The sequence below is a fragment of the Cellulomonas sp. ES6 genome, from assembly GCF_030053835.1.
GTDB lineage: Bacteria > Actinomycetota > Actinomycetes > Actinomycetales > Cellulomonadaceae > Cellulomonas.
The window spans coordinates 1,021,078-1,136,420 of record NZ_CP125655.1 but is presented as its reverse complement, the minus strand read 5'-3'; the positions used below and the strand labels follow the sequence as shown (position 1 = coordinate 1,136,420).

Genomic DNA, 115,343 nt, shown 5'->3' with positions numbered 1-115,343 from the left:
GGGCGAGCTCATGTTCTACGGCCGCGGCGCCGGCGGTGCCCCGACGGCGAGCGCCGTGCTGGGCGACGTCGTCTCGGCGGCCCGGCACCGGGTGCACGGCGGCCGCGGCCCGGCGGAGTCCTGGTACGCGGACCTGCCGGTGCTGCCGGCGCAGTCCGCCCGCACCCGCTACCAGGTGCGGCTCGAGGTCGACGACCGCCCCGGCGTGCTGGCCCAGGTCTCCGCGGTCCTGGCGGAGCACGCGGTCTCGATCGAGGCGGTCCGGCAGTCGCCCGCGGACGCCGACGCCACGCCGGGCGTCGCCCGCCTGGTCATCACCACGCACGAGGCGCCGGAGGCCGCGCTGGCCGCGACCGTCGCCGCGATCGGCGGCCTGGACTCCGTCCGCGAGGTCGTCTCCGTCCTGCGAGTCGAGGGAGCCTGATGGCACAGCAGTGGCGCGGCGTCATCCGCGAGTACGCGGACCGCCTGCCCGCGCACGTCCAGGAGCACGTCGTCACGCTCGGCGAGGGCGGCACGCCGCTCGTCGCCGCGCCGGCGCTGTCCGCGCTCACGGGGGCGGAGGTGTTCGTCAAGGTCGAGGGCATGAACCCCACGGGCTCCTTCAAGGACCGCGGCATGACGACGGCGATCTCCGCGGCCGCCGGGCGCGGGGCGCGCGCCGTCGTGTGCGCGTCGACGGGCAACACGTCGGCGTCGGCCGCGGCGTACGCCACCGCCGCGGGCATGGTCTGCGCGGTGCTCGTGCCGGACGGCAAGATCGCGATGGGCAAGCTCAGCCAGGCCGTCGCGCACGGGGCGAAGCTGCTGCAGGTCGACGGCAACTTCGACGACTGCCTCGTCGCGGCCCGCAAGCTCGCGGAGGCGTACCCGGTCGAGCTCGTGAACTCCGTGAACCCCGACCGCATCGAGGGGCAGAAGACGGGCGCGTTCGAGATCGTCGACGCGCTCGGCGACGCGCCGGACATCCACGCGCTGCCGGTCGGGAACGCCGGCAACATCACCGCCTACTGGAAGGGCTTCCGCGAGTACGCGGGGCTCGACGCCGGCGCGGACCTGCCCGCGGTCGCCACCCACACGCCGGCGATGTGGGGCTTCCAGGCCGCCGGCGCCGCGCCGATCGTGCGCGGCTACCCGGTGACGGAGCCCGAGACGATCGCCACGGCGATCCGCATCGGCAACCCGGCCTCCTGGGTGCAGGCGGAGGCGGCGCGCGACCTGTCGGGCGGCCTCATCGAGGCGGTCACGGACGACGAGATCCTCGCCGCCCACCGCGTCCTGTCCTCCCAGGTCGGCGTGTTCGTCGAGCCGGCGTCCGCGGCCGGTGTCGCCGGCATCCTGCGCCTGGCGGGAGAGGGCCGCGTGCCGGCGGGGTCGCGCATCGTCGTGACGGTCACCGGCCACGGGTTGAAGGACCCGCAGTGGGCGCTGCGCACCGCGGACGGCGGCGAGGTCGAGACCACCCGCGTGCGACCCGACGTGGTCGAGATCGCCGCGGCGCTCGGCCTGGGCTGACGACCGTGCGACTGGGTGCGGACCGGGCGCGCGTGCGTGTGCCGGCGACGAGCGCGAACCTCGGGCCGGGGTTCGACGCGCTGGGCCTGGCGCTCGCCCTGCACGACGACGTCGAGGTGCGGGCGCTGGGCTCCGCCGAGGTGGTCGTGGACGTCGTGGGGGAGGGCGAGCAGGAGGTCCCGTCGGGCGAGGACCACCTCGTGGTGCGGGCGCTGCGTCACGCGCTCGACCACGTCGGGGCGCCGCAGACCGGCCTGCACCTGACGTGCCGCAACCGGATCCCGCACGGCCGGGGCCTCGGCTCGTCCGCCGGCGCGGTCGTCGCGGGCCTGCTCGCCGCGCGGGCCCTGGTCGCCGAGCCGGAGTCGCTCGACGACGACGTCGTCCTCGCGCTCGCGACGGAGCTCGAGGGCCACCCGGACAACGCCGCGCCCGCGCTGCTGGGCGGGGCGACCGTCGCGTGGTGCGACGACGCCGCCGCCGGGGGAGCGGTGCACGCGGCGCGGCTCCCGGTCGACCCCTCGATCGCCCCCGTGGTCGTCGTCCCCGGCACGCGCCTGGCGACCTCCCACGCCCGCGGCGTGCTGCCGGCGACGGTCCCGCACGGCGACGCGGCGTTCCAGGCCGGCCGGTCCGCGCTGCTGGTCGAGGCGCTCGGGCGCCGGCCGGACCTGCTGCTGCCCGCCACCGAGGACCGCCTGCACCAGGGCTACCGGCGCCCGGTGATGCGGGAGAGCATGGCGCTCGTCGACGCGCTGCGTGCCCGGGACGTGGCCGCCGTCGTGTCCGGCGCCGGCCCGACGGTGCTGGTGCTGGCGCGCTCCGAGGCGGGTCCCGGGACGCCGGCGGCGACCGACGCGGACGCGGCGCTGGCCGCCGTGTTCGGCGGCTCGATGGGCGGCTGGCGCATCGTGCGGCTGGCGATCGACACCGACGGTGCGACGTGGCGGAGACTGCCCTGACGGCACCTCCCCGGTGGTATGCTGGCGCCGTTCCCCGGACTTCGTCCTGATATCCGCTCAGCCTCATTCGGGTGCAGCGCCGCGCGTGCCAGCGCCCCGAAGGCACGGGTCCCATGAGATCCGAGACCGGGAACGCACCAGCCCACCGACGTCGACGCTTCCGCGCGACCGGTGAGGCCCCACCGACGCGACGGCCCCGACCCGAGGGCTGGACGCAGACCGCGCCCCGACGGAGGGTGGCGGTCCCCGACGAGGGGGAAGGGTCCTTCGTGACAGACACCATCGAGCCGGCCGTGAGCACCAGCTCCGGCGGTTCCGCCCGTGGCGGCGCGATCTCCGCGATGCGCATGCCCGAGCTCCAGGCCCTCGCCGCGCAGCTCGGCGTGACGGGCACCTCCCGGATGCGCAAGACCGACCTGGTCGACGCGATCCAGGCGAAGCGCTCCGGCGCGGGCACCGGCAAGGGCGCGGGTGCCGAGAACGGCGCCGCCGCCGAGCCGCGCGCCCGCCGTGCGGCGTCCCGGGCCGCCGGACGGCCCGCCGCGGCCGCCGACCCGGCCGGTGACGCGCCGTCCGCGAGCACGCCGGTCGCGGACGCCCCGCCGGCGCCCACCGGGCGTGCGGGCACCGCGCCCGCCGAGGCCCCGGTCGTGGACGGCGACACCCGCCGCCGCGACGGCTCCCGCCGCCCCGTGCGCGCGCAGGGCGAGCAGCGCGCCGAGGGCGAGGACGCCCCGGGGCAGCGCCCCGGCCGCGCCGTGGACGTGCTGGCGGGCCTCGAGGCCGTCGAGCGCTCGCTCGACAGCCGCCAGGGCGCCCAGCAGCACGACGTGCGCGACGACCGTGCCGTGCGCGCCGCGGACGCCGTCGGCTCCGTGACGGGCGAGCGCCGCTCGCGTCGCGCGGGCCGGGGCGCCGGCGCGCCCGCGGTCGACGTGACCCTGCCCGAGGGCCCGACCGGCGACGGCCAGCGGCAGCGCCCGCAGCAGGAGCAGCAGGGCGACCAGGACCGCGCGCGCTCCGACCGCCAGCAGGATCAGGGCGACGACGACGAGCGGGGCGGACGCCGCCGTCGCTCGCGCGACCGGTACCGCGACCGTGACCGCACCAAGCGCGGCCGCGGCCAGCGGGGCCCCGGCGACGCCGCCTACGAGGAGGTCGAGCTGAGCGAGGACGACGTCCTCGTCCCGGTCGCCGGCATCCTCGACGTGCTCGAGTCCTACGCGTTCGTGCGCACCAGCGGGTACCTGCCCGGACCGAACGACGTCTACCTTCCGCTCGGCCAGGTCCGCAAGGCGGGTCTGCGCCGCGGCGACGCGATCACCGGCGCCGTCCGCGCGCCGCGTGAGGGCGAGGCGCCGGCGCAGCAGCAGCCCGGGCGGCCGAACAAGGCGAACGCGCTCGTGCGGCTCGACACGGTCAACGGCATGGCGCCCGAGCAGGCGCGGCAGCGGCCCGAGTTCTCGAAGCTGACGCCGCTGTACCCGCAGGACCGGCTCCGCCTCGAGAACGAGTCGAACCACCTGACGCCGCGGGTCATCGACATCGTCGCCCCGATCGGCAAGGGCCAGCGCGGCCTCATCGTCGCGCCCCCGAAGGCCGGCAAGACGATCATCATGCAGCAGATCGCCAACGCGATCACCGCGAACAACCCCGAGGTCCACCTCATGGTCGTGCTCGTCGACGAGCGCCCCGAGGAGGTCACCGACATGGAGCGGACCGTGAAGGGCGAGGTCATCGCCTCGACCTTCGACCGGCCCGCCTCGGACCACACGATGGTCGCGGAGCTCGCGATCGAGCGCGCCAAGCGCCTGGTCGAGCTCGGCCAGGACGTCGTGGTGCTGCTCGACTCGCTGACCCGCCTGTCCCGCGCGTACAACCTCGCGGCCCCGGCGTCCGGGCGCATCCTGTCCGGCGGCGTCGACGCCTCGGCGCTCTACCCGCCGAAGCGGTTCTTCGGCGCCGCGCGCAACATCGAGCACGGCGGCTCGCTGACGATCCTCGCCTCGGCGCTCGTGGAGACCGGCTCCAAGATGGACGAGGTCATCTTCGAGGAGTTCAAGGGCACCGGGAACATGGAGCTCCGGCTCTCCCGGTCGCTCGCGGACAAGCGGATCTTCCCTGCGGTCGACGTCAACGCGTCGGGCACGCGCCGCGAGGAGATCCTCATCGCCCCGGACGAGCTCAAGATCATCTGGAAGCTCCGCCGCGTCATGGGCGCGCTGGACCAGCAGCAGGCCATCGAGCTGCTGCTCGGCAAGCTCCGGGAGACCCGCAGCAACGTCGAGTTCCTGCTCCAGGTCCAGAAGACGACGCCCGGGGTCGGCGCGCACGGCCACGACGAGGCCCAGACCCGCTCGATCGTCTGACGCCCGTCGCTCGACATCGCGGTAGGTGCGGGGTTCCCGACCCGGAAGCCCGCACCTACCGCGATGTGGACGACCGACGGCCCGGTCGGGTCAGGGTCGGCGGGACGCGATCGCCTGCGCGTACCAGGCCAGCGTCTGCCGGGTGATCTCCCCGGCCTCGAACCGCTGCGCCGCCGCGCGCTGCGGGCCGACGGCCGCGAGGCGAGCACCCGGGTCGTCGATCCACCGCGCGAGCGCCCGGGAGAAGGCCGCCGTGTCGCGGGGGTCCACGAGCTGCGCCTCGAGCCCGGCCATCGGCGTGCGGTAGCCCGGGTTGTCGCCGGCGAGCACGACCCCGCCCGCGTCGGCGAGCGCCTCCACCACGGAGATGCCGAAGCTCTCCCCGCCGGTCGACGGCAGCGCGACCACGTCCGCGCCGGCCAGCAGCGCGGCCTTGTCCTCCTCCGCGACGAACCCGGGGAACTCGACCCGGTCGGCGATCCCGGCTGCGGCCGCACGGGCCCGCAGGTCCTCGAGCAGCGGGCCGCGCCCGGCGAGCGTCAGCCGCCACGGCCGCACGGTCGCCGGCAGCGCCGCCATCGCCGCGAGGAGCTCGCGCGGCCCCTTGCGCTCCACGAGCCGCCCGAGGAAGACCACGTGCACGGGCGCGTCGTCCGCCCGCCCGTCGCCGCCCGCCGGAGCGGCCCCCAGCTCCACGGGCCCGCCGATCACCGGCACGTCCCGCCCGTACGCCTCGCGCACCGACTCCCGAGCCGCCTCGGACAGCGCGCTGATGGCGTCGAACCGCCGCAGCCGGCGTCGCTCGGCCAGCCCGAGCGCGCGGATGCCCCACCGGGCCACGGCGTCCTGCGGGTAGATGACGAACGAGCCGACGACGGCCGTGCGGGGCGACGCCGCCGACACCACCCGCCCGGCGAGCAGCGGGCTGTACGGCATCGTCACGTGCAGCACGTCGAAGGGCACCTCCGCCAGCAGCCGCCGGATGCGCGCCCGCGACGCCGGCAGGGGGCTGCGCAGCCGGTTGCCGTTGAACCGCACCGACACGGTGCGGCCGAGCACCTGCAGGTTCGCCAGGTCCGTGCGGTCGGTGCCGGACGTCAGGTAGTGCACCTCGTGGCCGAGGTCGGCGAACCGCCGGCCGAGCGTGAGCACGATCTGCTGGACGCCGTCCGGCTTGTCGAGGCCGTCGTCGATCACCAGGCCGATGCGCATGGCCGCCATCGTAGGGACCCCCGCGGGACCGGGAAGATTTCGTCCGGGCCCGCTGTTCTGGCAGACTGTTCCGTCGGTCTGCGGTTCACGTGCGCGGCTCGCGCGCACGACCCGGAGGCCCAACCCGAGGAGAACACCTGTGAAGACTGACATCCACCCCGAGTACGTGGTGACCCAGGTGACCTGCACCTGTGGCAACACGTTCACCACGCGCTCGACCGCGACCTCCGGCGAGATCCGCGCCGACGTCTGCAGCGCCTGCCACCCGTTCTACACGGGCAAGCAGAAGATCCTCGACACCGGTGGCCGCGTGGCCCGGTTCGAGGCGCGCTACGGCAAGCGCCCGGCCAACTAGCACCCCCGACGCCGGTGACCGGCGGTCCGTCACGGACCGCGGTCACCGGCGTCGTCGCATGTCCGGACGGTGCGCGCCCGCCGCCGTCCCGGCCGCGCCGGGCCCGTGCCCGCACCTCCCGGAGGTTCCCCGCCCATGACCGACCCGTTCGCGGCGGCGCGTCCGCTGCTCGACGAGCACGCGAGCATCGAGCAGCAGCTCGCCGACCCGGCGGTGCACGCCGACCAGGCGCTCGCCCGCCGGCTGGGGCGCCGGTACGCGGAGCTGGGCCGGGTCGCGCAGGCGCACGCCGCCTGGCGCGCGGCGGCCGAGGACCTCGCGGACGCGCGCGAGCTGGCGGAGTCGGACGACGCGTTCGCGGCGGAGCTGCCCGCGCTGGCCGCGGCGGAGGCGGAGGCCGCCGAGCGGCTGCGCCGGGTGCTGGTCCCCAGGGACCCGGACGACGCCCGCGACGCGATCCTGGAGATCAAGGCGGGCGAGGGCGGCGAGGAGTCGGCGCTGTTCGCCGGCGACCTGCTGCGGATGTACCTGCGGTACGCCGAGCGGCGCGGCTGGCGGACCGAGACGCTCGAGTCCACCGAGTCGGACCTCGGCGGCTACAAGGACGTGCAGGTCGCGATCAAGGCGCGCGGCGCCGTCACCGACCCGGCGGACGGCGTGTGGGCGAGCCTCAAGTACGAGGGCGGCGTGCACCGCGTGCAGCGGGTGCCGGTGACGGAGTCCCAGGGCCGGATCCACACGTCGGCGGCGGGCGTCCTGGTCTTCCCCGAGGTGGAGGACGAGGGCGAGGTCGAGATCGACCCGAACGACCTGCGCATCGACGTGTACCGGTCGTCCGGCCCGGGTGGCCAGTCGGTGAACACCACCGACTCGGCGGTGCGGATCACGCACGTCCCCACGGGCATCGTCGTGTCGATGCAGAACGAGAAGTCGCAGCTGCAGAACCGCGAGCAGGCGATGCGCGTGCTGCGGGCGCGGCTGCTGGCGGCCCGCCAGGAGGAGGCTGCCGCGGCGGCGAGCGCGGCCCGGCGCTCCCAGGTCCGCACGGTCGACCGCTCGGAGCGGATCCGGACGTACAACTTCCCGGAGAACCGGATCGCGGACCACCGCACCGGCTACAAGGCGTACAACCTGGACGCGGTGCTCGACGGCGACCTCGGCCCGGTCGTGCAGTCGGCCGTCGACGCCGACGAGGCCGCGCGCCTGGCCGCCGCGGGGCAGTCGTGACCGAGGCCCCGGCCCCGACGGTCCGCGCGCTCGTCGAGGGCGCGACGCGCGTGCTCGCGGACGCCGGCGTCGGGTCGCCGCGGCACGACGCGGTGGCGCTGGCGGCGTACGCCCTGGGGCTGCCGCGGCTGGACCTCGTGATGGCGCCGCCCGCGCCGGAGGGGTTCACCGAGGAGTACGCCGGGCTGGTGGACCGCCGCCGGCGCCGCGAGCCGCTGCAGCACATCGTCGGCTCGACGGTGTTCCGCTACCTGAGCCTGCGCGTGGAGCCGGGCGTGTTCGTGCCGCGGCCGGAGACCGAGACCGTCGCGCAGGTCGCGGTCGACGAGGCCGCGCGGCTCACGGCGGAGGGGCGGTCGCCGCTGGTGGTCGACCTGTGCTGCGGCGCCGGGGGCATCGCGCTGTCGGTCGACACCGAGGTGCCCGGTGCGCGGGTGGTCGCGGTCGACGCGTCGCCGGAGGCCGTGGCCCTGACGCGGCACAACCACGGCGCGTCGGGCTCCGGGACGATGCGCGTGGAGCTCGGCGACGTGCGGGACCCGGCGCTGCTCGCGGAGCTCGACGGCACCGTCGACGTCGTGGTGTCCAACCCGCCGTACATCCCGCCGGACGCCGTGCCGGTGGACCCGGAGGTCCGGGACCACGACCCCGACCTGGCGCTGTACGGCGGCGGCGCGGACGGCCTGGACGTCCCGCGTGCCGTGCTGGCGGCGGCCGCGCGGCTGCTCGTCCCCGGCGGCCTGCTCGTCATGGAGCACGCCGAGGTGCAGGACGCCGCCTCCCGGGCGGACGCCGAGGCGACCGGCGCGTTCGAGGCGGTCGCGACGCTGCCCGACCTCACCGGCCGCCCCCGGATGCTCGTCGCCCGGCGGCGCGGCCCGGCCCCGGTGCCGCGGGAGCCGGGCGAGCCGCCTCCGGGCGCCCAGGCCGGCGTGGGAGACTCGCAGCCGTGACTGCCCACGCCCTGGACGCCACCGATCCCGCCACCTGGGGGCCGGCCCTCGACGCCGCCGTCCACACGGTCGAGCGCGGCGGGCTGGTCGTGCTGCCGACGGACACCGTGTACGGGATCGGCGCGGACGCGTTCACGCCGCCGGCGGTCGCGGCCCTGCTCGCCGCGAAGGGCCGCGGCCGGCAGATGCCGCCCCCGGTGCTCATGCCCGACGCGCGGACGCTGGACGGGCTGGCGATGGGCGTCCCGCAGGCGGCCCGCGACCTCGCGGAGGCGTTCTGGCCGGGCGGGCTCACGATCATCCTGGTGGCGCAGCCGTCGCTGGCCTGGGACCTCGGTGACACGCACGGCACGGTCGCCCTGCGGGTGCCCGACCACCCCGTCGCGCTGGCCCTGCTGCGCCGCACCGGCCCGATGGCGGTGTCGAGCGCGAACCGCACCGGTCAGCCGTCGGCCCTGGAGGTCGGCGAGGCGGTCGCCCAGCTCGGCGACCGGGTGCAGACGTACCTCGACGGCGGCCGCACGCCCGGTCAGGTCGCCTCGACCATCGTCGACGCCACCGGCGACGAGCTGCGCGTCGTCCGCGAGGGCGCCCTCTCCCTCGAGCGCCTGCGCGAGGTCGCACCCGTGGTGGGTGGACCCGGCCGGTGAGGGCGTACCTCCTGCTCCTGCTCATCGCCGCGGCGGCCACGTACCTGCTGACGCCGGTGGCGCGGTGGTGCGCGCTGCGGTGGGGCGCCATCACGGCGGTGCGGACGCGGGACGTGCACTCCATCCCGACGCCGCGGCTCGGGGGGCTCGCGATGTGGGCGGGCATCCTCGTCGGCCTGGCGATGGCGAGCCGGCTGCCGTTCCTCGACGCCGTGTTCGAGAACCCCCGGCCGATCATCGGCATCGCGGCGGCGGCGACCATCGTGTGCGCGCTCGGCGTCGCGGACGACATCTGGGACCTCGACTGGATGACGAAGCTGGTCGGCCAGGTGCTGGCCGCGTTCGTCATGGCCTCGCAGGGCGTGCAGCTCTACCAGCTGCCGATCGACGGCGTGGTGCTCGGCTCGGACCGGATCTGGCTCGGCCTGACGGTGCTGACGGTCGTCGTCGCGATGAACGCCGTGAACTTCGTCGACGGCCTCGACGGGCTGGCGGCGGGCCTCATCGCGATCGGCGGCGCGGGGTTCTTCGTCTACTCCTACCAGCTCACGCGCGAGGCCAGCCCGGGCGACTACTCGAGCCTCGCGACGCTGATCGTCGCGCTGCTCGTGGGCGCCTGCGTCGGGTTCCTGCCGCACAACTTCCACCCGGCGCGCATCTTCATGGGCGACTCCGGGTCGATGCTCATCGGCCTGGTGATCGCCGCGGCCGGCATCCGGGTCACGGGGCAGATCGACCCGGCGATGACGCGGCAGTCGTTCCCCGCGTTCCTGCCGATCCTGCTGCCGCTGGCCGTCCTGCTGCTGCCGCTGCTCGACATGGGGCTGGCCGTGGTGCGGCGGGTCGGCACCGGCAAGTCGCCGTTCCACCCGGACCGCATGCACCTGCACCACCGGATGCTGGCGATCGGCCACTCGCACCGGCGCGCGGTGATCATCCTCTACGTCTGGACCGCGCTGTTCACGGGTGCCGCGGTCGCGCTGGTGTGGTTCTCGACCACCGCGGTGCTCGTCGGCCTCGCGGCGGGCGTGCTCGTCGCGCTGGCCCTCACGCTCGGACCGCTGCGGGGGCGCAGCGGTCCCGGACCGGCCGGCACCGCGGGGCCGTCCTCCGGGCCCGTGCACCCGCACCCGGGGGAGCCGGGCACGGGACCGCACGGCGGCACCGCGCCCGCGCGCCACGCCGCCGACGCCCGCCGGCACGCCTGGCACCCCGCCGCCGACCCCGGCGGCAGCCCGCCGGTGGCGCTGCACGCCTCCCTGACCGCCCTGACCGACACCGACCCGAGGACGGACCGATGACCGACCCCACGCCCGAGACGACCCCCCGGGGCGACAGCCCGGAGGTGGCGGCCGTCTTCCGCCGCGCCCTGCGCGACATGGTGGTGCTGGTCGCGGGCGTCGCCGTGCTCGGCGTCGGCGTCGGCTGGCTCGTCGCGGGGGTGCCGGGCGTGTGGGGCGCGCTCGTCGGCGCCGCCATCGCGCTGGTGTTCTCCGGCACCACGACGCTGTCCATGCTGCGGACCTCCCACACGGCGCCCGGGAAGATGATGGCCGTCATCATGGGCACCTGGCTGGGCAAGCTCGCGGTGGTCGTCGTCGTGCTCGCGGTGCTGCGCGGCATGGACTTCTACGACCGCTACGTGCTGGCCGTCGTCGTCGCCGTGGCCGTCATCGGGTCGGCCCTGCTGGACTACCGCGCGGTGCAGCGGGGCAGGGTGCCGTACGTGTCACCCTCGGGTTCTGGGCCGAAGGTCCCGAATCGGGATGAGCCGGACGGCGACAGCCCGACGATGGGCTAGGCTTCCCCCGAACCACCCACGACGGCCGGGTCCCGGCGGAGTGACCCATACCTGGGATCGACCGCCGGCGCCTTCGACCTACAGGAGACTGCTCTGTCCAGCCTTGCGACGATCCTGCCGCTCGCTGCCGAAGGCGAGTCCGGGTTCCACAAGCCGTCGATCGCCGAGTTCTTCCCGCCGGCCATCTGGTTCGAGGGCACCGTCTTCGAGATCAACCGGATCCAGCTGGTCCGCTTCGTCGCCGTCGCGGTGCTGCTGACCCTCATGGTGATCGCGGCCCGGCGGGCGCGGCTCGTCCCGCGCCGCGGCCAGAACATGGCCGAGTTCCTGCTCGACTTCGTGCGCGTCAACGTCGCCGAGGACATCATCGGCAAGGAGAAGGCCGGCAAGTACGTCGCGCTCCTGACGACGATCTTCTTCGCGATCTTCGCCTTCAACATCACCGGCGTGATCCCCGGGCTGAACATCGCCGGGACGTCCCTCATCGGCCTGCCGGTCATGCTCGCGCTCTGGGTGTACGTCATGTACCTCGGGGCGGGCGTGAAGGCCCACGGCGTCGGCGGGTTCCTCAAGAACAGCCTGTTCCCGCCGGGCGTCCCGCCGTTCCTCTACGTGCTGCTGACGCCCGTGGAGTTCCTGCAGGTGTTCGTCCTGCGGCCCCTCACGCTGGCGATCCGGCTCATGGCCAACATGGTCGCCGGTCACCTGATGCTCGTGCTGTGCTTCTCGGCCACGCAGTTCCTGCTGTTCGAGGCCAGCGGCGGCCTGAAGCCCTTCGGGGCGCTCACCCTGGCCGGCGGCTTCGCGATCACGCTGTTCGAGGTGTTCGTCGCGGCGCTGCAGGCCTACATCTTCGTCGTCCTCACGGCCGTCTACCTCAGCCAGTCGGTCGAGGACGAGCACTGACCCTGCACCACCCCGGGCGGTCACGGACCTCCCGGCACTGAACGACCGCCGGCCGACCGGTCGGCGGCCAAACGGAAGGAACGAGCAAGCGTGTCTCTTCTCGCGGACCCCAGCGTCATCCTTGCGGCCGAGAACGCCGTCTCCGGCAACATCGCGACCGTGGGCTACGGCCTCGCGGTCCTCGGCCCGGGCATCGGCCTCGGCATCCTCATCGGCAAGACGGTCGAGGGCATGGCCCGCCAGCCCGAGGTCGCCGGCCAGCTCCGGACCACGATGTTCATCGGCATCGGCTTCGTCGAGGTGCTCGGTCTCCTCGGCCTGATCACCGGCTTCCTCTTCTCGTGAGCACCGCCGCGCTCACCGCGGCGAGCGTCCTGGCCGCGGAGACCGAGGAGGTCGAGGGCTGGCGGCTGCTGGTCCCGGCCTCGTACGACCTCCTGTGGTCCTTCGTCATCCTGGTCGTCATCGCGGTCGTCTTCTACAAGCTCGTGCTGCCGAAGTTCACGGCGGTGCTCGACGAGCGCACGGAGAAGATCGAGGGCGGGCTCGCCCAGGCGGCCCACGCCCAGGAGGAGGCTGCCGCGGCGAAGGCCGAGTACGAGCAGCAGCTCCAGGAGGCCCGGACGGAGGCCGCGCGCATCCGCGAGGACGCGCGCGCCGAGGCCGGCCAGATCGTCGCCGAGGCCCGTCAGAAGGCCACGGAGGAGCAGGCCCGCATCACGGAGACGGCCCAGCGCCAGATCGAGGCGGAGCGCCAGCAGGCCGCCGTCTCGCTGCGTGCCGACGTCGGCGCGCTGGCCACCGAGCTCGCGTCGAAGATCGTCGGCGAGTCGCTCGCGGACGAGGCGCGCCGCTCGCGCGTCGTCGAGCGGTTCCTGGACGAGCTGGACGCGCAGACCACGGCCACCGCGGGTAAGGGGAGCTGATGCGAGGGACGAGCCGGGCGTCGCTGGTCGCCGCGGAGGGCCGGTTCGAGCCGGTGCTGCGTGAGGCCGGCGCCGAGGGGCGGCTGCTCGGCGAGCAGCTGTTCGCGCTGGTGGACGCGCTGGACTCGTCCGGCTCGCTGCGGCGCACCCTCACCGACCCGTCGGCCGCGGCGGACCGCAAGGCCGCCCTGGCCGCGCGGCTGCTCACCGGCGCCGACCCGCGCGTGGTCGAGGCCGCGCAGGGGCTGGTGCGGGCGCGCTGGTCCGCCGAGGAGGACCTGGCGGACGCCGTCGAGCACCTGGCCTTCGCGGCCGTGCTCGCCTCGGCGGAGGCCGACGGCACGATCGAGCAGGTCCAGGAGGAGCTGTTCCGGCTCGGCCGGGCGCTCGCCGGCCAGCGCGAGGTGCGCCGGCTCCTGTACGAGGACTCGGTGCACGCCGAGGCCCGCGGGGAGCTCGTCGACCGCCTGCTGGGCGGGCAGGGCGCTCCCGCGACGCGGGTGCTGGCCCGCCGGGCGGCCGTCGCGCCGCGCGGCCGCCGGTACGTCGCCACGCTCGGGCACCTGACCGACCTCATCGCCGAGCGGCGCCGCCGCACGGTCGCGACGGTCGTCAGCGCGGCCGAGCTGGACGGCGGCCAGCAGCGCCGGCTCGCGGAGATCCTCGGACGGGCCTACGGCCGCGAGATGCAGGTGCAGGTCCAGGTGGACCCGCACGTCCTGGGCGGCCTGCGCGTGCAGGTCGGCCCCGAGGTGATCGACGCGACCGTGCTCGCACGGCTGGCGGACGCCCGACGACGACTGGCCAGCTGACGGGCTCTGCGAGCCCGACCCGGAACCACGTGGGAGCGCACGCGGCGAGCGTGCGACACGACAGGAGAGATGCCATGAGCGAGCTGCAGATCCGGCCGGAGGACATCCGCGCCGCGCTGGACAGCTTCGTCACGACGTACGAGCCCACCGGCGCCGCGTCCGAGGAGGTCGGCCGCGTCACCCTCGCCGGCGACGGGATCGCGCAGGTCGAGGGCCTGCCCGGCGCGATGGCCAACGAGCTGCTGCGCTTCGAGGACGGCACGCTGGGCCTGGCCCTGAACCTCGACGTCCGGGAGATCGGCGTCATCGTGCTCGGTGAGTTCACCGGCATCGAGGAGGGCCAGGAGGTCCGCCGGACCGGCGAGGTGCTGTCCGTGCCCGTCGGCGACGACTACCTGGGCCGGGTCGTGGACCCGCTCGGCCAGCCGATCGACGGCCTGGGCGAGATCGCCGCGGAGGGCCGCCGCGCCCTGGAGCTGCAGGCCCCGGGCGTCATGGCCCGCAAGTCCGTGCACGAGCCGCTGCAGACCGGCATCAAGGCGATCGACTCGATGATCCCGATCGGCCGCGGGCAGCGGCAGCTCGTCATCGGCGACCGCCAGACCGGCAAGACCGCGATCGCGATCGACACGATCATCAACCAGAAGGCCAACTGGGAGTCGGGCGACCCGAACCAGCAGGTCCGCTGCATCTACGTCGCGATCGGCCAGAAGGGCTCGACGATCGCCGCGGTGCGCGGCGCGCTCGAGGAGGCCGGCGCGCTCGAGTACACGACGATCGTCGCCGCCCCCGCGTCCGACCCGGCGGGCTTCAAGTACCTGGCGCCCTACACCGGCTCGGCCATCGGCCAGCACTGGATGTACGGCGGCAAGCACGTCCTCATCGTGTTCGACGACCTGTCGAAGCAGGCCGAGGCGTACCGCGCCGTGTCCCTGCTGCTGCGCCGCCCGCCGGGCCGCGAGGCGTACCCCGGTGACGTGTTCTACCTGCACTCCCGCCTGCTGGAGCGCTGCGCGAAGCTCTCCGACGAGCTCGGCGGCGGCTCGATGACCGGTCTGCCGTTCATCGAGACCAAGGCGAACGACGTCTCGGCGTACATCCCGACGAACGTCATCTCCATCACCGACGGGCAGATCTTCCTGCAGTCGGACCTGTTCAACGCGGACCAGCGCCCCGCCGTCGACGTCGGCATCTCGGTGTCCCGCGTCGGCGGTGCCGCGCAGGTCAAGGCGATGAAGCAGGTCTCCGGCACGCTGAAGCTGGACCTGGCGCAGTTCCGGTCGCTCGAGGCGTTCGCGATGTTCGCCTCCGACCTGGACGCCGCGTCCCGCGCGCAGCTCACCCGGGGCGCACGCCTCATGGAGCTGCTCAAGCAGCCGCAGTACTCGCCGTTCCCGGTCGAGGACCAGGTGGCGTCGATCTGGGCCGGCACCAAGGGCAAGCTCGACGACGTGCCGGTGCCGGACGTGCGCCGCTTCGAGTCCGAGCTGCTCGACCACCTGCGCCGCAACACCGACGTGCTGACCTCCATCGCGGAGACCGGCAAGCTCGGTGACGACCTGGAGGAGAAGCTCGCGGCCGCGGTCGACGAGTTCCGCCACGGGTTCCTCAAGGCCGACGGCACGCCGCTCGTCGGTGCCGAGGAGCCCGAGGAGGAGACCCCGGTCGAGCAGGAGCAGATCGTCCGCCAGAAGAAGGCCTGACGCATGGCCGGCCAGCAGCGGATCTACCGGGCCCGGATCAGGTCCACGCAGTCGCTGAAGAAGATGTTCCGCGCGCAGGAGCTGATCGCGGCCTCGCGGATCGGGCGCGCCCGTGACCGCATGGCCGCGGCGTCCCCGTACGCCCGCGCCATCACGCGGGCGGTGTCGGCCGTGGCGACCCACTCCGACGTGCGGCACCCGCTGCTCGCGGAGCGGCACGACACCAACCGGGTGGCCGTGCTGCTCATCGCGTCGGACCGCGGCATGGCGGGCGCCTACTCGGCGTCCGTGATCCGCGAGACGGAGCGGCTCGTCGAGCGCCTGGAGCAGGAGGAGGGCAAGGAGGTCGCGCTGTACGTCAGCGGTCGCCGCGCCGAGTCGTACTACCGGTTCCGGCACCGCGAGCTCGCGGGCGTCTGGACCGGGCAGTCCGACGCCCCGACGTCCGACCTCGCCGAGGAGATCGCGAGCACGCTGCTCGAGGCCTTCGCCGCGGCGCCCGAGGACGGCGGCGTGGGGGAGCTGCACATCGTGTCGACGCAGTTCGTCAACATGGTGAGCCAGCGCCCCCAGGTCATCCGGATGCTCCCGCTGGAGGTCGTCGAGGGCGTCGCGCCCGCCGGCGAGCAGGGTGCGCTGCCGCTGTACGAGTTCGAGCCGGACCCCGACCAGGTGCTGGACGCGCTGCTGCCGCGGTACGTGCGCACCCGGATCTTCGCGTGCCTCCTGCAGGCCGCGGCGTCCGAGCTCGCCGCCCGGCAGCGCGCGATGCACACCGCGACGGAGAACGCCGAGGACCTCATCCGCACCTACACGCGGCTGGCGAACCAGGCCCGCCAGGCCGAGATCACCCAGGAGATCAGCGAGATCGTGTCGGGCGCCGACGCGCTCGCCTCCTGACCCCGCCCGCAGCACGAGCACGACCCGAACCAGCCCGCCGGACACCGGCGGACGACCGAAGGCAGGCAGACATGACCGCGACCACCGTCGACGCGAAGGACACCACGGCCACGCCGGGCGTGGGCCGCGTCGCCCGTGTGATCGGGCCCGTCGTGGACATCGAGTTCCCCGCGGACCAGATCCCGGACATCTACAACGCGCTGACCGTCGAGATCGACCTGTCCGGTCAGGGCGAGGGCGAGGCCAGCGGCGGCTTCACGATGACGCTCGAGGTCGCGCAGCACCTCGGCGACTCGCTCGTGCGCGCCATCGCCCTGAAGCCGACCGACGGCCTCGTCCGCGGCGCGCTGGTGACGGACACCGGCTCCCCGATCAGCGTGCCGGTCGGCGACATCACCAAGGGCCACGTGTTCAACGTGACCGGTGAGGTGCTCAACCTGACCGAGGGCGAGACGTTCGAGGTCACGGAGCGCTGGCCGATCCACCGCAAGCCCCCGGCCTTCGACCAGCTCGAGTCGAAGACGCAGATGTTCGAGACCGGCATCAAGGTCATCGACCTGCTCACCCCGTACGTGCTCGGCGGGAAGATCGGCCTGTTCGGGGGCGCCGGCGTCGGCAAGACCGTCCTCATCCAGGAGATGATCCAGCGCGTCGCGCAGGACCACGGCGGTGTGTCGGTGTTCGCCGGCGTCGGTGAGCGCACCCGCGAGGGCAACGACCTCATCGTCGAGATGGAGGAGGCGGGCGTCTTCGACAAGACCGCCCTCGTCTTCGGCCAGATGGACGAGCCGCCGGGCACGCGTCTGCGCGTCGCCCTGTCCGCCCTGACGATGGCGGAGTACTTCCGCGACGTGCAGAAGCAGGACGTGCTGCTGTTCATCGACAACATCTTCCGGTTCACGCAGGCCGGCTCCGAGGTGTCGACGCTGCTCGGCCGCATGCCGTCCGCGGTGGGCTACCAGCCGAACCTCGCCGACGAGATGGGCCTCCTGCAGGAGCGCATCACCTCGACGCGCGGCCACTCGATCACCTCGCTGCAGGCGATCTACGTGCCGGCCGACGACTACACCGACCCGGCCCCGGCCACGACGTTCGCGCACCTCGACGCGACGACGGAGCTCTCCCGCGAGATCGCGTCCCGCGGTCTGTACCCCGCGGTGGACCCGCTGGCGTCGACGTCCCGCATCCTCGACCCGCGCTACGTGGGCCAGGAGCACTACGACGTCGCGACCCGCGTGAAGTCGATCCTGCAGCGCAACAAGGAGCTCCAGGACATCATCGCGATCCTCGGTGTCGACGAGCTGTCGGAGGAGGACAAGACGGTCGTGGCGCGGGCGCGCCGCATCCAGCAGTTCCTCTCCCAGAACACCTACATGGCCGAGAAGTTCACCGGCGTCGTCGGCTCGACGGTCCCGGTGTCCGAGACGGTCGAGGCGTTCAAGAAGATCGCGGACGGCGAGTTCGACCACATCGCCGAGCAGGCCTTCTTCAACATCGGCGGCCTCGAGGATCTCGAGCGCAACTGGGCCCGCATCCAGAAGGAGTACGGCGTCTGACCCAGGCGCCCGCCGCTCCACCCCGCCCTCGTCCCCACCCCGGAGGTTCTCGTCCCATGGCCCACCTCGAGGTCGACCTCGTCGACACCGACGGCACCATCTGGTCCGGTGAGGCGCGCATCGTCAGCGCGCCCGCCTCGGACGGCGAGATCGGCATCCTGGCCGGGCACACCCCGGTCCTCTCCGTGCTCCGGCACGGGGAGGTCCGGGTGACCGAGACCGGGGGCACCGTCCACCGGTGGACGGTCGAGGGCGGCTTCCTGTCCGTGGACGCCGACCAGGTGACGGTCGTGGTCGACGCTGCCGAGGCGGTGGCCTCCGGCGCCTCCGCGCGCTGACGGGCCGGCGGTGAGCGGGACCCAGGTCGCCCTCGTCGCGCTGCTCGTCGTCCTCGCGGGGTTCGTCGTGCTGGGGCTGGGGCTGTCGCGGTGGCACTCCCTGACCCGGCGGGTCGGCTCGTTCCGCTGCTCGCTGCGGGTGCGGGGCCGCTGGACCCGCGGCATCGCGCACTACGGGGCCCGGCACCTGTACTGGTGGCGGCTGCAGTCGCTCGCGCCGCGCCCGGAGCACATCTGGCCGCGCGGCGGCATCGAGGTCGTCGAGCGCACGGCGGCGGACCCGGCGTCCCCGGGCGGGGCGTACCTCGTGCGCTGCCGCGTCGGGTCCGGACCGGGTCCGCGTCCCGAGGTGGAGCTGCTCATGACCCCCGAGGCCTACGCGGGTCTCACCTCGTGGCTCGAGGCCGCGCCGCCCGTGCCGCACCACGTCATCTGACGCACAGCACCGAAGGACGTCCCCCATGCGCCTGCTCGTCGCGCGCTGCTCGGCCCGGTACAGCGGGCGGCTGAACGCCCACCTGCCGCTGGCGACCCGGCTGGTGGTGGTCAAGGCCGACGGGTCGGTGCTGCTGCACTCCGACGGCGGCTCGTACAAGCCGCTGAACTGGATGAGCCCGCCGTGCACGCTGCGCACCGAGGACGCCGCCGGCGAGGCCGCCGAGCGCGGGGTGCGGCAGGTGTGGACCGTGCAGCACACCAAGAGCGACGACCGCCTGGTGATCGAGGTGCACGACGTGCTGCACGACTCGGAGCACGACCTGGGCGTCGACCCCGGCCTCGTGAAGGACGGCGTCGAGGCGCACCTGCAGGAGCTCATGGCCGCGCAGATCGAGGTGCTCGGCGCCGGGCACACGCTGGTGCGCCGGGAGTTCCCGACGGCGATCGGCCCGGTCGACATCCTCGCGCGGGACGCCTCGGGGTCGACGGTGGCCGTGGAGATCAAGCGCCGCGGCGACATCGACGGGGTCGAGCAGCTCACCCGCTACCTGGAGCTGCTGAACCGGGACCCGCTGCTCGCCCCGGTGCGCGGGGTGTTCGCGGCGCAGGAGATCAAGCCGCAGGCGCGCGTGCTCGCGACCGACCGCGGCATCGCCTGCCTCGTGCTCGACTACGACGCGATGCGCGGCGTCGACGACGTGGACTCCCGCCTGTTCTGAGTGCGCCATGATGGGGGTCGTGACCACCGCCGAGACCGCCCCCGCCGACGTCGTCCTGCGGGGGGAGGTCGTGACCCCCGCGGAGGTCCTCCCGGACGGCGTGGTCGTCCTGTCGGGCGGCTCGATCGCCTGGGTGGGGCCGGCCGCGCAGCTCCCGGGCACGTGGGCGGACGAGCTGCCGCCGGTGCCGGCTCCGGGGACGACCCTGCTGCCCGGGCTGGTCGACGTGCACGACCACGGCGGCGGCGGGTCCAGCTTCCCGGACGCGACGACGCGCGAGGAGGCCCTGGTCGCGGCGCGCGAGCACCTGCGCCACGGCACGACGAGCCTGGTCGCGTCGCTCGTGACCGCGCCCCGTGACGTGCTGCTGGCGCGCGCGGCGCTGCTGGCCGACCTGGTGGAGTCCGGGGACCTGGTGGGCATCCACGCCGAGGGGCCGTTCCTGTCGGCCGCGCGCTGCGGCGCCCAGAACCCGCAGGACATGCTCGCGGGTGACCCCGCCCTGGTGACGGACCTCGCGGCGGCGGCCCGGGGCCACCTCGTGACGATGACCGTCGCGCCCGAGGTGCCGGGTGTCGCGGACGGCCACGGGCGCGGCGGCGACGGGGAGCCGGCCGACGACGTGCTCGCGGCGCTGGTGCGTGCGGGTGCGGTGCCGTCGGTCGGGCACACGGACGCGTCCGCCGAGCAGGTGGACGCCGCCGTCGCCCGCGCGCGGGCTCTGCTCGGGGGCGGCCGCCGGTCCGCGGCCGCCGGCGGGGGAGCGGGCGCGGGACGGTCGGCCCGTCCGACGGCGACGCACCTGTTCAACGGCATGCGCCCCCTGCACCACCGCGACCCCGGCCCGGTCGCGGCGTGCCTGGCGGCGGCGGCACGGGGCGAGCTCGTCGTCGAGCTCGTCGCCGACGGCACCCACCTCGCCGACGGCACGGTGCGGGCGGTGTTCGACCTCGTCGGGCCCGGCTCGATCGCGCTGGTGACCGACGCGATGGCGGCGGCCGGCATGGCGGACGGCGACTACCAGCTCGGGCCGATGGCGGTGCGCGTGGGCGAGGGCGTGGCGCGGCTGCGCGACGAGGACGGCACGGCCGGCGCCATCGCCGGCGGCACCGCGCACCTGCTGGACGTCGTGCGCAGCGTCGTGTCCGCGGGCGTCGGCCTCGTCGCCGCCGTGCGGTCGGCGTCCGCGACGCCCGCCGAGGTGCTGGGGCGGCCGGACCTCGGCGCGCTGGCCGTCGGCCGGCGCGGCGACGTCGTCGTGACGGACGGCGACCTCGCGTGCGTGGCGGTCTACCGCGGCGGGGCGCTCGTCGAGGTGTGACCCGGCAGCGGTACGGTGCGACCGTGCCGCCCGTGCCCCCTGCCCGCCGGTTCCGCCCCGCCGGCCCCGCGGCCCGCGCCCGCTACGCGAAGCGCCGGCAGCGCCGGCTCTCCCGCGTGGAGAACGACCTCACGGCCGCGCAGTGGGCGGCCCTGCTCGCGGCGTGGGACGGGTGCGCGTACTGCCGCGCGCCGGGTCCGGGGCTCCAGCGGGACTGCGTGATGCCGGTCGCGCGCGGCGGCCGGTACACGGTCGAGAACGTGGTCCCGGCCTGCGCCTCCTGCAACGCGAGCAAGCACGACGACGAGGTCACCGGGTGGCTGCGGCGCAAGAAGCTGGACGAGCAGGCGTTCCTGCTCCGGCACGCGCTGGTGCTGCGGTCGCTGCGCGCGGCGACGGCCGATGCGGCGGCTGCGGACGAGCCGGGAGCAGCGGGGGAAGACGGGTCCGTGGCCGGCGGGAGCGCCGTCGCCGGCTAGTGCGGTGGCGCCGTCGCGCGCTACGGCGTCTCGGCTCGGCCCCCGCTCGGCGGTGGCGGTGTGCCGTGCTCGTGCGAGCGGCGAGGTGGCCGCGTCAGACGGCCGCGACGCTGCCGTGGTCCGTGTACGCGGGGGCGACGAGCCGGGTCTCGGCCAGGTCCTCGCCGGCGAGGCGGGCCATCGCCATCTCGACCGCGAGCCGGCCGATGCGGTTCCCGGGCACCTCGATGATCGAGACGGGGACGGGCAGGGCGGCGGCGACGTCGGCGGGGCTGACGGCGACGACGGACAGGTCCTCCGGGATCCGCAGCCCCCGGTCGGCGGCGCGCGCCAGCACGCCCCCGAGCGCCGCCTCGTTGTGGACGACCAGCCCGGTCGTGCCGGGGTGCTCGTCGAGCACGCGGTCGAGGGCCTGCGCGCCGCCGGTGAAGGTCGGCTCGGCGGGCACGACCGCGACGTCGGCGCCGCTGGTGGCGGCCTGCTCGAGCACGCCGTGGCGCATGCGGACCGCGTAGTTCGCACGGTGGTCGAGGCGGTCCTGCGACGCGGCGACGAGAGCCAGCCGACGGTGCCCGTGCCGGGCGAGCTCCCGCACCGCGAGCCGGCCGGCCCCGGCGAAGTCGAGGTCCACGCAGCTCAGGCCCGTGGTGTCGTCGGGCACACCGATGAGGATGCTCGGCAGCGTGAGCGACCGCAGCGCCGGCAGGCGGGCGTCGTCCGCCTCGATGTCCATGACGATGAGCGCGTCGGCGGTCGAGCTCGCGGCGATGCGGGTCATGCCCTGCGGGTCGTCCTGCGTGAGCACCAGCACGTCGTGGTCGTGCTCACGGGCGGTCGTGACGACGCCGCCGACGAACTGCATGATGATCTGCACGTTGATGCCGGGCCGGAACGGGACCATCAGCGCGAGGACGTTGCTGCGGCTGGAGGCCAGGGCGCGCGCGCCGGCGTGGGGGCGGTAGCCGAGGTCGGAGATCGCCTGCTGCACCCGCTCGCGCGTGGGGGCGGAGATGGTGCGCTTGCCGCTCAGCACGTAGCTGACGGTCGAGACCGAGACCCCCGCCGCCCGGGCCACGTCCCCGATGGTCGCCATGCAGCACAGGGTAGTGGTGTGCCGGTGCGGGGCGTGCCGACCGGCCCTCCGGGGTGCGGCCGGCGCGTGCTCGAGGTGGTCGAACACGCAGGTCAGAAGACGTCCTCCATTGGGTGAAGCGCTTCGACTGTCGGGGCTCGCCGAGGGGCGACCGAGGTCCGATCTGCCCGTCCACCCTGGGCGTACAGCCGCATGAACACCGCCGCCACGACATCGAATCGCTTCGACCCGTTCCGTGACCATTTCGATATCTCCACCCCTGGACGCCGCCGCCCCCGGCTGCCTAGAGTGACGACCGCGCGAAGCGCTTCGACTCTCATCGACGAGAGTCACCGCTCGAGGAGGAGGGGAGACCGGTGGTCGTGACGATGCAGGACGTCGCACGCCGGGCCGGCGTCGCCCTGTCGACCGTCTCCGCGACGCTCACCTCCGCACGGCCGGTCTCCGCGGCCACCCGGGCGCGGGTGCAGGCGGCGATGGACGAGCTCGGCTACCGCCCGAACGCCCTCGCCCGCGGCCTCGCGTCGCGCCACAGCCGCGTGCTCGCCCTCACGTACCCCGTCGGGGCCTCCGGCCTGAGCAGGACGTCCGCCGAGTTCGTGCTCGGCGCCGCGGCCGGCGCCCAGGAGCGCGGGTACCAGCTCGTGCTCTGGCCGTTCGCGGTGGACGACGGGGCCGGCGTGCTGGAGGTCGCGCGGCAGGGCCTGGCCGAGGGCGTGCTCGTCATGGAGGTGCACCTGGAGGACGCCCGGGTGCGCGGACTGCGCGCCGCCGGCGTGCCGACGGCGCTCATCGGGCGGACGGCCGGCGACACCGACCTGCCGTCCGTCGACGTGGACTTCGAGGCCACCCTGCACGACGCGGTGGAGCACCTCGCCGCGCTCGGCCACCGCCGCATCGCGTTCGTCAACCACGCGGCGCACCGGGTGGCGGAGGGGCACGGGCCGACCGTGCGCGCCGCGGCCGCCTACGAGCGCGCGATGCGGCTGCGCGGGCTGACGTCCCGGCAGGTGCACGCCGACGAGTCCGTGACGGGCGGGCGGGTCGCCGTCCGGCTCCTGCTGGCCGACGCCGAGGCGCCCACCGCCGTCGTCACCATGAACGAGGACGCCACCTTCGGCGTCGTCGCCGAGCTCGGCGCGCGCGGCGCCGCGGTCCCGGACGACGTGTCCGTGCTCGCGGTCGTGTCGTCGCCCGCCGTGACGGGCCAGTCGGTCCCGCCGCTGACGACGCTGCACGCGCCGGGTGCCGAGCTCGGTCGCGCCGGCGTGGACGTGCTGCTCGCGCTGCTCGGCGTCGGCACGCCCCCGCCCCCGGCGGTGCTGGCCTGCCGGCTCGTGGACTGCGGCAGCACCGGCCCCGCGCCCACGGGGACGCCGGCCGGCCCGGCCGGCGTCGTCGCCCCGGCGGTCGCGGCCGCCGCCCCCTAGACCCACCCGAACGGGCCGGCGACCGCCGCGCCCGGACAGCACGGAGCAGGAACTCGACGAGGAGGACGTGTGATGGCAGTGCAGCGGAAGACGGTCGTGGCGGGTGCCCTGGCGCTCGCCCTGCCGCTCGCCCTGGCGGCGTGCGGCGGTGACAGCAGCGGCGGGGGCGGCGGTTCCGACGCCGACACCCTCACCATCTGGCACTACGAGAACGACGACTCGGCCATGGGCCAGGCGTGGAACAAGGCCATCGAGATCTTCGAGGACGAGCACCCCGACGTCACGGTGAACGTCGAGAACCAGACGTTCGAGCAGATCCAGAAGAACGCCAAGATCTTCCTGACCGGCGACGACGTGCCGGACGTCATGGAGTACAACAAGGGCAACGCCACGGCCGGGCAGCTCGCGTCGCAGGGCCTCATCACGCCGCTGACGGAGGAGGCCGAGTCGCGCGGCTGGGACTCGACGCTCCCGGCGTCCATCCAGACCACGGCGCGCTACGACGAGCAGGGCCTCATGGGCTCCGGCGACTGGTACGGGGTGCCGAACTACGGCGAGTTCGTCGGCGTGTACTTCAACCAGGACATGCTCGACGAGTACGGCATCGCCGTGCCGACCACGTTCGACGAGTTCGAGGCCGCGCTCGCGACGTTCCAGGAGAACGGCGTCACCCCGCTCGCCGAGGCCGGCGCGGAGTACCCGATGGGCCAGCTCTGGTACGAGCTCGTGCTGCACTACGCGGACCGCGAGCTGGTCGACGACTACCAGCTGTTCTCGGCCGACGTGGACTTCCACGGCGACGCCTTCACGCAGGCGACCGAGAAGCTCGACGAGTGGATCAAGGCCGGCTACGTCGCCGCGGACTCCGCCGCGCTGACCGCGGAGGACATGGGCGTGTCGTTCATCAACGGCACGTACCCGTTCATGGTCTCGGGCTCCTGGTGGTTCGGGCGCCTGACCGAGGAGATCCCGTTCACCTGGGGCCAGACGCTGTTCCCGGAGAACACGATGCACCCGGGCTCCTCGGGCAACCTCTGGGTCGTCCCGGAGAACGCGGTCGCGAAGGACCTGGCGTACGACTTCATCGACATCACCCTGCGCCCCGAGGTGCAGGAGGTGCTCGGCCAGGCCGGCGGCCTGCCGGTCGCCGGTGACTCGTCCGCGATCACCGACCCGAAGACGAAGGAGCTCACGGAGAACTTCGAGGCGATCCTCGACGACGACGGCCTGGCCTACTACCCCGACTGGCCGGTGCCGGGCTTCTACGACGTGCTGGTCTCGGAGTTCCAGTCGCTGATCAACCAGTCGAAGACCCCGTCCGAGGTGCTCGACGGCCTGTCCTCGGCGTACGAGTCGGGCAAGACGGACCTCCTCGAGGGCTGACCCCGACCGCCCGGCCGGCGCCCCGCGTCCCCCTGCGGGGCGCCGGCCGGGACCCTCCCGCCGCCTTCACCGAGGAGCCGCTGTGACCACCGTCGACCGACCGCGGGTTCGCAACCGCCGCTCGCGCGACTGGCTCGGGTACCTCCCGTACCTCGTGCCCGGCCTCGTCGCGTTCACCGTCGTCATCCTCATCCCGTTCGGGATGAACATCTACTACAGCCTGCACAAGTGGAAGGGCGGCAACGCCCCGCTGCGCTGGTACGGGCTCGGCAACTACACCGACCTGCTGGCCGACGAGCAGTTCTGGACGTCGTTCCGCAACTCCGTCGCGATGATCGTCGCGATGGTGCTGGTGCCGACCGTGATCGGCCTGCTGCTCGCCACCACGCTGTTCGACGTGCTCGGCAAGCGGTTCGGGCCGCGCGTCGCCTCGGTGCTGCGCGCCTCGTACTACCTGCCGCAGATCCTCCCCGTCGCGGTCGCAGGCGTGCTGTGGAACTGGATCCTCAACTCCCAGACGGGCGCCCTCAACGTGCTGCTGCGGGAGGTCGGCGTGACGGACCCGCCGAACTGGCTGGGCTCGACGTCGACCGCGCTGCCGACCGTGATGCTCGTGCTGATCTGGATCCAGATCGGGTACCCGGTGGTCATCTTCATGTCCGCGCTGCAGCGGGTCGACCCGGAGCTGTACGAGGCCGCCGAGCTGGACGGCGCGGGCTGGTGGCACCGGTTCCGCGCCATCACGATCCCGCAGATCAAGCCCGAGACGTTCGTCATCACGCTGACCTGCACGGTGGCCGCGCTCAAGGTCTTCGGGCCCATCTACGTGCTCACCCGCGGCGGCCCCGAGTCGTCGACGCTCGTGCCGAGCTACTACTCGTACCTGAACTTCTTCGACAAGTCGAAGGTCGGCTACGGCGCCGCGATCGCCAACGTCCTGACGGTCCTCATCATCGTGGTGGCCGTCGTGATCATGGTGCTGCAGTCCCGCAGCGCCCGCCGTGAGGAGGAGGGTCGCTGATGGCCGCCCCGATCGAGACGCTGCCGACGCCCGTCGCCGCCGGCCGGCCGCCGCGCCCGCCGCGCGCCCGGGCCACGGACACCGACCGCCGGCACCGCCGCGGCACCGCCCGCTGGTTCGTGCTCGCCGCCGCGGTCCTGGTGGCGGTGCTCATGCTCGTGCCGTTCGTCATCATGGTGCTCAACGCGTTCAAGGCGCCGGCGGACTACTCGCAGAACGGCCCGCTGTCGTGGCCGGCGGAGTTCTACACCGAGGGTCTGCGGAGCTTCTGGACCCGCGTGAACTTCCCGGAGAAGCTGGTCAACTCGGTGTGGATCTCCGGCACCGTGGCCGTGTTCGGCGTGACGCTGTCGCTGCTGTCGGCGTACGCCCTCGGCGTCGGGCGGGTCAAGGGCCGGATGTGGGTCGTCACGCTGTTCCTGCTGGCGAACATGCTCCCGCAGGAGGTGCTCGTCTACCCGCTGTTCCAGATGGCGCAGGAGGTGGGCCTGTCCAACAACCAGTGGTCGGTCATCATCATCTTCACCGTCATCCAGGCGGCCTTCGGCACGTACCTGCTGTCGTCGGTGCTCGGCACGTTCCCGCGGGCCCTGCTCGAGGCGGCTTCGCTGGACGGTGCGGGCCGGTGGCGCACGCTGTGGGGCGTGGTGTTCCCGGTGGTGCGGCCCACGCTGAGCGTCCTGCTCATCTTCTTCTTCATCTGGACGTGGAACGAGTTCTTCATCCCGCTGGTCATGCTCACGACCAACGCCACCCAGACGATCCCCGTCGCGCTCGCCTCCCTGCAGGGCGACCGCATGATGGACGCGCCCACCACGAACGCGGGCGCGCTCGTCTCGATGGTCCCCGCGATCATCTTCTTCCTGATCTTCCAGCGGACCCTCACCCGCGGCATCACCGCGGGCGCGGTCAAGTAAGGGCAGCGCATCCATGAAGTTCACCGACGGCTACTGGCAGAACCTGCCCGGGGTCGACATCCTGCGTCCGCGAGCGGTCGACGAGGTCGTGGTCGGCGAGCGGGGTCTGACCGCGTACGCCGGCGTGCGCCGGCTGGAGACCCGCGGCGACTCGCTCAACCACCCGCTCGTCACGATCACGCTCGACTCGCCCGCCGAGGGGGTGCTGGGGGTGACGATCGAGCACCACCAGGGCGGGGTGGAGCGCGGCCCGGCGTTCGCGGTCGCGGACGCCCGCCCGGACGTCGTCGTCACCGGACCCACCGCGGACGACCCGCGCGCCGCCCTCACCACCGGCAACCTCACGGCCCGCGTCGCGACGACGGGGGAGTGGGCGCTCGACGTCGAGGTGGACGGGCGCGTCGTCACGGGGGCGACCTCCCGCGGCGTCGGGATCGTCACGGACGCCGACGGCCGGCAGTTCGTGCGCGAGCAGCTCGCCCTCGGGGTCCGCGACCACGTCTACGGCCTGGGGGAGCGGTTCACCGCGTTCGTGAAGAACGGGCAGGCGGTCGACGTCTGGAACGCCGACGGCGGGACGTCGTCCGAGCAGGCGTACAAGAACGTGCCGTTCTACCTGACCGACGCCGGGTACGGCGTGTTCGTGGACCACCCGGGCCACGTCTCGTTCGAGGTCGGGTCCGAGGTCGTCTCGCGCACGCAGTTCAGCGTCGAGGGGCAGCGGATGCGCTACTACGTCATCGCCGGGCCCGACCCGAAGGACGTGCTGCGCCGGTACACCGCCCTGACCGGACGGCCCGCGCGGGTCCCGGACTGGTCGTACGGCCTGTGGCTCTCGACGTCGTTCACCACCGACTACGACGAGCAGACGGTGACGTCGTTCGTCGACGGCATGGCCGAGCGCGGGCTGCCGCTGTCGGTGTTCCACTTCGACTGCTTCTGGATGCGCCGGTTCCACTGGAGCGACTTCGTGTGGGACCCGGCGACGTTCCCGGACCCCGAGGGGATGCTGGCGCGGCTGCACGAGCGGGGCCTGCGGGTGTGCGTGTGGATCAACCCGTACATCGCGCAGCGGTCGCACCTGTTCGCCGAGGGTCGCGAGCGCGGGTACCTCGTGACCCGCGCGGACGGCTCGGTGTGGCAGTGGGACCTGTGGCAGGCCGGCATGGCGCTCGTGGACTTCACGAACCCGGACGCCGTCGCCTGGTACCAGGGCGAGCTCCGGGCGCTGCTCGACATGGGCGTCGACTGCTTCAAGACCGACTTCGGCGAGCGGATCCCCACGGACGTCGTCTGGCACGACGGCTCGGACCCGGAGCGGATGCACAACTACTACACGCACCTGTACAACAAGGCGGTCTTCGACCTGCTGACCGAGGTGCGCGGCGAGGGCGAGGCGGTGCTGTTCGCCCGCTCGGCGACGGCGGGCGGCCAGCAGTTCCCCGTGCACTGGGGCGGCGACTGCGAGTCGACGTTCGTCTCGATGGCCGAGTCGCTGCGGGGCGGGCTGTCGCTCGCGTCGTCGGGCTTCGGGTTCTGGTCGCACGACATCGGCGGGTTCGAGGGGACGCCGGACGCCGCGGTGTTCAAGCGCTGGCTGGCGTTCGGGATGCTCTCCTCGCACTCGCGGCTGCACGGGTCCGGGTCGTACCGGGTGCCGTGGGCGTTCGACGAGGAGTCCGTCAAGGTCACCCAGCGGTTCACGGAGCTCAAGCTCTCGCTGATGCCGTACCTGTCGGCGGTCGGCCGCGAGGCGCACACCGACGGGCTGCCCGCGATGCGCCCGATGGTGCTGGAGTTCCCGGACGACCCGGGTGCGGCGACCGTCGACACCCAGTACCTGCTGGGGTCGTCGGTGCTCGTCGCGCCGGTGTTCTCGGCGGAGGGCGACGTGGACGTGTACGTGCCGGAGGGGGAGTGGACCTCGCTGCTCGACGGGTCGCGGGTCCGCGGCCCGCGCTGGCACCGCCAGCGCCACGGGTTCGACTCCCTGCCGGTGCTGGTCCGGCCGGGCACGGTGCTGCCGGTCGGCGCCCGCACGGACCGGCCCGACTACGACCACGCCGAGGGCGTCACCCTGCGGCTGTTCGGGCTGGCCGACGGGCACGAGTCGGTCACGCGGGTGGCGCGCCCGTCGGGCCGGGAGGCGGTGTTCCGGGTGACCCGCTCGGGCGACCGCGTCCGTGCGGAGGCCACCGGCGACGTGCCCGGTGCGTGGGCCGTGGCCCACGGGCTGGGTGCGCCGGTCGCGGCCTCCGGCGCCGTGCTGGAGGTCCCCGCGACCTGACCGACGCCCCGCCGTCCGGCGGCGGGGCGTGGCCGGCTCGCCGCGCCCCGCCACCGGGAGCACCCGGACGGCGTCGACCCACCCGTCCCGCGGCAGGAGTCGCGGGAGCGCTCCCACACCGTGTATCGTATCGATTCGACAGGGTTGTCCCCGGACGGCCCGCCACCCGACCCCCGAGGACAGCCATGCCGACCACCCGTCCGTCCGGACGACAGTTCCCCGCCGACTTCCTGTGGGGCTCCGCCACCGCCTCGTACCAGATCGAGGGCGCCGCCACCGAGGGCGGGCGCGGCCCGTCCATCTGGGACACGTTCTCCGCGCGCCCCGGCGCCGTGCTGAACGGCGACACCGGCGACGTCGCCGCCGACCACTACCACCGGGTGCCCGAGGACGTCGCGCTCATGCAGCAGCTCGGCCTCCAGGCGTACCGCCTGTCCATCGCCTGGCCGCGCGTCCAGCCGGACGGCTCCGGCGCGTGGAACGACGAGGGCATCGCGTTCTACGTCGACCTGGTGGACCGTCTCGTCGAGGCCGGGATCGCCCCCGTCGTGACCCTGTACCACTGGGACCTGCCGCAGGCCCTCGAGGACGCCGGCGGCTGGGGCAACCGCGACACCGCCTACCGGTTCGCCGAGTACGCCCGGAAGATGGCCGAGGTGCTCGGCGACAAGGTCACGGTCTGGACGACGCTCAACGAGCCGTGGTGCTCGTCCTACCTCGGCTACGCCTCCGGCGTCCACGCCCCGGGCCGCACCGAGCCGGCCACCGCGCTCGCCGCGGTGCACCACCTCAACCTCGCGCACGGCCTCGCCGCGCGCGCCGTGCGGGACGTGCTCGGCGACGCCGCGCAGATCTCCATCACCCTGAACCTCCACGTGACCCGCGCGGCCTCCGACGCCCCCGAGGACGTCGCCGCCAAGCGCCAGGTCGACCTGGTGGCCAACGAGGTGTTCCTGCAGCCGCTGCTCGAGGGCCGCTACCCGCAGGAGGTCCTGCCCCAGACCGCGCACCTCACCGACTGGTCGTTCGTGCAGGACGGCGACCTGGAGCTGATCCGCGTGCCCATCGACCTGCTGGGCGTCAACTACTACTCCACCGGCAAGGTGCAGCGCCTCCAGGGCGAGCCGGTCGTCGGCGACGGCACCCCCGGTCCCGACGGCCACAAGTCCTCGGTCGTCAGCCCGTGGGTCGGCTGCGACGACGTCGAGTGGCTGCCGCTGCCCGGCCCGCACACGGCCATGGGCTGGAACATCGAGCCCGAGGGCCTCACCGAGCTGCTGCTCGACCTGCACCGCCGCTACCCGGGCCTGCCCATGGCGGTCACCGAGAACGGCGCCGCGTTCTACGACGAGGTGTCCGCCGACGGCCGGGTGCACGACCTGCCGCGCGTCGAGTACCTGCACGACCACATCGACGCCGTGGGCGCCGCGATGGACGCCGGCGCCGACGTGCGCGGGTACTTCGTCTGGTCGCTGATGGACAACTTCGAGTGGGCGTACGGCTACGACCGCCGCTTCGGCATCATCCGCGTCGACTACCCGACGGGCGAGCGCACCCTGAAGGACTCCGCGCTCTGGTACCGCGACCTCGTCGCGACCCGGACGATCGCGCCGGCGGAGACGGCCGCCACCCTGTCCTGACCCACGCCGCCGCGCCGGGGGCGGTCACCGCGAGGTCGGTGGCCGCCCCCGGGCGCGTCCGGGATCATGGGGGCGTGCCCTCGACCCGTCGCTCCGGCAAGCGCCCGTACACCGCCGAGCACGTCCCGCTCGACCTCGAGCGCGTGCGCGGCGGGCGCACGTCCGAGGAGGGCCCCGACGGCACCTGGACGGTGCAGCGCGTCGCCGGGTCCGAGCGCACGTACCGCTGCCCGGGCTGCGACCAGGAGATCGCGCCCGGCACGCCGCACGTCGTCGCCTGGGCCGCCGACGGGATGTTCGGGCCGGACGCCGCGCTCGCCGACCGGCGGCACTGGCACGCGGCGTGCTGGTCGGCGCGGGGACGCCGCAGGCCCACCCGGCGCTGACGGCCGGACCGCACGCCCCCGGACTACGCTCGACGGCGATGACCACCGACGCCGCCTCCACCGCCATCCGCTCGCTGACCGTCCTGCCCGCGCACCGCGAGGACGTCGAGCTGCACACCGCCGACGGCCTCACGCTCGTCGGCGAGCTCGCCCTCCCCGTCCACCCCGACGGGACCCCCAGGACGCCCGCCGCGACGCTGGTCACCCTGCACCCGCTGCCGACCCACGGCGGCTACATGGACTCGCACGTGCTGCGCAAGGCCGCCTGGCGCCTGCCGGCCCTCGCGGACATCGCGGTGCTGCGGTTCAACACCCGCGGCACGTCCAGCCCCCGTGGCACCTCGCAGGGGTCGTTCGACGAGGGCCGGTCGGAGAAGCTCGACGTGCACGCCGCCATCGAGCTCGCCGAGTTCCGCGACCTGCCGCACCCCTGGCTCGTCGGGTGGTCCTTCGGCACGGAGCTCGCGCTCATGCACGGCCTCGACCCGGCGGTCGAGGGCGCCGTGCTGCTGTCCCCGCCGCTGCACCGCGCCACCGACGCGGACCTCGACGCCTGGGACGCCGACGGGAAGCCGCTCGTCGTCCTGGTGCCCGAGCACGACGACTACCTGCGCCCCGCCGAGGCCCGCGAGCGGTTCGCGCGCGTGCACCAGGCCGAGGTCATCGGCGTCGACGGCGCGAAGCACCTGTGGGTGGGGGAGGCGTACGTCCGCCGCGTGCTCGACGAGGTCGTCCGGCACGTCCGGCCCGGCTTCCCCGTGCCCCTGCCGACCACGTGGGACGGCCCGAGCGAGCAGGCCGCCACCGGCGCCCCCGAGGAGGACGCATGACGCACACCCCGCGCGCGACCGCCGTCGTCCACGCGCTGCGACCCGGGACCGGCCTGCCGCTGGTCCTGCTGCACGCCTTCCCGCTCGACCACCGGATGTGGGAGGACGCCGCCGCGCTGCTGCCCGGCGCCCCGCACGGTGCCGCCGCGCAGCCCGTGCTCGCGCTCGACCTGCCGGGCCTCGGCGCCGCGCAGGGCGTGCCGCTGCCCGACCCGTCGCTCGACGCGTCCGCCGACGCCGTCGCCGCGGCGCTCGCCCGGGCCGGTCACGACCGCGCCGTGGTCGCCGGCCTGTCCATGGGTGGCTACGTCGCCCTGGCGGTCCTCGAGCGGCACCCCGGCCTGGTCGCCGGGCTCGGGCTGCTCGACACCAAGGCCGGCGCCGACACCGAGGAGGCCCGCGCCAACCGGCTGCGCATCGCCGACGCCGTCGAGTCCGCGGGGACGGTCGACGAGGTGCTCCCCATGGCCGACGCGCTGCTCGGGCGGGCCGCCCGGGACCGCGGGACGGCGGACCGGGTGCGCGCGTGGATCGGGGCCCAGCCTCCGGCCGGTGTCGCGTGGTCCCAGCGGGCGATGGCGGCCCGCCCCGACCGGACGGCGCTGCTCGAGGAGTTCACGGGGCCGGCCCTCGTGCTGGTCGGCGAGGAGGACCAGCCGACGCCCGTGGCCGAGGCGCGCCGGACCGCGGGGCTCCTCGGCGTCGAGCCCGTCGTCGTCCCGGGAGCCGGGCACCTCACGGCGGTCGAGACCCCCGGCGCGGTCGCGGCCGCCCTCGCGGAGCTCCTCGCACGGGCGGCCGCCGGGCGCTGAGGCCGCGGCGGGCGCGCCGGTGCCCGGCCGGCGCGCGACCGTGCCGGCGTCGGTGGGGTCAGGCGGGTCCGGGGGCGTCACCCAGGGCGCGGGCGAGCGCGACGGGCAGGTCCAGCGACTCGCCGTCCTTGCCGCCCGCACCGAGCACCAGCGGCGGGTCCTGCGGCTCGGGCTGCACCCCGCGCAGCCTCGCGCCGATCGACGGCGGCACGGTCAGCACGTAGAACCCGCCGTCCGTCCCCACGGCGACCGTGCGGTCACGGCGCAGGTACCACCCGCGCAGGGGCGTCCGGAAGCGCCCGCGTCCGCCGTACCCCTGCGCCTGGAGCGGCTCGGGCGCGACGCCGCGTGCCGTCGCCTCCGCGACGAAGGCGGCGATGAGCTCGCGTGCGCGCGCGGACTCGGCCTGCCGTCGTGCCCGCAGCGCCGCCTCGTGGGCGTCAGCGGCCTCGCGCCGCCGGGACCGCCAGTCCGACCCGGCGTCGGCGGCCGGCTCGGGCTCCGGGGCGTCGGGGGGAGGGGTGGCGGTCACCGGTCGGCGGGGGCCGGCTCGCCGGCGGCGGCGTCCTCGCCCGACGGGGTGTCCTCGTCCGACGGGGTGTCGTCGCCCGACGGGGTGTCCTCGCCGGAGCCCGCGTCCGCAGCGGAGGCGCCCCCGTCCGCGGCTCCGTCCTCGGCGGCGTCACCGGCCGGTGCGCCGTCCGAGGTCCCGCCGTCGGTGCCGTCGGCGTCCGTGCCGCTGGTCGCGCCCTCGGTCGTCCCGGACGTCGCGCCCTCCTCGGCCTCGGACGCCGCGTCCCCCGCCGAGGTCGAGGTGCCCGGCCGGTCGGGGGTCGCGGTGCCGTCGGCGCCGTCGGCGCTGCTCGCCCCGCGGGCGTCGTCCGCCGCCTCCGGCCCCGTGGTGGCGGCCGGCTCGTCGGCGTCCGCCGCCGCAGGGGCCGGGGCCGCCGCGGCCGCGGAGACCGGCGCCGGCCGGCCCTTCGCCCCGCGGGCCGGGCGCGCGGCGGGACGGACGGCCGCCTGCTTGGCCGCGAACTGCGCCTGCGCGGCGTCCGCCCGCTCGAGCGTCTGCCGGTTCGGCACCGGGTCGTGGCCGAGGAGGTTGCGCAGCTCGTCGAGGTACGTGGTGATCGACTCGCGCTGCCGGTTGAGGTCCTCGACCTGGCGCTGCGCGGTCGTGCGCTCGCGCTCCGCCTCGGACATCGCCTCGGACAGGGTCTTCTCGGCGTGCTCGCGGGCCTCGGCCACCACGCGGTCGGCGTTCTGCCGGGCGTTCGACAGCAGCTCCTTGGCGTGCTCCTGCGAGTCGACCCGGATCTTCTCGGCCTGCTCCAGGGCCTTCGCGACGCGCTGCTCGGCGTCCGCGGCGTGCGCCTCGGCGTCGGCGACGAGCTTCTCCGTCTCGGCGCGGGCGGTCGCGTGCCGCTCGGCGTCGGCGCGCTCGGCCGCCTCGCGCTGGGCGGCGATCGACAGCTCCGCGTCGGCGAGCGCCTGCCGGGCCTGCGCCAGCATCGCGTCCGCCTCGGTCCGCGCCCGGCCCCGGAGCTCCTCCGCGGCGCGCGACGCCTCGGTCGTCCGCCGCTCGACGTCGAGCCGCGTCGCCTCCTGGAGCTCGGCGACCTCGCGCTCGGTGCGCTCGCGCAGCTCCGTGGTCTCGCGCTCGGTGCGCTCCCGCAGCTCGGACGTCTCCCGCTCGGCGAGGGCGCGGAGCGTGGCGACCTCGTGCTCGGTGCGCTCGCGCAGCTCGGTCGTCTCCCGCTCCGCGGTCGCGCGGAGCTCGGTGGCGTACTGCTCGGCCTCCGCGCGCTGGACGGCGAGCGCCTGCTCCGACTCCTGCCGGGCCGCGGCGACCTCGTCGGCCACGGCCGCCCGGAGCTCGCCGGTCTCCCGGTCGGCGGTCGCGCGCACGAAGCCGGCGTACTGCTCCGCCTCGGTCCGCAGCGCGGCCGTCTCGACGGCGACCCGCTGCTGCAGCTCGGCGGCGGCGCGCTCGGCGGCCGACCGCACCGCGTCGGCGTGCGACTGCGCCTCGGCGCGCAGGGAGGTGACCTCCTCGCCCACCGCCTGCCGTGCCTCCGCGATCTCGGTGGCGGCGAGGGACCGCTGCATCGCCGACCAGCGCTCCGCCTCGGTCCGCAGCTCGGCGAGCTCGGCGGTGACGCGCTGGCGCAGCGCGGTCGTCTCGGCGTCGGCGCGCTGGCGCAGGTCCTGGTCGTACCGCTCGGCCTCGGCCCGCATCGCGGAGGTCTCGGCCTCGGTCGTCGACCGCAGCGCCTCGGCCGCCTGCTCGGTGCTGATGCGCAGCTCGGTCGTCTCGCGCTCGACCGTCGCCCGCAGGGTGCCGAGCTCGCGCTCGAGCGTCGCCCGGCGCTCGCTCTCCTCGGTCTGGATCGCCGTCTGGATGCGCGCCGCCTCGCGCTCGGCCGAGCCGACCAGCTCCTCCGCGCGGCGCTGCGCGCCGGTCAGCACGCTCTCCGCCTCGGTGTGCGCGGTCGAACGCTCCTCCGTCGCCTCCCGGCGGGCGGTCGCGAGCATCTCGGCGACCTCGTTCTCCGCGCGGGCGCGCAGCTGCCCGGCGGCGAGGCGGGCGCGCGCGAGGGCGTCCGACGCCTGCGCGTTCGCCTGCTGCACCACGTCCGACGACTGCTCCTCCGCCGAGCGCAGCAGCATCTCGATGCGGGACCCGAGCCCGGAGTAGGTGGGCCGCTCGGCCTCCCGGAGCTGGCGGTGCGCCTCGGACAGCTCCCCGGAGATCTGCAGCACACGCTCGTCGAGCGAGGCGACCTGGTTCCGGGCGTCGGACAGCGCGCGCTCGAGCTCGGCCATGCGGTCGTCGACGGGTCCGCGGTCGTAGCCACGGAAGTTGACCACCGGGAAGGGCGTACGGTCGTCTGCCACGAAGTTCCTCCTGCAGGAGCGCGCGAGCGCTTGTGGGGACCGCCTCCGGGCGGGAGGCTCGGGACATCCGTCTGACCCCGGTCCGTCGGTCAGCGTATCCGGGCGCACCCACCCCGCGGCACCCGTCCCCGGGGCCGGGTCCGTGGCCGGTGCGCCCCGCCTCGTCCCGCCGGCGTGCCCGGTCACCGAGGTCCCCGGCCTATCCTGGGCCGTCACGTTCGAGAGGAAGACGCGTGCTCCAGCGACTGATCGCCGCCGTGCTCGCCGTGCTCGGGGTCGCCGCCGTCGCGCTCGGCGTCGCGTCGGCCACGGCCTGGCGGGCCGACGACCCCCTGGTCGCCACCGCGGCGCCCGGCGGGACGACCCGGGCCCTGGTGACCGACCCCGGCGTGCTCGAGCTCGCCGGCGACCCGGTGACGGTCACCGTGCGGGCAGAGGGCTCGCCCGTGGTCCTGGCGGTGGGCCGGGACACCGACGTCGACGGCTGGCTGGGCGACGACCCGTACGTCCGGGTGACCGGGCTGTCCGACTGGCACACCCTGGCGACGACCAGCGTCGAGGCGCCGGCCCCGGAGCCGAGCGGGACGGCCACCGCCGACGCGCGGGCCGCGGCCGCGAGCCCCAGCCCGTCCGCCACGGGTGACGCCGACGAGGTCGCACCGGCCGCCGACCCGACCGGGTCCGACATGTGGCTCGTCGAGGTGTCCGGTGACGGTTCCGCGACCCTCGAGTGGCCCGCCCGCGACGGCCGGTGGTCCCTCCTGGCGGTGAGCCTCGGCGACACGGCCCCCGTGCTGGACCTCGCCTGGCCGCAGACCGTGACGACGCCGTGGCTGTGGCCCGGCGTGGCGCTGGGCGTGCTGCTGCTGGCGGTCGCCGCGGTCCTGCTCGTCCGGATCCTGCGGGCGCGCGGCCAGGGCCCGGAGGCCGGCTGGCACGCCGTCGCGACCGGCCAGATCGCCGTCGTCGCCGCACCCGGCACCCCGGCGGGCGGCACCACGGTCGCCGGCGCCCCCGCAGCGGACGCGGGCACCGCACCGGTCACCGGAGCCGTCCCGCTCGGTGTCATCAGCGCGACCGGCGCACCGCTGACGCGCCGGCAGATCCGTGAGGCCGAGGCCGCCGCGGCAGCCGCGGCCGCCGCCGCCCGCCGCCGGGGCCGGCGCGGCGCCACCGGCGCCATCCCCGTCGTCACCGGGGCGCTGCCCGCGGTGACGGGGGCGACCCCTGCCGCGGGCGATCGCCCGGGCGCCGGGGACGCCGGCACCGGTCCGGCCGCGACGCCTCCCGGACCCGGTGCGTCCGGCCCCGGTTCGTCCGGGCCGGTCTCGTCCGGGCCCGGGGCGACGGGCGACGGCGCCGGGGGACCGGTGCCCGCCGCCGGACGAGCCGGCGCGACGTCCGGCCCGGCCCCTGCTGCCACACCGCCTGCCGGCTCCCCGGAGCGCCCCGCGGCGCCCGCACCCGCGCCGTCCGCAACCGCTGCGACCGCGCCCGCCGGCACACCGACGTCCGACGCGGGTCCCGGGTCCGTGCCCACAGGGGCCCCCGGTCCGCGCGGCCCGGGCGCGGGTGCGCCCGGCAGCCGTCCGGCGGCGTCCGCTCCCGCGGCGTCTCCCGCCCAGCCGTCGGCCTTCCGTCCGGCCGCGTCTCCCGCCCGTCCGGCGGCGCCCGCTCCCGCGGCGCCTCCCGCCCAGCCGTCGGCCCCCGCTCCCGCCCCCCGGACCCCGACGGGTCCGGAAGCCGGTCCGGACACCGCACCCCCGCCCGGAGCCGCCCCGGCCGGCGAGGAGCAGCGCGCCCCCGGCCGCGAGCGTCGCGGCCTGGGCTCCCGGCTGCCGTGGCGCCGCTCCCGCACCGACTCGTCGTCGGCGGACACCGCCGCGGCGGACGTCGCCGGGACCGGGACGACCCCGTCGTGGTCCCCGCTCGAGGAGCCGTCCACCGGGGCGGCGGGCACGGCCCCGCGGGGCACGCCCGTCGGAGCCGCCACGCCGGTGCCGCCGCCGGACGAGGCGGCGTCCCCCGCGCAGCGCGCCGACGCGTGGCGCCGCATGTGGGGGTTCCCGTCGGAGGGCGACGCCCCCGTGGAGGACCGCACCGCCGACCGCGACGACGACCAGCCGACCGAGGAGGGACGATGACCGCACGCACCACGGGACGCGGCCCGACCGCCCCCCGGGGCCTGCGCGCCCGCCCGCGCCGCCGTCCGGTCGCCGCAGCGCTCGCGGTCGCGGCCGCCCTGGGCCTCGGCGCCTGCGCCGCCCCGCTGCCCGAGCCGGCCCCGGACGCCGTCCCGGCCGTGCCGCCGCCTGTCCTCACCGTCGCGCAGTCCGACGACGTGCTGTCCGCCGTCGGCACCGTGCTTGCCGCGGGGGACGAGGCCCTCGACCCCTCGGGGCTCAAGGCACGCCTCTCGGGCCCGGCGCTCGCGATCCGCACCTCGGAGTACGCGCGGGCCGCGGCCACGAACGGGGAGCGCCCCCCGGTGACCATCCCGTTGACCGCGCAGACGACGATCGTCCCGGACACCGCCGCCTGGCCGCGCACGCAGATGGTGGTCACCGAGCAGCCCGACGACCTCCAGGCGCCGCTGCTGCTCGTCCTCGAGCAGAGGAGCCCGCGCGAGCCCTACCGGCTGTGGGGCTGGGCCCGCCTCGGCCCGTCCGTGCAGATGCCGGCGACCGCGGAGCCGGAGATCGGCAGCGAGCCGGTCGCCCCGGACGACGACTCGCTGCTGCTGACGCCGACCGAGGCCGTCGCGCAGTACGCGGACGTCCTGACGAACGGCGACGCCTCGGAGCACGCCGGGACGTTCCCGGAGGACTTCTTCCGGTCGGCGCTGACGGCGGCGCGCGACCAGACGGCGTCCAGCCTCCAGGAGGTCGCGACGGTGGCGGAGACCGTCGCGCCGGTCGACGGCGAGGTGACCGCGCTGCGGACGGCCGACGGGGGTGCGATCGTCGTCGGGGAGCTGAGCACCGTCACCACGATCACCCTGAGCCAGGGGAGCATCACGCTGAGCGACCCGTTCGACGTGGCCCTGGCCGGGCGCGACAGCGTGTCCAGCAACCTCGTCCGCACCTGGACCGACGTCGTCGCCCTGTACGTGCCGCCCTCGGGCGGGGACGAGCAGGTCCAGGTGCTGGCGGCAGAGCACGCCCGGACGGCCGTCACCGGCGAGTGACGTCCGCCCTCGACATCGTGAGCACACGCGAGAGCAGGAGCACAGCAGCATGAGCCAGAACCCGGCCCACCAGCCGCGCCTCGACGTGCGGGGCGCGGTCGACCTGTCCGGTCTCGGCCGTCCCGCGACCCCGGCTCCCGGTACGCCCGGCGGGCTGCCGGCACCGGGGCCGTACGTGACGGACGTGGACACGGAGGGCTTCCCGGCCCTGGTGCAGTCCTCCACGCAGCACCCAGTGGTGGTGCTGCTGTGGGCCTCGTGGAGCGAGGCGAGCATCAACCTGGCGCGCGATCTCGGCACGCTGGCGGACGAGTACGCGGGCCGGCTGCTGCTGGCCCGGATCGACTCGGAGGCGAACCCCCAGGTGGCGGCGGCCTTCCAGGCGCAGTCCGTGCCCTCGGTGGTGGCGGTCCTCGCGGGACAGCCGCTGCCGCTGTTCCAGGGCGTGCCGCAGCTCGACCAGGTCCGCGGGGTCCTGGACCAGGTGCTCGAGGCGGCCGCGGCGAACGGCGTGACCGGGACGGTCGCGCCGCAGGGGGACGTGCCCGAGGCGACCGACGAGCCGGAGGAGCCGCCGCTGCCGCCGCTGCACCAGGCCGCGTACGACGCCATCGAGCGCGACGACCTGCCTGCCGCCGCCGCTGCCTACGAGCAGGCGCTGCGGGAGAACCCCCGGGACGAGATGGCGCGCGCGGGCCTCGCACAGGTCGGGCTGCTCTCCCGGACCCGGGACGTCGACCTGGCCGCGGTGCGCTCGGCGGCGGCCGACGCGCCCGGCGACGTGGACGCGCAGCTCGCCGTGGCCGACGTCGACGTGCTCGGGGGTCAGGTCGAGGACGCGTTCGCGCGCCTGGTGGACACGGTGCGCGCGACGTCGGGCCCCGAGCGGGAGCGCGTCCGCGCGCGGCTGGTCGAGCTCTTCGAGGTCGTCGGGAGCGAGGACCCGCGGGTGGCCGCCGCGCGGCGCGCACTCGCGAGCGCCCTGTACTGACGGCCGCCGGCGCCACCGGCGCCACAGCTCGCGGCCGTGCGGCACGGCGCCCCGCGACCCGTGGACGACGGGCCGCGGGCCGCCGTCGGGGCTGGTCAGCGGCGAGATCCGCATGATCATCGGGGTGACCCGGGTCACGCCCGGCCGAGTTGACGCCCTGCGGCGTGACTGCGTAATGTTCTACGACGTCGCCCGGCAGGGAGGAACGGACACCGAGGATCAACCCGGTGGCTGGTCCCCCGGGTGGCCACCCCCTTGGTTCGGACTCGACGGGACACATGTGCCCGGCAGTCGTCGCGCCGAGGATCGATCCACGAGGTCGGGCGGGTCCGAACGGACTTGACCGGCGGGAACGGATCGGATAAGTTTGAACGGTTGCCTCCGGCCAGGAGCCCGCAAGGGTGAGTGGGGGATGCGCGTCTGTTCTTTGAGAACTCAACAGTGTGCCTAGTAGTTGATGCCAAGATGGTTCATCGCTCGGGTTGGTCGCCTCGTTCGGGGTGGTTGGTTCGTGTGGTGGGTCTTGGTTTCACTGGGGAGCCGTGTCCGACCCCGTCGGAGCGGTTCCCGGTAAGCCGAATTGATAGGTCCTCGCTCGCCAGCGGGTGGGGGTCGTTTCGTGTGTCGGTGGACTGCTGCTTTCGGGTGGTGGTTGCCAATGAGACATTTACGGAGAGTTTGATTCTGGCTCAGGACGAACGCTGGCGGCGTGCTTAACACATGCAAGTCGAACGGTGAACCCCAGCTTGCTGGGGGGATCAGTGGCGAACGGGTGAGTAACACGTGAGTAACCTGCCCCTGACTCTGGGATAAGCCTTGGAAACGAGGTCTAATACCGGATACGTGCCGCTCGGGCATCCGATGCGGTTGGAAAGATTTATCGGTCAGGGATGGACTCGCGGCCTATCAGCTTGTTGGTGGGGTAACGGCCCACCAAGGCGACGACGGGTAGCCGGCCTGAGAGGGCGACCGGCCACACTGGGACTGAGACACGGCCCAGACTCCTACGGGAGGCAGCAGTGGGGAATATTGCACAATGGGCGCAAGCCTGATGCAGCGACGCCGCGTGAGGGATGAAGGCCTTCGGGTTGTAAACCTCTTTCAGCAGGGAAGAAGCGCAAGTGACGGTACCTGCAGAAGAAGCGCCGGCTAACTACGTGCCAGCAGCCGCGGTAATACGTAGGGCGCAAGCGTTGTCCGGAATTATTGGGCGTAAAGAGCTCGTAGGCGGTTTGTCGCGTCTGCTGTGAAAACTCGAGGCTCAACCTCGGGCTTGCAGTGGGTACGGGCAGACTAGAGTGCGGTAGGGGAGACTGGAATTCCTGGTGTAGCGGTGGAATGCGCAGATATCAGGAGGAACACCGATGGCGAAGGCAGGTCTCTGGGCCGCAACTGACGCTGAGGAGCGAAAGCATGGGGAGCGAACAGGATTAGATACCCTGGTAGTCCATGCCGTAAACGTTGGGCACTAGGTGTGGGGCTCATTCCACGAGTTCCGTGCCGCAGCAAACGCATTAAGTGCCCCGCCTGGGGAGTACGGCCGCAAGGCTAAAACTCAAAGAAATTGACGGGGGCCCGCACAAGCGGCGGAGCATGCGGATTAATTCGATGCAACGCGAAGAACCTTACCAAGGCTTGACATACACCGGAAACTTCCAGAGATGGTTGCCCCGCAAGGTCGGTGTACAGGTGGTGCATGGTTGTCGTCAGCTCGTGTCGTGAGATGTTGGGTTAAGTCCCGCAACGAGCGCAACCCTCGTCCTATGTTGCCAGCACGTGATGGTGGGGACTCATAGGAGACTGCCGGGGTCAACTCGGAGGAAGGTGGGGATGACGTCAAATCATCATGCCCCTTATGTCTTGGGCTTCACGCATGCTACAATGGCCGGTACAAAGGGCTGCGATACCGCGAGGTGGAGCGAATCCCAAAAAGCCGGTCTCAGTTCGGATTGGGGTCTGCAACTCGACCCCATGAAGTCGGAGTCGCTAGTAATCGCAGATCAGCAACGCTGCGGTGAATACGTTCCCGGGCCTTGTACACACCGCCCGTCAAGTCACGAAAGTCGGTAACACCCGAAGCCGGTGGCCCAACTCGCAAGAGGGGGAGCCGTCGAAGGTGGGACTGGCGATTGGGACTAAGTCGTAACAAGGTAGCCGTACCGGAAGGTGCGGCTGGATCACCTCCTTTCTAAGGAGCATCTGACACGCCCTGCTTCGGTGGGGTCGTGCAGAGGCCATGCCCCGGCCGTACGCGTCGGGGGTGGTGCTCACGGGTGGAACATCAACTACGGCGGCCCGCTCGGGCCGGCATCGCGTCAGTACTCCTTCGGGATGGAACGCGCACCGCCGGGTCGGGTTGGTCGCCTGGGCACGCTGTTGGGTCCTGAGGGAACAGCCCGCGAGGGAGGTTGCTTCGTGACGGGCCCGGTCGGTCGGTCGAACCGCCAGCTGCTTCGTGCAGCGGGTAGGCGCCGGACGTAAGACCGGGGATCGTTCGTTGTTTGAGAACTGCACAGTGGACGCGAGCATCTTTAAAGTATGTCTTTGTGGTCAAGTTTTTAAGGGCACAGGGTGGATGCCTTGGCACTAGGAGCCGAAGAAGGACGTGGTAGCCTGCGATAAGCCTCGGGGAGTTGGCAAACGAACCGTGATCCGAGGATGTCCGAATGGGGAAACCCCGCACGAGTCATGTCGTGTGACCCGCACCTGAATATATAGGGTGTGTGGAGGGAACGCCGGGAAGTGAAACATCTCAGTACCGGCAGGAAGAGATATTCCGTGAGTAGTGGCGAGCGAAAGCGGATCAGGCCAAACCGTATGCGTGTCAAGCCGGCAGGCGTTGCGTGTACGGGGTTGTGGGACCTTTCAGTTGATTCTGCCGAGTCAGCAGGGAGTCAGAAAGCTTCGTGATAGTCGAAGGGCATTGAATGGCCCGGCACAGAGGGTGGTACCCCCGTAGACGAAATCATGTGGCCTCCCGAAGGGGATCCCAAGTAGCACGGGGCCCGAGAAATCCCGTGTGAATCTGGCAAGACCACTTGCTAAGCCTAAATACTACCTAGTGACCGATAGCGGACAAGTACCGTGAGGGAAAGGTGAAAAGTACCCCGGGAGGGGAGTGAAATAGTACCTGAAACCGTGTGCCTACAATCCGTCGGAGCCTCCCTAGCAGGGGTGACGGCGTGCCTTTTGAAGAATGAGCCTGCGAGTTAGTGGTACGTGGCGAGGTTAACCCGTGTGGGGAAGCCGTAGCGAAAGCGAGTCCGAACAGGGCGTGATAGTCGCGTGCTCTAGACCCGAAGCGAAGTGATCTAGCCATGGGCAGGTTGAAGCGCGGGTAAGACCGCGTGGAGGACCGAACCCACCTGGGTTGAAAACCGGGGGGATGACCTGTGGTTAGGGGTGAAAGGCCAATCAAACTTCGTGATAGCTGGTTCTCCCCGAAATGCATTTAGGTGCAGCCTCGCGTGTTTCTTGCCGGAGGTAGAGCTACTGGATAGCCGATGGGCCCTACCAGGTTACTGACGTTAGCCAAACTCCGAATGCCGGTAAGTGAGAGCGCGGGAGTGAGACTGCGGGGGATAAGCTCCGTAGTCGAGAGGGAAACAGCCCAGACCACCAGCTAAGGCCCCTAAGCGTATGCTAAGTGGGAAAGGATGTGGAGTTGCACAGACAACCAGGAGGTTGGCTTAGAAGCAGCCACCCTTGAAAGAGTGCGTAATAGCTCACTGGTCAAGTGATTCCGCGCCGACAATGTAGCGGGGCTCAAGTATACCGCCGAAGCTGTGGCATTCACACATTGCGCTAGGCCTTCGTGGTCCAGGCGTGTGGATGGGTAGGGGAGCGTCGTGTGGCGGGTGAAGCTGCGGGGTGACCCAGTGGTGGACGCTACACGAGTGAGAATGCAGGCATGAGTAGCGAATGACGGGTGAGAAACCCGTCCGCCGAATGACCAAGGGTTCCAGGGCCAGGCTAATCCGCCCTGGGTAAGTCGGGACCTAAGGCGAGGCCGACAGGCGTAGTCGATGGACAACGGGTTGATATTCCCGTACCGGCGAAGAACCGCCCATACCGAGCCCGGTGATGCTAAACGCCCGAGCCCGCACACCGCACCCTTCGGGGTGCATCGTGCGGGGGAGCGCGTGACCCGATCCGGTAGTAGGTAAGCGTATTAACAGGAGTGACGCAGGAAGGTAGCCCAGCGTGGCGATGGTAGTCCACGTCCAAGGCCGTAGGGCGAGTGGTAGGCAAATCCGCCACTCACATAGCCTGAGAACCGATGGTGACAGCGTATGCTGGATGATTGGGTGATCCTATGCTGCCGAGAAAAGCTTCGACGCGAGGTTCTAGCCGCCCGTACCCTAAACCGACTCAGGTGGTCAGGTAGAGAATACCAAGGCGATCGAGAGAATCGTGGTTAAGGAACTCGGCAAAATGCCCCCGTAACTTCGGGAGAAGGGGGGCCTGAAGCGTGTACCGGCTTGCCCGGGAAGCGTGGAGGGCCGCAGAGACCAGGGAGAAGCGACTGTTTACTAAAAACACAGGTCCGTGCGAAGTCGCAAGACGATGTATACGGACTGACGCCTGCCCGGTGCTGGAAGGTTAAGAGGACGGGTCAGCCGCAAGGCGAAGCTCAGAATTTAAGCCCCAGTAAACGGCGGTGGTAACTATAACCATCCTAAGGTAGCGAAATTCCTTGTCGGGTAAGTTCCGACCTGCACGAATGGCGTAACGACTTCTCCGCTGTCTCAACCGCGAACTCGGCGAAATTGCACTACGAGTAAAGATGCTCGTTACGCGCAGCAGGACGGAAAGACCCCGGGACCTTTACTATAGCTTGGTATTGGTGTTCGGTGCGGCTTGTGTAGGATAGGTGGGAGACTGTGAAGCCGGCACGCCAGTGTCGGTGGAGTCAACGTTGAAATACCACTCTGGTCGCTCTGGATATCTAACCTCGGTCCGTGATCCGGATCAGGGACAGTGCCTGGTGGGTAGTTTAACTGGGGCGGTTGCCTCCTAAAATGTAACGGAGGCGCTCAAAGGTTCCCTCAGCCTGGTTGGCAATCAGGTGGCGAGTGCAAGTGCACAAGGGAGCTTGACTGTGAGACTGACAGGTCGAGCAGGGACGAAAGTCGGAACTAGTGATCCGGCGGTGGCTTGTGGAAGCGCCGTCGCTCAACGGATAAAAGGTACCCCGGGGATAACAGGCTGATCTTGCCCAAGAGTCCATATCGACGGCATGGTTTGGCACCTCGATGTCGGCTCGTCGCATCCTGGGGCTGGAGTAGGTCCCAAGGGTTGGGCTGTTCGCCCATTAAAGCGGTACGCGAGCTGGGTTTAGAACGTCGTGAGACAGTTCGGTCCCTATCCGCTGCGCGCGCAGGAAACTTGAGAAGGGCTGTCCCTAGTACGAGAGGACCGGGACGGACGAACCTCTGGTGTGCCAGTTGTTCCGCCAGGAGCACGGCTGGTTGGCTACGTTCGGAAGGGATAACCGCTGAAAGCATCTAAGCGGGAAGCCTGCTTCAAGATGAGGTTTCCACGGGTCTTCGGACCTGAGAGGCTCCCGGCTAGACCACCGGGTAGATAGGCCGGATGTGGAAGAGGGGACGCAAGACCCTCGCAGCTGACCGGTACTAATAAGCCGACAACTTCACCACTCATACTTGTGCTACGCGTCCACTGTGCGGTTCCCGAACCACGAACACGCACCCACCCGGTTCTTGCCGGTGGGGTGTCCTGTGTTGACAGTTCGACAGAGTTACGGCGGTCATAGCGAAGGGGAAACGCCCGGTCCCATTCCGAACCCGGAAGCTAAGCCCTTCAGCGCCGATGGTACTGCACTCGCCAGGGTGTGGGAGAGTAGGACGCCGCCGGACATCATTCAGAAGAAGCCACCCCATCGCTGGGGTGGCTTCTTCTGTTTCCCCACCCGACATGAACGCCCGCGTGAGGCGACGCGAGCGCACGCGCACCCGCGCGCAATCGTGGGACCGCGCGCAAGCGTGGGACCGCGCGTTCCTGATCCGCGCACGCACCGCACCGCGAGAGCCCGCAGCCGGTCCGTCACACGCAGGACCGCTGTCGCTCTCAGGTCCGCTCGCGCCGGCATGTCCGATTGAGTGCCGAGGGTCCCTTGGGCGTGCGCAGGTCTGCGCCGTCGCCCATCGGCTCGTCCTGGGCGCTCAAGTCCGTCTGGGCCTGGCAGGTCCGGTAGTGGGCACTGTGGTCCGCTCGAGCCAGCAGCTCCGCACTCCCGCGTCGCAAGTCCGGCGCGCCGGGCGGATCGCTCGCGGTCCTCGCACGTACCGCATCGACATCGCAGTTGTCGTGGGGTTCACGACTCGCAACCCCGCATCTACAGCAACCTCGACGGGCGGCCCCGGCTCGCGAGCGCGGGGTCCTGCGGTGGACGCTGGCCGGGCCTGTTGCCGGCAGGGTCGCACTGATTGCAGGCAGGGGGATACGGGCGTGGGCGTGGTCGCGCGAGCTGATTCCGCTGCGTCCTACGGAGTGCTTGTCGCGGCTCGGGCCCGCGTGGGGTCGGTCAGCCGGCCCAGGGGCGCCGGCGGTTCAGGCGGGGACGAGGTAGAGCACCCCGAGCGGCGGGACCCGCAGGGTCGCCGAGAACGCCCGCCCGTGGTGCGGCTCCGGACGCGCCTGCACCTGCCCGAGGTTGCCCACCCCGGAGCCGCCGTACTCCTCGGCGTCGGTGTTGATGGCCTCGACCCACGTGCCGCCCTGGGGCAGCGCGAGGCGGTAGTCCTCGTGCGGGACGCCGGCGAAGTTCACGACGACGGCGACGACGCCGCCGCGGTCGTCGCGGCGCAGGTAGGCCAGCACGTTGCGGTCCGCGTCGTTGGCGTCGATCCACTCGAACCCCTGCGGGGAGTGGTCGAGCGCCCACATCGCCGGGTGGGACCGGTAGAACGCGTTGAGGTCCCGCACGCACGCCTGGACGCCGCGGTGCGGGGCGTGGTCGAGCAGGTACCAGTCGAGCGAGCGCGACTCGGCCCACTCGGTCCCCTGCGCGAACTCGGTTCCCATGAACACGAGCTGCTTGCCGGGGTGGGACCACTGGTAGCCCAGGAGGGCGCGGACGCCGGCGCGCTGCTGCCAGTCGTCACCGGGCATCTTGCGCATGACGGAGCCCTTGCCGTGCACCACCTCGTCGTGGCTGATCGGCAGGACGAACTGCTCGGAGAACGCGTACACGAGCGAGAACGTCGCCTCGTGGTGGTGGTAGCGACGGTTGATCGGCAGCTCGGCGAGGTAGCGGAGCGTGTCGTTCATCCAGCCCATGTTCCACTTCAGGCCGAACCCGAGCCCACCGCCGGACGTGGGCGTGGTGACGCCGGGCCACGCGGTGGACTCCTCGGCGATCATGACGACCCCGGGGGTGCGGCGGTAGGCGGTGGCGTTGGCCTCCTGGAGGAACGCGATGGCCTCGAGGTTCTCGCGGCCGCCGTGCACGTTCGGGCGCCACTGGCCGGGCTCGCGGGAGTAGTCGAGGTAGAGCATGGAGGCGACGGCGTCGACCCGCAGGCCGTCGACGTGGAACTCCTCGAGCCAGTACGTGGCGTTGGCGACGAGGAAGTTGCGGACCTCGTTGCGTCCGAAGTCGAAGACGTAGGTGCCCCAGTCGGGCTGCTCGCCGCGCATCGGGTCGGGGTGCTCGTACAGGGGTGTGCCGTCGAAGCGCGCGAGCGCCCACTCGTCCTTGGGGAAGTGGGCGGGCACCCAGTCGAGGATGACGCCGACGCCGGCGCGGTGCAGCGTGTCGACGAGGTACCGGAAGTCGTCGGGGTGGCCGAAGCGGGAGGTGGGGGCGTAGTAGGAGGACACCTGGTAGCCCCAGGAGCCTCCGAACGGGTGTTCGGACACCGGGAGGAACTCGACGTGGGTGAAGCCGAGCTCCAGCACGTACTCGGTGAGCTGGGCGGCGAGGTCGCGGTACGACAGGCCCTGCCGCCACGAGCCCAGGTGCACCTCGTAGATGCTCATGGGCCCGTTGTGCGGGTCGCGGGAGCCCCGGGCGCCCAGCCAGTCCTCGTCGCGCCAGGCGAACGCCGACTCGACGACGACGGAGGCGGTCGCGGGCGGGACCTCCGTGCCCTTGGCGAGCGGGTCGGCCTTCTGCCGCCAGCCGCCGTCGGCGCCGAGGATCTCGAACTTGTAGCGCGCGCCCGCTCCGACGCCCGGCACGAAGATCTCCCACACGCCGGACTCACCGAGCGAGCGCATCGCGTGCGTGGCGCCCTGCCAGTGGTTGAAGTCGCCGATGACGCGGACGGCGCGCGCGTTCGGCGCCCAGACGGCGAAGGCGGTGCCCTCCACGTCGCCCAGCGCGCCGGGGTAGCGGTGCACGTTCGCGCCGAGGACGGTCCACAGCTGCTCGTGCCGGCCCTCGCGGATGAGGTGGCGGTCGAGCTCCTGGACGGTCGGCAGGTAGCGGTACGGGTCGTCGACGCGCGTGGTGCGGTCGCCGTAGGTCACGTCGACGCGGTAGTCGACGACGTCGGACTCCGGCAGCACCGCCACCCAGATGCCGTCCTGCTCGTGCTCGGCGGGCGTGCTGCCCGTCGCGGTGACGACGACGACGGCGTCGGCGAGCGGGCGCAGCGTCCGCACCACCAGGCCGCTCGGCGTGAGGTGCGCGCCGAGCACGGCGTGCGGGTCGTGGTGGGTCCCGGAGGCCACGGCGTGCAGCGTGCCGGGGTCGACGGTGACGGGCGACGTGTCAGCAGCCGGACGTTCCATGTGCCTACCCAACCACCCCCGGGGCGTTCCCGCAGGGAGACCTCCTGCCCGCGGGGACGCGCCGTCGTCAGCCGATGAGCCGCTCGACGGCGTGCAGCGGGATCGGCAGCCAGTCGGGGCGGTTCCGGGCCTCGTACACGGCCTCGTAGAGCGCCTTGTCGAGCTCCAGGACGCGCAGCAGGTGCGCGCGTGTGCCCGGGTCGAGGTCCTGCGTCTGGCTCGAGTAGCCCGCGAGGAACGCGGTGCGCGCGACCTCCGTCCACGCCTGCGGCCCGCCCCCGACGGCGGCGGCGTAGTCGAACGACCGGAGCATGCCGGCGGCGTCCCGCAGCGCCAGGTCGGGGCGGGTGCGCTGGGCGACGGGGGCGAGCGGTTCGCCCTCGAAGTCGAGCACGTACCAGGTGCCGTCGCCCCGCAGCACCTGCCCAAGGTGCAGGTCGCCGTGGACGCGCTGCCGCGGCGGCACCTCGGCCAGCAGCCGGGTGCGCCCGGCGAGCGCCTCGACCTGCGTCTCGAACGCGTCCAGCTGCGGCACGACGCCGCGCGCCCAGCCGTAGCGCTCGACGAGGGCGTCCGCGACGGCGGCCCCGGCCGTGGCGGCAGCACCGGCCGTGGCGGCGTCGACGTCCGGGGCCGGGGCGGGCAGCGCCCGGGCGAGCGCACGGTGCATCTGGCCGACCACCACGCCGAGCTCCTCGGCGAGCGGGCCGAACGACTCGCCGCGCCGCGCCATCGCGCACGCGAGCTCGAAGCCGTCCGTCGCGCCGGGCACGAACGCGCTGAGCACCCCCAGGTGCCCGTGCGCCGTGCGGTCGCCGTCCTGCCACTCGGCGCCCATCCAGGCGAGGGGGCGGGGCACGTGCGGCCAGCCCGAGGCCGCGAGGGCGCGCGGCACGTCGACGTCCGGGTTGTCGCCGTCGGACAGCCCGCGGAACACCTTGAGCATGGCGGTGGTGCCGCCCGGACCGGCGCCGGGCAGGATCACCGAGGTGTTGGACTGCTCGCCGGAGATGACGCGCGGCACCCCGAGTGCCGCCGCCGGCACCGCGTCGACGTCCGCCGGCCGGTCGGCCGCGGCGAGCCAGGCGCGCTCGAACTCGGGCAGCCCCGCGGCGTCGAGCACGGCCGTGCCGTCCGGCAGGTGCCCCACCACGGCGGGGTCGTCCCCGCGGCCGTCCGGGCGCCCGGGGCCGTCGCCGGCCGCCGTGCCGGGCCGCAGCACCACCGGCACCTGCAGCACCGCGCCCGAGCCGCCGCCCTCGGCGCGCAGCAGCAGCAGCCGCACCTCGACGCTCCCGGCGGCGTCCTCGGGGTCGCGCAGACTCAGCCCGCCGACCGCCGACACCCGCGCGTCCGCCCCCTTCACGGGGAACCAGCGCCGCCCCGGCAGCCAGGGCGCGAGCAGCGCGGCCAGCGCGTCGTCGCGGGGTTCGTGGGTCACCCGTCGGTCGGTCACTGCTCCGTCACCGCCAGCCAGTAGAAGTCGCGGGACCCGAGCGTGAAGGTCGTGGTCCCGTCGGCGCCGACGCCGGGGAACGAGGCGCCCCCGAAGACGTCGCGCAGCCCCGCGCCGGCGAGCGACGCGGGCAGGTGCAGGGTCGTGGCCCGGGCGGTCGCGGCGAGGTTCGCCACGACCAGCAGGGTCTCGGTCGGTGTGCGGCGCAGGAACGCCAGGACGGCGTCGTTGTCGCCGCCCACCACCTCGAACGTCCCGAGGCCCAGGGCGGGGTGCTGCCGGCGGACGGCCAGCATGCCCCGGACCCAGTGCAGCAGCGACGTCGTCTGCGCGAGCTGCGCCTCGACGTTGACGTTGTTGTAGTGGTGGACGAGCGACTGGATGACCGGCAGGTACAGCTTGCCGGGGTCGGCCGTCGAGAAGCCGGAGTTGCGGTCGGGCGTCCACTGCATCGGCGTGCGCACGGCGTCGCGGTCGGGCAGCCAGATGTTGTCGCCCATGCCGATCTCGTCGCCGTAGTAGAGGCACGGGCTGCCCGGCAGGGACAGCAGCAGGGCGTGCGCGAGCTCGATCTCCTTGCGGGAGTCGTCGAGCAGCGGCGCCAGGCGGCGGCGGATGCCGATGTTGGCGCGCATCCGGGAGTCCGGGGCGTACCAGCCGTACATGGACGCGCGCTCCTCGGTGGAGACCATCTCGAGCGTGAGCTCGTCGTGGTTGCGCAGGAACGTGCTCCACTGGCCGGCGCCGGGGATCGGCGGGGTGTCGGCCAGGATGTCGACGACGGGCGTCGCCCGCTGGTCCCGCATCGAGTAGAAGATCCGGGGCATCACCGGGAAGTGGAAGCACATGTGGCACTCCGGCTCCTCCTCGGTGCCGAAGTAGTGCACGACGTCCTCGGGCCACTGGTTGGCCTCGGCGAGCATGATCCGGCCGGGGAACTCGCGGTCGATCATCGCGCGCAGGTCCCGCAGGAACCGGTGCGTCTCGGGCAGGTTCTCGCAGTTCGTGCCGTCCCGCTCGTACAGGTACGGGACCGCGTCGAGCCGGAACCCGTCCACGCCGAGCCGCAGCCAGAACCGCGCGACGTCGTGCATGGCCTCGACCACGCGCGGGTTGTCGAAGTTCAGGTCGGGCTGGTGGCTGAAGAACCGGTGCCAGAAGTACTGCCGCCGCACGGGGTCGAACGTCCAGTTGGACGTCTCGGTGTCGACGAAGATGATCCGCGCGTCCTGGTACCGGGTGGGGTCGTCGGACCAGACGTAGAAGTCGCCGTAGGGCCCGTCCGGGTCGGAGCGCGAGGCCTGGAACCACGGGTGCTGGTCGGACGAGTGGTTCATGACGAGGTCGACGATCACCCGCATCCCGCGCTCGTGCGCCGCCGCGACCAGGTCCGTGAAGTCCTCGATCGAGCCGTACTGCGGGGCGACCGCGGTGTAGTCGGACACGTCGTAGCCGCCGTCGCGCAGCGGTGACGGGTAGAACGGCGGCAGCCACAGGCAGTCGACGCCGAGCCACTGCAGGTAGTCGAGCCGCTGGATGAGCCCGCGCAGGTCCCCGCTGCCCGTGCCGTCGGAGTCGGAGAACGACCGGATCATGACCTCGTAGAACACCGCGGTGCGGTACCACTCGGGGTCGGGTCGCAGGCCGCCGCCCTCCGTGGGCGGCACGGCGGGCTGACGGCGCGGGGGCAGCGCGGTCGCGGCGATCTGCCCGGTGGGCGGCGCGTGGCCGGCGGTCGGCCCGGGCGTCGCGGACCCGGTGGCGGCGACCGCCGTGGGGACGGCCCCGGTCGGCCCGGCCGGGGTCACACCCGCTCCACCCGGACGACGTGCGCCACGCGGCTGTACGGGTCGAGCCGGACCCACGGGTGGGCGTCCCAGGCGTAGACCTCCTGGGACAGCAGGTCGTGGGCGACGAAGCGCGCGTCCGGCTCGAGGCCGAGCGCGGCCAGGTCGAGGTCCACCACGCCGTCGTGCGCGGAGCGCGGGTCGAGGTTCACGACGACCAGGACGGTGTCGGCCGCCCCCGTCGGCGACAGCTCCGCCGGCAGGTGCCGCGAGAACGCGACGAGCGCCGGGTCCGACGTCGGGTGCACCGTGAGGTTGCGCAGCTGCAGCAGCGCGGGGTGCGCGCGGCGGATCGCGTTGAGGGACCGCAGCAGGCGCGCGATGCCGAGCGGCTCGGCCGCGGCCCAGTCACGGGGCTTGAACTCGTACTTCTCGTTGTCGATCTGCTCATCGACGCCCGGCCGCGGCACGTCCTCGACCAGCTCGTAGCCGGAGTAGATGCCCCAGGTGGGGGAGCCGAGCGCCGCGAGGACCGCCCGCACGGCGAACCCGGCCGCGCCGCCCGTCTGCATGTACGGCGTGAGGATGTCGTGCGTGGTGGGCCAGAACGACGGCCGCATCCACGATCCCTGCTCGCCGGAGACCTCCGCGAGGTACTCGGCGACCTCCTCCTTGGTGTTCCGCCAGGTGAAGTACGTGTACGACTGGTGGAACCCGACGCGCGCGAGGTTGAGCATCATCGCCGGCCGCGTGAACGCCTCCGACAGGAACACGACCTCCGGGTGCGACGCGCGCACGTCCGCGAGGATCCGCTGCCAGAACGACAGCGGCTTGGTGTGCGGGTTGTCCACGCGGAACGCCGTCACCCCGTGGTCGATCCAGACCTGCAGCACCCGGCGGATCTCGGCGTAGATGCCCTCCGGGTCGTTGTCGAAGTTCAGGGGGTAGATGTCCTGGTACTTCTTGGGCGGGTTCTCGGCGTACGCGATGGTCCCGTCGATGCGCGTGGTGAACCACTCGGGGTGCTCGGCGACCCACGGGTGGTCGGGGGAGCACTGCAGCGCGAGGTCGAGCGCGACCTCCAGCCCCAGCTCCCGGGCGCGGGCGACGAAGGCGTCGAAGTCGTCGAACGTGCCGAGCGAGGGGTCGATCGCGTCGTGCCCGCCGTCCGGGGAGCCGATCGCGTACGGCGAGCCCGGGTCGCCCGGGCGCGCGTCGAGGGTGTTGTTGCGGCCCTTGCGGTGCGTCGTGCCGATCGGGTGGATCGGCGTCAGGTAGACGACGTCGAAGCCCAGGTCGGCGATGCGCGGCAGGTCCTCCGCGGCGGTGCGCAGCGTCCCCGTGCTCCACGTCCCGGTCGCCTCGTCGTACGTCGCGCCGATCGAGCGGGGGAAGATCTCGTACCACGCGCCGGCCAGCGCCAGGGGGCGGTCGACGACGAGCGGGTAGGTCGGGGACGGGCTCACGAGCTCGCGCAGCGGGTGGGCGGCGAGCGCGGACCGGACCTCCTGCGCGGTCCCCGCGGCGAGCCGGGCCGCCGCGGGCCGGGTCTCGTCGCGCAGCGCGGTCACGGCGTCCCGCAGCAGCGCCACGTCGTCCGTGGGGAGCGCGGCGCCCGCGTCGTCGGACGCCCGGGACGCCGCGCGCTCCAGCAGCCGCGCGCCCTCCTCGAGCACCAGCTCGACGTCCACGCCGGCGCCGACCTTCAGCGGCGCGTCGTGCAGCCACGTGCCGTACGGGTCCGACCAGCCCTCGACCCGGAAGCCCCAGGCGCCCGGCTCGTCGGGCACGAGGCGGGCCTCGTAGCGGTCCAGGCCCGGGGCGATGTCGACCATCGTCGCCCGCGCGCGGTCCCGGCCGTCGGGCCCGACCAGCACGGCGGTGGCCGCGCACGCGTCGTGGCCCTCGCGGAACACCGTGGCCCGGACGGGGACGGCCTCGCCGACGACGGCCTTCGCCGGCCAGCGCCCGGCCTCCGCGACGGGGGACACGTCGACGACGGGGATCCGCCCCACCGGCGCGTGCACCGGGTCGGCCGTCGTGACCGGGGCGGCCGGCGCGGCGGGCGCCGCCGCGGTGGTGGCGGTCGCCGGGGCGGCGTGCACCGCGGTCCCGGGCTGCTCGGCGGGCACCAGCTCGGCCTGGGCGGGGGTCTGGCGCGCGCGGGCGCGGCGCGGCGCGGGCCGGCGCGGCGGGGGAGTCGACGTCACGGTTCCGAACCTATCCACTGGGGTGGCCGCCCGGCATCCGGACGGCCCGACGTGCCGCCATCCGCACCTGGTGGGACCGAGGTGCTGTTCCGACGGCCCCGCCCCTGCGTACGCTCGTGCACCGTGAGAGCCATCCGCCGATTCACCGTCCGCACGTCGCTGCCTGCCGAGCTCGCCGACCTGGACGAGCTCGCCCACAACCTGCGCTGGTCCTGGCACGCGCCGACCCGCGACCTGTTCGCCCGCATCGACCCGGCGCTCTGGGACGAGGTGCACGGGGACCCCGTGGCCCTGCTCGGCGCGCTGCGTCCCGAGCGGCTCGCGGAGCTCGCCGCGGACCCGGACGTGGTGGCGGCCGTCCGCGCCGCCACGGCGGACCTGCACGAGTACCTCGAGGCGCCGCGCTGGTACCAGCGCCGCCAGGCCTCCGACCCCTCGCTGCCCGCGGCCATCGCCTACTTCTCGCCGGAGTTCGGCATCACCGCGGTGCTGCCGCAGTACTCGGGCGGTCTCGGCATCCTCGCCGGGGACCACCTGAAGAGCGCGTCCGACCTGGGCGTGCCGATCGTCGGGGTGGGCCTGCTGTACGGCGCGGGCTACTTCAAGCAGGCGCTGACGCGCGACGGCTGGCAGGTCGAGACCTACCCGCTGCTCGACCCGGACGGCATGCCGCTGACCCTGGTGCGCGAGCACGACGGCACGCCCGCCGTCGTCACCATCCCGCTGCCGGGCGGCCGGACGCTGCACGCGCACGTCTGGACGGCGACCGTCGGCCGGGTGCCGCTGCTGCTGCTCGACTCCGACGTGCCCGAGAACGACGAGGCCGCGCGCAAGGTCACCGACCGGCTGTACGGCGGGGGCGGCGAGCACCGGCTGCAGCAGGAGCTGCTGCTCGGCGTCGGCGGCGTGCGCGCGCTGCGGCTGTGGTCCCGGCTGACCGGCGCGCCGGAGCCGGAGGTCTACCACACCAACGAGGGGCACGCCGGGTTCCTCGGGGTCGAGCGGATCCGGGAGCTCGTCGGCGGCGCTGGCCTGGGCTTCGACGAGGCGCTGGAGGCCGTGCGGGCCGCCACCGTGTTCACCACGCACACCCCCGTGCCCGCCGGGATCGACCGGTTCCAGGCGTCCCTCGTGGAGCAGTACTTCGGCGGGGCGAACGAGGCGCCGGGCGTCCCGGTGGAGCGGGTGCTGGCGCTGGGCGCCGAGGACTACCCCGGCGGCGACCCGCTCATGTTCAACATGGCCGTGATGGGCCTGCGCCTCGGCGGGCGCGCCAACGGCGTCTCGCTGCTGCACGGCGAGGTCTCCCGCGGCATGTTCAACGGCCTGTGGCCGGGCTTCGACGACGTGGAGGTGCCGATCACCTCCGTGACCAACGGCGTCCACGCGCCGACCTGGGTGGACCGCCGGCTGTCCGACCTCGCGGCCGAGAGGCTCACCGGCGACGAGATCGCGTCGGGCACCGGGTGGCTCACCGACGCGATCGGCGACGCCGAGCTGTGGGAGCTGCGGCGCACGCTGCGGGCCTCGCTGGTCGCGGACGCCCGGCGCCGGGTGCGCGGGTCGTGGGCCCGGCGCGGCGCGTCCCCGGCCGAGCTGGGCTGGGTCGACGACGTGCTGTCGCCCGACGTGCTGACCATCGGGTTCGCGCGGCGCGTGCCGACGTACAAGCGCCTCACGCTCATGCTGCGCGACCCCGAGCGGCTGCGCGCCCTGCTCACGCACCCGGAGCGCCCGGTGCAGCTCGTCATCGCCGGCAAGTCGCACCCCGCCGACGACCAGGGCAAGCGCCTCATCCAGCAGCTCGTCCGGTTCGCCGACGAGGCCGGCGTCCGCCACCGCATCGTGTTCCTGCCGAACTACGACATCGCGATGGCGCAGACGCTGTACCCGGGCTGCGACGTGTGGCTGAACAACCCGCTGCGCCCGCTCGAGGCGTGCGGCACCTCCGGAATGAAGGCGGCGCTCAACGGCGGCCTCAACCTGTCCATCCTCGACGGGTGGTGGGACGAGTGGTACGACGGCGAGAACGGCTGGGCGATCCCGACGGCCGACGGCGTCGAGGACCCGGACCGCCGCGACGACCTCGAGGCCGCCGCCCTGTACGAGCTCATCGAGCACCAGGTGGCGCCGCGGTTCTACGACCGGGACGAGCGGGGGCTGCCGCTGCGCTGGCTGGAGATGGTCCGGCACACGCTCGCCACGCTCGGCCCGAAGGTCCAGGCGACGCGCATGGTGGCGGACTACGTCGAGCGCCTCTACGCCCCGGCGACGGTGGCCGGGCGCGAGCTCGCCGGCGACGCCGCGTTCACGGGGGCCCGCGAGCTGGCCGCCTGGAAGGGCCGCGTGCGGGCCGGCTGGCAGCACGTCCGCGTCGACCACGTCGAGTCCGGCGGCGTCGGCGAGGTGCCGCAGGTCGGCGACGCCCTGCACGTCAAGGCGTACGTGTCGCTCGGCGACCTCGCGCCCGAGGACGTCGAGGTGCAGGTCGTGCACGGCAAGGTCACGGAGTCGGACGAGCTGCACGGCTTCACGGTCGACCCGCTCGCGCTCGCGGAGAGGTACGAGGGCGGGCGGTACGCGTTCGCGGGCGACGTGCTGCTCGACGCGTCCGGACCGTTCGGGTACAGCGTGCGCGTCGTCCCGCGGCACCCGGGCCTCGCGTCCGTCGCCGAGGTCGGCCTGGTCGCGAACGCCGGCTGACGCGACCGGCCCGCACCGCCGAGGAGCCCCCGCCCGCAGGACCGGGCGGGGGCTCTTCGGGCGTCAGGCCACGTAGACCCGCAGGCTGAGCGGCTCGACGACCACCCGCGTCCCCGACTCGCGGTGCAGGACGCCGTCGACCGCGGCGGTCCGGACCTCGTCGGGGTGCTCCCAGGTCGAGTCCCAGGCGAGCTCCCACAGCGTGGGCCGGTCGTCGGCGAGCACCACGTCGACCGGGTCGAGCGAGCCGTTCACCACCACGAGCACGGTGTCGCCCTCCGCCGCCCGCAGCATCTGCAGCGTGCGCAGGTCGCCGTCGTGCCACCGCTCGTGGGTGAACGCCACCCCGCCCGGGTCGAACCACGTGAGGTCCGGGCGGGCGCCCGAGGGTGCCCGCCCGGTGAAGAACCGGGTGCTGCGCAGAGCCGGGTGCGCGTGCCGCAGCGCCGTCAGGTGACGCGCGGTCGCCAGGAGGTCGCGTCGCCAGGGGGCGAGGTCCCAGGACACCCAGGACAGGTCCGAGTCCTGGCAGTACGCGTTGTTGTTGCCGCGCTGCGTCCGGCCCATCTCGTCGCCCGCGGTGATCATCGGCGTCCCCGCGGCGAGCAGCAGCGTCGCCAGCAGGTTGCGCAGCGAGCGCCGGCGCAGCGGCACGATGTCGGAGGCCACGGAGTCGGGGCCGACGCGGCCCTCGACCCCGTGGTTCCACGACCGGTTGTCGTCCGAGCCGTCGCGGTTCTGCTCGCCGTTCGCCTCGTTGTGCTTGTGCTCGTAGGCGACGAGGTCGGCGAGCGTGAAGCCGTCGTGGGCGGTCACGTAGTTGACCGACGCCTGCGGCCCGCGCACCAGCGGCGGGTCGGTGTGGCCGAACAGGTCGACGGAGCCCGCGAGCCGCGTGGCGAGGTCCCGCACCCGGTGCTCCGGCAGGCCGTGCGCGGCGCGCGCCGGGTCCGCGAGCCAGAACGAGCGCACGGAGTTGCGGAACTTGTCGTTCCACTCGGCGAACGGCGGCGGGAACTGCCCGGTGCGCCAGCCGCCGGGGCCGACGTCCCAGGGCTCGGCGACGAGCTTGAGGCCGTGCAGCGCCGGGTCGGTGGCGGCCGCCACGAGGAACGGGTGGTCCGGGTCGAAGCCGCCGTGCCCGCGACCGAGCGTGACCGCCAGGTCGAACCGGAAGCCGTCGACCCCGACCTCCTGCGCCCAGTACCGCAGCGAGTCCAGCGTCAGCCGGATCACCTCGGGGCGGCGGAAGTCGAGCGTGTTGCCGGTGCCCGTCACGTCCGCCAGGGCCGCCGGCCGGCCGCCGTCGTGCAGGTAGTAGACCGCGGAGTCCAGGCCGCGCAGCGACAGGTGCTGGCCGGTGAGCCCGCCCTCGCAGGTGTGGTTGTACACGACGTCGAGCAGCACCTCGATGCCCGCCTCGTGCAGGGCGTGCACGGCGCCGCGCAGCTCGTCGAGCACCGCGGCGGGACCCGCCGCCCGCGCCGCGGCGGTGGCGTACGGGGCGTGCGGGGCGAAGAAGCCCAGCGTGCTGTAGCCCCAGTAGTTCGTCAGCCCCTTGTCGACCAGGTGCGGCTCGGAGGAGGACGCGTGCACGGGCAGCAGCTCCAGCGCCGTGACGCCGAGCGCCCGCAGGTGCCCCACGACCGCCGGGTGCCCGAGCGCGGCGTACGTGCCGCGCAGGTGCGGCGGCAGGTCCGGGTGCCGCAGCGTCAGCCCGCGCACGTGCGCCTCGTAGACCACGGTGTCCGCCCACGGCGTGTACGGGCGGTTGGCCGCCGGGTCGACGGCGTCGCCGGCCCCGCGGTGGCCGGGCCGGCGGTCCAGCACGACGCCGTGCGGGACGTGGGCGACGGAGTCGCGGGGGTCGGCGGGGCCGTACGGGTCGCCGCGCAGGGCGTCGTCGACCTCGTGGCCGTACGTGGCCGGGCCGTGGTCGACCTCCCCGGCCAGCCCGGTGGCGTACGGGTCCACCAGCAGCTTCGCGGGGTTGTACCGGAGCCCCGCCTCCGGGTCCCACGGACCGTGCGCGCGCAGGCCGTAGCGCTGCCCGGGACGCAGGCCGGGCACCCGGGCGGAGAAGACGCCGAGGTCCGGGCCCGTCAGGGGGACGCGCCGCTCCGCCCAGCCCGACGGCGACGACGGGTCGGGGTCGAGGAGGCAGAGCTCCACCGCCTCGGCGTGGGGTGCGAGCACCGCCACGTCGGCGCCGTCGTCCGTGACGTGCACGCCGAGACGCGGCGGCGGGCCGGCTGTCGGGCGGTCGGGGGAGTGCACCACGTCCCCATTGTGGCGCGCCCGGGCCGCGGACCTGCGCAGCCGCCGGGTGAGGTGGCCGCGCGGGCGCCGTCGCCGCGGGCCGTGCCCCGGCGCCGCCGCCCGCGCCGGGCGGGTAACGTTCCGGAGGTGAGAATCGTGGTGTGCGTCAAGCACGTGCCCGACATCCAGTCCGAGCGAGCCCTCGGCCCCGACGGCCGGCTCGTGCGCGACGGCGGTGACGGCACGCTGAACGAGCTGGACGAGAACGCGGTCGAGGCCGCCGTCGTCCTGGCGGAGCAGGCGCGCGACGCCGGCGGGGACGCCGAGGTCGTCGTCGTGACCGCCGGCCCGGACGACGCCGAGGACGCCGTGCGACGCGGCCTCCAGCTCGGGGCGGACGCCGCGGTGCACGTCCTGGACGACGCGGTCGCCGGGTCGGACGCGATCGGCACCGCGACCGTGCTGGCCGCGGCCGTCCGCCACCTCGGGGAGGCCGACCTGGTCGTCACCGGCATGGCGGGCCTCGACGGTCTCACCTCGCTGCTGCCGGCCGCGCTGGCGGACCTGCTGGACCTCCCGCAGCTCACGCTCGCGTCGTCGGTGGCGCTCGCGGACGGCACCGTCACGGTGCGCCGGGACCTGGACCACGCCACGGAGGTGCTCGAGGCGCCCCTGCCGGCGCTGGTGTCGGTCACCGACCGGGCGAACGAGCCCCGCTACCCGAACTTCCAGGCGATCATGGCCGCCCGCAAGAAGCCGGTGACGGTGCTGACCCTCGCCGACCTGGGGGTCGACCCCGCGACGGTCGGGTCCGCCGGCGCCCGCACGGAGGTCGTCGAGGCCGCGCCCCGGCCGCCCCGCACGGACCGCGTCCTGGTGACGGACGACGGCGAGGCCGGCCGGCACCTGGCCGCCTGGCTGCTGGAGCGCGACCTGGTCCGCACGACGCCCGCGACGGGGGAGGTCCTCTGATGGCCACGGTGCTGGTGCTGCTCGACCACGCGGACACGGGCGCGCTGCGGGGCAGCGTGCTGGAGCTCGCGACGGCGGCGCGGGAGCTCGCCGGCCCGGGCGGGGCCGTGCACGGCGTGTGGGTCGGGGACGAGCCGCTCGACCCCGCCCTGCCGGTGCTCGGCCGGCACGGGGTGTCGGTGGTGCACGCCGTCACCACGGGCGACGCCGACCCGCTGCTCACGCCTGTGCTCGCCGAGGCCGTCGCGGACGTCGTCCGAGCGGCCGGCGCGACGGTGCTGCTCGCGCTCTCGACGTTCGAGAACAAGGAGGCCGCCGCCCGCGTCGCCCTCGCGACCGGAGCGGGCGTCGTGACGGACGCCGCGGCGGTCGAGCGGGACGCCGCCGGTCGCGTCGTCGCGGCGAAGACCGTGCTGGCCGGGACGTGGACGACGCGCTGCGCCGTGCTCACCGAGGTGGCCGTCGTGCTGCTCAAGGCCGGCGCGGTCGTCTCCTCGCACGTCGAGGACGAGGCGCCGCTCGCGCCCGAGGTCCGCCCCCGCAGCGTGGCGGTGACCGACCGCGCCACCCGCGTGCGCGTCGTCGAGCGCACCGCGCAGGCACCCTCCGACCGCCCCGACCTGTCGTCCGCGGACGTCGTCGTCGTGGGCGGGCGGGGGACGGGTGGGGACTTCGGTCCGCTGGAGGCGCTGGCGGATGAGGTCGGCGCGGCGGTCGGCGCCACGCGCGTCGCCACGGACGAGGGCTGGATCGGGCACGAGGCGCAGATCGGGCAGACCGGCGTCACGGTCTCCCCGCGGCTGTACCTCGGCTTCGGGGTGTCCGGAGCCGTCCACCACCGCGGCGGCATGCAGGCGTCCGGCACGGTCGTGGCCGTCAACGAGGACCCGGAGGCGCCGATCTTCGAGATCGCCGACTACGGCGTCGTCGGGGACCTGTTCCAGGTGGTGCCGCAGCTCACCGAGGAGCTGCGCCGGCTCCGCCGGGGCTGAGGTCGGGGCCTACGCCAGCGCGCGCAGCCACTCCACGGCCGCGCGGGCCTGGGCGCCCTGGAACCGCCGCAGGTTGGGGATGCCGACCGGGGCCGGCTGGAGCGCGGAGTGCGCGAAGTAGCCGGACAGCCCGGCGACCACGGCGCGCAGCCGCTCCGGGTCGACCCCGGTCGCCACGGGGCGCGACCAGAAGATCTCCTGGGGCGACCCGCCGCCCTGCATCGCGACGCTCGGGAGCATGAACGCCAGGTCCAGCCACGGTGCCCCCGTGCCGGCGTGCGGCCAGTCGATGAGCGAGACCCGTCCGCCGTCGTGGTCGTGGTCGACCAGGACGTTGTCCGCGCGCAGGTCGCCGTGCACCAGGGCGCTCCCGGCGCACGCCGCCAGGGCGTCCCGCTCCCACGCGACGAGCAGGTCCAGGTGCCCGAGCAGCCACGGCCCCGCCTCGCCCGCCGTCGCGACGAGCCGGTCCAGCTCGTCCGCCGGGCGCTCGGCGATCCGCTCCCAGCCTGTGAAGTCGCCCGCGAGCATCTCGGCGGTCGGGCGCAGCTCGTGACCCGGCAGCGGCTCGCACTCCGCCAGCGTGTCGAGCGCCCGCAGCACGACCTCGAGCTCGTCGGACCGCCACGGCAGCAGCGGCGGCCGCCCCGGCGCGACCTCGAAGCCCAGCAGCACCCACTCGCCGTCGTCGCCGGACCACAGCAGCCGGGGCGCGGGGACGTGCGGCGGCAGCGCGGCGGCGGCCCGCACCTCCGCCCGCGCCAGCTCCGGCGACTCGGGGTTCTGCTCGGGCGAGACCGCCTTGACGAACACCCCCCGGCCGTCGGCCAGCTCCAGCACCGCGGCGAACCCCGGGCTGAAGCCGGTGGTCGCACTGGTCTCGGCGGTGACCTGGGCGCCGGCGAGCTCCTGGATGCGGCTGCGGACCCCCCGGGGGAGGTCGCGCCAGTCCAGGCGCTGGCCGCTGAAGGCCAGTGGAGGCGTCGTCGCGTCGTGACTCACGCGCACATCCTGCCAAAGGGGTTCGTAGACTCGTGCGGGTGAGCGCGTATCTGGACCACGCGGCCACGACGCCCGTGCTCCCGGAGGCGGCCGCCGTCCTGGTCGAGCACCTGTCCCGCACCGGCAACCCGTCGTCGCTGCACGCCGCCGGGCGGGCGGCGCGCCGCGTCGTCGAGGAGTCCCGCGAGCGCCTCGCCGCGGCCCTGGGGGCCCGGCCGAGCGAGGTGCTGCTGACAGGTGGCGGCACCGAGGCGGACAACCTCGCCGTCAAGGGGGTGTTCTGGGCGCGCACCGCGCAGGACCCCGCGCGGCGTCGGGTGCTGGTGTCGGCCGTGGAGCACCACGCGGTGCTCGACCCCGCGTTCTGGCTCGCCGAGCACGCGGGTGCGGAGATCGTGCTGCTGCCCGTGGACGACGAGGGACGCGTGCGGCTCGACGTGCTGCGCGACGATCTCGCCGAGCACGGCGACGCGACCGCGCTGGTCTCGGTGATGTGGGCGAACAACGAGGTCGGGACGCTGCAGCCGCTCGCCGACGTGGTCGCGCTGGCGCACGCCCACGGCGTGCCGGTGCACGCGGACGCCGTGCAGGCCGTCGGCCAGGTGCCGGTGGACTTCGCGGCGTCGGGCCTCGACGCCCTGACCGTCTCGGGTCACAAGGTCGGCGGCCCGGTGGGCGTCGGCGCCCTGCTCGCCCGCCGGGAGCTGGGTCTCGTGCCGGTGCTGCACGGCGGCGGGCAGGAGCGCGGCGTGCGGTCCGGGTCGCTCGACGTCCCCGCCATCGCCGCGTTCGCGGTCGCGGTGGAGCGCGCGGTGGCCGCGCGGCCGGAGACGGCCGCGCGTCTCGGAGCGCTGCGCGACGCGCTCGTCGCCGGTGTGCGCGAGGCCGTGCCCGGCGCGGTGCTGCGCGGTCCGGCCGACGCCGCCGGACGGCTGCCCGCGAACGCGCACTTCACCTTCCCCGGCTGCGAGGGCGACTCGCTGCTCTACCTGCTCGACAGCGCGGGCGTCGAGTGCTCCACCGGCTCGGCGTGCCAGGCCGGCGTGCCGCAGCCGAGCCACGTCCTGCTCGCGATGGGCCTGGAGGAGGGCGACGCCCGCGGGGCCCTGCGGTTCAGCCTCGGGTGGCCGTCGACCCGCGCCGACGTGGACGCGCTGCTCGCGGCGCTGCCGGGCGCGGTCGAGCGGGCGCAGGCCGCGGGCCTGGCGGGCCGGCCGCGGGCGGGGGTCGCCTGATGCGGGTGCTCGCCGCGCTCTCCGGCGGGGTGGACTCGGCCGTGGCCGCGGCGCGCGCGGTCGACGCCGGCCACGAGGTCGTCGGCGTCCACATGGCGCTCTCCCGTGACCGCGCGCAGCTGCGCAGCGGATCGCGCGGCTGCTGCTCGATCGAGGACGCGGGCGACGCCCGGCGCGCCGCCGACGTCCTGGGCATCCCGTACTACGTGTGGGACCTGTCCGAGCGGTTCGAGGACACGGTCGTGGCGGACTTCCTCGCCGAGTACGAGGCCGGGCGGACGCCGAACCCGTGCGTGCGGTGCAACGAGCACATCAAGTTCGACGCGCTGCTCGACAAGGCGCTCGCGCTCGGCTTCGACGCGGTCTGCACCGGCCACTACGCCCGGGCGGAGCGTGACGGGGACGGCACGCCGGTGCTGCGGCGCGCGGCCGACCGGGCGAAGGACCAGTCGTACGTGCTGGCCGTCATGGGGCCGCAGCGCCTGTCCCGCGCGCTGTTCCCGCTCGGGGACGCGCCGTCGAAGGACGCGGTGCGCGCCGAGGCGGCCGCGCGCGGCCTGGGCGTGTCGGCCAAGCCCGACTCCTACGACATCTGCTTCGTCGCGGACGGCGACACCCAGGGGTTCCTGCGGTCCCGGCTCGGGTCGCGCCCGGGGGAGGTCGTCGACGTGGACGGTGCCGTGCTCGGGCAGCACGACGGGGCGTACGGGTACACGGTCGGCCAGCGCAAGGGACTGCGGCTCGGGCGGCCCGCCCCCGACGGCCGGCCGCGGTACGTCCTGGCGATCGAGCCGGTGAGCAACCGCGTGGTCGTCGGCGGGGCCGAGGACCTGTCCGTCGCCGCGCTCGACGCGGTCGACGCGGTCTGGTTCGGCGACGCCCCCGCGGCGTGGACGGCGTGCACGCTGCAGGTCCGCGCGCACGGCGAGGGTGTGCCCGCGCGGGTGCGGGCGGTGGACGGGGGCGCGCAGGTGCAGGTCGAGGGGACGCTGCGCGGTGTCGCGCCCGGGCAGTCCGCGGTGCTCTACGGCGGCGCGGACGGCGACCGGGTGCTCGGGCAGGCGACCGTCGACCGGGCGCACCGCGCGGTCCCGGCACGCGCGGTCCCGGCCTGGGGGCGCGCGTGACGGCGGTCAGCAGCACGGGTGCGTGGCCCGGGACCGACCCCCTCGAGGCGCAGCAGACCGTCCTCGGCGACCTCGCGGACCTGCCGGACGGCGTCACGGGCCTGCCGTGGACCGTGCGGCTCGGCGAGCGGGGGCCCTACGGGACCGCGGCCGCGCAGGCGCTCGGGCTGCTGGTCGACCTGCCCGCCGACCTCGGGCCGCACGGCTGGCGGCTCGCCGACCGTCCCGGGGCCGACGCGACCCGGCTCGCCGCCGCCCGCCGTGAGGACCTCGACGCGCTCGCGGTCGCCGCCCACGGCTGGTCCGGCTCGCTGGTCGTCCCCGTGTGCGGACCGCTCACGCTGGCGGCCTCCGTCTACCTCGCGCGCGGCGACCGGGCGGTCGGCGACCACGGCGCCCTCGAGGAGATCGCCGAGTCGCTCGCCGCCGGCACGGCGGAGCACCTCGCGGCGGTGGTGCGGGCCGTCCCCGGCGCGCGACCCACGGTGCTGCTGCACGAGCCGCTGCTCGCCCCCGTGGTCGCCGGGGTCCTGCCGTCGTTCTCCGGGTACTCCCGGCTGCGTGCGGTGCCCGCGCCGGTGGTCTCCGAGCGGCTGTCCCGCGTCGTGGGGGTCCTGCGCGCGGCCGGCGCCGACCGCGTCGTCGTGCACGTCGGCCCCGGCGCGGCGGTGCTCGGGGCGGCGCGCGGCGCGGGGGCGGACGGCCTGGGGATCGAGACGACCGCCCTCGACGACCGGTCGTGGGAGGCCGTCGCCGAGCACGTCGAGGCCGGCGTGTCCCTGTGGGCGGGCGTCCCGCAGCCCGCGACGTCGCAGTGCGCCGGGCCCGACGTGCAGGGCGTCGCGGACGCGGTGCTGCACGGCTGGCAGCGGGTCGGGCTCGACCGCGCCGGGCTGCGCGACGTCGTGCTGCTCGCCCCCGCCGGGCCGGCCGTGCCGGGCCGCGAGGCCGTCGTCCACCCCGCGGCCGCGCGGGCGACGCTCGCCGCCGTGGCGCGGGCCGCCGCCGTCGTCGCCGAGCGGGCCGAGTCGTGAGGCGCCGCACGAGCACGGCGAGGGCCGCGCTCCTCGCAGGCGGGGCGGCGCTGGCGGTCGTCGGCCTCGTCGTGCTGCTGGTGCAGGGGATCGCGCTCGTCACCGGGACGCTGCGGACGGGGCTCGCGGACGAGGGGTCGTGCGTCGCCGCGGCCACCGCCGGCGAGGACGGCGCCGAGATCACCACGTCGCTGCTGCCGCCGCGCTCCGCGTGCACCTGGACCGTCGGCGGGCGCCAGCAGGAGGCCGTGCTGGCGGAGGGCTCGGCCCCCGCGGTGACCGCGGCGGTCGTGGCGACGGCGGTGGGGGTGACGCTGGTGCTCGGGACCGCCGGCGTGGCGCTGGCACGCCGGCGGCGGGGCGTGCCGCCCGCCTGACGGGCGAGGTGCGTGCCGCCCGCCTGCCCGGCGAGGTGCGTGCCGCCCGCCTGACCGGCGAGGTGCGTGCCGCCCGCCTGACCGGCGGCCGTGCGTGCCCTCCCGTCGGAGGCTCCGCACGTGGATCGGTGGTGCCCGCGTGCCGTCGAGGTGGTCTGCGGAGCCCTCCGTCCCCTCGTAGGAGCCTCCGACGGGAGCGGCGTGGGGGTGCGCGGGGATCAGGGTGGGCGGGATCGTGCGGGCGCTACGCATCGGTGTGTGGACGGGCGGCGGGTGCCCCGGGAGCGTCGGTCGGGTGGAAGGCGAGCTGCAGCGCGTGGTCGGACGCAACGTCCGCAGGATCCGGTCCCAGCGGGGCGTGAGCCAGGAGGCGCTCGCCGTCGAGCTGGACGTGCACCGCACGTACATGGGCGCCGTCGAGCGGGGCGAGCGCAACCTCACGCTCCGCACGGTCGAGCGGCTCGCCGCCGGGCTCGGTGTCGTGCCGTCCGAGCTGCTCCGCGACCCGGCTCCTCGCTGACCCCGGGGCGGTTCGCCGGACCGGCGCCGCCCTCGGGCCCGGTCCTGCACCGGGCCCGGGCCGGCCGACACCGGTCTCTCGCCGGCTGCCACTGCCCCCGTGCCCGGCCTCGCATCGGCCGCTACCGCCGCCCGCGCCCCCGTCCTCCCACGGACTGTGCGTCCCGGCGGTCCAGGGTGGTGCCGCCCGACCTCCCGTGTGCTACTCATGAGTCTGTAGACGCAGAAGTAGCGAGACCCGGACCGTGGTCGGGTGGAAGGCGAGCTGCAGCGTGTCGTGGGTGAGCAGGTCCGTCGCGTGCGGGCGGAGCGTGGTCTGAGCCAGGAGGCGCTCGCCGACGCGCTCGGCGTGCACCGCACGTACCTGGGCGCGGTCGAGCGCGGCGAGCGCAACCTCACCCTGCGGACCGTCGAGCGGCTCGCGGACCGGCTCGCCGTGGACGTGCGCGACCTGCTGGACCCCGCCGGGCGGTGATCCGGACGTCCCCTGTGGACGACCGGCCTCCCGTGTCAGTACCCCCGCCCATGGTGGACACCACCCGCGGGGGAGCAGTCCCGGACCCCTCGCGACACGAGCGGAGGAGGAGCCGTGGGAACGACGCAGGACAGGCCCGGCAGGACGGTGGCGGGCGGCTGCCCGCCGTGGTGCGTGGTGCTGCACGAGGACGACGACGAGGGCGCGACGCGCCGGCACGCGAGCGCCTCGCTGTCCGTGCCGGTGCGCGAGCTGCGGGCCGGAGGTGACGAGTCCCCGCCGCTGTTCGGCGAGCTCGACCCGGACGACGGGCACGGGGAGCGCACCGCGACGACGGACCTGGCGGTGTGCCTCCACCGGCGTGACGGGGCGCCCACGACGTGGCTCTACGCGGGCGACGGGACGGACCAGGTCCTCGAGCTGACGGTCGAGTCCTGGCACCGGCTGGTGCCGGCGCTGGACCGGCTGCTCGACCTCGCGAGGGCCTGATGCCCGCCCGCGTGCGTGTCGGCACCGGGAGGCATGATGTGCCCGTGGACGCGACACGAGCCGAGACGACGACGCCCGACGACACCGGCCTGGACGAGCCGGCGGCCCGCCGCCTCTGGTCCGAGCTGGCCGACCGGGTCCGCGACCTGCAGTTCGCCTACTACGTGCGCGACGAGCCCCTGGCCAGCGACGCGGAGTACGACGCGACCCTGCGGCGCCTCGAGGCGCTCGAGGACGCCTACCAGGGGCTCGGGCTGCGCACGCCGGACTCCCCGACGCAGCGCGTCGGGGGCACCTTCTCGACGGACTTCCGGGCGGTCGACCACGTCGAGCGGATGCTGTCGCTCGACAACGCGTTCTCTGCGGAGGACGTCGCGGCGTGGGCCGAGCGCGTGCACCGCGACCTCGAGATCCCGGCGGACGCGGGGCTGCAGTACCTGACGGAGCTCAAGATCGACGGCCTCGCGATCGCGCTGCTCTACGAGCGGGCCGGCGACGGCCCGGCCCGGCTCGTGCGGGCGGCGACGCGCGGCGACGGGCGCACCGGTGAGGACGTCACGCTCAACGTCCGCACCATCGCCGCGATCCCGGAGACCCTCGCGGGCGACCCCGCCACGCACCCCGAGCAGATCGAGGTGCGCGGCGAGGTGTTCCTGCCCGTCGAGGCGTTCGAGCGGCTGAATGCGGCGCAGGTCGCGGCCGGCCGCTCCCCGTTCGCGAACCCCCGCAACGCCGCCGCGGGGTCGTTGCGCCAGAAGGACCCCCGGGTGACGGCGTCCCGGCCGCTGCAGGTGTACGCGCACGGCATCGGCGCCCTGCGGTGGGGGACGGGCAGGGGTGCGGGCCTCGAGCGGCAGTCGCAGGTGTACGACCTGCTGGCGGGGTGGGGCGTCCCGGTGTCGCCGCACAGCCGGGTGGTCGCGGGCCTGGCCGGCGTGCAGGAGATGATCGACCACTACGGCGAGCACCGGCACGAGGTCGAGCACGAGATCGACGGCATCGTCATCAAGGTCGACGAGCTCGCGCTCCAGCGCCGGCTGGGCGCGACCAGCCGTGCCCCGCGCTGGGCGATCGCCTACAAGTACCCGCCGGAGGAGGTCAACACCCGCCTGCTCGCGATCGAGGTGAACGTCGGCCGCACCGGCCGCGTCACGCCCTACGCGGTGATGGAGCCGGTCCGCGTGTCCGGCTCGACGGTCGCGATGGCGACGCTTCACAACAAGGACGTCGTCGCCGCGAAGGGCGTCCGGCCCGGGGACGTGGTCGTGCTGCGCAAGGCCGGCGACGTCATCCCCGAGATCGTCGGGCCGGTGACCGCGCTCGCGGACGACGGGTACCCGCGGACCGACTGGACGATGCCGACGCGGTGCCCCGAGTGCGGCTCCCTCCTGCGTCCGATGCGGGAGGGGGACGTCGACCTGCGCTGCCCGAACGCCCGCACCTGCCCGGCGCAGGTACGCGGCCGCGTCGAGCACATCGGCTCGCGCGGCGCCCTCGACATCGAGGCGCTCGGCGAGGTCACCGCGGCCGCCCTCACGCAGCCCGAGGTCCCCTCGCCGCCGCCGGTCGTGAACGAGGCGGACCTCTTCGACCTCGTGGCCTGGTCCGCCGACGCCACGGAGGCCGAGCGCGAACGGGTGCGCGAGCGCAGCTTCGCCCTGTTGAAGCAGGTCGAGGTGGTCGTGCGCGACCCCGACTCCGGCGAGCCGCGGGTCGACGACGACGGCGTCGTGCGTCGACGCACCCCGTTCCGGCGCCGGGTGACGCACAGCGCGCGGGCCCGGCGCGAGGCCGAGGCGCGCGGGGAGGTGCTGCCGGAGCACGAGGACGTGCCGTCCGAGCAGGCCAAGAAGCTCCTGGACGAGCTGGACGCCGCCAAGACCAAGCCGTTCTGGCGCGTGCTCGTCGGGCTGAGCATCCGCAACGTCGGTCCGACGGCTGCGCGCGCGATCGCGCAGCGGTTCGGGTCGATGGCCGCGCTCGAGGAGGCGCTCGCCGACGCCGAGCAGGCGCGCGAGACGCTGTCGGCGGTCGAGGGCGTCGGCCCGACCATCGCGGACTCGATCGTCGACTGGTTCGCCGAGGACTGGCACGCCGAGATCGTGCGGCGGTGGCGGGCGGCCGGTGTCGTCATGGCCGACGAGGCGGACGCGTCGGTCCCGCGCACCCTCGAGGGGCTCACGGTCGTCGTCACGGGCAGCCTCGAGGGGTTCAGCCGGGACCAGGCGAAGGAGGCCGTGCTCAGCCGCGGCGGCAAGGCGTCGGGCAGCGTCTCCAAGAAGACGGACTTCGTCGTCGTGGGGGACAACGCGGGGTCGAAGGAGGCGAAGGCGCGCGAGCTCGGTCTGCGCATCCTCGACGAGGCCGGTTTCGTCACGCTGCTGGCCGAGGGACCCGCGGGCCTGCCGGGCGCCGACGACGCCGACGGCTCTGGCGGCGCCGACGCGCCCCCGGGAGCGGAACCCCCGGGGACCCCGGCGGACGCGTCGGACGACGCGTGACCGGCGGGGTGCGGGTGCGCGTCGCCCGCCCGGAGGACCTGGACCAGGCCGGCGCCCTGACCGCGGAGGCGTACCACGCCGACGGCCTGCTCGACGACGACGGCGGCTACGGGACGGAGCTGCGTGACGCCGGCCGGCGCGCGCGGGAGGCGGTCCTGCTGGTCGCGACCGTCCCGGGTGCGGGCGGCGCCCAGGACGTCGTGGTCGGGACGGTCACGCTCGCGCCCGCCGGGACCTCGTACGCGGAGGTCGCCGAGCCGGGCGAGCTGGAGCTGCGGATGCTCGCGGTCGCGCCGGAGGCCAGGCGCCGGGGCGTGGCTGAGCGGCTCACGACCGCCGCGCTGCGGGAGGCGGTCGCCCGGCAGGCCCGGGGCGTCGTGCTCTCGACGCTCGAGCCGATGGTCACGGCGCGACGGCTGTACGAACGGCTCGGCTTCGTGGCCGCCCCCGCGCGCGACTGGGGCCACGAGGGAGTCGCCCTGCACGTCCTGACGTGGACACCGCCCGCCGCGCCGGGGGTGATGGTGGAGTCCGCGACGTGGGTGCCGGCGACCGTGGAGACCGTCGAGGGCTGGCGGCTCGGGTTCTCCGGCGGCTTCACGCGGCGCGCCAACAGCGTTCTGCCGCTGGGCCGGCCGGCGGACCTCGGCGCCACGCTCGACGCGGTGGAGGCCCGCTACGACGCGGTCGGCCTGCCGACGGTCGTGCGCGTCTGCGCGGCGGCGCCCGCGGGCCTGGAGGAGATGCTGGGTTCGCGCGGCTACGCGCCGGTCGTCGCCACGGACGTGCTGGTGCGCGACGTCGAGCCCCCGCCCCCGGTGCCGCCCCACCCGGGTGTGCGGGTGGTGGTCTCCGAGCACGTCGACGGCCCGTGGCTGGACGGCTGGCTCGGGGTGAAGGCGGGTGGCGCGACCGCCGATGCGACCACCGCCCGGCAGGTGCTGGCCGCGACGCCGGCGCGCTACCTCGCGGCGGTGGGGGAGGACCGCAGGACGCTGGGGGTGCTGCGGGCGGCGTTCGCCGAGGACTGGGTGGGCCTGTCCTGCCTGGTGGTGGCGCCGGAGGCGAGACGTCGGGGCATCGGGCGGCTGCTCACCCGGGCGGCACTGGCCGCGGCGGCCGGCGCGGGAGCCCGGCGGGCGTTCCTGCAGGTGGAGGTGAGCAACGCCGGAGCGGCGGACCTCTACGCCGCCGAGGGGTTCCGACCCGCCGAGCGGTACGCCTACTGGCAGCGCTGACGCGCGGCGGGACGTGGGCGCGGGGCGGCGTGGGCGCGGGGCGGCTCCGGCCGGACGCCGGGCGGCCCTCGCGGCGCCGGACCATACTGGACCGGTGATCTCGATCGAGCGGGCGGAGCTGCTGCAGGCGGCGGGGCTGCGCTGGACGCCCCGCTCGGGCGACCGGTTCGCGCTGCGCCAGCCGGCGCTCGCGGGCGAGGTCTTCACCATCAGCGAGATGACCATCGAGCCGCACGCGTACCCCACGGGCACCGTCCTCGGCTTCAACGGCACGACCGAGTGGGCGCTGGACTCCGTGACCCAGGACGACGCCCTGTGGCTGCCCCGGGAGGACCAGCTCCGCGAGCTGCTGGGCGGGACGTTCCGCAGCCTGGCGCGTGCCCTCGACGGCTCCTACCTCGTGGTCGCCGAGCTCCCCGGGCAGCCGGAGCGGTCGTTCGCCGCGGCGGACGCGGCCGACGCCTACGCCGACGCCGTGCTGGCCCTGGTCTCGGCGGCGCGCGTCTGAGACCCGCGCCCGCCGCCCGGCCGCACCGGACCTGTGGACGACGCCGGCCGGTGGCCGTTCCGCGACTAGACTCGCGGCCATGTCCTCCCTCTCTCGTGACGAGGTCGCGCGCGTCGCGGGCCTGGCGCGGATCGACCTGACCCCCGAGGAGCTCGACCGCCTCGCGGGCGAGCTCGACGTGATCGTCGAGTCGGTCGCCCGGGTCAGCGAGGTCGCCACGCCCGACGTGCCGGCCACCAGCCACCCGCTGCCGATGACCAACGTGTTCCGCCCCGACGTGCCCGTGCAGCCGCTGACGCAGGAGCAGGCCCTGTCGGGGGCGCCCGCGTCGGAGGACGGCAAGTTCCTCGTCCCGCAGATCCTCGGGGAGGAGTGAGATGACCGACCTGACCCGTCTCTCCGCCGCGGAGATCGCCGACCGGCTCGCTGCGCGCGAGGTCACCAGCGTCGAGGTCACGCAGGCGCACCTGGACCGGATCGCCGCCGTCGATCCCGCCGTGCACGCGTTCCTGCACGTCTCGGCCGAGGAGGCGCTGGCCACGGCCGCCGACGTCGACGCGCGCCGCGCCGCGGGCGAGGACCTGCACCCGCTCGCGGGCGTGCCGATCGCCGTCAAGGACGTCGTCGTCACGCAGGGCCTGCCGACCACCGCCGGCTCGAAGATCCTCGAGGGCTGGGTGCCGCCGTACGACGCGACCCTGGTCGAGCGGATCAAGGCCGCCGGCCTGCCGATCCTCGGCAAGACCAACATGGACGAGTTCGCCATGGGGTCGTCGACCGAGCACTCGGCCTACGGCAACACGCACAACCCCTGGGACCTGGAGCGCATCCCCGGCGGCTCCGGCGGCGGGTCCGCCGCGGCGGTCGCGGCCTACGAGGCCCCGCTGGCCATCGGCACCGACACCGGCGGCTCGATCCGCCAGCCGGGCGCCGTCACCGGCACCGTCGGCGTGAAGCCGACGTACGGCTCGGTCTCCCGCTATGGCCTCATCGCGCTGGCCTCGTCCCTGGACCAGGCCGGCCCGGTCACGCGCACCGTGCTCGACTCGGCCCTGCTGCACGAGCTGATCGGCGGCCACGACCCGCGCGACTCGACGTCCATCCCGGAGCCGCTGCCCGGCCTGGTCGCCGCGGCCCGTGAGGGCGCCTCCGGTGACCTCACCGGCGTGCGCGTCGGCGTGATCCGCGAGCTGCAGGGCGAGGGCTACCAGCCCGGCGTGCTCGCGCGGTTCGAGGAGTCCCTGGAGCTGCTCCGCGGCGCGGGCGCCGAGATCGTCGAGGTCTCCTGCCCGCACTTCGAGTACGCCCTCGGCGCCTACTACCTGATCCTGCCGTCCGAGGCGTCCAGCAACCTGGCCAAGTTCGACGGCATGCGGTTCGGCCTGCGGGTCGAGCCGTCGGAGGGCCCCGTGACCGCCGAGCGCGTCATGGCCGCGACCCGCGGCGCGGGCTTCGGCGACGAGGTCAAGCGCCGCATCATCCTCGGCACCTACGCGCTGTCGGCGGGCTACTACGACGCCTACTACGGCTCGGCGCAGAAGGTCCGCACGCTCATCCAGCGCGACTTCGCCGCCGCGTTCGAGCAGGCCGACGTGCTGGTCTCCCCGACGGCGCCCACCACGGCGTTCAAGCTCGGCGAGAAGCTCGACGACCCGCTGGCGATGTACCTCAATGACGTGGCCACCATCCCGGCGAACCTCGCCGGTGTGCCGGGCATGTCGCTGCCGAACGGCCTGTCGGACGACGGCCTGCCCGTCGGCTTCCAGGTGCTGGCCCCGGCCAAGGCCGACGACCGGCTGTACCGCGTGGGCGCCGCGCTCGAGGCGCTGCTGGAGAAGAGCTGGGGCGGCCCGCTGCTCGCCGAGGCTCCTGAGCTGGAGGTGGGCGAGTGAGCACCCGGACCGTCGACCTGGTCGACTACGACGAGGCAGTGTCCCGGTTCGACCCGGTGATCGGCATCGAGGTGCACGTCGAGCTCGGCACCGCCACCAAGATGTTCGACGGCGCCCCGCAGACGTTCGGCGCGGAGCCCAACACCGCCGTCACGCCGGTGTCCCTCGGCCTGCCCGGGGCGCTGCCGGCCGTCAACGGCACCGCGGTGGAGTACGCCATCCGCATCGGCCTGGCGCTGAACTGCGAGATCGCGGAGTCGTGCCGGTTCGCGCGGAAGAACTACTTCTACCCGGACGTCCCCAAGAACTTCCAGACCTCGCAGTACGACGAGCCGATCGCCCACGACGGGTACCTCGACGTCGAGCTGGAGGACGGCACCGTGTTCCGCGTGGAGATCGAGCGCGCGCACATGGAGGAGGACGCGGGCAAGAACACCCACGTCGGCGGGTCCACGGGCCGGATCCACGGTGCGGAGTACTCGCTCGTCGACTACAACCGCGCGGGCATCCCGCTCGTGGAGATCGTCACCCGGCCGATCACCGGCGCGGGCGAGCGCGCTCCGGAGGTGGCCCGGGCGTACGTCCAGACGCTCCGCGACATCTTCCGCGCCCTCGAGGTGTCGGAGGCCCGCATGGAGCGCGGCAACGTGCGGGCGGACGTCAACGTGTCGCTGCGCCCGACGCCGACCTCGCCGCTGGGCACCCGCACCGAGACCAAGAACGTCAACTCGTTCCGGTCCGTCGAGCGCGCCGTCCGGTACGAGATCAGCCGGCAGGCCGCGATCCTCGACGCCGCGGGGACGGTCACGCAGGAGACCCGGCACTGGCACGAGGACACCGGCGTCACGACGGCGGGCCGCGTGAAGTCGGACGCCGAGGACTACCGGTACTTCCCGGAGCCCGATCTGGTGCCCGTCGCCCCGTCCCGCGCGTGGGTCGAGGAGATCCGCGCCGCGCTGCCCGAGCTCCCCGCCGCGCGGCGTCGCCGGCTGCAGGGCGAGTGGGGCTACGCCGACGCCGAGATGCGTGACGTGGTCAACGCCGGGGCCGTCGAGCTGATCGAGGCGACCGTGGCCGCGGGAGCGAGCCCCGCGGCGGCCCGCAAGTGGTGGATGGGCGAGCTCGCGCGCACCGCCAAGACCCAGGACGTCGAGCTCGGCGAGCTCCCGATCACCCCGACGCAGATCGGCCAGCTCCAGCAGCTCGTCGACGCGGGTCGGATCAACGACAAGCTCGCGCGGCAGGTGCTCGAGGGCGTGCTCGCGGGGGAGGGCGACCCGGAGGCGGTCGTCGTCGCGCGCGGGCTCGAGGTCGTGTCGGACGACGGACCCCTGCTCGAGGCGATCGACGCCGCGCTCGCGGCCCAGCCCGACATCGCCGAGAAGATCCGCTCCGGGAACCTCGGACCGGTCGGCGCGATCATCGGGTCGGTCATGAAGGCCACCCGCGGTCAGGCCGACGCCGGGCGCGTGCGCGAGCTCGTGCTCGAGCGGGTCGCCCAGGGCTGACCTCAGCGCGGCGGCGGCGCCCCCCGGGTGCGCCGCCGCCGGGCGGGGCCTGAGCCCGAGCGGTCCGAACGCGTGCCGGAACCGAGCCCGAGCGGTCCGAACGCGTGCCGGGCCCGAGCCCGCGCGGTCCGAACGCGCGGCGAGCGCGAGCCCCGGCGGCCCGAACGCGTGCGGGCCCACGCTCTGCGCGCGCCCGAAACATGCCCGTGACCGTGCCTGCCTAGGCTCGGGCGCGACGACAGGAGGCCTGATGGACAAGCCGACGCTCGAGGGCGAGATGATCCGCCTGCGGCCGATCCGCGCAGAGGACGCGCCGGCGATGTGGGACATGGTCAGCGACCCGGAGGGGATGCGGACCACGGGGACGACGACCGTCTTCACGCGCGAGCAGGTCGAGCGCTGGTGCGCGACCGTCGCCGGCCAGCCGGGCCGGATCGACCTGGCCATCACGGCGAACGGGTCCGACGAGTACCTCGGCGAGATCGTCCTCAACGAGATCGACGAGGTGGTCGGCTCGGCCAACCTGCGACTCGTCATGCGGCCGGCGTACCGGGGGCGGGGCTACGGCACGGAGGCGATCGAGCTGGTGCTCGGGCTGGCGTTCGACGGCATCGGGCTGCACCGCGTCGGCCTGGACGTGCTGAGCATCAACGCCCGCGCGTTCTCGCTGTACGAGAACATCGGGTTCCGCGTCGAGGGGCGGCTGCGTGACGCCTACCGCGACGGGGACGGCTGGTGCGACGCGATCATGATGGCGATGCTCGAGGACGAGTACCGCGCGCTGCGCACCGCCTGACACCCGCCCGCCGGAGGACGCATGCCGCCGTCCCCGCCGCCCGGGACAGCACGAGGCGCCGGCCCCCCGGAGGGAGGGGACCGGCGCCTCGAGTCGGTGCGGCTCAGACGAGCCAGCGGTTCTTCTGCACCAGCGGCAGGCTCTTCCACCAGCGGCCGAGGCCCCAGGTGTCGCCGCCCGCGGCGAACGCCACGAGGATCAGGGCCAGCGCGTAGACGATGTGGTAGTCGACCAGCGGGTTGGTCGAGCCCGACTGCAGCGGCCACTCGGCGGCCCACATCATCAGCATGATGGCGGTGCCGGCGACGGCGGCCACGCGGGTGCCGATGCCGAGCATCACGGCCGCGCCGACGCCGAGCATGCCGAGCATGAACAGCACGTCGGTGACCGGGCTGGCGATGCCCTGGAAGAAGCCCTGGAACGGGCCGATGACAGCGGGGCTGTTGAGGAAGCCCTGGCTGGGCGCGCCGCCGTTGACCCAGGCGTTCTCGGAGGGGGTCGAGTAGCCCAGGCCGAAGGTCTTGTCGAGGAAGGCCCAGAGGAAGATGAAGCCGGTCGCCAGGCGCAGGGCCGCGAGCGTCCGGCGCGCGCCGACCGACGTGACGACGTCGTCGTGCGTGCGGGTCTCGGCGGTGCCGCTGGTCCGGGTGGGGGTGATCGTGGCCATCGTCTGCTCACGTCCGTTCAGGTAGGTCGTCGTCCTTGTGATGACATTCCCAATCTCCACCCGCGTGGGGCCCGACGCCTTGGCCGAAAGTCCCAGGTCCCCGCCCAGGGCGGTCGGGATGGCCCGAAATGGGCCCTTCGTGAGGGTGGACCGGGACCTTGGGCCCATCGTGAGGCGAGTGGGCGTCGGCCGTGGCCGCAGCGACCGGTGCCCGGACGCGACGAGACCGGGACCTAGGTCCCAGGGCGACGCGCCGAGGCGCCCGCCCCGCAGCAGCGGGACGAGCGCCTCGGGTCGGTGCGGCGACGGGGTCGGCGGTTCCGGCGCCCGCCCGCCGTGGATCAGCGCAGCCAGCGCTGCGCGCGGACCACCGGCAGCTCGCGCCACCAGCGCCCCAGGCCCCACGTGTCGCCGGCCAGGCAGGTCGCCAGCACGACGAGGGTCAGCGCGTAGATGATGTGGTAGTCGACCAGCGGGTTGGTGGAGCCCTCGACGAGCGGCCACTCGGCCATCCACATCATCACCATGATGATCGAGCCGGACCACGCGGCGACGCGCAGCCCGATGCCGAGCATCACCGCGGCGCCGACGCCGAGCATGCCGAGCATGAACAGCACGTCCGTCAGCGGGCTGGCGATGCCCTGGAAGAAGCCCTGGAACGGTCCGACGACGGCGGGGCTGGTGAGGAAGCCCTGACTCGGCGTCCCGCCGTTGACCCAGGCCCGCTCGGACGGCGTGGCGTAGCCGAGCCCGAACGTCTTGTCGAGGAACGCCCACAGGAAGATGAAGCCGGTGGCGAGGCGGGTCAGGGCCAGCACGCGGCGCGCGCCGAGGGCGGTGACCACCTCCTCCTGGGCCGGCAGGGCGGTGGTGGTGGTGGAGCTGCTGCGAGGTGTCACGGTCGCGGTCATGAGAGCCTCCGGTCGGGTTCACGTCTTTGTGACGACGTTCCCAATCTGGCGCCGGCCGTCCGGGGCGCGCACGGGTCGAAGGTCCCGGGCCCTCCGGGGACGGCCCGCGCGACCGGTTCCGGGGGGCCGGCGAGGCTCCTCGACGGGACCGAGGTCCCGGTCAGGGAGGCTCAGCGCGTCGTCCCGCGCAGCCCGTCGACCGGTGCTCCGCGAGTCGCCCGGTGCGGCCCGTCGACCCGTTCGGCCCGTCGCCCGGCTCGACGCGTCGCCCGGCTCGGCGCACCGGCCGGCTCAGCGCATCGACTGGTACGCGCCGAGGCTGACATCACGCTCCTGCGCGTGGTCGACGACGCGCTCCGGGTAGCCGGGGGCTGCGGAGCGCGGCAGCTTCCAGGGCTCGTGCACCGCGCGCCCCGGGACGTCGCGCAGCTCGGGCACCCAGCGGCGCACGTAGCGACCGTCGGGGTCGAACCTCGTGCCCTGCGTGACGGGGTTGAAGATCCGGAAGTACGGTGCCGCGTCACGTCCGGTCCCCGCGACCCACTGCCAGTTGAGCTGGTTCTGCGGCACGTCGCCGTCCACCAGCCAGGCCATGAAGTGGTCCGCGCCGCGCTGCCACCGCACGTGCAGGTCCTTGACCAGGAACGACGCGACGACCATCCGCACGCGGTTGTGCATCCAGCCCTCGTGGCGGAGCTGCCGCATCCCGGCGTCGACGAAGGGGTAGCCGGTGCGTCCTGCGGCCCACGCGTCGAACGCCTCCTGCTCGCGGGTGCCCGTCGCCCACGCGTCCTCGGGCAGGACGGGCGTCAGCGACTCCCGCGCGGCCCGCGGGTGGTGCAGCAGCACGTCGGCGTGGAACTCGCGCCAGGCGATCTGGCTGCGGAACGTCTCGGCGCCGTCTCCGCGCCGGCGTGCCAGGTCGGCCAGGACGGTGCGCGGGTGGATCTCGCCCCACTTGAGCGGGACCGACAGGCGCGACGTGCTGTCGAGGTCCGGCCGGTCGCGCTCGTCGGCGTAGCGCGCGACCCCGCCGTCCAGCACCTCGGCCCAGCGCTCGAGCGCGGCGATCTCGCCGGCGTGGGGCAGTTCCAGGCCGTCCGGCACCGGGGCGTCGGGGACGGCCTCGCCCCGCCCGGCGTCCGCGAACGCCACCCGGCGGGCTGTCGCCGCCGCGTCCGGGGCCGGGGAGTGCCAGCCGTGCTCGCGCCACGCCCGACGGAACGGGGTGAACACCTGGTACGGGTCGCCCGCGGCGTTGCGGACCCGCCCGGGCGTGACGGCGTAGCTCGATCCCGTCCGGACCAGGGGGACGCCGTCGTCGGCGAGCAGGCGCTCGAGCGCGTCGTCGCGGCGCCGCCCGTACGGCTCGACGGAGGCCGCGACGTGGACCCCGGAGGCCCCCACCTCGCGGGCCACGCCCGGCACGACGTCGCGGGGGTCGCCGTGCCGCACGAGGAGCCGCCCGCCGGTCTGCTCGTCGAGCGCCGCGAGGCTCCGGGCCAGGTACGCGCGGCGCGGAGCCCCCGCGGCCGCCCAGAGGCGCGGGTCCAGCACGTACAGCGCCACGACGTCGCCCTCGTCGGCCGCCGCGTGCAGCGCCGGGTTGTCGCCGAGGCGCAGGTCGCGACGGAACCAGTGGATGGCGGTCATCGGCCGACCGTAGCCACACCGACCGGAGCCCGCGAGCCTGGCGGACGTCCCGCCCGGCGCGTGCCGCGCGGGGCGGAGCGGGCAGGGCGGGGGAGCCGGCGGCACGGGCGGCCCGGCCGCACGTCCCCGGGCAGACGTCGAGGCACCACCGGCCCGGGCGATGAGCCGATGGTGCCTCGACTGGGGGTACCTGGGACGGGTCGTCGTCACCAGGTGACCAGGCTGGACCGCGGGCTGGTGGCCCGGTGGCCGCCCCGGGGGAGAGACGGCCGGTGGTCCGACACCGAGTTCAGGGTCCCGCGCGCGCCGACCGCGCGGATGGGCCGATGGTCCCGATCTCGCGGCGCCCGCGGGTGCTTCCCCCCGGCGGGTCAGCCCCCGGCGACGGCGTCGGCGTGCGCGTCGACGGCCGCCCGCAGGTACGCGGCGAGCCCCGGCGCGACGGCGTCGTACGTCGCCCGGAACCGCGGGTCGTCCGTGTACGTCGCGGCCAGCCCCCGGTAGGCCTCCGGCGTGGGGGTCCAGAACAGCGACACCCACGCGTGGTGGCGGGCGACGAGGTCGCGGACGGCGGGGTCGCCCGCGGGCGTGCCGGCGCGCAGGGCGTCGGCGAGCGCCTCGCTGAGCGCACGGCCCTCGGCCTGGTGGGCGGTCCGCTCCTCGTCGGACATCGACTCCCAGGCCCGGTTGCTGCGGTCCACGGCGGCGTCCCCCCAGCGCTCGCGCGCCTCCGGCTCGTAACGGCGGTGGTCGAAGCCCTCGTACAGGTGCTCGACGGACATGACGGTGCCCCCTTCCAGGGACTCGACGGTGGAGGCGACGGTGCGGGCGAGCCGGTCGAACCGGTCCCGCTCGGCCAGCAGCCAGGTGTGGTGCTCGCGGAGCCGTGCGGCCTGCGCGGCGGGGTCGTCCCGTGCGTCGAGGACCCGGGCGATGCCCGCGAGACCGACGCCGAGCTCCCGCAGCACCAGCACCTGCTGCAGCCGCAGCAGCTCGGGCCGCCCGTACACGCGCTGGCCACCCGGCGCGGTGCCGACGGGACGGACCAGGCCGATCGCGTCGTAGTGGCGCAGGGTGCGCGACGTGACGCCCGACAGGCGCACGAGCTCCGCCGTGGTCCACCGCTCGGTGCCCGGGCCGGTGCTCGTCATGGTCGCTCCTCCGCCTCCGACGGCGGGAGGTCCGCCGTCGTCGACCGACCGTAGGCGTTGACGTCGCGTCAACTGCAAGCCCGGGCCGTCGGGGATGTCGGACCCCGGTGGCAGGCTCGGCGCATGGAGACCTCCTCGCCCGGCTCCGCGCAGCCGACAGGCCCGTCCGCGGGTGCCGCCCGCCCCGTCGTCGGCCCCGCCGCGGCCACGGCCCGCGTCGACGCCCGCCACTGGCGGGTGCTGCTGCTGTGGCTGCAGGCCGCGTTCCGCACCGGCGACCTCGCCACCGGTGCGGCGCTCGTCGCGCGGGTCGCCGCGGAGGCGGAGCGGCTGGGTGCGCGGCCGGACGTCACCCTGCGCCCCGACCAGGTCCACGTGCGCACGACCACCTGGTCGGCCCACGGGCTCACCGAGACCGACCTTGCGCTCGCGGATGCCGTGTCCCGCGCGGCGGACGAGCTGGGCGTCGCGGGGGACCCCGGGCTCCTCACGTCGCAGGAGGTGGCGGTCGACGCGCTGGACATCCCGGCGGTCGCGCCGTTCTGGCGAGCGGTGCTCGGCTACGGCACCGAGCCGGGCACGGACCCCGACGACCACGTGCTCGCCGACCCCGCCGGTCTCGGCCCGGGCTACTGGTTCCAGCAGATGGACGCCCCGCGCCCCCAGCGCAACCGCATCCACGTGGACGTGACCGTCCCGCACGACCAGGCCGAGGCCCGCGTGGCCGCCGCGCTCGCGGCCGGGGGCAGGCTGGTGTCGGACAGCCGCGCACCCGCGTTCTGGGTGCTCGCCGACCCGGAGGGGAACGAGGCGTGCGTCTGCACGTGGCAGGAGCGCGGGCTGGGCTGAACGCCGCCCGGGCGCGGTGACCGTCCAGCAGCTGGTCGATCACAGGGCGGACGTGCCGCACGCTCCCGGCCAGCACGGACGTACCGTGTCCGGGCGTCACCGCGGCGGCGACGCCCTGCACGTCCGAAGGAGCTGTCCCGTGAGCCGTCCCCTGCGCTCCCGTACCTCGACCCACGGCCGCAACATGGCCGGCGCCCGCGCGCTGTGGCGGGCCACCGGCATGGGCTCGGAGGACTTCGGCAAGCCGATCATCGCCATCGCGAACTCGTACACGCAGTTCGTCCCCGGCCACGTGCACCTCAAGGACATGGGCGACCTCGTCGCCTCGGCGATCCAGGAGGCCGGCGGCGTCGCGAAGGAGTTCAACACCATCGCGGTCGACGACGGCATCGCGATGGGCCACGCCGGGATGCTCTACTCGCTGCCCAGCCGCGACCTCATCGCCGACTCGGTCGAGTACATGGTGCAGGCGCACTGCGCGGACGCCCTGGTGTGCATCTCGAACTGCGACAAGATCACCCCCGGCATGCTGAACGCCGCGCTGCGGCTCAACATCCCGGTGATCTTCGTGTCCGGCGGCCCGATGGAGGCCGGCAAGGCGGTCGTCGCGGACGGCGTCGCGAAGACCCACCTCAACCTCATCAACGCGATCAACTACTCCGCGGACGACGCCGTCTCCGACCAGGCGCTGGCCACGGTCGAGGAGAACGCCTGCCCGACGTGCGGCTCCTGCTCCGGCATGTTCACGGCGAACTCGATGAACTGCCTGACCGAGGCGCTGGGCCTGTCCCTGCCGGGCAACGGCTCCACGCTGGCGACGCACAGCGCCCGCCGCGAGCTGTTCCTCGAGGCCGGCCGGACGATCGTGGACCTGGCGCGCCGCTACTACGAGGACGAGGACGACACGGCGGCGCCGCGCGGCATCGCGACCCGGGCGGCGTTCAGCAACGCCATGACCCTGGACGTCGCCATGGGCGGCTCCACCAACACGGTGCTGCACATCCTGGCGGCGGCGCAGGAGGCGGGCGTCGACTTCACGCTCGCCGACATCGACGCGCTGAGCCGCCGCGTGCCCTGCCTGTCGAAGGTCGCCCCGAACCACCCCGACTTCCACATGGAGGACGTGCACCGCGCCGGCGGCATCCCCGCGCTGCTGGGCGAGCTCGACCGGGCGGGCCTGCTCGACCACGACGTCACGAGCGTGCACACCCCCACGCTGCGGGAGTGGCTGGACGACTGGGACATCCGCGGCGGGAAGGCCACCGAGCGCGCCGAGGCGCTGTTCCACGCGGCGCCGGGCGGCGTGCGCACCACGCAGGCGTTCTCGACCTCGAACGTCTGGGAGTCCCTCGACACGGACGCCGAGAACGGCTGCATCCGGGACGTCGCGCACGCCTACACGGTCGAGGGCGGCCTGGCGGTGCTGCGCGGCAACCTCGCCGAGGACGGCGCGATCATCAAGACGGCCGGCATCGACCCGGACGTCTTCCACTTCGTCGGGCGGGCGCTGGTCTGCGAGTCGCAGGACGAGGCGGTCGACAAGATCCTGCGCAAGGAGGTCGAGCCGGGCCACGTCGTCGTCGTGCGCTACGAGGGCCCCGCCGGCGGCCCGGGCATGCAGGAGATGCTCTACCCGACGTCCTTCATCAAGGGCCGCGGTCTCGGCAAGGTCTGCGCGCTCATCACCGACGGCCGGTTCTCCGGCGGGTCGAGCGGCATCTCGGTCGGCCACGTCAGCCCGGAGGCCGCGGCCGGCGGGACGATCGGGCTGATCGAGGACGGCGACGAGATCGAGATCGACGTCGAGACCCGGCTGATCCGCGTCAACGTCCCCGACGACGTGCTCGCGGAGCGCCGCGCCAAGATGGAGGCGCGCGAGAACCCGTGGCAGCCGGTGGCCCGCGACCGGTACGTGTCCCCGGCGCTGCAGGCGTACGCGGCGATGGCGACGAGCGCGGACCGCGGTGCCGTCCGCGACGTGAGCCGCATCCGCCGCGGCTGAACCCCCGGCCGGACCGGGCGCCACGACGCCCGGTCCGGCCGCCCGCCACGCGCGCCACGCCCGACCTGTCCGGGGCGCGCCGCGCCGCCCGCGCCTACAGTCGGCTCATGACGACCACGGGCGGGACCACCCCGGACATCGACATCAAGCCGCGCTCCCGGCAGGTGACCGACGGCATCGAGGCCACGGCGTCGCGCGGCATGCTCCGCGCCGTCGGCATGGGCGACGACGACTGGGTCAAGCCGCAGATCGGCGTCGCGAGCTCCTGGAACGAGATCACCCCCTGCAACCTGTCGCTCCAGCGGCTCGCGCAGGCGGTGAAGAACGGCGTGCACGCCGGCGGCGGCTACCCGCTGGAGTTCGGCACCATCTCGGTGTCGGACGGCATCTCCATGGGCCACGAGGGCATGCACTTCTCGCTGGTGAGCCGCGACATCATCGCGGACAGCGTCGAGACCGTGATGCAGGCCGAGCGCCTGGACGGCTCCGTGCTGCTGGCGGGCTGCGACAAGTCGCTGCCCGGCATGCTGATGGCGGCCGCGCGGCTCGACCTGGCGAGCGTGTTCGTGTACGCCGGGTCGATCATGCCCGGCTGGGTGAAGCTCGAGGACGGCACCGAGAAGGACGTCACGCTGATCGACGCGTTCGAGGCGGTCGGCGCGTGCGCCCGCGGCCTCATGTCGCAGGGTGACCTCGACCGGATCGAGCGCGCGATCTGCCCGGGCGAGGGCGCCTGCGGCGGCATGTACACCGCGAACACGATGGCGTCGGTCGCCGAGGCGATGGGCATGTCGCTGCCCGGCTCCGCGGCCCCGCCGAGCGCCGACCGCCGCCGGGACAACGTCGCGCTGCGGTCCGGCGAGGCCGTGGTCGAGCTGCTCCGCAAGGGCATCACCGCCCGGCAGATCATGACCAAGGAGGCGTTCGAGAACGCGATCGCGGTGGTCATGGCGTTCGGTGGCTCCACCAACGCGGTGCTGCACCTGCTGGCGATCGCGCACGAGGCCGAGGTCGAGCTGACGCTGGACGACTTCAAGCGGGTCGCCGCGCGGGTGCCGCACCTGGGCGACCTGAAGCCGTTCGGCCGGTACGTCATGGCGGACGTCGACCGGATCGGCGGCGTGCCCGTCGTCATGAAGGCCCTGCTCGACGCGGGCCTGATCCACGGCGACTGCCTCACGGTCACCGGCAGGACCGTCGCGGAGAACCTCGCCGACGTCGCCCCGCCGGACCCGGACGGCAAGATCCTGCGTGCGCTCGACAACCCGATCCACCACACCGGCGGCATCACGATCCTCGACGGGTCGCTGGCCCCCGAGGGCGCCGTCGTGAAGTCCGCCGGGTTCGACACCGACGTCTTCGAGGGCACCGCCCGGGTGTTCGAGCGGGAGCGCGCCGCGCTCGACGCCCTGGAGGACGGCACCATCCAGGCCGGCGACGTGGTGGTCATCCGGTACGAGGGCCCGAAGGGCGGCCCGGGCATGCGCGAGATGCTGGCGATCACGGGGGCCATCAAGGGCGCCGGCCTGGGCAAGGACGTGCTGCTGCTGACCGACGGCCGGTTCTCCGGCGGCACGACGGGTCTGTGCGTCGGCCACGTCGCGCCCGAGGCGGTCGACGCCGGTCCGATCGCGTTCGTCCGCGACGGCGACCGGATCCGGCTGGACGTCGCGAACGCCACGCTCGACCTGCTGGTGCCGGAGGAGGAGCTCGCCGCCCGCCGGGTCGGCTGGGCGCCGCTGCCGCCCCGCTACACCCGCGGCGTGCTGGCGAAGTACGCCAAGCTCGTCCAGTCCGCGTCGACGGGGGCCGTGCTGATCTGACGCGGGCGACCCCGTCCCGGGGCCCGCGCGCCGTCGGCCCGCGCGCCGTCAGCCGCCGGTGAGCACCTGCGCGCCGAGGTACTTCTGCGACATGGAGATCTTCGTGGCGAGCGTCCGCCAGGAGCCGTCGATCACGGCGGCGCCCGAGGTGAGCCCGTTCGCCTCCGTCCCGGTGAACCACGGGCCGCCGCTGTCCCCGGGCAGCGCGGTGTCGGTCTGCGTGGCGAACAGCCCGCAGTACAGGAGGCCGAGCGGCTGGTAGCAGACGTTCGTCAGGTACACGGTGTCGCAGGTGTAGCCGGACGTCATGCCCCACTTGCACACGCTCTGACCGACCACCGGGTCGCTCGCGCCCGTGGCCACGCGGAAGTCGGAGAGGGCGGTCGCGCGGAACTGCGCGGTGGGCCGGGCGGTCCCGATCAGGCGGTGGAGCTGCAGGTCGATGGCGTTGCCCGCGGGCGTGGTGCGCGCGACGCCCGCGAACTGCAGGAGGCTCGCGGTGGAGCCGAAGTGCAGCTTGTTCGCGCAGTGCCGGGCGGTGATGAGGCCCCGCTCGGCCCCGCGCCGGACGGTGAAGCCCGCGGTGCACTCGGGCCGGTGGTCGGAGGCGAGGCGCAGCACGGCGCCGCCGAAGATGTCCCGGGCGAGGGTGTCGGAGTCGGCGGCGGGGTCGAACTGCACCTCGACGGGGACGGGGAGGACGCCACCCGCCGCCTCGTCCGCCACCGCGTCGGCCGCGACCGCCTCGAGCCCCGCGGTCAGCGAGGGGTCCTCCGTGCGGCCGTCGCCGTACTGCACGGTGACGCCCTCGCCGCCGGGCTCGGCGAACGCGACGACGGCCGCGTCGGGCTGCGCGGCGGTCACCGCCTGCAGGGCGGTCGCCGTGACGTCCTCCAGCTCGGCCTGCGTCGCCGGTGCGCCCCACCGCACCTCGACGGTCAGGGGCAGCCCGGCGACCTGCTCCAGCACGTCGGGGGAGGGCTGGTCGGTGAACAGGATCCACGCGTCGGCCTGCGCCGTCGGCTCGAGCGCGGCCCCCGCGTACACGTCGGCGTGCTCCGCGGCGAGGGACGCCACGAGCTCCGCGAACCGTCCCTGGGCGCGCAGCGCGGCGACCTGCTGCTCCGTCGCCCCGGCACCCCCGCCGGCGAGGTAGGCGGACAGGTCCTGCTCCTCGGCCGCCGTGAGGGTCGCCGTGCCGCGCCCGTGCACCACGGTGGACGCCGGGTCGCCGGTCGGGCGGACCTCGTGCGGTGCTGTCGCGGACGCGGGGCCGGCGAGCCCCGCCCCGAGCACCGCCAGCACCGTCGCCGCGGTGACCGCGGCCCTCGCTCGACGCACGTCGACCCCCTCGCTCGTCCTGTCCCTCCCGACCCTAGAGCGTGCCGCTGCGCGGCGTCCGCCGGTTCGGCCACGCGACGGCCGGTGCCGCCGCTAGGGTCGGCCGCGGGCACCGGCCACGCGGCGTCCGCGGCACCGACGGAGGACGATGACCGACCTGGCCCCGCCCGGCACGACCGCGGTCAGCACCCGCGGCCTGCGCAAGACGTACCGTCACCGCGGCCGCCGGGTCGTCGCCGTCGGCGGCCTGGACCTCGACGTGCCGCTCGGCGGCGTGCACGGGTTCCTCGGCCCGAACGGCGCCGGCAAGACCACGACCATCCGGATGCTGCTCGGCCTGGTGCGCCCCGACGCGGGCAGCGTGCACGTGCTGGACCGGCCCGTCCCGGCGGCGCTGCCCGACGTCGTCCGGCGCGTGGGCGCCATCGTGGAGTCGCCGCGGTTCTTCCCGGCGTTCTCGGGTCGCCGCAACCTGGAGCTGCTCGCCGCGGCGATCGGCACCCCGCCGGCGCGGGTCGACCGGGTGCTCGCGGACGTGGGGCTGGCCGACCGCGCCGGCAGCCCGTTCCGCACCTACTCCCTGGGTATGAAGCAGCGCCTCGCGATCGCGGCGACGCTGCTGAAGGACCCGGAGCTGGTGATCTTCGACGAGCCGACCAACGGGCTGGACCCGGCGGGCATCCGGGAGGTGCGCCAGACGATGCGCTCGCTCGCGGATGCCGGCCGCACCGTGCTGGTGTCGAGCCACATCCTGGCCGAGGTGCAGCAGGTGGCGGACACCGTCTCGATCGTCACGCAGGGCCGGCTGGTCGCGAGCGGGCGGGTCGAGGACCTGGTCGCCGGTGCCGGCACGCAGGAGGCGCGGGTCGGTGTGGAGGAGCCGGAGCGGGCGGCCGCGGTGCTGTCCGCCCGGGGCTGGTCGGTGCGTCCGGACGGCGCCGGCGCGCTCGTCGTGGGCGGCGCCGCACCGGCCGAGATCACGCGGGCGCTCGCCGAGCAGGGGCTGTTCCTGCACGAGCTCGTCCCGGCGCGGGCCGACCTCGAGCAGGTGTTCCTCGCCCTGACGGGCACGGCCGCCGCGCCGGGAGCCCCCGGGCAGGGCGCCGGCCCCGCGCCGTACCAGGGCCGACCGGCCCCGCACGGACGGCGGGCCCGCTCGTGACCGGGCTCGTGCGCGTCGAGGCGCGGCGGTTCCGGTACCGCGCGGCGATCCGCTGGCTCGCGGTGCTGTCCGTGGTGGCGGCGCTCGCGGTCGTCGCGGGCGTGCTCGTCTCGGTCCGGCCGCCGTCGGCGGAGGCGGTGGCGAGCGCCGAGCAGCAGCTCGCCCTCGCGCAGGAGGACTGGGAGGCCCACGGCGAGCAGTACCTCGAGGACTGCCGCAGCGGCGAGGAGCAGGAGCGCGCCACGAACCCGGACGTCGACTGGGGGTGCGACAGCCTGGAGCCGCGGCTCGAGCAGTACCTGCCGGGGCAGCCGACCTTCGCGGACGGCGCCCGCGGCTGGCTCACGGGGGCCTCGGTGCTCGTGCTCCTGCTCGCCTTCGCCTCGGGCGTGACGTTCGTGACCGCGGAGATCGCGGCCGGCTCGCTGGGCACCTGGTTGACGTTCGTGCCGCAGCGCGGCCGCGTCTACGCGAGCAAGGTGGTCGTCGCGGCCGTGGGCGCGCTCGTGCCGGCCGCGGCGGCGCTCGCGGTCACCGTGGCCGGGTCGTGGGCGGCCGCGGCGCTGTACGACACGCTCGGCGGCACGACGGCCGAGGTGTGGCGCGCGCTCGGCGACCAGGCGGCGCGGACGCTCGCGGCGGCGGCGGTGCTCGGCGCGGTCGGTGCCGCGCTCGGCTTCCTCGTGCGCAGCGCGGCCGGCGCCCTCGGGGTGGGCATCGGCTGGCTGCTGCTCGTCGACAGCGTGCTGGCCGGCATCGTCCCGGCGCTCACCCCGTGGACGCTGCGCGCCTCCCTCCAGGCGTGGCTGGCCGGAGGCACGTCGTACTGGGTCGAGGAGCCGTGCCCGCCGCTCGACGGCGCCCCGCAGGCGGGGTCGTGCACCGTCGAGCGGACGCTCTCGATGCTGCACGGCGGGGTGCTGCTCGCCGTCGTGGCCGCGGCGCTGGTCGCGCTCGGGGCGGTGGTGCTGCGCAGGCGCGACGTCGACTGACCTCGGCGCCCGCCCGCGTGAGAGGGTCGCGGCATGGCTTTCACCGTCGAGGACGCGCCGTGGTGGACCCGCGCCACCGTGTACCAGGTCTACCCGCGCTCGTTCCAGGACTCCGACGGCGACGGCGTCGGCGACCTCCGCGGCATCGCGTCGCGGCTGGACCACCTGGAGGCGCTGGGCGTCGACGTCGTGTGGCTGTCGCCGATCTACCGCTCGCCGCAGGACGACAACGGGTACGACATCAGCGACTACCAGGACGTCGACCCGGTGTTCGGCACGCTGGCGGACCTGGACGAGCTGATCGCGGCGATGCACGCCCGCGGGATGAGGCTCGTCATGGACCTGGTCGTGAACCACACGTCGGACGAGCACCCGTGGTTCGTCGAGAGCCGGTCGTCCGTCGACTCGCCGAAGCGCGACTGGTACTGGTGGCGCCCGCCCCGCGAGGGCATGGCGCCGGGGCAGCCGGGCGCGGAGCCGACCAACTGGCACTCGTTCTTCTCCGGCTCCACGTGGGAGCTCGACGAGGTGTCGGGCGAGTACTACCTGCACCTGTTCAGCCGCAAGCAGCCCGACCTCAACTGGGAGAACCCGGAGGTCCGGCAGGCCGTGTACGCCATGATGCGGTGGTGGCTGGACCGGGGGGTCGACGGCTTCCGCATGGACGTCATCAACCTCATCTCCAAGGACACCTCGCTGCCCGACGGCCCCGTCGTGGCGGGCGTGTGGGGCGACGGCAGCGCGCACTACACCGACGGCCCGCGGGTGCACGAGTTCCTGCAGGAGATGCACCGCGAGGTGTTCGACGGCCGGGAAGGCGCCCTGCTCACCGTGGGCGAGACGCCCGGCGTCACGCTGGAGGAGGCGCTGCGGTACACCGACCCGGCGCGGCGCGAGGTCGACATGGTGTTCCAGTTCGAGCACGTCGGCCTGGACCACGGACCGGGCGGCAAGTTCGACCCGCGGCCGCTGCGGCTGACCGACCTCAAGGCGACGTTCGGGCGCTGGCAGGCCGGGCTCGCGGACGCCGGCTGGAACAGCCTGTACTGGGACAACCACGACCAGCCGCGCGTCGTGTCGCGGTTCGGGGACGACGGCCGGTACCGGCGGGAGTCCGCGAAGGCGCTCGCGACCCTGCTGCACCTGCACCGCGGGACGCCGTACGTCTACCAGGGCGAGGAGCTCGGGATGACGAACGCGCACTTCACGCGGTTCGACCAGTACCGGGACATCGAGTCGCTGAACCACGTCGCGCAGTCCCGGGCGCTGGGCACCGCCACCGACGAGCAGCTCCTCGCGGGGCTGGCCGCGATGAGCCGGGACAACGCGCGCACGCCCGTGCAGTGGGACGCCTCGCCGCAGGCCGGGTTCACGACCGGCACGCCCTGGCTGGCCGTGAACCCCAACCACGTCGAGGTGAACGCCGCCGCCGAGCACGCCGACCCCGCGTCGGTGCTGCACCACTACCGGCGCCTGATCGCGCTGCGGCACAGCGACCCCGTGGTCGCGCTCGGGGACTTCACGATGCTGCTGCCGCAGGACGAGCAGGTCTACGCGTTCACCCGGACCCTGGCGGGCGACGCGCTGCTGGTGGTCGTCAACGTCTCGGGCCGGGACGCGTCCGTGGACCTCGGCGACGACTGGCCGGCCGCGCCGGACGGCACCTGGGGCGAGCTGGTGCTCGGCACCCACGACGAGCCGGGGGAGCCGACGGTGCTGCGCCCGTGGGAGGCGCGGGTGGTGCGGCGGCGGTGAGTCAGCTCACCGACCGCTGGACGTCCACGACGATCCGCAGCGGGTCGTCGAGCAGGGAGACCTCGTACGGCGCCGCCGGGTCGGTCAGCCCGAGGAACACCTGCGCCTGGCCCTCGAACATGCCGGTGAACTCGGCCCCGGTCACCACGGTGCCGCCCGGGGCGCGGCTGCCGGGCGCGAGCTGGGTGGCGCCCGTCTCGTGCGGGTAGCCGAGGCCGGTGACGGTGAGCGCGAGCACGCCGTCACCGGTGAGGTCGACCACCTCGCCGGTCGGGTCGGTCACGGCCTCGTGCTGCCGCTCGACGTGCCATCCCGGGGTGCCGGTGCCCGTGAGGTCCACGACGACCCGGTCGAAGCCGGGGTGGGTGCCGGACCGCAGCCCGGTGACCGTGAGCTGCGCGTCGTCGGAGGGCTCGGCGTCGGTGCCGCTGTCCCCGGCGGGGGTCCGGGTGGCGGTGCCGGAGGGCGCGGGCGCGGGGCGGTCCGTCCCGGGGGAGGGCGTGGCGGCGGGCGCGCTCGCCGACGGCGGGGCGGACGCGTCGTCCGGTCCCGCGTCGGGCGCGGCGCTCCGGCCGCACGCGGCCAGCAGCAGCGCCGCCGGGACGAGGACGGCGAGCAGAGGACCTCGGGCGACCGTCATCATCGCCTCAGGCTAGGACGACGTCGGTCGTCCGCGCGCGCGGGGGCCGGTGCCCGGCGCGACCGCCCATCAGGTGGACTCGTGCACCACGATGTGAGACGGCGCGACCGTGGCGTGACAGCCCGTCGGCGACAGGCGTAGGGTCACGGACATGCGGACGAACCTCCTCGTAGTACTTCCCGGGCGCGCCGGCTGAGGCCACGCACGGAAGGCCTCGTCAGCGCGCGCACCCCTCGACCCGCCCCACCCAGGGGCTCGAGGGGTTTTTTCGTGCCGACGGACGCCACCGGCGGCACCACCCGCACCACCCGCACCACGCTCCACCAGCACCGACGCCAGGAGACACCGATGGTCCAGGGCCCCCACCCGGCACCTCCCCGCAGGCCGGCCCCGTCCGCACCCGCGGCCGCCGCCCCCGAGCCGCGCGACGGCGCGCGGCTCGCCGAGCCCACCGCGATCCGGCCGCGTCCCGTCGTCACCGAGCAGGTGACCGGCGCGAAGTCGATCGTCCGCTCGCTCGAGGAGGCCGGCGCCGAGGTCGTCTTCGGCATCCCCGGCGGCGCGATCCTGCCGACCTACGACCCGCTCATGGACTCCACCCGCCTGCGGCACATCCTCGTGCGGCACGAGCAGGGCGGCGGCCACGCGGCCGCCGGGTACGCCCACGCCACCGGCAGGGTCGGCGTCTGCATGGCGACCTCCGGGCCGGGCGCGACGAACCTCGTCACGCCGATCGCCGACGCGAACATGGACTCCATCCCCATGGTGGCCATCACCGGCCAGGTCGGCGCCTCGCTGATCGGCACGGACGCGTTCCAGGAGGCCGACATCGTCGGCATCACGCTGCCGATCACGAAGCACAACTACCTCGTGACCGACCCCGCCGACATCCCGCGCACCATCGCCGAGGCGTTCCACATCGCCTCGACCGGCCGCCCGGGACCGGTGCTGGTCGACATCGCCAAGTCGGCCATGCAGACGGACACCACGTTCAGCTGGCCGCAGCAGATGGACCTGCCGGGCTACCACCCGGTGACCAAGCCGCACGGCAAGCAGATCCGCGAGGCCGCCCGCCTGCTGGCCACCGCCCGCCGCCCGGTGCTCATGGTCGGCGGCGGCGTCATCCGCTCCGGCGCCTCCGCGGAGCTGCGGCGCCTGGTCGACGCGTCCGGTGCCGCCGTCGTGACGACCCTCATGGCCCGCGGCGCCCTGCCCGACACCCACCCGCAGCACCTCGGGATGCCCGGCATGCACGGCACGGTCGCCGCCGTCGCGGCGCTGCAGAAGGCCGACCTCGTCGTGGCGCTCGGCGCGCGGTTCGACGACCGCGTCACCGGCAAGCTCTCGTCGTTCGCGCCGTCCGCGACCATCGTGCACGCCGACATCGACCCCGCGGAGATCGGCAAGAACCGCGCGGCGGACGTGCCGATCGTCGGCGACCTGCGGGAGGTCATCACCGACCTGCTGCCGGAGCTCGCCAAGGAGCAGGCGCACCACGGCAAGCCGGACCTCGAGGCGTGGTGGCGGCAGATCGACGCCTGGCGCGAGACGTTCCCGCTCGGCTACGACGAGCCGAGCGACGGCCACCTCGCCCCGCAGCACGTCATCTCCCGCATCGGGGAGATCTCCGGCCCGGAGTCGATCTTCGTGGCCGGCGTCGGGCAGCACCAGATGTGGGCCGCGCAGTTCATCAAGTACCAGCGGCCCAACTCGTGGCTGAACTCCGGCGGGCTCGGGACCATGGGCTTCTCGGTGCCCGCGGCCATGGGGGCGAAGGTCGGCGACCCGGACCGCACGGTCTGGGCCATCGACGGCGACGGCTGCTTCCAGATGACCAACCAGGAGCTCGCCACCTGCACGATCAACGACATCCCGATCAAGGTGGCGGTGATCAACAACTCCTCGCTCGGCATGGTCCGGCAGTGGCAGACGCTGTTCTACGAGTCGCGCTACTCCAACACCGACCTGCACACCGGGCACGGCACGGTGCGCGTCCCCGACTTCGTGAAGCTCGCCGACGCGTACGGCGCCGTCGGGCTCCGGTGCGAGAGCGCCGCGGACGTGGACGCCACGATCCAGCGGGCCATGGAGATCGACGACCGGCCCGTCGTCGTGGACTTCACCGTGTCGCGCGACTCGATGGTGTGGCCGATGGTCGCCGCCGGCGTGAGCAACGACGACATCCAGTACGCCCGGGGCATCAGCCCGGCGTGGGACCGCGAAGACTGACCCGGGAGCGAGCAGATCATGAGCCGTCACACCCTCTCCGTCCTCGTGGAGAACAAGCCCGGTGTGCTGACCCGCGTCGCGGGCCTGTTCGCCCGGCGCTCGTTCAACATCCACTCCCTCGCCGTGGGCCCGACCGAGCACGAGGAGATCTCGCGCATCACGGTCGTGGTCGACGTCGACGAGCTGCCGCTGGAGCAGGTCACCAAGCAGCTGAACAAGCTCATCAACGTCATCAAGATCGTCGAGCTCGAGGACGCCGCCTCCGTGCAGCGCGAGCTGCTGCTGGTGAAGGTGCGCGCCGAGGGCGCCACCCGCACGCAGGTGCTCGAGGTCGTCGACCTGTTCCGCGCCCACGTGGTGGACGTCGTGCCCGACACCGTCACCATCGAGGCCACCGGCTCGCCGGCGAAGCTCACGGCGCTGCTCGCGGCGCTCGAGCCGTTCGGCGTCCGCGAGATCGTCCAGTCCGGCACCGTGGCCATCGGCCGCGGGCCGCGTTCCATCACCGACCGCGCGCTCGAGCGCGTGAGCCGGTCCGCCTGACCACCCGACCCGCACCGTCCCACACACAAGGAGATCCATCGTGGCTGAGCTGTTCTACGACGACGACGCCGACCTGTCGGTCATCCAGAGCAAGAAGGTCGCCGTCATCGGCTACGGCAGCCAGGGGCACGCGCACGCGCTGAACCTGCGCGACTCGGGCGTCGACGTCACCGTCGGCCTGCGCGAGGGCTCGTCGTCCCGCGCGAAGGCCGAGAACGAGGGCCTCGCGGTCGCCGGGGTCGCCGAGGCCGTGCAGGGCGCGGACGTCGTCGTGATCCTCGCGCCGGACCAGGTGCAGCGGCACATCTACCGCGACGAGATCGCCCCGAACCTCAAGGACGGCGCGGCCCTGGTCTTCGGCCACGGCTTCAACATCCGGTTCGGCTACATCAAGCCCGAGGCCGGGCACGACATCGTCATGGTCGCCCCGAAGGGCCCCGGCCACCTCGTGCGCCGCGAGTACGTCGACGGCCGTGGCGTGCCGGTGATCGTCGCCGTCGAGCAGGACGCGTCCGGCTCGGCCTGGGACCTCGCGCTGTCCTACGCCAAGGGCATCGGCGGCCTGCGCGCGGCCGGCATCAAGACCACGTTCACCGAGGAGACCGAGACCGACCTGTTCGGCGAGCAGGCCGTCCTCTGCGGCGGCGTGTCGCAGCTGATCCAGTACGGGTTCGAGACGCTCACCGAGGCCGGCTACCAGCCCGAGGTCGCGTACTTCGAGGTGCTGCACGAGCTCAAGCTGATCGTCGACCTCATCTTCGAGGGCGGTATCACCAAGCAGCGCTGGTCGGTCTCCGACACGGCCGAGTACGGCGACTACGTCTCCGGCCCCCGGGTCATCACGCCCGACGTGAAGGAGAACATGAAGGCCGTCCTCGCGGACATCCAGAACGGCGCGTTCGCGGAGCGGTTCATCGCCGACCAGGACGCCGGCGCCCCGGAGTTCCAGGCGCTGCGCGCGAAGGGCCAGAACCACCCGATCGAGCCCGTCGGCCGCGAGCTGCGCAAGCTGTTCGCGTGGGTGAAGCCGTCGGACACCGACTACGTGGAGGGCTCGGCCGCGCGCTGACCGGAGGTGGGGGTGAGGCACGAGCACCCGCCGCAGGGCAGGGTGCGGCCGAGCCCGACCGAAGGTGCAGTGGGCTCGGCCGCGCGCTGACCGGAGGTGGGGGTGAGGGGTCCCCGGGATTCGTCCCGGGGACCCCGCTCCGTCCGTCCGCGGGGGAGGATGGCGGGATGGGTGCGACGAGCGAGGGGCCGGCGGACGGCGTGGACGTGGGCGCGGAGATCCTCACGTTCTGGGAGATCGCGCGGGTGCGGGCCGGGGTGGTGCGGCTGGTGTCGGTGACCGGGCCGGACGTGCACGGCACCCTCGTGCCGCCGACGTGGTCCGCCGGGGAGGACCCGGAGGAGGCGGACCGGTTCCTCGCCCGGGTGCTCGACGGCACGGCGACGACGTCCTCGACCGCGCTGGCGGACCTCGAGGACGCGGACCAGCCGCTGCCGGTGCGGGGCGACCTCGCGATCGTGCTCGACGGAGCGGGCCACCCGGGGGCGCTGATCCGGACGACCGAGGTGCGGACCGTGCGGTCCGGGGAGCCGGGGGCGGGCGGCGACGCGGGCGCTCCGGTGGTGGTGGAGCGGTTCGAGCTGCTCTACCCGCGGTCGTCCGACCGCTGAGACAGTCGTCCCGACGGGTGGGACGCACGGCTAGGGTGGGAGACATGGCGCAGCAGATCAACCTGGCGGTCGTCGCGGGTGACGGCATCGGGACCGAGGTCGTGGAGCAGGGGCTGCTCGCGCTGGAGGCGGCGCTGTCCGGCACCGGCACCACGGTCGCCACGACGGACTTCGACCTGGGCGCGCGCCGCTGGCACGCCACGGGGGAGACCCTCACCGACGACGACCTCGCCGCGATCCGCACGCATGACGCGATCCTGCTCGGCGCCATCGGCGACCCGAGCGTGCCGTCCGGCGTGCTGGAGCGCGGGCTGCTGCTCAAGCTGCGCTTCGCGCTCGACCACTACGTCAACCTGCGGCCCGCCAAGCTGTACCCGGGCGTCGCGTCGCCGCTGGCCGCGCCCGGCGACGTCGACTTCGTGGTCGTCCGCGAGGGCACCGAGGGCCCGTACGTCGGCAACGGCGGCGCGATCCGCGTGGGGACGCCGCACGAGATCGCCAACGAGGTCAGCGTCAACACCGCGTTCGGCGTCGAGCGCGTGGTCCGCGACGCGTTCGCCCGGGCCGCCGCGCGCCCGCGCAAGAAGCTCACGCTCGTGCACAAGCACAACGTCCTCGTGCACGCCGGCCACCTGTGGCGGCGCACCGTCGAGGCCGTGAACGCCGAGTTCCCCGACGTGACGGTCGACTACCTCCACGTCGACGCGGCGACGATCTTCCTCGTCACCGACCCGGCCCGGTTCGACGTCATCGTCACCGACAACCTGTTCGGCGACATCCTCACCGACCTCGCCGGCGCCATCGTCGGCGGCATCGGGCTGGCCGCGTCCGCGAACATCAACCCGGACCGCACCGCGCCGAGCATGTTCGAGCCCGTGCACGGCTCCGCCCCGGACATCGCCGGGCAGGGCAAGGCCGACCCCACCGCGACCGTGCTGTCCGTCGCGCTGCTGCTCGACCACCTCGGCGAGCACGACGCCGCCGCGCGCGTCGAGGCCGCGGTCGCCGCCGACGTGGCGGAGCGGGGGACGCGAGTACGGTCGACGGCCGAGGTGGGCAAGGACCTCGCCGCGCGCATCGCCGGCTGAGCGCCCCACCCGCGCGGACCCGTCCGCGCCTGTCCACCCCGGCCGTCGCCCAGGTACCGTCGTCCCGACTCCTGGTTGAAAGGCCGCCACCGATGAGCATCTCCGACACCGACCTCGCGTTCGAGGTCCGCCCCACCGACACCCCCACCCCCCAGGCCGAGCGGGAGTCGCTGCTCGCCACGCCGAAGTTCGGCACCGTCTTCACCGACCACATGGCCCGCGCCTCCTGGACGCAGGGCCTCGGCTGGCACGACCGCCGGGTCGAGAAGTACGGCCCGCTGCAGCTCGACCCCGCGACCGCGGTGCTGCACTACGCCCAGGAGATCTTCGAGGGGCTCAAGGCGTACCGGCACGACGACGGCTCGGTCTGGACGTTCCGGCCCACCGCGAACGCCGAGCGCCTGCAGCGGTCCGCGCGCCGCCTGGCCCTGCCCGAGCTCCCGACCGAGGACTTCCTCGCGTCGATCACCGCGCTCGTGCGCACCGACCTCGACTGGGTGCCGTCGGGCGAGGAGACCAGCCTGTACCTGCGGCCGTTCATGTACGCGTCGGAGGCGTTCCTGGGCGTGCGGCCGTCGCTGCAGGCGGAGTACCTGGTCATCGCCTCGCCGGTCGGCTCGTACTTCGCCGGCGGCGTGAAGCCGGTGTCCATCTGGGTGTCCCAGGACTACGCCCGCGCGGGCGCCGGCGGCACGGGGGCGGCCAAGTGCGGCGGCAACTACGCCGCGAGCCTGCTGCCGCAGCAGGAGGCGTACGCCCGCGGCTGCGAGCAGGTGTGCTTCCTCGACGCCGCCACAGGGACCCTCCTGGAGGAGCTCGGCGGCATGAACGTGTTCGTCGTCGGCGCCGACGGCTCGGTGTCGACCCCGCGGCTGTCCGGGTCGATCCTCGAGGGCGTCACCCGGTCGTCGATCCTCACGCTGCTGACCGAGCAGGGCCGGGAGATCCGGGAGCGCGACATCCCGCTGACGGAGCTGCTCGCGGGGCTGCGCGACGGGTCGGTCGCCGAGGTGTTCGCCTGCGGCACGGCCGCCGTCGTGACGCCGATCGGGCGGCTCGCGGGCGGGGACTTCGACGTCACGGTCGGCGACGGCACCGCCGGCGCGGTGACCACCGGCATCCGCGCGGCCCTGACGGACATCCAGTACGGCCGCGCCGCGGACCCGCACGGCTGGATGCACCGCCTGGCCTGACGCGGTGCGGCCGACCCGGAGCGCGTCCACGTGGCCGAGGTCGTCAGTCCGGGCCGAGGTCGTCATGCCGACGTGACGACCTCGGCCCGACGTGACGACCTCGCCGGAGCGCCGAGAGCTGGCAGGTGGGGCGAGGTGCGCGGGCGTCCCGGGGGGTGGACGGGGCTGACGGCGCGCGTGACGTGTGCCACGATGGCGCACATGACCGTTCGTCACCCGATCGTCATCGCCTAGCGCGTCCGCCCACCCCCGCGGACGCGCCGACCTCCCGAACCCGGGGGGTCTTTTTGTTGCCGCACGCCCACACGCTCACCCGGCTCGCACCGTCCTCCTCGCCGAGAGAAGCCCGACCGTGACCTCTGCACCCCGCGACGACGCCCCCGCCTCGCTGCCGCGCACCGGCGCCGCCCACCCCGTGGCGGACGGCCCGGGCGCGTTCGACGTCTACGACACCACCCTGCGCGACGGCGCCCAGCAGGAGGGCATGAACCTCTCCGTCGCCGACAAGCTGGCGATCGCCCCGCTGCTGGACGAGCTGGGCGTCGGCTACATCGAGGGCGGCTGGCCGGGCGCGATCCCGAAGGACACGGAGTTCTTCGCCCGCGCGGCCAAGGAGCTGGACCTGCGGCACGCCGTCCTGGCGGCGTTCGGCGCGACCCGCAAGCCCGGCGTGCGGGCCTGGGACGACCCGCAGCTGCGGGCGCTGCTCGACTCGGAGGCGCCGGTCGTGACGCTGGTCGCGAAGAGCGACTCCCGGCACGTGGAGCGGGCGCTGCGCACCACGGTCGCGGAGAACCTGGCGATGGTCGCGGACTCCGTCCGGCTGCTCGTCGGGGAGGGCCGCCGGGTGGTCGTCGACGCGGAGCACTTCTTCGACGGGTTCCGGCACGACCCCGCAGCGGCCCGCGACGTCGTGCTCGCGGCGGCCGAGGCCGGCGCGGAGACCGTCGTGCTGTGCGACACCAACGGCGGCATGCTCCCCACCCACGTCGCCGACGTGATCCGCGACCTGCGGGCCGCGCTCGGCACGGCGGACCCGCTGGTGCGCCTCGGCGTCCACGCGCACAACGACTCCGGCTGCGCGGTGGCGAACACCCTCGCGGCCGTCGAGGCGGGCGCGGTGCACGTGCAGGGCACCGTGAACGGCTACGGGGAGCGCACGGGCAACGCCGAGCTGCTGTCGGTCGTCGCGAACCTGGAGCTCAAGACCGGCCGCAGCGTGCTCGCCCCGCCGCCGGACGGCTCCGGCGGGCTGGCGGAGATGTCGCGCATCGCCCACCAGATCAGCGAGATCACCAACATCGCGCCGTTCGCGCGCCAGCCCTACGTCGGGGTCAGCGCCTTCGCGCACAAGGCGGGTCTGCACGCCTCGGCGATCCGCGTCGACCCGGACCTGTACCAGCACATCGACCCGCAGGCCGTCGGGAACGACATGCGGATGCTCGTCTCGGAGATGGCGGGGCGCGCGTCGGTCGAGCTCAAGGGCCGGGAGCTCGGGTTCGACCTGGCCGGGCAGGACGAGGTGCTGACGCGGGTCACCCAGCGCGTCAAGGACGCCGAGGCGCAGGGCTACACGTACGACGCGGCGGACGCGTCGTTCGAGCTGCTGCTCGCCGAGGAGGTCGAGGGCGGGCGCCCCGCGTACTTCCGGGTCGAGTCCTGGCGCACGATCGTCGAGCGGGCGGGGTCCCGCGGCACCCCGGCGACGGCCGAGGCGACCGTGAAGCTGCACGCCGGGGGTGAGCGCATCGTCGCCACCGGCGAGGGCAACGGCCCGGTCAACGCCCTGGACCACGCCCTGCGCCTGGCGCTCCAGCGGGTGTACCCGGAGCTGGCGGAGTTCGAGCTCATCGACTTCAAGGTGCGCATCCTCGACGCGATGCACGGCACCGACGCGGTGACCCGGGTGCTCATCGAGACCACGGACGGGCAGACCGCGTGGAGCACCGTGGGGGTGGGGCCGAACCTCATCGAGGCGTCGTGGGAGGCGCTGACGGACTCGGCGATCTGGGGCCTGCGGAACCGGGGCGTCGCGCCGCGCTGACACGGGGCTCCGGCATGCTGGGGCCGTGAGGGTCGTCGTCGCGGTGGACGCGTTCAAGGGGTGCCTCTCGAGCGCGCGCGCCGGGGAGGCAGCCGCAGCGGGCGTGCGCGCCGCGGACCCCGGAGGGTCGGTGCGCGTCGTGCCGGTCGCGGACGGGGGCGAGGGGACCGTCGACGCCCTGCTCGCCGCCCGGCCGGGGCGCCGGGTGGTCGCGCCGGTCGTCGACGCGGTCGGCCGGCCGGTGGACGCGGCGTACGCGGTGCTGGACGGGGACGACGCGGGGCCGGCGGGCGGGCCCGGGGGCGACGAGCGCGCGGGCGGCCCCGGTCGCGCCGCCGGCCGGACCGCCGTCGGCCCGACCGCCGCCGACCGGACCGCCGCCGGCCCGACCGCCGTCGTCGAGGCCGCCTCCTGCATCGGGCTCGGCCAGGTCGACGTCGGCCCCGACCCGCCCCCGCGGGCCGGCTCCGCGGGGCTCGGCCTCCTGCTCCGGCACGCGGTCGACGGGGGCGCGCGCCGGGTGGTCGTCGCGCTCGGCGGCACGGCGTGCACGGACGGCGGGCTGGGGCTGCTGCTGGCGCTGGGCGGCGCGGCCCGCTCCCGGGACGGGGCGCCGCTCGGTGGCCCCGGCACCAACCCGCTGTGGGACTTCGGGTCGCTCGACGCCCTGCCGGACCTCGGTGCGGTCGACCTCGTCGTGCTCACCGACGTCGACAGCCCGCTGCACGGGCCCGCGGGCGCGGCGCACGTGTTCGGCCCGCAGAAGGGTGCGACGCCCGCGCAGGTCGCCCACCTGGACGACCGGCTCGTCGCGTGGGGCGCGGCGCTGGCGGCCCGCGGGCGCGCGGTCGCGGACGTCCCCGGGGCGGGTGCCGCCGGGGGGCTCGGCGCGGCGCTGCTCGCCCTCGGCGCGCACCGGGAGGCGGGGTTCGCGCACGTGGCCCGCGCCGCACGGCTGGAGGAGGCGCTCGCGGGCGCCGACCTGGTGCTGACGGGCGAGGGACGGTTCGACGCGCAGACGGCCCGCGGCAAGACCCCGGCCGGCGTGGCGGCGCTCGGGCGCGCCGCGGGGGCCGTGGTGGTGGCGCTCGCGGGCGCGGTGGACGTGCGCGGGGACGCCGCGGCGGGGCCGTTCGACGCGGTGCTCCCCGTGCACCCGCGGCCGCTCCCGGCGGCGGAGGCGCTCGACCCGGAGACCACCGCCGCGCACCTCACCGCGACGGCCGCGCAGGTGACGCGGCTGGTCGCCGCGGCCCGCCGCCGTCCGACCGGAAATCGCCGTGCGCCCGCGCCCGGGCGCCCCGTACCGTCACCCGCATGGGAACGCTGAGCAGCGCGGCCGCCGCGGCCGTCGCACGCCCCCGGACCGCCTGAGCGCGGCCGGCCGTCCGACCGGTCGTCGCCTCCGGATGCCCCCGAGCACCCGGAGCCGGGCCGAGAACCCTCCCGCCCCTCCGGGTGCTCCGTCCTGCCTGCGACTGGAGCACCTCCCGTGCGACACCCCCACGGCGGCCGGCACGAGCTCGGCCAGAACTTCCTGCACCACCGCCCCACCGTCGACGCCGTCGTGCGGCTGGTCGGCGCCACCGACGGGCCGGTCCTCGAGATCGGCGCCGGCGACGGCGCGCTGACCCGGCCGCTCGCCGCTCTCGGCCGCGACGTCCTCGCCGTCGAGCTCGACCCGCACCGCGCCGACCGGCTGCGCGCCCGGGTGCCCGGCGCGACCGTGCTGTGCGCCGACGCGCTGCGCGTCCCGCTGGACCGGCCGGTGGTGGTCGGCAACATCCCGTTCCACCTGACGACGCCGCTGCTGCGCCGCCTGCTGCACCACGGCCGGTGGCGGCACGCCGTGCTGCTCACCCAGTGGGAGGTGGCCCGCAAGCGCGCGGGCGTCGGGGGGCGCACCCTGCTCACCGCCCAGACCGACCCGTGGTTCGAGGTCGCGCTGCGCGGCCGGGTGCCCGCGGACGCGTTCCGGCCCCGGCCGTCGGTCGACGGCGGTCTGCTCACGGTCGACCGGCGCGACCGCCCGCTGGTCGACCCGGGCGAGCGGGACGGCTACCAGCGGTTCGTCGGCGCCGTGTTCACCGGGGCGGGGCGCGGCCTGGACCAGGTGCTCGCGGGGGCGGCGCGGGTCCCGGCCCCGGCCGCCCGGCGCGCGCTGTCGGACGCGGGCGTGCCGGCGCGGGCGCTGCCGCGCGACCTGCGGCCCGAGCAGTGGGCGGCGCTGTGGCGGGCGCTGCGCTCTCCGGCCGGGGCACCACGTCGAGGTCCCCGGCGACCACGCCGGTCCGGGGCCTAGGATCGGGACCGTGCGTGGCGAGTACAAGGTCCCCGGCGGCAAGCTCGTGGCAGCGGACGTGGAGGTGGCAGGCGGGTCGCTCACCGAGGTGAGCGTCAGCGGCGACTTCTTCCTCGAGCCCGACGCCGCCCTGGCGGTCATCGACGAGTCCCTGCGGGGGCGCCCTGCGGACGCGCGGGTGGCCGACCTGACGGCGGCGATCGAGGAGGGGCTGCGCCGCGCCGAGTCCGACGGCCGCTTCGACGCGCCCGTGCACATGGTCGGCTTCACGCCCGAGGCCGTGGCGATCGCCGTGCGGCGCGCGCTGGGCCACGCGACGTCCTGGCAGGACCACACCTTCGAGCTCATCCACCCCGGCCCGCTGCCGCCCGCCGTGCTGGGCGCGCTCGACCAGGTGCTGACCGAGGAGCTCGCCGCGGGCCGGCGCGGCCCGACGCTGCGGTTCTGGGAGTGGGACGAGCGGGCCGTGTTCATCGGCTCGTTCCAGTCGCTGCGCAACGAGGTCGACCCCGAGGGCGCCGCGAAGCACGACGTGACCGTGGTCCGGCGGATCTCCGGCGGCGGCGCCATGTTCATGGAGGCCGGCAACTGCATCACGTTCTCGCTCGTGGTGCCGGCGTCGCTGGTCGACGGCCTGTCGTTCGAGCAGTCGTACCGGTTCCTCGACGACTGGGTGATCGGCGCGCTGGCCGACGTGGGCGTCACCGCGACGTTCTCCGGGCTGAACGACATCGCCTCGCCGGCCGGGAAGATCGCCGGGTCCGCGCAGAAGCGCCTGGCCGGCGGGGCGGTCCTGCACCACATGACGATGGCCTACGACATCGACGCGGACAAGATGCTCGAGGTGCTGCGCATCGGCCGGGAGAAGCTGTCGGACAAGGGCACGACCAGCGCGAACAAGCGTGTGGACCCGGTGCGGTCCCAGACCGGCCTGCCGCGCGAGCAGGTCATCGACGCGTTCGTCGCGCACTTCCGGTCGCGGTACCGGACGGTCGACGGCGCCCTGCGGCCGGAGGAGCTGGAGCGGGCGCAGCAGCTCGTCGAGGAGAAGTTCGGCAACCCGGAGTGGACGGCGCGCGTGCCGTGAGCCGGGCTCGAGCGGCCGGGCGTGCCGCAGGACCAGGGTCGGATCGGGGAGGTCCCCGATGCGGCGGACGGGTCCCGTCCGCGAGGCTGGTGCCGTGAAGCTCCTGCTCAACCTCATCTGGCTCGTATTCGGCGGGCTGTGGCTCGCGCTCGGCTACGTCGTCGCCGGGATCATCTGCTGCGTGCTGGTCGTGACCATCCCGTTCGGCATCGCGTCGTTCCGCATGGCGTCGTACGCGCTGTGGCCGTTCGGCCGGACGATCGTGGACCGGCCCACCGCCGGCGCGATGTCGACGATCGGCAACGTCGTCTGGATCCTCGTGGCCGGCTGGTGGCTGGTGCTCGGGCACCTGACGACGGCGCTCGCGCAGGCGGTCACGATCATCGGGATCCCGCTGGCGATCGCGAACCTCAAGATGATCCCGGTCTCGCTCGTGCCGCTCGGCAAGCAGATCGTGCCGACGGACCGCTCGCTGGCGGCGTACGGGCGCTGAGCCCCGCGCGACCGCGCCCGCGTCAGCCCGCCGCGTGCCGCAGGACCACGACGAGGGCGCCCACGCCCAGTAGGGCCGCGGCCAGCGCGGTGGCGCCGAGCGCCCCGCCGCCCGGCGTGCGCGCGCCGGCGGGCACCGGCGCGCCCGGCCCCCGGTCGGGGTGTGTGTCGTCGACGACCGCCGACCAGAGCACGGCGCGGCGCAGCCCGGTCCGGTCGAGGGCGAGCGCGCCGAGCAGGCCGAGCGCGGCCAGCACCCAGACGGACGCGCCGAACCACGGCTCGAGCACACGGCTCGCGACCAGGGAGCCCACCGCGACGGACAGCGAGGTGCGGCGCCACGCGAGCGCCGTCCGCTCCGGCTGCGCCCCGGGGGCGGCGTCGCGCGGCCCGCTCGCGGTGCTCACCGCAGCAGCAGCCCGACGAGCACGAGCACGCCGGCCAGCGCGACGCCCGCGGCGAGCGGCCCGCTGAACGCCGGCGCCGGCAGCGGCTGCCGCTCGCGCAGCGCCCGTTCGGTGCGTGCCCAGCCGGCCCACGCCTGAGCCGGCGCCGCGATCCCGAGCAGGATCAGCAGCACGGCGGCCGCGAGGCGCAGGTGCGGCTCCACGGGCAGGTCCAGCGCCTCGAGGGCGACGCCGCCCGCCAGCAGCGCGAGCGCCGTGCGGACCCAGGCCAGGAACGTCCGCTCGTTGGCGAGCGAGAACCGGCCGTCGGGCTCGGTGCCGCGGGTGTACACGCGCCGGGGGAACCGGCGGCCGGTGGGCGCGGTCACGCCGCGGGGACCGTTCCCGGGACGCCGACGGGGGCGGGCCGTGCGCCGAACACCGCCGTCCCGACGCGCACGATGGTGGCCCCCTCGGCCACGGCGGCCTCCAGGTCCCGGCTCATGCCCATCGACAGCTCGACGGCGTCACCGGTGCCCGCCTCGCCGCTGCCGGCGACCTCGTCCCGCAGGTCGCGCAGCGCGGCGTACCCGGCGCGGACGGCCCGCTGGTCGGAGGTGTTCGCGCCCACCGTCATGAACCCGCGCAGCCGCAGCCGGTCGTGCCCCGCGACGGCGCGGACCACGTCGAGCGCGTCCTGCGGGGCGGCGCCGTGCTTGGTCGGCTCGCCGGAGACGTTGACCTGCACCAGCACGTCGAGCGTCCGGTCGTCGTCGGCGCACCGGCGCGCGAGCCGGTCGGCCAGCGCGGGGGAGTCGACGCTCTGCACGCAGGTCGCCCAGCGCAGGGCGGCGTTCACCTTGTTGGACTGCAGCGGCCCGATGAGGTGCAGCTCGGGTGCGAGGTCGGCGAGCTCCGGCCCCTTGGCGACGAGCTCCTGCACCCGGTTCTCGCCGAGCAGCACCCGGCGGGCGGCACCGGCCGTGGTGGCCGCGCCGGCGAGGTCGGCGAGCACGGCCGCGCGCACCGTCGCGGCGTCTTGGGTCTTGGTGGCCAGCAGCAGCCGGACGGCGCCGGCCGGGCGGCCCGCGGCGGACTCGGCGGCTGCGATCCGGGAGCGGACACGGGCCAGCCGCTCCGCGAGCTCGGTCGCGCCGGTCGTCATGTGCCCGACCCTATGCGCTCGCGCGCGCCGCCTCAGCCGCGCGCGATGTCCGCGACCGTGGCGGAGGTCAGCCGGATCAGGTCGTCCGGGGCCAGCTCGACGTCGAGCCCCCGGCGCCCGCCCGACACGAACACGGTGTCGAACAGCTGCACCGTCTCGTCCACGACCGTCGGGTGCGCCGACTTCTGGCCGAGCGGGGAGATGCCGCCGACCACGTACCCGGTCGCACGCTCCGCAGCGGCGGGGTCCGCCATCACGGCTTTCTTGCCACCGACGGCGTGCGCGAGCGCCTTGAGGTCGAGCTTGCCGGCGACGGGCACGACGGCCACGGTCAGTGTCCCGTCGACCGAGGCCATGAGGGTCTTGTAGACCTGCTCCGGGTCGATGCCCAGCACCTCGGCGGCCTCGAGCCCGTAGCCGACGGTGCTGCGCGGGTCGTGCTCGTAGGCGTGCGCGGTGTGCGGGACCCCGGCGGCCGCCAGCGCGACCAGCGCGGGCGTCCCGGACGGCGGCTGCTTGCGGCTCACGGGGCCAGCCTAGGGCGCGCGACCCTGCCGCCGCGGTGCTGCTACGGTGCGGAGCAGCACGGGAGTCCGGTGAGCCGGGCTGAGAGGGAGTACTCGAACTCCGACCGTTGAACCTGATCTGGGTCATGCCAGCGCAGGGAGCGACATCGCAGGATGCCGGGCACCCGTCCGCCGTCCTCCCGTGCTGATCCGACCAGCACAGGAGGACGCATGATCCCGGCACCGTCGTCGACACCCACCCGGCCCGCGGAGGCCGCCGACCTGGTCGCCGACCCGCTCCGGTTCGGGGTGGGTGCCCGCGTCACCGTCGCCGTGATGTCCGACCGGTACGCCGACACGATCCTCGGGGTGCTCGGCTCGGTGGCGACGGACGGCCTGCTCGTCGAGACGGGCGACGTCAGCACCTACGTCGGTGGCGACGAGGCGGACCTGCTCCGGTACCTCACGGACCTCGTGGACGCGGTGGCCGCCACCGGCGAGCACGCCGCCGTCACGCTGCACCTGTCGCGCGGCTGCCCGGGCGAGGTGCGCTGCGCCCTGCCGGGCGGAGCGGGCCCGCGGGCCGTCGCGCTGCCACCGGGCCGGCGCACCGGCCGACCCGGCGTGGCGGAGTGGGCGCTCTACCCCCTGGCCGACGACGTCCGCGCCGGGGTCGTGCCCGACCACATGCGGGACATCGAGGCGGCGATCGACCTGGCCCGGGCGAGCGGCACCTTCCGGGGGTCCGCGCACTTCGTCACGCGGCTCGAGGGCGACGTCGGCGCGCTCGTCGAGACGGTGGTCGGCGCGTGGGCGCGCGTGGGGTGCGGCGTGCAGCACGTGACGAGCCACGTCACGTTCTCGCTCAACAGCCCGACCCGGACCCGTGGCTGACGGCGCCCCGCGCGGGCGGCGCCGCGAGCCGCTCGCGCTGAAGGACATCGTGCTGATGGTCGTGCTCGGGGTGGTGTTCGGGTTCCTGTACTGGGCGCTCGTCCAGGCGTGGAACGGCCTCGCGGTGCTCATGGGGCCCGCGGGCGACCTCGCGCAGCACGTGCTGCTGGGCGGGTGGCTGCTGGTGGCGCCGGTCGCCCTCGCGATCATCCGGCGACCCGGCGTGGGGATCCTCGCCGAGGTGATCGCCTCCGTGGTGGAGGTGGTGTTCCTCGGGTCGCCGGTCGGGCCGCTGCTGGTCGTCGCCGCGCTGCTGCAGGGCCTGGGCAGCGAGATCCCGTTCGCGCTCGGCCGGTACCGCCGGTTCGGCTGGGGCCGGTTCGCCGCCTCCGGGCTGCTCGGCGCCACGCTGGTGTTCGCCTGGTCGGCGTTCCGGTTCGGCTGGTACGGGCAGGACGTGCTGGTGCTGCGGCTCGTGCTCCAGGCCGTGTCCGGCGTCGTGCTGGGCGGCCTGCTGGCCAAGGTCGTCGTCGACGCGCTGCACCGCACCGGGGTGCTCGACGGCTTCGCGATCGGGCGCGCCGCGGCCGCCGGCCGCCCGGTGCTCGAGCGCCGTGCGGGCTGAGGAGGACGTGGAGACGCCGGCGACGCCCGCGCCCGCGCCCGTGCTCGAGGTGGCCGGGCTCGAGGCCGTGCTGGACGGCGGCGCCGGGATCGGCCCGGTCGACCTGCGGCTCGCGCCGGGGGAGCAGGTGCTCGTGCTCGGGCCGTCGGGTGCGGGCAAGTCGACGCTGCTGCGCTGCCTGCACGGCGCGGTGCCGCACGCCGTGCCCGCGCGCGTCGAGGGGCGGGTCGTCGTCGCCGGCCGCGCGGTCGCGGAGCACGGCGTCGCGGCGCTCGCGGACGTGGTCGGCGTGCTCGCGCAGGACCCCGAGACGGGTGTCTGCCTGGCGGACGTCGCGGACGAGGTCGCGTTCCCGCTGGAGAACCTCGGGACGTCCCCGGCCGCGATCGGGCCCGCGGTCGAGGCGGCGCTCGGTGCGGCCGGCGCCGGTCACCTGGCGGGGCGGCGCACGGACGCCCTGTCGGGCGGCGAGCTCCAGCGGGTGGCCCTGGCGGCCACGGTGGTCGCCGGACCTCGGCTGCTGCTGCTCGACGAGCCCACGTCGATGCTGGACGCGGACGGCGTGGCGGCGGTGCGGGACGCGCTCGCCGCCGCGCGGGGTGCGACCGGGGCGGCGAGCGTGCTGGTGGAGCACCGGCTCGACGCGCTCGCGGGCGACGCGGGGGTCGCCGGGCTGCCCGGCCGGTGGGTGGTGCTGTCGGCCGACGGGCGGGTGACGCACGACGGCCCCGCGGCCCGTGTGGCGCAGGAGGCGGGCCCGGAGCTGCTGGCCCGCGGGTGCTGGCTCCCGGAGGACGTCGAGATCGCGGCGACCCTCGGCGGCGCGGTGGGCGGGCCCGGTCAGCGCGAGCGGGTGCTGGTCCTGGCGGCCGCGGCACCGGGGGCGCCGGCGGGAGCGCCCGCGCCGCGCGGGGAGGTGCTGCTCGCCGCGCGCGGCCTGGCGGTCGGACGCGGCGGCCCGGCGCGCCGTCGCGACCGTCGCAGCCGGCCCGGGCGCCGCGGCCCCGCGCCCGAGCCGGTGCTCCGTGAGGTGGACCTCGAGCTGCGCGCCGGCGAGGTGGTGGCGCTCGTCGGGGCGAACGGCGCCGGGAAGTCGACGCTGCTCGCGTGCCTCGCCGGTCTGCTGCCGCCCCTGGCGGGCGTCGTCGGCGGGTCGCGCGCGGGGCTGGTGCCCCAGAACCCCGAGCACCAGCTCGCGGGGCGCACCGTGCGGGAGGAGGTCGCGGTCGGGCTGCCACCGGGACCGGCGACGGACGCGCGGGTGGCGGCGGCGCTCGCGCGGTTCGGTCTCACCGGGCTCGGGGACCGGGACCCGCACCGGCTGTCCGGCGGCGAGCAGCGCCGGCTGAGCCTGGCCGCGATGCTCGTGCACGACCGTGCGGTCCTGCTGGCCGACGAGCCGACGTTCGGGCTCGACCGGCACGGGTCGGCGGCGGTGCTGGGGGCGCTGACCGACGAGGCCCGGGCGGGGCGCGCCGTCCTGCTCACCTGCCACGACCTGCGCGCGGTCGCGTCGGTCGCCGACCGGGTGCTCGTGCTGGCCGAGGGCCGGCTGGTCGCGGACCTCGACCCGCTCGGGCTGCTGCGGGACCCGCGGCTGCTCGCGGCCGCGCGGCTGCGTCCGTCGCGGCTGCTGCGCTGGCTCGCCGAGGCGGCCGACGACGCGGGCCGGCTGCGGGACGCGCTCGCGGCGCTGGACGCCCGCGGGACGACCGCCGCCGGTACGGGGAGCGCAGCGGCGGCCGGGCCCCCGGCGTGCGACCGGGCGGGGGTGCCGGCCCTGTGAGCCCGCTGGAGTCGCGCAACCCCACGGTCAAGCTGCTGCTGGTCGTCGCGGTGTCGGTGGTGACCCTCGCCGTGCTGGACCCCGTCACCCTCGCGGTGCTGTACCTGCTCGGCCTCGCGGGCGCGCGCTGGGGCGCCCGGGTCGCGCCGGGCCGGCTGCTGCTCGCGCAGGTGCCGTTCTGGACGTTCGGCGTCGGCGTGCTGCTGGTGAACGCGCTGAGCCGGCCGGGCGAGGTCCTGGTCACGGGCGGACCGTTCCGGGTGACGCACGAGGGCCTCATGGTCGGCGCCGCGCTCGCGCTCCGCGGGTGCGTGATCGGCGTCGCCACCGTCGCCTTCCTCGCCAGCACCCCGCCCCGGGACCTGATGGTCAGCCTGGTGCGGCACGCCCGCCTGAGCCCGCGGTACGTGTACGCGCTGCTCGCGGGCCACCGGATGCTCGCCGGCCTGCCGCGGCAGTGGGCGACGATCCGGGCGGCGCAGCTCGTCCGCGCCCCGCTCGGCCGGCGCGGGCGGCCGCGGGAGGGGTGGCGCGGGCTCGGGCGCTCGGCGTTCGCGCTGCTGGTCGCGTCGATCCGGGCGTCGGAGCGGGTCGCGCTGGCGCTGGAGTCCCGGGGGCTGTCGGCCGGCCCGCGGACGGTGTGGCGCCCGGTGCCGCTCGGCGCGGGCGACGCCGCGCTCGCGGGCGGGGTGCTCGGGGTCGTCGCGCTGGTGGTCGCCGCGGGGGCCGGCCTCGCGTGAGGCCGGGGCGGCCTCCGGCGCCGAGGGGGACCGGGGCGTCAGACCGCCAGGCCCACCAGCGACCCGATGCCGTACGTGACCAGCATCGCGAGCGAGCCGCCCACGACGTTGCGCAGCACGGCACGGCCGGTCGGCGCGCCGCCGAGGCGGGCGCTGACGGACCCCGTCACGACGAGCGCGAGGGCGACGGCGACGAAGGTCGCGACGATGCGGCCGCCGCCCCATGGGGCGAGGACGACGAGCAGCGGGACGATGCCGCCGGCGAGGAACGCGAGGAAGGAGGCGACCGCCGCGTGCCAGGGGTTCGTGAGCTCGGCCTCGGCGCCCAGCAGGCCGTGGGACCGCAGCACCTTCTCGGCGTCGCGCTGGCTGCTGACCGACACGTACTCGCCGGCGGCCATCGACAGGGCCCCGGCGGCGAGGGCCGCGACGCCGGCGATGGCGAGCGCGCTCACCTCGGTGGCGGCGCCCGCGACGCCCACGACGGTCGCAGCGACGGAGACGACGCCGTCGTTCGCGCCGAGCACGCCGGCGCGCAGCCAGTTGAGCCGGCTCGCGGTCGGCAGCTCCGAGACGGTGGCCGCGGGGACGACCGGGGCCGGGTCGTCGGCGGCAGGGGTGTCACCGGCGACCCGGCGCTGGGGAGCGGCCGCCGGGGTGCGGTCGCGGTCCAGGAGGTGGCTCGACAGGGTCGTCATGGCACCCACGCTAGGCCGGTTCTGACACCGTGTCATCACAGGAAAGGCTGCCCTGACCTGCGCAAACGCAGGATAGGCTTCCCTGATCTGGAACGGGTCCAGGTGTCGTCGCAGGTCAGCGGGACGTCAGAGCGGGCCGACGTCCAGCACCCGCAGGACGACCTCGCCGGCGGCGTCGGAGGCCGGCAGGTCGACCAGGGCGTCGATGCGCCAGTCGTGGTCGCCGGCGGGGTCGTCGAGGAGCTGCCGGACGAACCACAGGTCCCCGCGGGCTCCCGCCTCGCCGTGCGCGGACGGCCGCTCGTCCACCTGGAACAGCGCCGGCCCGCGCGCCGCCGGCCCGGTGAGGATCTCGTCGTGGTCGTCGTAGAACGGGTCGAGCGCGTCGCGCCAGCGGTCCGCCGTCCACGGCCGGTCCTCGGCGTCCTGGTCGCCCAGGGCACCCAGCGCCGGGTACGCCTCCCGCGCCGCGAGGTCGACGCGCCGGAACAGCGCACCACGCACGAGCGCCCGGAACACCCGGCGGTTCGTCGTGACCGGCGGGGGAGCGTCGTCCTCCGGCCGGGACCCGGCGACGGTGGCGTCGTCCAGGTCCTCCGGGTGCGCGAGGCGCTCCCACTCGTCCAGGAGGCTCGAGTCCGTGCGGCGCACCAGGTCGCCCAGCCACTCGATGATCTCGTGCAGCTCCTCGGTCCGGGCGTCCTCCGGCACGGTCTGCCGCAGCGCCCGGAACGCGTCGGCGAGGTACCGCAGCAGCACGCCCTCGGTGCGGTCGAGCTGGTACAGCGACACGTACTCCGCGAACGTCGCGGCGCGCTCGTGCATGTCGCGCACGACGGACTTCGGCGAGAGCTCGTGGTCGGCGACCCAGGGGTTGGTCTGCTTGAAGATCTGGAACGTCCCGACCAGCAGCTCCGCCAGGGGCCGCGGGTAGGTCACGTCCTCGAGCAGCGCCATCCGCTCCTCGTACTCGATGCCGTCGGCCTTCATCGCCGCGACGGCCTCGCCGCGGGCGCGGTTCTCCTGCGCCGCGAGCACCTGGCGCGGGTCGTCCAGCGTCGCCTCGATGACCGACACCACGTCGTGCGCGTAGCCCGGGTCCTCGCGGTCGAGCAGGTCGAGCGCGGCGTAGGCGAACGGGGACAGCGGCTGGTTGAGCGCGAACGTCGGGGGCACGTCGAGGGTGAGCCGCACGGTCCGGCGCAGCCGCTCCGGGCCGGGCCCGGGCTCGACGACGCGCTCGATCACGCCGGCCGTGCGCAGGGACCGGTAGATCGCCACCGCCTGCCGCACCAGCCGGCCGCGCGAGGCCTCCGGCTCGTGGTTGTCGAGCAGCAGGTGCCGCATCGTCTCGACCGGGTCGCCCGTCGGCCGCGCCAGCACGTTGAGCACCATGGCGTGGGTGACGGTGAACGACGACGTCAGGGGCTCGGGCTCGGCGTCGCGCAGCCGCTCGAACGTCTTGTCCGTCCAGTTCACCATCCCGGGCGGGGCCTGCTTGCGGACGATCTTCTTGAGCTTCTTCGGGTCGTCGCCCGCCTTGGCCAGGGCCCGGCGGTTCTCGATGACGTGCTCCGGCGCGAGCACGAGCACCTCGCCGGTGGTGTCGAAGCCCGCGCGGCCCGCGCGCCCGGCGATCTGGTGGAACTCGCGGGCCGACAGGTGGCGCATGCGGGTGCCGTCGTACTTCACGAGCGACGTCAGCAGCACGGTGCGGATCGGGACGTTGATGCCGACACCCAGGGTGTCGGTGCCGCAGACCACGCGGAGCAGGCCCTTCTGCGTCAGCCGCTCCACCACCCGGCGGTACTTGGGCAGCATCCCGGCGTGGTGCACCCCGACGCCGTGGCGCAGCAGCCGGGACAGCGTCCTGCCGAACCCCGGGCCGAACCGGAAGTCGCCCAGCTCGTCGGCGATCCGGTCGCGCTGCTCGCGGCTGGCGAGCGTCATGGACAGCAGCGCCTGCGCGCGCTCGACGGCCTCCTTCTGCGTGAAGTGCACGACGTACACCGGCGACCGGCCGGTCTGCACCAGCATCTCCAGCAGCTCGTGCAGCGGCTCGACCTCGTACGAGAACGACAGCGGCACGGGCCGCACCGCGTCGTCCACCACGGCGACGGGCACGCCCGTGCGGCGCTCCAGGTCCTCCCGGAAGAACGTGACGTCGCCCAGGGTCGCGGACATCAGCAGGAACTGCGCCCGCGGCAGCTCCAGCAGCGGCACCTGCCACGCCCAGCCGCGCTGCGGGTCGGCGTAGAAGTGGAACTCGTCCATGACGACCTGGCCGATCTCCGCGTCCGGCCCCTGGCGCAGCGCGAGGTTCGCGAGGATCTCGGCCGTGCAGCAGATGATCGGGGCGTCGGGGTTCACCGCGGAGTCGCCGGTCATCATGCCGACGTTCGCCGACCCGAACGCCTCGACCAGCGCGAAGAACTTCTCGCTCACGAGCGCCTTCAGGGGCGCGGTGTAGTACGTCCGGCGGCCCTGGGCGAGCGCGACGAAGTGCGCCGCCGTCGCCACCAGGGACTTCCCGGACCCCGTGGGTGTCGACAGGATGACGTGCGAGCCGGTCACCAGCTCCAGCAGCGCCTCGTCCTGGTGCGGGTAGAGCGCCAGCCCCTGGTCCTCCGCCCAGCCGGTGAAGGCCGCGTAGAGGGCGTCGGGGTCGCGGGGATCGTCGGGGACCCGGTCGGCGAGGGTCGATCGGGAGGCAGCCACCCGGCGATCCTTTCACGGCGGGGTGCGCCCTACAGTGGGCGACCATGAGCGCCGCCGAACCCGCCCCGCCCGCCGTCGAGATGTGGACGGACGGCGCCTGCAAGGGCAACCCCGGCGTCGGCGGCTGGGGTGCCCTGCTGCGGTCCGGCGGGCACGAGCGCGAGCTGTTCGGCGGCGAGGCCGTCACCACCAACAACCGCATGGAGCTCACGGCCGTCATCGAGGGGCTGAAGGCGCTGAACCAGCCGTGCCGGGTCGACCTGCACGTCGACTCGCAGTACGTGATGCAGGGCGTGACGAAGTGGATCGCGGGCTGGAAGCGCAACGGCTGGCGGACCGCCGACAAGAAGCCGGTGAAGAACCAGGACCTGTGGCAGGCGCTCGACGAGCAGGTCGCGCGGCACGCGATCTCCTGGCACTGGGTGAAGGGCCACGCGGGCGACCCGGGCAACGAGCGCGCGGACGAGCTCGCGAACCGGGGCGTCGACCAGGTCCGCGCGGGCTGACGCGGCCGGGACGGATGGTCCAGACCAGTTACGCTGCACCCGTGCCCAGTGCCGGGCACGGACACGTCACCCCGGAGGTCGCCCCCATGGAACGTCCCGTCGTCGTCGCCATCGCCGAGGGCCTGCACGCCCGCCCCGCCGCCCTGTTCGTCGCGGAGGCCGGCAAGCAGCCCGTCCCGGTCACCGTCCGCAAGGGCGACGCCGCCCCGGTGCAGGCCGCGAGCATCCTCGGGATCATGACCCTGGGTGCCGCCGCGGGCGACACCGTGGTGCTGGCCACCGAGACCGACGGCCCCGAGGCCGAGGCCGCGCTCGACGCCCTGGAGGCGTTCCTGCTGCAGACCGAGATCGCCTGACCCGGCCGCACCGACCGGTCCGACACCGCTCGGTCCGCGGCACGACGCAGGGCCCCGACCGCGTGGTCGGGGCCCTGCGTCGTGCCGGGGGCGGCCGGTGCCGGGTGGGACGCGCCGCCGGCGTGGTCCGCACCACGCCGGCGCCGCGTCGGGGAGTCGCCCCCTGCCGGCCGGGCGGGCGGGCGTCAGGCGGTGCCCCCGTCGCTGCGGCGACCCGGGTCGACGGCCGTCGGCGGTGCGGTGGCGGTGGCCGTGCCGGCGGGCACCGTCTCCGCCCGGTCCGCCGCGACGTCGCCGGCGCCCTCGGCCACCGGGTCGTCCTCGCGGCCGGGGGTCTTGAAGTTGAACCGCGTGATCATGAACCGGAACAGGAAGTAGTAGATGACCGCGTAGACGAGGCCGATCACGATGATCAGCAGCGGCTGCTCGGCGATCCGGAAGTTCAGCAGGTAGTCGATGGCGCCCGCCGAGAACCCGAACCCGCTGCGGATGTCGAGCGCGTTCACCAGCGCCAGCGAGGTGCCGGTCAGCACCGCGTGGATCGCGTACAGCGGGTAGGCCACGTACACGAACGCGAACTCGAGGGGCTCGGTGACGCCGGTGACGAAGGCGACCAGCGCGGCGGAGCCCATGATGCCGGCGATGACCTTGCGGTTCTTCGGCTTCGCGGTGTGCACGATCGCCAGCGCGGCGGCGGGCAGGGCGAACATCATGATCGGGAAGAACCCGGTCATGAACGTCCCGGCGGTCGGGTCGCCGTGCAGGAACCGGGCGATGTCGCCGTGCCACACGTCGCCGGACGCGTCGGTGTAGTCGCCGAACTGGAACCACGGCAGCGAGTTGAGCAGGTGGTGCAGGCCGAACGGCAGCAGCAGGCGGTTGAGGGTGCCGAACACGAACCCGCCGACGACGGTCGACCCGGTGACCCAGTCGCCGACCGCGGTGAACCCGGCGTCGAAGGCGGGGTAGATGAGGGCCGCGACGACGGCGATGAGCACGGCCGCACCGGCGGTCACGATCGGCACGAAGCGCCGGCCGCCGAAGAACGCCAGGTACGGCGGCAGCTTGATCCGGTAGTACTTCTGGTAGAGCAGCGCGGCCGTGAGGCCGATGACGATGCCACCGAGCACGCCGTAGTTGATGAGCTCCTGGGTGGCGCCCTCCTCCGGCTCGCCGAGGATGTACGGGGACAGCGCGTCGGTCACGCCCTTGAACACCAGGTACCCGACGAGCGCCGCCAGGCCGGTCGAGCCGTCCGACTTGCGGGCGTAGCCCACCGCGACGCCGAGCGCGAACAGGATCGGCAGGTTGCCGATGAGCGCGTTGCCGGCGGCGGCGAGCACGTCGGCGACCGGCAGCAGCCAGTCCGCGTTCGCGCCCAGGCCGTCGGCGCCGAGCATGTCGGGCTGCCCCAGCCGCAGCAGCAGCGCGGCGGCGGGGAGCGAGGCGATCGGGAGCATCAGCGACCGGCCGACGCGCTGCAGCTGCGCGAGGCCGGGGAT

Annotated in this window: 96 protein-coding genes, 3 rRNA genes, 1 pseudogene and 1 riboswitch (2 of these 101 only partly in view); of the genes and pseudogenes, 77 read left to right on the top strand and 23 right to left on the bottom strand. The window is 74.5% G+C overall.

The features are described from left to right. The 4 genes from P9841_RS05360 to rho all read left to right on the top strand — a co-directional run. On the top strand, positions 1-424 hold the 3' portion of the coding sequence (locus P9841_RS05360) for a homoserine dehydrogenase (protein WP_283321026.1). The gene continues 932 nt to the left of window position 1, outside the view; the window shows 424 of its 1,356 coding nt (coding positions 933-1,356); the start codon falls outside the window, past its left edge; the stop codon is at positions 422-424. Continuing rightward, positions 424-1,515: a threonine synthase gene (gene thrC, locus P9841_RS05355; RefSeq protein ID WP_283321025.1), complete on the top strand. Its 1,092-nt coding sequence runs from the start codon at positions 424-426 to the stop codon at positions 1,513-1,515. The genes P9841_RS05360 and thrC overlap by 1 nt, the downstream gene beginning before the upstream one ends. 5 nt (positions 1,516-1,520) lie before the next feature. Then, positions 1,521-2,477, top strand: coding sequence for a homoserine kinase (gene thrB / locus P9841_RS05350; protein ID WP_283321024.1), 957 nt, complete (start codon positions 1,521-1,523; stop codon positions 2,475-2,477). Between the two features lie 341 nt (positions 2,478-2,818). Then, a complete protein-coding gene (gene rho / locus P9841_RS05345; protein WP_502848855.1) occupies positions 2,819-4,846 on the top strand; it encodes a transcription termination factor Rho in 2,028 nt (675 codons plus the stop codon). Between the two features lie 90 nt (positions 4,847-4,936). On the opposite strand, the gene P9841_RS05340 is transcribed toward rho, so the two are convergent. Continuing rightward, the gene (locus P9841_RS05340; RefSeq protein ID WP_283321022.1) at positions 4,937-6,058 is read right to left on the bottom strand and encodes a glycosyltransferase family 4 protein; all 1,122 of its coding nucleotides are present in this window, start codon (positions 6,056-6,058) and stop codon (positions 4,937-4,939) included. A 139-nt stretch (positions 6,059-6,197) separates the two neighbouring features. Between P9841_RS05340 and rpmE the strand changes: the two genes are divergently transcribed. The 18 genes from rpmE to P9841_RS05250 all read left to right on the top strand — a co-directional run bounded on the left by rpmE (position 6,198) and on the right by P9841_RS05250 (position 21,142). After that, on the top strand, positions 6,198-6,413 hold the full coding sequence (gene rpmE / locus P9841_RS05335; RefSeq protein WP_222171692.1) for a 50S ribosomal protein L31: 216 nt from the start codon (positions 6,198-6,200) through the stop codon (positions 6,411-6,413). Between the two features lie 135 nt (positions 6,414-6,548). Next, entirely contained in the window at positions 6,549-7,640 is a 1,092-nt protein-coding gene (gene prfA / locus P9841_RS05330) for a peptide chain release factor 1 (protein ID WP_283321021.1), read from the top strand. After that, on the top strand, positions 7,637-8,593 hold the full coding sequence (gene prmC / locus P9841_RS05325) for a peptide chain release factor N(5)-glutamine methyltransferase (RefSeq protein ID WP_283321020.1): 957 nt from the start codon (positions 7,637-7,639) through the stop codon (positions 8,591-8,593). Before prfA ends, prmC begins: the two co-directional genes overlap by 4 nt. Next, a complete protein-coding gene (locus P9841_RS05320) occupies positions 8,590-9,243 on the top strand; it encodes an L-threonylcarbamoyladenylate synthase (RefSeq protein WP_283321019.1) in 654 nt (217 codons plus the stop codon). Before prmC ends, P9841_RS05320 begins: the two co-directional genes overlap by 4 nt. Next, a complete protein-coding gene (locus P9841_RS05315; RefSeq protein WP_343302015.1) occupies positions 9,240-10,544 on the top strand; it encodes an MraY family glycosyltransferase in 1,305 nt (434 codons plus the stop codon). Before P9841_RS05320 ends, P9841_RS05315 begins: the two co-directional genes overlap by 4 nt. Continuing rightward, the gene (locus P9841_RS05310) at positions 10,541-11,044 is read left to right on the top strand and encodes a Cg1360 family ATP-synthase-associated protein (protein WP_283321018.1); all 504 of its coding nucleotides are present in this window, start codon (positions 10,541-10,543) and stop codon (positions 11,042-11,044) included. Before P9841_RS05315 ends, P9841_RS05310 begins: the two co-directional genes overlap by 4 nt. Before the next feature lie 51 nt (positions 11,045-11,095). Continuing rightward, entirely contained in the window at positions 11,096-11,950 is an 855-nt protein-coding gene (gene atpB, locus P9841_RS05305; protein ID WP_349306953.1) for a F0F1 ATP synthase subunit A, read from the top strand. A 90-nt stretch (positions 11,951-12,040) separates the two neighbouring features. Next, the gene (gene atpE / locus P9841_RS05300; RefSeq protein ID WP_283321017.1) at positions 12,041-12,295 is read left to right on the top strand and encodes an ATP synthase F0 subunit C; all 255 of its coding nucleotides are present in this window, start codon (positions 12,041-12,043) and stop codon (positions 12,293-12,295) included. After that, positions 12,292-12,876, top strand: a complete 585-nt coding sequence (locus P9841_RS05295; protein ID WP_283321016.1) for a F0F1 ATP synthase subunit B — start codon at positions 12,292-12,294, stop codon at positions 12,874-12,876. Before atpE ends, P9841_RS05295 begins: the two co-directional genes overlap by 4 nt. Next, the gene (locus P9841_RS05290; protein ID WP_283321015.1) at positions 12,876-13,688 is read left to right on the top strand and encodes a F0F1 ATP synthase subunit delta; all 813 of its coding nucleotides are present in this window, start codon (positions 12,876-12,878) and stop codon (positions 13,686-13,688) included. The genes P9841_RS05295 and P9841_RS05290 overlap by 1 nt, the downstream gene beginning before the upstream one ends. A gap of 74 nt (positions 13,689-13,762) precedes the next feature. After that, complete coding sequence (atpA, locus tag P9841_RS05285) at positions 13,763-15,391, top strand: F0F1 ATP synthase subunit alpha (RefSeq protein ID WP_283321014.1); 1,629 nt, start codon at positions 13,763-13,765, stop codon at positions 15,389-15,391. A gap of 3 nt (positions 15,392-15,394) precedes the next feature. Then, on the top strand, positions 15,395-16,291 hold the full coding sequence (locus tag P9841_RS05280) for a F0F1 ATP synthase subunit gamma (RefSeq protein WP_222171701.1): 897 nt from the start codon (positions 15,395-15,397) through the stop codon (positions 16,289-16,291). 71 nt (positions 16,292-16,362) lie between these two features. Continuing rightward, the gene (atpD, locus tag P9841_RS05275; RefSeq protein WP_283321013.1) at positions 16,363-17,847 is read left to right on the top strand and encodes a F0F1 ATP synthase subunit beta; all 1,485 of its coding nucleotides are present in this window, start codon (positions 16,363-16,365) and stop codon (positions 17,845-17,847) included. Between the two features lie 56 nt (positions 17,848-17,903). Further along, entirely contained in the window at positions 17,904-18,185 is a 282-nt protein-coding gene (locus P9841_RS05270; protein WP_283321012.1) for a F0F1 ATP synthase subunit epsilon, read from the top strand. A 10-nt stretch (positions 18,186-18,195) separates the two neighbouring features. After that, the gene (locus P9841_RS05265; RefSeq protein ID WP_283321011.1) at positions 18,196-18,621 is read left to right on the top strand and encodes a DUF2550 domain-containing protein; all 426 of its coding nucleotides are present in this window, start codon (positions 18,196-18,198) and stop codon (positions 18,619-18,621) included. A 25-nt stretch (positions 18,622-18,646) separates the two neighbouring features. Continuing rightward, on the top strand, positions 18,647-19,342 hold the full coding sequence (gene nucS / locus P9841_RS05260; RefSeq protein ID WP_222171705.1) for an endonuclease NucS: 696 nt from the start codon (positions 18,647-18,649) through the stop codon (positions 19,340-19,342). A gap of 10 nt (positions 19,343-19,352) precedes the next feature. Continuing rightward, entirely contained in the window at positions 19,353-20,663 is a 1,311-nt protein-coding gene (locus P9841_RS05255) for an N-acetylglucosamine-6-phosphate deacetylase (RefSeq protein WP_283321863.1), read from the top strand. Between the two features lie 23 nt (positions 20,664-20,686). Next, positions 20,687-21,142 carry an HNH endonuclease gene (locus P9841_RS05250; RefSeq protein WP_349306927.1) on the top strand — a complete coding sequence of 152 codons (456 nt, stop codon included), beginning with the start codon at positions 20,687-20,689 and terminating at the stop codon, positions 21,140-21,142. A gap of 94 nt (positions 21,143-21,236) precedes the next feature. Here P9841_RS05250 and P9841_RS05245 read toward each other — a convergent pair whose 3' ends face one another. Beyond that, complete coding sequence (locus P9841_RS05245; protein ID WP_222171708.1) at positions 21,237-22,235, bottom strand: LacI family DNA-binding transcriptional regulator; 999 nt, start codon at positions 22,233-22,235, stop codon at positions 21,237-21,239. Positions 22,236-22,603: 368 nt separating this feature from the next. On the opposite strand from P9841_RS05245, the gene P9841_RS05240 reads away from it, so the two are divergent. The 9 genes from P9841_RS05240 to P9841_RS05200 all read left to right on the top strand — a co-directional run bounded on the left by P9841_RS05240 (position 22,604) and on the right by P9841_RS05200 (position 32,941). After that, positions 22,604-23,665 (top strand): LacI family DNA-binding transcriptional regulator, encoded by a 1,062-nt coding sequence (locus P9841_RS05240; RefSeq protein ID WP_283321861.1) that lies wholly within the window; start codon positions 22,604-22,606, stop codon positions 23,663-23,665. A 72-nt stretch (positions 23,666-23,737) separates the two neighbouring features. After that, positions 23,738-25,048, top strand: coding sequence for an ABC transporter substrate-binding protein (locus tag P9841_RS05235; protein ID WP_283321010.1), 1,311 nt, complete (start codon positions 23,738-23,740; stop codon positions 25,046-25,048). An 82-nt stretch (positions 25,049-25,130) separates the two neighbouring features. Continuing rightward, complete coding sequence (locus tag P9841_RS05230; RefSeq protein ID WP_283321009.1) at positions 25,131-26,069, top strand: carbohydrate ABC transporter permease; 939 nt, start codon at positions 25,131-25,133, stop codon at positions 26,067-26,069. Continuing rightward, the gene (locus P9841_RS05225; protein WP_283321008.1) at positions 26,069-26,986 is read left to right on the top strand and encodes a carbohydrate ABC transporter permease; all 918 of its coding nucleotides are present in this window, start codon (positions 26,069-26,071) and stop codon (positions 26,984-26,986) included. Before P9841_RS05230 ends, P9841_RS05225 begins: the two co-directional genes overlap by 1 nt. Positions 26,987-26,999: 13 nt before the next feature. Further along, on the top strand, positions 27,000-29,273 hold the full coding sequence (gene yicI, locus P9841_RS05220; RefSeq protein ID WP_283321007.1) for an alpha-xylosidase: 2,274 nt from the start codon (positions 27,000-27,002) through the stop codon (positions 29,271-29,273). A gap of 185 nt (positions 29,274-29,458) precedes the next feature. Beyond that, positions 29,459-30,913 carry a GH1 family beta-glucosidase gene (locus tag P9841_RS05215; RefSeq protein ID WP_283321006.1) on the top strand — a complete coding sequence of 485 codons (1,455 nt, stop codon included), beginning with the start codon at positions 29,459-29,461 and terminating at the stop codon, positions 30,911-30,913. 74 nt (positions 30,914-30,987) lie between these two features. Continuing rightward, positions 30,988-31,299, top strand: coding sequence for an Rv1322 family protein (locus tag P9841_RS05210; RefSeq protein WP_283321005.1), 312 nt, complete (start codon positions 30,988-30,990; stop codon positions 31,297-31,299). A gap of 38 nt (positions 31,300-31,337) precedes the next feature. After that, positions 31,338-32,129, top strand: coding sequence for an alpha/beta hydrolase (locus P9841_RS05205; RefSeq protein WP_283321004.1), 792 nt, complete (start codon positions 31,338-31,340; stop codon positions 32,127-32,129). Further along, on the top strand, positions 32,126-32,941 hold the full coding sequence (locus tag P9841_RS05200; protein ID WP_283321003.1) for an alpha/beta fold hydrolase: 816 nt from the start codon (positions 32,126-32,128) through the stop codon (positions 32,939-32,941). Before P9841_RS05205 ends, P9841_RS05200 begins: the two co-directional genes overlap by 4 nt. Before the next feature lie 58 nt (positions 32,942-32,999). Here P9841_RS05200 and P9841_RS05195 read toward each other — a convergent pair whose 3' ends face one another. Together P9841_RS05195 and P9841_RS05190 are read right to left on the bottom strand one after the other, a co-directional pair. Continuing rightward, positions 33,000-33,473 carry a hypothetical protein gene (locus P9841_RS05195; protein ID WP_283321002.1) on the bottom strand — a complete coding sequence of 158 codons (474 nt, stop codon included), beginning with the start codon at positions 33,471-33,473 and terminating at the stop codon, positions 33,000-33,002. Continuing rightward, a complete protein-coding gene (locus tag P9841_RS05190; protein WP_283321001.1) occupies positions 33,470-35,839 on the bottom strand; it encodes a hypothetical protein in 2,370 nt (789 codons plus the stop codon). Before P9841_RS05190 ends, P9841_RS05195 begins: the two co-directional genes overlap by 4 nt. A 233-nt stretch (positions 35,840-36,072) precedes the next feature. Between P9841_RS05190 and P9841_RS05185 the strand changes: the two genes are divergently transcribed. The 6 genes from P9841_RS05185 (at position 36,073) to rrf (ending at position 45,896) form a co-directional block, all read left to right on the top strand. After that, entirely contained in the window at positions 36,073-37,983 is a 1,911-nt protein-coding gene (locus P9841_RS05185; RefSeq protein ID WP_283321000.1) for a hypothetical protein, read from the top strand. Beyond that, entirely contained in the window at positions 37,980-39,026 is a 1,047-nt protein-coding gene (locus P9841_RS05180; protein WP_283320999.1) for a DUF8094 domain-containing protein, read from the top strand. The genes P9841_RS05185 and P9841_RS05180 overlap by 4 nt, the downstream gene beginning before the upstream one ends. A gap of 49 nt (positions 39,027-39,075) precedes the next feature. Next, complete coding sequence (locus P9841_RS05175; protein WP_283320998.1) at positions 39,076-40,017, top strand: tetratricopeptide repeat protein; 942 nt, start codon at positions 39,076-39,078, stop codon at positions 40,015-40,017. Between the two features lie 666 nt (positions 40,018-40,683). Further along, positions 40,684-42,205 (top strand): 16S ribosomal RNA (locus tag P9841_RS05170). Positions 42,206-42,565: 360 nt separating this feature from the next. After that, positions 42,566-45,677 (top strand): 23S ribosomal RNA (locus P9841_RS05165). Between the two features lie 102 nt (positions 45,678-45,779). After that, positions 45,780-45,896 (top strand): 5S ribosomal RNA (gene rrf / locus P9841_RS05160). The 16S, 23S and 5S rRNA genes sit together here, the layout of an rRNA operon. A gap of 694 nt (positions 45,897-46,590) precedes the next feature. Here the strand turns inward: rrf and glgB are convergent. From glgB to P9841_RS05140, 4 genes are all read right to left on the bottom strand, one after another. Further along, entirely contained in the window at positions 46,591-48,777 is a 2,187-nt protein-coding gene (glgB, locus tag P9841_RS05155; RefSeq protein WP_283320997.1) for a 1,4-alpha-glucan branching protein GlgB, read from the bottom strand. A gap of 67 nt (positions 48,778-48,844) precedes the next feature. After that, on the bottom strand, positions 48,845-50,218 hold the full coding sequence (locus P9841_RS05150) for a maltokinase N-terminal cap-like domain-containing protein (RefSeq protein ID WP_283320996.1): 1,374 nt from the start codon (positions 50,216-50,218) through the stop codon (positions 48,845-48,847). An 11-nt stretch (positions 50,219-50,229) separates the two neighbouring features. Further along, the gene (treS, locus tag P9841_RS05145) at positions 50,230-51,900 is read right to left on the bottom strand and encodes a maltose alpha-D-glucosyltransferase (protein WP_283321860.1); all 1,671 of its coding nucleotides are present in this window, start codon (positions 51,898-51,900) and stop codon (positions 50,230-50,232) included. Positions 51,901-52,037: 137 nt separating this feature from the next. Next, positions 52,038-54,125: an alpha-1,4-glucan--maltose-1-phosphate maltosyltransferase gene (locus tag P9841_RS05140; protein WP_502848852.1), complete on the bottom strand. Its 2,088-nt coding sequence runs from the start codon at positions 54,123-54,125 to the stop codon at positions 52,038-52,040. A 228-nt stretch (positions 54,126-54,353) separates the two neighbouring features. Here P9841_RS05140 and glgP point away from each other — a divergent pair, with 228 nt between their 5' ends. Then, entirely contained in the window at positions 54,354-56,933 is a 2,580-nt protein-coding gene (gene glgP / locus P9841_RS05135; protein WP_283320995.1) for an alpha-glucan family phosphorylase, read from the top strand. 63 nt (positions 56,934-56,996) lie between these two features. Here the strand turns inward: glgP and glgX are convergent, their stop codons facing one another. Continuing rightward, complete coding sequence (glgX, locus tag P9841_RS05130; RefSeq protein ID WP_283320994.1) at positions 56,997-59,213, bottom strand: glycogen debranching protein GlgX; 2,217 nt, start codon at positions 59,211-59,213, stop codon at positions 56,997-56,999. Positions 59,214-59,339: 126 nt separating this feature from the next. Between glgX and P9841_RS05125 the strand changes: the two genes are divergently transcribed. Beyond that, the gene (locus tag P9841_RS05125; protein ID WP_283320993.1) at positions 59,340-60,164 is read left to right on the top strand and encodes an electron transfer flavoprotein subunit beta/FixA family protein; all 825 of its coding nucleotides are present in this window, start codon (positions 59,340-59,342) and stop codon (positions 60,162-60,164) included. Then, entirely contained in the window at positions 60,164-61,156 is a 993-nt protein-coding gene (locus tag P9841_RS05120; protein ID WP_283320992.1) for an electron transfer flavoprotein subunit alpha/FixB family protein, read from the top strand. Before P9841_RS05125 ends, P9841_RS05120 begins: the two co-directional genes overlap by 1 nt. A gap of 9 nt (positions 61,157-61,165) precedes the next feature. Here the strand turns inward: P9841_RS05120 and P9841_RS05115 are convergent, their stop codons facing one another. After that, positions 61,166-62,158, bottom strand: a complete 993-nt coding sequence (locus tag P9841_RS05115; RefSeq protein ID WP_283320991.1) for a phosphotransferase family protein — start codon at positions 62,156-62,158, stop codon at positions 61,166-61,168. Positions 62,159-62,196: 38 nt separating this feature from the next. On the opposite strand from P9841_RS05115, the gene P9841_RS05110 reads away from it, so the two are divergent. The 14 genes from P9841_RS05110 (at position 62,197) to P9841_RS05045 (ending at position 75,857) form a co-directional block, all read left to right on the top strand. Next, the gene (locus tag P9841_RS05110) at positions 62,197-63,393 is read left to right on the top strand and encodes a cysteine desulfurase family protein (protein ID WP_283320990.1); all 1,197 of its coding nucleotides are present in this window, start codon (positions 62,197-62,199) and stop codon (positions 63,391-63,393) included. Continuing rightward, positions 63,393-64,520 carry a tRNA 2-thiouridine(34) synthase MnmA gene (gene mnmA, locus P9841_RS05105; protein ID WP_283320989.1) on the top strand — a complete coding sequence of 376 codons (1,128 nt, stop codon included), beginning with the start codon at positions 63,393-63,395 and terminating at the stop codon, positions 64,518-64,520. Before P9841_RS05110 ends, mnmA begins: the two co-directional genes overlap by 1 nt. Beyond that, complete coding sequence (locus tag P9841_RS05100) at positions 64,517-65,554, top strand: uroporphyrinogen decarboxylase/cobalamine-independent methonine synthase family protein (protein ID WP_283320988.1); 1,038 nt, start codon at positions 64,517-64,519, stop codon at positions 65,552-65,554. The genes mnmA and P9841_RS05100 overlap by 4 nt, the downstream gene beginning before the upstream one ends. Then, the gene (locus P9841_RS05095; protein WP_283320987.1) at positions 65,551-65,931 is read left to right on the top strand and encodes a hypothetical protein; all 381 of its coding nucleotides are present in this window, start codon (positions 65,551-65,553) and stop codon (positions 65,929-65,931) included. Before P9841_RS05100 ends, P9841_RS05095 begins: the two co-directional genes overlap by 4 nt. A 295-nt stretch (positions 65,932-66,226) precedes the next feature. Beyond that, positions 66,227-66,451 (top strand): helix-turn-helix domain-containing protein, encoded by a 225-nt coding sequence (locus P9841_RS05090; RefSeq protein ID WP_222171732.1) that lies wholly within the window; start codon positions 66,227-66,229, stop codon positions 66,449-66,451. Positions 66,452-66,703: 252 nt separating this feature from the next. Beyond that, positions 66,704-66,925 (top strand): helix-turn-helix transcriptional regulator, encoded by a 222-nt coding sequence (locus P9841_RS05085; RefSeq protein ID WP_283320986.1) that lies wholly within the window; start codon positions 66,704-66,706, stop codon positions 66,923-66,925. Positions 66,926-67,039: 114 nt separating this feature from the next. Further along, on the top strand, positions 67,040-67,414 hold the full coding sequence (locus P9841_RS05080) for a DUF6907 domain-containing protein (protein WP_283320985.1): 375 nt from the start codon (positions 67,040-67,042) through the stop codon (positions 67,412-67,414). Next, on the top strand, positions 67,414-69,915 hold the full coding sequence (ligA, locus tag P9841_RS05075; RefSeq protein ID WP_502848504.1) for an NAD-dependent DNA ligase LigA: 2,502 nt from the start codon (positions 67,414-67,416) through the stop codon (positions 69,913-69,915). The genes P9841_RS05080 and ligA overlap by 1 nt, the downstream gene beginning before the upstream one ends. Beyond that, entirely contained in the window at positions 69,912-71,153 is a 1,242-nt protein-coding gene (locus P9841_RS05070; protein WP_283320984.1) for a GNAT family N-acetyltransferase, read from the top strand. The genes ligA and P9841_RS05070 overlap by 4 nt, the downstream gene beginning before the upstream one ends. Before the next feature lie 94 nt (positions 71,154-71,247). Then, positions 71,248-71,661: a pilus assembly protein CpaE gene (locus P9841_RS05065; protein WP_283320983.1), complete on the top strand. Its 414-nt coding sequence runs from the start codon at positions 71,248-71,250 to the stop codon at positions 71,659-71,661. A 79-nt stretch (positions 71,662-71,740) separates the two neighbouring features. Beyond that, a complete protein-coding gene (gene gatC / locus P9841_RS05060; protein WP_283320982.1) occupies positions 71,741-72,037 on the top strand; it encodes an Asp-tRNA(Asn)/Glu-tRNA(Gln) amidotransferase subunit GatC in 297 nt (98 codons plus the stop codon). A 1-nt stretch (position 72,038) separates the two neighbouring features. After that, positions 72,039-73,553: an Asp-tRNA(Asn)/Glu-tRNA(Gln) amidotransferase subunit GatA gene (gene gatA / locus P9841_RS05055; protein ID WP_283320981.1), complete on the top strand. Its 1,515-nt coding sequence runs from the start codon at positions 72,039-72,041 to the stop codon at positions 73,551-73,553. After that, positions 73,550-75,061, top strand: coding sequence for an Asp-tRNA(Asn)/Glu-tRNA(Gln) amidotransferase subunit GatB (gene gatB / locus P9841_RS05050; protein WP_283320980.1), 1,512 nt, complete (start codon positions 73,550-73,552; stop codon positions 75,059-75,061). Before gatA ends, gatB begins: the two co-directional genes overlap by 4 nt. Before the next feature lie 250 nt (positions 75,062-75,311). Continuing rightward, positions 75,312-75,857, top strand: coding sequence for a GNAT family N-acetyltransferase (locus tag P9841_RS05045; RefSeq protein ID WP_283320979.1), 546 nt, complete (start codon positions 75,312-75,314; stop codon positions 75,855-75,857). A 103-nt stretch (positions 75,858-75,960) separates the two neighbouring features. Here P9841_RS05045 and P9841_RS05040 read toward each other — a convergent pair whose 3' ends face one another. The 4 genes from P9841_RS05040 to P9841_RS05025 all read right to left on the bottom strand — a co-directional run bounded on the left by P9841_RS05040 (position 75,961) and on the right by P9841_RS05025 (position 80,239). Then, the gene (locus tag P9841_RS05040) at positions 75,961-76,524 is read right to left on the bottom strand and encodes a DoxX family protein (RefSeq protein ID WP_283320978.1); all 564 of its coding nucleotides are present in this window, start codon (positions 76,522-76,524) and stop codon (positions 75,961-75,963) included. A 341-nt stretch (positions 76,525-76,865) separates the two neighbouring features. Continuing rightward, positions 76,866-77,435 carry a DoxX family protein gene (locus tag P9841_RS05035; RefSeq protein WP_283320977.1) on the bottom strand — a complete coding sequence of 190 codons (570 nt, stop codon included), beginning with the start codon at positions 77,433-77,435 and terminating at the stop codon, positions 76,866-76,868. A gap of 291 nt (positions 77,436-77,726) precedes the next feature. Next, positions 77,727-79,088 (bottom strand): cryptochrome/photolyase family protein, encoded by a 1,362-nt coding sequence (locus P9841_RS05030; protein ID WP_283320976.1) that lies wholly within the window; start codon positions 79,086-79,088, stop codon positions 77,727-77,729. Between the two features lie 371 nt (positions 79,089-79,459). Then, positions 79,460-80,239, bottom strand: coding sequence for a MerR family transcriptional regulator (locus P9841_RS05025; RefSeq protein ID WP_283320975.1), 780 nt, complete (start codon positions 80,237-80,239; stop codon positions 79,460-79,462). A gap of 123 nt (positions 80,240-80,362) precedes the next feature. Here P9841_RS05025 and P9841_RS05020 point away from each other — a divergent pair, with 123 nt between their 5' ends. The 3 genes from P9841_RS05020 (at position 80,363) to ilvD (P9841_RS05010) (ending at position 84,913) form a co-directional block, all read left to right on the top strand. Next, positions 80,363-81,088, top strand: a complete 726-nt coding sequence (locus P9841_RS05020) for a 4a-hydroxytetrahydrobiopterin dehydratase (RefSeq protein ID WP_283320974.1) — start codon at positions 80,363-80,365, stop codon at positions 81,086-81,088. Positions 81,089-81,227: 139 nt separating this feature from the next. Then, positions 81,228-83,090: a dihydroxy-acid dehydratase gene (ilvD, locus tag P9841_RS05015; protein WP_283320973.1), complete on the top strand. Its 1,863-nt coding sequence runs from the start codon at positions 81,228-81,230 to the stop codon at positions 83,088-83,090. A 107-nt stretch (positions 83,091-83,197) separates the two neighbouring features. Continuing rightward, positions 83,198-84,913 (top strand): dihydroxy-acid dehydratase, encoded by a 1,716-nt coding sequence (gene ilvD, locus P9841_RS05010; RefSeq protein ID WP_283320972.1) that lies wholly within the window; start codon positions 83,198-83,200, stop codon positions 84,911-84,913. A gap of 48 nt (positions 84,914-84,961) precedes the next feature. Here ilvD (P9841_RS05010) and P9841_RS05005 read toward each other — a convergent pair whose 3' ends face one another. Then, complete coding sequence (locus P9841_RS05005) at positions 84,962-86,254, bottom strand: S1 family peptidase (RefSeq protein ID WP_283320971.1); 1,293 nt, start codon at positions 86,252-86,254, stop codon at positions 84,962-84,964. Between the two features lie 148 nt (positions 86,255-86,402). On the opposite strand from P9841_RS05005, the gene P9841_RS05000 reads away from it, so the two are divergent. The 3 genes from P9841_RS05000 to P9841_RS04990 are packed head-to-tail and all read left to right on the top strand — an operon-like array spanning position 86,403 to position 90,163. Next, the gene (locus tag P9841_RS05000; RefSeq protein WP_283320970.1) at positions 86,403-87,416 is read left to right on the top strand and encodes an ABC transporter ATP-binding protein; all 1,014 of its coding nucleotides are present in this window, start codon (positions 86,403-86,405) and stop codon (positions 87,414-87,416) included. Then, positions 87,413-88,408 (top strand): ABC transporter permease subunit, encoded by a 996-nt coding sequence (locus P9841_RS04995; RefSeq protein WP_283320969.1) that lies wholly within the window; start codon positions 87,413-87,415, stop codon positions 88,406-88,408. The genes P9841_RS05000 and P9841_RS04995 overlap by 4 nt, the downstream gene beginning before the upstream one ends. A gap of 33 nt (positions 88,409-88,441) precedes the next feature. Continuing rightward, positions 88,442-90,163 carry a glycoside hydrolase family 13 protein gene (locus P9841_RS04990; RefSeq protein WP_283320968.1) on the top strand — a complete coding sequence of 574 codons (1,722 nt, stop codon included), beginning with the start codon at positions 88,442-88,444 and terminating at the stop codon, positions 90,161-90,163. A 1-nt stretch (position 90,164) separates the two neighbouring features. On the opposite strand, the gene P9841_RS04985 is transcribed toward P9841_RS04990, so the two are convergent. Next, entirely contained in the window at positions 90,165-90,806 is a 642-nt protein-coding gene (locus P9841_RS04985; RefSeq protein ID WP_283320967.1) for an AMIN-like domain-containing (lipo)protein, read from the bottom strand. Positions 90,807-91,151: 345 nt separating this feature from the next. Here P9841_RS04985 and P9841_RS04980 point away from each other — a divergent pair, with 345 nt between their 5' ends. From P9841_RS04980 to P9841_RS04930, 11 genes and pseudogenes are all read left to right on the top strand, one after another. Continuing rightward, positions 91,152-93,032 (top strand): acetolactate synthase large subunit, encoded by a 1,881-nt coding sequence (locus P9841_RS04980; RefSeq protein WP_283321857.1) that lies wholly within the window; start codon positions 91,152-91,154, stop codon positions 93,030-93,032. Between the two features lie 18 nt (positions 93,033-93,050). Further along, positions 93,051-93,575, top strand: coding sequence for an acetolactate synthase small subunit (gene ilvN, locus P9841_RS04975; protein ID WP_222171754.1), 525 nt, complete (start codon positions 93,051-93,053; stop codon positions 93,573-93,575). A gap of 22 nt (positions 93,576-93,597) precedes the next feature. Further along, positions 93,598-94,644: pseudogene (gene ilvC, locus P9841_RS04970) on the top strand (ketol-acid reductoisomerase); the annotation flags it as partial. A gap of 167 nt (positions 94,645-94,811) precedes the next feature. Then, positions 94,812-95,255 carry an ASCH domain-containing protein gene (locus P9841_RS04965; RefSeq protein WP_283320966.1) on the top strand — a complete coding sequence of 148 codons (444 nt, stop codon included), beginning with the start codon at positions 94,812-94,814 and terminating at the stop codon, positions 95,253-95,255. 44 nt (positions 95,256-95,299) lie between these two features. After that, a complete protein-coding gene (locus P9841_RS04960) occupies positions 95,300-96,343 on the top strand; it encodes a 3-isopropylmalate dehydrogenase (RefSeq protein WP_283320965.1) in 1,044 nt (347 codons plus the stop codon). A 92-nt stretch (positions 96,344-96,435) separates the two neighbouring features. Next, a complete protein-coding gene (locus P9841_RS04955) occupies positions 96,436-97,536 on the top strand; it encodes a branched-chain amino acid aminotransferase (protein WP_283320964.1) in 1,101 nt (366 codons plus the stop codon). A 415-nt stretch (positions 97,537-97,951) separates the two neighbouring features. Continuing rightward, entirely contained in the window at positions 97,952-99,580 is a 1,629-nt protein-coding gene (gene cimA, locus P9841_RS04950; protein ID WP_283321856.1) for a citramalate synthase, read from the top strand. Positions 99,581-99,605: 25 nt separating this feature from the next. Next, a complete protein-coding gene (locus tag P9841_RS04945; protein WP_283320963.1) occupies positions 99,606-100,910 on the top strand; it encodes a glycerate kinase in 1,305 nt (434 codons plus the stop codon). A gap of 162 nt (positions 100,911-101,072) precedes the next feature. Beyond that, entirely contained in the window at positions 101,073-101,882 is an 810-nt protein-coding gene (gene erm / locus P9841_RS04940) for a 23S ribosomal RNA methyltransferase Erm (protein ID WP_283320962.1), read from the top strand. A gap of 10 nt (positions 101,883-101,892) precedes the next feature. Then, positions 101,893-102,969, top strand: a complete 1,077-nt coding sequence (gene lplAB / locus P9841_RS04935) for a lipoate-protein ligase LplAB (protein WP_283320961.1) — start codon at positions 101,893-101,895, stop codon at positions 102,967-102,969. A 94-nt stretch (positions 102,970-103,063) separates the two neighbouring features. Then, positions 103,064-103,462, top strand: a complete 399-nt coding sequence (locus P9841_RS04930; RefSeq protein ID WP_283320960.1) for a YccF domain-containing protein — start codon at positions 103,064-103,066, stop codon at positions 103,460-103,462. 22 nt (positions 103,463-103,484) lie between these two features. On the opposite strand, the gene P9841_RS04925 is transcribed toward P9841_RS04930, so the two are convergent. From P9841_RS04925 to ybaK, 4 genes are read right to left on the bottom strand one after another with little or no spacing between them, the layout of a single operon-like run. Continuing rightward, positions 103,485-103,868 carry a DUF202 domain-containing protein gene (locus P9841_RS04925; RefSeq protein ID WP_283320959.1) on the bottom strand — a complete coding sequence of 128 codons (384 nt, stop codon included), beginning with the start codon at positions 103,866-103,868 and terminating at the stop codon, positions 103,485-103,487. After that, positions 103,865-104,236, bottom strand: coding sequence for a YidH family protein (locus P9841_RS04920; RefSeq protein WP_283320958.1), 372 nt, complete (start codon positions 104,234-104,236; stop codon positions 103,865-103,867). Before P9841_RS04920 ends, P9841_RS04925 begins: the two co-directional genes overlap by 4 nt. After that, on the bottom strand, positions 104,233-105,012 hold the full coding sequence (locus P9841_RS04915; protein ID WP_283320957.1) for a YggS family pyridoxal phosphate-dependent enzyme: 780 nt from the start codon (positions 105,010-105,012) through the stop codon (positions 104,233-104,235). The genes P9841_RS04920 and P9841_RS04915 overlap by 4 nt, the downstream gene beginning before the upstream one ends. 32 nt (positions 105,013-105,044) lie before the next feature. Then, a complete protein-coding gene (ybaK, locus tag P9841_RS04910) occupies positions 105,045-105,539 on the bottom strand; it encodes a Cys-tRNA(Pro) deacylase (RefSeq protein WP_283320956.1) in 495 nt (164 codons plus the stop codon). Between the two features lie 48 nt (positions 105,540-105,587). Then, positions 105,588-105,696, top strand: a riboswitch (TPP riboswitch). 53 nt (positions 105,697-105,749) lie between these two features. Between ybaK and P9841_RS04905 the strand changes: the two genes are divergently transcribed. The 4 genes from P9841_RS04905 to P9841_RS04890 are packed head-to-tail and all read left to right on the top strand — an operon-like array spanning position 105,750 to position 109,563. Then, on the top strand, positions 105,750-106,412 hold the full coding sequence (locus P9841_RS04905; protein ID WP_283320955.1) for a YkoF family thiamine/hydroxymethylpyrimidine-binding protein: 663 nt from the start codon (positions 105,750-105,752) through the stop codon (positions 106,410-106,412). Next, on the top strand, positions 106,405-107,037 hold the full coding sequence (locus P9841_RS04900) for an ECF transporter S component (protein WP_283320954.1): 633 nt from the start codon (positions 106,405-106,407) through the stop codon (positions 107,035-107,037). The genes P9841_RS04905 and P9841_RS04900 overlap by 8 nt, the downstream gene beginning before the upstream one ends. A gap of 7 nt (positions 107,038-107,044) precedes the next feature. Next, a complete protein-coding gene (locus P9841_RS04895) occupies positions 107,045-108,823 on the top strand; it encodes an ABC transporter ATP-binding protein (protein ID WP_283320953.1) in 1,779 nt (592 codons plus the stop codon). Continuing rightward, positions 108,820-109,563 carry an energy-coupling factor transporter transmembrane component T family protein gene (locus P9841_RS04890; RefSeq protein ID WP_283320952.1) on the top strand — a complete coding sequence of 248 codons (744 nt, stop codon included), beginning with the start codon at positions 108,820-108,822 and terminating at the stop codon, positions 109,561-109,563. The genes P9841_RS04895 and P9841_RS04890 overlap by 4 nt, the downstream gene beginning before the upstream one ends. A gap of 38 nt (positions 109,564-109,601) precedes the next feature. Here P9841_RS04890 and P9841_RS04885 read toward each other — a convergent pair whose 3' ends face one another. Further along, positions 109,602-110,261: a VIT1/CCC1 transporter family protein gene (locus tag P9841_RS04885; RefSeq protein WP_283320951.1), complete on the bottom strand. Its 660-nt coding sequence runs from the start codon at positions 110,259-110,261 to the stop codon at positions 109,602-109,604. Between the two features lie 126 nt (positions 110,262-110,387). Continuing rightward, on the bottom strand, positions 110,388-112,979 hold the full coding sequence (locus P9841_RS04880; protein WP_283320950.1) for a DEAD/DEAH box helicase: 2,592 nt from the start codon (positions 112,977-112,979) through the stop codon (positions 110,388-110,390). A 44-nt stretch (positions 112,980-113,023) separates the two neighbouring features. Here P9841_RS04880 and rnhA point away from each other — a divergent pair, with 44 nt between their 5' ends. Continuing rightward, on the top strand, positions 113,024-113,485 hold the full coding sequence (rnhA, locus tag P9841_RS04875) for a ribonuclease HI (RefSeq protein WP_255596142.1): 462 nt from the start codon (positions 113,024-113,026) through the stop codon (positions 113,483-113,485). Positions 113,486-113,571: 86 nt separating this feature from the next. Beyond that, entirely contained in the window at positions 113,572-113,841 is a 270-nt protein-coding gene (locus P9841_RS04870) for an HPr family phosphocarrier protein (RefSeq protein WP_283320949.1), read from the top strand. Between the two features lie 185 nt (positions 113,842-114,026). Here P9841_RS04870 and P9841_RS04865 read toward each other — a convergent pair whose 3' ends face one another. Next, positions 114,027-115,343: the 3' portion of a PTS transporter subunit EIIC gene (locus P9841_RS04865; protein ID WP_283320948.1), read on the bottom strand. It continues 36 nt past the right edge of the window; the window shows 1,317 of its 1,353 coding nt (coding positions 37-1,353); the start codon falls outside the window, past its right edge; it ends in the stop codon at positions 114,027-114,029.

Bases quoted from the DNA above. Each gene is read 5' to 3' on its own strand.
- thrC (WP_283321025.1), top strand. From the start codon at position 424: ATGGCACAGCAGTGGCGCGGCGTCATCCGCGAGTACGCGGACCGCCTG.
- rho (WP_502848855.1), top strand. From the start codon at position 2,819: ATGCGCATGCCCGAGCTCCAGGCCCTCGCCGCGCAGCTCGGCGTGACG.
- P9841_RS05340 (WP_283321022.1), bottom strand. From the start codon at position 6,058: ATGCGCATCGGCCTGGTGATCGACGACGGCCTCGACAAGCCGGACGGC.
- prfA (WP_283321021.1), top strand. From the start codon at position 6,549: ATGACCGACCCGTTCGCGGCGGCGCGTCCGCTGCTCGACGAGCACGCG.
- P9841_RS05310 (WP_283321018.1), top strand. From the start codon at position 10,541: ATGACCGACCCCACGCCCGAGACGACCCCCCGGGGCGACAGCCCGGAG.
- P9841_RS05290 (WP_283321015.1), top strand. From the start codon at position 12,876: ATGCGAGGGACGAGCCGGGCGTCGCTGGTCGCCGCGGAGGGCCGGTTC.
- atpA (WP_283321014.1), top strand. From the start codon at position 13,763: ATGAGCGAGCTGCAGATCCGGCCGGAGGACATCCGCGCCGCGCTGGAC.
- P9841_RS05280 (WP_222171701.1), top strand. From the start codon at position 15,395: ATGGCCGGCCAGCAGCGGATCTACCGGGCCCGGATCAGGTCCACGCAG.
- atpD (WP_283321013.1), top strand. From the start codon at position 16,363: ATGACCGCGACCACCGTCGACGCGAAGGACACCACGGCCACGCCGGGC.
- P9841_RS05270 (WP_283321012.1), top strand. From the start codon at position 17,904: ATGGCCCACCTCGAGGTCGACCTCGTCGACACCGACGGCACCATCTGG.
- nucS (WP_222171705.1), top strand. From the start codon at position 18,647: ATGCGCCTGCTCGTCGCGCGCTGCTCGGCCCGGTACAGCGGGCGGCTG.
- P9841_RS05255 (WP_283321863.1), top strand. From the start codon at position 19,353: ATGGGGGTCGTGACCACCGCCGAGACCGCCCCCGCCGACGTCGTCCTG.
- P9841_RS05245 (WP_222171708.1), bottom strand. From the start codon at position 22,235: ATGGCGACCATCGGGGACGTGGCCCGGGCGGCGGGGGTCTCGGTCTCG.
- P9841_RS05240 (WP_283321861.1), top strand. From the start codon at position 22,604: ATGCAGGACGTCGCACGCCGGGCCGGCGTCGCCCTGTCGACCGTCTCC.
- P9841_RS05235 (WP_283321010.1), top strand. From the start codon at position 23,738: ATGGCAGTGCAGCGGAAGACGGTCGTGGCGGGTGCCCTGGCGCTCGCC.
- P9841_RS05225 (WP_283321008.1), top strand. From the start codon at position 26,069: ATGGCCGCCCCGATCGAGACGCTGCCGACGCCCGTCGCCGCCGGCCGG.
- yicI (WP_283321007.1), top strand. From the start codon at position 27,000: ATGAAGTTCACCGACGGCTACTGGCAGAACCTGCCCGGGGTCGACATC.
- P9841_RS05215 (WP_283321006.1), top strand. From the start codon at position 29,459: ATGCCGACCACCCGTCCGTCCGGACGACAGTTCCCCGCCGACTTCCTG.
- P9841_RS05205 (WP_283321004.1), top strand. From the start codon at position 31,338: ATGACCACCGACGCCGCCTCCACCGCCATCCGCTCGCTGACCGTCCTG.
- P9841_RS05200 (WP_283321003.1), top strand. From the start codon at position 32,126: ATGACGCACACCCCGCGCGCGACCGCCGTCGTCCACGCGCTGCGACCC.
- P9841_RS05180 (WP_283320999.1), top strand. From the start codon at position 37,980: ATGACCGCACGCACCACGGGACGCGGCCCGACCGCCCCCCGGGGCCTG.
- P9841_RS05175 (WP_283320998.1), top strand. From the start codon at position 39,076: ATGAGCCAGAACCCGGCCCACCAGCCGCGCCTCGACGTGCGGGGCGCG.
- glgB (WP_283320997.1), bottom strand. From the start codon at position 48,777: ATGGAACGTCCGGCTGCTGACACGTCGCCCGTCACCGTCGACCCCGGC.
- P9841_RS05120 (WP_283320992.1), top strand. From the start codon at position 60,164: ATGGCCACGGTGCTGGTGCTGCTCGACCACGCGGACACGGGCGCGCTG.
- mnmA (WP_283320989.1), top strand. From the start codon at position 63,393: ATGCGGGTGCTCGCCGCGCTCTCCGGCGGGGTGGACTCGGCCGTGGCC.
- ligA (WP_502848504.1), top strand. From the start codon at position 67,414: ATGCCCGCCCGCGTGCGTGTCGGCACCGGGAGGCATGATGTGCCCGTG.
- gatC (WP_283320982.1), top strand. From the start codon at position 71,741: ATGTCCTCCCTCTCTCGTGACGAGGTCGCGCGCGTCGCGGGCCTGGCG.
- gatA (WP_283320981.1), top strand. From the start codon at position 72,039: ATGACCGACCTGACCCGTCTCTCCGCCGCGGAGATCGCCGACCGGCTC.
- P9841_RS05045 (WP_283320979.1), top strand. From the start codon at position 75,312: ATGGACAAGCCGACGCTCGAGGGCGAGATGATCCGCCTGCGGCCGATC.
- P9841_RS05040 (WP_283320978.1), bottom strand. From the start codon at position 76,524: ATGGCCACGATCACCCCCACCCGGACCAGCGGCACCGCCGAGACCCGC.
- P9841_RS05035 (WP_283320977.1), bottom strand. From the start codon at position 77,435: ATGACCGCGACCGTGACACCTCGCAGCAGCTCCACCACCACCACCGCC.
- P9841_RS05030 (WP_283320976.1), bottom strand. From the start codon at position 79,088: ATGACCGCCATCCACTGGTTCCGTCGCGACCTGCGCCTCGGCGACAAC.
- P9841_RS05025 (WP_283320975.1), bottom strand. From the start codon at position 80,239: ATGACGAGCACCGGCCCGGGCACCGAGCGGTGGACCACGGCGGAGCTC.
- P9841_RS05020 (WP_283320974.1), top strand. From the start codon at position 80,363: ATGGAGACCTCCTCGCCCGGCTCCGCGCAGCCGACAGGCCCGTCCGCG.
- ilvD (WP_283320972.1), top strand. From the start codon at position 83,198: ATGACGACCACGGGCGGGACCACCCCGGACATCGACATCAAGCCGCGC.
- P9841_RS05000 (WP_283320970.1), top strand. From the start codon at position 86,403: ATGACCGACCTGGCCCCGCCCGGCACGACCGCGGTCAGCACCCGCGGC.
- P9841_RS04990 (WP_283320968.1), top strand. From the start codon at position 88,442: ATGGCTTTCACCGTCGAGGACGCGCCGTGGTGGACCCGCGCCACCGTG.
- P9841_RS04985 (WP_283320967.1), bottom strand. From the start codon at position 90,806: ATGATGACGGTCGCCCGAGGTCCTCTGCTCGCCGTCCTCGTCCCGGCG.
- P9841_RS04980 (WP_283321857.1), top strand. From the start codon at position 91,152: ATGGTCCAGGGCCCCCACCCGGCACCTCCCCGCAGGCCGGCCCCGTCC.
- ilvN (WP_222171754.1), top strand. From the start codon at position 93,051: ATGAGCCGTCACACCCTCTCCGTCCTCGTGGAGAACAAGCCCGGTGTG.
- P9841_RS04965 (WP_283320966.1), top strand. From the start codon at position 94,812: ATGGGTGCGACGAGCGAGGGGCCGGCGGACGGCGTGGACGTGGGCGCG.
- P9841_RS04960 (WP_283320965.1), top strand. From the start codon at position 95,300: ATGGCGCAGCAGATCAACCTGGCGGTCGTCGCGGGTGACGGCATCGGG.
- P9841_RS04955 (WP_283320964.1), top strand. From the start codon at position 96,436: ATGAGCATCTCCGACACCGACCTCGCGTTCGAGGTCCGCCCCACCGAC.
- P9841_RS04915 (WP_283320957.1), bottom strand. From the start codon at position 105,012: ATGACGACCGGCGCGACCGAGCTCGCGGAGCGGCTGGCCCGTGTCCGC.
- P9841_RS04905 (WP_283320955.1), top strand. From the start codon at position 105,750: ATGATCCCGGCACCGTCGTCGACACCCACCCGGCCCGCGGAGGCCGCC.
- P9841_RS04885 (WP_283320951.1), bottom strand. From the start codon at position 110,261: ATGACGACCCTGTCGAGCCACCTCCTGGACCGCGACCGCACCCCGGCG.
- rnhA (WP_255596142.1), top strand. From the start codon at position 113,024: ATGAGCGCCGCCGAACCCGCCCCGCCCGCCGTCGAGATGTGGACGGAC.
- P9841_RS04870 (WP_283320949.1), top strand. From the start codon at position 113,572: ATGGAACGTCCCGTCGTCGTCGCCATCGCCGAGGGCCTGCACGCCCGC.